Annotated in this window: 112 protein-coding genes and 2 riboswitches (2 of these 114 running past the window's edge); of the genes, 52 read left to right on the plus strand and 60 right to left on the minus strand. The window is 60.7% G+C overall.

The window, feature by feature from the left end; translation table 11 throughout:
* Positions 1–142 carry the beginning of an FAD-binding oxidoreductase gene (locus CUJ84_RS11595; RefSeq protein WP_105008160.1) on the minus strand. It extends 1,298 nt beyond the left edge of the window, so the window shows 142 of its 1,440 coding nt (coding positions 1–142); its start codon is at positions 140–142; the stop codon falls past the left edge of the window.
* A gap of 257 nt (positions 143–399) precedes the next feature.
* On the opposite strand from CUJ84_RS11595, the gene CUJ84_RS11600 reads away from it, so the two are divergent.
* Entirely contained in the window at positions 400–828 is a 429-nt protein-coding gene (locus CUJ84_RS11600) for a hypothetical protein (protein WP_105006314.1), read from the plus strand.
* A 123-nt stretch (positions 829–951) separates the two neighbouring features.
* Positions 952–3,264 (plus strand): NADP-dependent malic enzyme, encoded by a 2,313-nt coding sequence (locus CUJ84_RS11605; RefSeq protein WP_105006315.1) that lies wholly within the window; start codon positions 952–954, stop codon positions 3,262–3,264.
* 168 nt (positions 3,265–3,432) lie between these two features.
* Here the strand turns inward: CUJ84_RS11605 and CUJ84_RS11615 are convergent, their stop codons facing one another.
* On the minus strand, positions 3,433–3,966 hold the full coding sequence (locus CUJ84_RS11615; protein ID WP_105008161.1) for a ribonuclease H family protein: 534 nt from the start codon (positions 3,964–3,966) through the stop codon (positions 3,433–3,435).
* On the opposite strand from CUJ84_RS11615, the gene CUJ84_RS37930 reads away from it, so the two are divergent.
* Complete coding sequence (locus tag CUJ84_RS37930; protein WP_158686928.1) at positions 3,956–4,105, plus strand: hypothetical protein; 150 nt, start codon at positions 3,956–3,958, stop codon at positions 4,103–4,105. The genes CUJ84_RS11615 and CUJ84_RS37930 overlap by 11 nt on opposite strands.
* Positions 4,106–4,458: 353 nt before the next feature.
* Entirely contained in the window at positions 4,459–5,556 is a 1,098-nt protein-coding gene (locus CUJ84_RS11625) for a DUF2865 domain-containing protein (RefSeq protein ID WP_105006318.1), read from the plus strand.
* Between the two features lie 117 nt (positions 5,557–5,673).
* Here the strand turns inward: CUJ84_RS11625 and CUJ84_RS11630 are convergent, their stop codons facing one another.
* Positions 5,674–6,420 carry an SDR family NAD(P)-dependent oxidoreductase gene (locus tag CUJ84_RS11630; protein WP_105006319.1) on the minus strand — a complete coding sequence of 249 codons (747 nt, stop codon included), beginning with the start codon at positions 6,418–6,420 and terminating at the stop codon, positions 5,674–5,676.
* Positions 6,421–6,664: 244 nt separating this feature from the next.
* Between CUJ84_RS11630 and CUJ84_RS11635 the strand changes: the two genes are divergently transcribed.
* Positions 6,665–7,015: a DUF2750 domain-containing protein gene (locus CUJ84_RS11635; protein ID WP_105008162.1), complete on the plus strand. Its 351-nt coding sequence runs from the start codon at positions 6,665–6,667 to the stop codon at positions 7,013–7,015.
* A 38-nt stretch (positions 7,016–7,053) separates the two neighbouring features.
* Here the strand turns inward: CUJ84_RS11635 and CUJ84_RS11640 are convergent, their stop codons facing one another.
* The 5 genes from CUJ84_RS11640 to bluB form a co-directional block, all read right to left on the minus strand.
* Positions 7,054–7,518 (minus strand): DMP19 family protein, encoded by a 465-nt coding sequence (locus tag CUJ84_RS11640; RefSeq protein ID WP_158686929.1) that lies wholly within the window; start codon positions 7,516–7,518, stop codon positions 7,054–7,056.
* Between the two features lie 165 nt (positions 7,519–7,683).
* Positions 7,684–8,679, minus strand: coding sequence for a tyrosine-type recombinase/integrase (locus CUJ84_RS11645; protein WP_105006321.1), 996 nt, complete (start codon positions 8,677–8,679; stop codon positions 7,684–7,686).
* Positions 8,676–9,596, minus strand: coding sequence for a tyrosine-type recombinase/integrase (locus CUJ84_RS11650; protein ID WP_105006322.1), 921 nt, complete (start codon positions 9,594–9,596; stop codon positions 8,676–8,678). Before CUJ84_RS11650 ends, CUJ84_RS11645 begins: the two co-directional genes overlap by 4 nt.
* Positions 9,593–10,825: a tyrosine-type recombinase/integrase gene (locus tag CUJ84_RS11655; RefSeq protein WP_105006323.1), complete on the minus strand. Its 1,233-nt coding sequence runs from the start codon at positions 10,823–10,825 to the stop codon at positions 9,593–9,595. The genes CUJ84_RS11650 and CUJ84_RS11655 overlap by 4 nt, the downstream gene beginning before the upstream one ends.
* A 259-nt stretch (positions 10,826–11,084) precedes the next feature.
* The gene (bluB, locus tag CUJ84_RS11660) at positions 11,085–11,771 is read right to left on the minus strand and encodes a 5,6-dimethylbenzimidazole synthase (protein WP_105006324.1); all 687 of its coding nucleotides are present in this window, start codon (positions 11,769–11,771) and stop codon (positions 11,085–11,087) included.
* 42 nt (positions 11,772–11,813) lie between these two features.
* Positions 11,814–12,001: riboswitch (cobalamin riboswitch) on the minus strand.
* Between the two features lie 174 nt (positions 12,002–12,175).
* Between bluB and CUJ84_RS11665 the strand changes: the two genes are divergently transcribed.
* From CUJ84_RS11665 to CUJ84_RS11685, 5 genes are all read left to right on the plus strand, one after another.
* Complete coding sequence (locus tag CUJ84_RS11665) at positions 12,176–13,579, plus strand: MFS transporter (RefSeq protein WP_105008163.1); 1,404 nt, start codon at positions 12,176–12,178, stop codon at positions 13,577–13,579.
* 269 nt (positions 13,580–13,848) lie between these two features.
* Positions 13,849–15,723, plus strand: a complete 1,875-nt coding sequence (locus CUJ84_RS11670; RefSeq protein ID WP_105006325.1) for a methyl-accepting chemotaxis protein — start codon at positions 13,849–13,851, stop codon at positions 15,721–15,723.
* Positions 15,724–15,782: 59 nt separating this feature from the next.
* Complete coding sequence (locus CUJ84_RS11675; protein ID WP_105006326.1) at positions 15,783–16,364, plus strand: hypothetical protein; 582 nt, start codon at positions 15,783–15,785, stop codon at positions 16,362–16,364.
* Between the two features lie 177 nt (positions 16,365–16,541).
* Positions 16,542–17,165, plus strand: a complete 624-nt coding sequence (locus tag CUJ84_RS11680) for a hypothetical protein (RefSeq protein ID WP_105006327.1) — start codon at positions 16,542–16,544, stop codon at positions 17,163–17,165.
* 342 nt (positions 17,166–17,507) lie between these two features.
* On the plus strand, positions 17,508–18,566 hold the full coding sequence (locus CUJ84_RS11685) for a 3-deoxy-7-phosphoheptulonate synthase (RefSeq protein WP_018445143.1): 1,059 nt from the start codon (positions 17,508–17,510) through the stop codon (positions 18,564–18,566).
* A 750-nt stretch (positions 18,567–19,316) separates the two neighbouring features.
* On the opposite strand, the gene CUJ84_RS11695 is transcribed toward CUJ84_RS11685, so the two are convergent.
* Both CUJ84_RS11695 and CUJ84_RS11700 read right to left on the minus strand, forming a co-directional pair.
* The gene (locus CUJ84_RS11695) at positions 19,317–20,144 is read right to left on the minus strand and encodes a TolB family protein (RefSeq protein ID WP_105006329.1); all 828 of its coding nucleotides are present in this window, start codon (positions 20,142–20,144) and stop codon (positions 19,317–19,319) included.
* A gap of 26 nt (positions 20,145–20,170) precedes the next feature.
* Positions 20,171–21,850: an NAD+ synthase gene (locus CUJ84_RS11700; protein ID WP_105006330.1), complete on the minus strand. Its 1,680-nt coding sequence runs from the start codon at positions 21,848–21,850 to the stop codon at positions 20,171–20,173.
* Between the two features lie 192 nt (positions 21,851–22,042).
* Between CUJ84_RS11700 and CUJ84_RS11705 the strand changes: the two genes are divergently transcribed.
* The gene (locus CUJ84_RS11705) at positions 22,043–22,573 is read left to right on the plus strand and encodes a DUF1003 domain-containing protein (RefSeq protein WP_105006331.1); all 531 of its coding nucleotides are present in this window, start codon (positions 22,043–22,045) and stop codon (positions 22,571–22,573) included.
* 22 nt (positions 22,574–22,595) lie between these two features.
* Here the strand turns inward: CUJ84_RS11705 and CUJ84_RS11710 are convergent, their stop codons facing one another.
* The 3 genes from CUJ84_RS11710 to CUJ84_RS11720 all read right to left on the minus strand — a co-directional run bounded on the left by CUJ84_RS11710 (position 22,596) and on the right by CUJ84_RS11720 (position 24,070).
* The gene (locus tag CUJ84_RS11710; protein ID WP_105008164.1) at positions 22,596–23,243 is read right to left on the minus strand and encodes a VOC family protein; all 648 of its coding nucleotides are present in this window, start codon (positions 23,241–23,243) and stop codon (positions 22,596–22,598) included.
* Between the two features lie 105 nt (positions 23,244–23,348).
* Entirely contained in the window at positions 23,349–23,768 is a 420-nt protein-coding gene (locus CUJ84_RS11715) for a GFA family protein (protein WP_105006332.1), read from the minus strand.
* A gap of 101 nt (positions 23,769–23,869) precedes the next feature.
* The gene (locus CUJ84_RS11720) at positions 23,870–24,070 is read right to left on the minus strand and encodes a hypothetical protein (RefSeq protein WP_245457553.1); all 201 of its coding nucleotides are present in this window, start codon (positions 24,068–24,070) and stop codon (positions 23,870–23,872) included.
* Between CUJ84_RS11720 and CUJ84_RS11725 the strand changes: the two genes are divergently transcribed.
* The gene (locus CUJ84_RS11725) at positions 24,063–25,901 is read left to right on the plus strand and encodes an ABC transporter ATP-binding protein (RefSeq protein ID WP_105006333.1); all 1,839 of its coding nucleotides are present in this window, start codon (positions 24,063–24,065) and stop codon (positions 25,899–25,901) included. The two genes, CUJ84_RS11720 and CUJ84_RS11725, sit on opposite strands and share 8 nt — an antisense overlap.
* 175 nt (positions 25,902–26,076) lie before the next feature.
* On the opposite strand, the gene CUJ84_RS11730 is transcribed toward CUJ84_RS11725, so the two are convergent.
* Positions 26,077–27,450: a class II 3-deoxy-7-phosphoheptulonate synthase gene (locus CUJ84_RS11730; protein WP_105006334.1), complete on the minus strand. Its 1,374-nt coding sequence runs from the start codon at positions 27,448–27,450 to the stop codon at positions 26,077–26,079.
* 218 nt (positions 27,451–27,668) lie between these two features.
* Between CUJ84_RS11730 and CUJ84_RS11740 the strand changes: the two genes are divergently transcribed.
* Positions 27,669–28,952 (plus strand): pilus assembly protein TadG-related protein, encoded by a 1,284-nt coding sequence (locus CUJ84_RS11740; RefSeq protein WP_105006336.1) that lies wholly within the window; start codon positions 27,669–27,671, stop codon positions 28,950–28,952.
* Positions 28,953–29,131: 179 nt separating this feature from the next.
* Here the strand turns inward: CUJ84_RS11740 and gor are convergent, their stop codons facing one another.
* On the minus strand, positions 29,132–30,517 hold the full coding sequence (gene gor, locus CUJ84_RS11745; RefSeq protein WP_105006337.1) for a glutathione-disulfide reductase: 1,386 nt from the start codon (positions 30,515–30,517) through the stop codon (positions 29,132–29,134).
* 188 nt (positions 30,518–30,705) lie between these two features.
* On the opposite strand from gor, the gene CUJ84_RS11750 reads away from it, so the two are divergent.
* Positions 30,706–30,918 (plus strand): hypothetical protein, encoded by a 213-nt coding sequence (locus CUJ84_RS11750; RefSeq protein ID WP_105008165.1) that lies wholly within the window; start codon positions 30,706–30,708, stop codon positions 30,916–30,918.
* 56 nt (positions 30,919–30,974) lie between these two features.
* Here the strand turns inward: CUJ84_RS11750 and CUJ84_RS11755 are convergent, their stop codons facing one another.
* From CUJ84_RS11755 to rpiA, 3 genes are all read right to left on the minus strand, one after another.
* Positions 30,975–31,259 (minus strand): acylphosphatase, encoded by a 285-nt coding sequence (locus CUJ84_RS11755; RefSeq protein WP_105006338.1) that lies wholly within the window; start codon positions 31,257–31,259, stop codon positions 30,975–30,977.
* Positions 31,260–31,354: 95 nt separating this feature from the next.
* Positions 31,355–31,918, minus strand: coding sequence for a DUF2059 domain-containing protein (locus CUJ84_RS11760; protein ID WP_027684460.1), 564 nt, complete (start codon positions 31,916–31,918; stop codon positions 31,355–31,357).
* 15 nt (positions 31,919–31,933) lie between these two features.
* Positions 31,934–32,632, minus strand: a complete 699-nt coding sequence (rpiA, locus tag CUJ84_RS11765; RefSeq protein ID WP_027684459.1) for a ribose-5-phosphate isomerase RpiA — start codon at positions 32,630–32,632, stop codon at positions 31,934–31,936.
* A gap of 204 nt (positions 32,633–32,836) precedes the next feature.
* Between rpiA and CUJ84_RS11770 the strand changes: the two genes are divergently transcribed.
* Positions 32,837–33,553 carry an HAD family hydrolase gene (locus tag CUJ84_RS11770; RefSeq protein WP_199788809.1) on the plus strand — a complete coding sequence of 239 codons (717 nt, stop codon included), beginning with the start codon at positions 32,837–32,839 and terminating at the stop codon, positions 33,551–33,553.
* Between the two features lie 132 nt (positions 33,554–33,685).
* Here the strand turns inward: CUJ84_RS11770 and CUJ84_RS11775 are convergent, their stop codons facing one another.
* Both CUJ84_RS11775 and CUJ84_RS37935 read right to left on the minus strand, forming a co-directional pair.
* Positions 33,686–35,599 carry a L,D-transpeptidase family protein gene (locus CUJ84_RS11775; RefSeq protein ID WP_105006339.1) on the minus strand — a complete coding sequence of 638 codons (1,914 nt, stop codon included), beginning with the start codon at positions 35,597–35,599 and terminating at the stop codon, positions 33,686–33,688.
* Positions 35,600–35,693: 94 nt separating this feature from the next.
* Positions 35,694–35,930: a hypothetical protein gene (locus CUJ84_RS37935; protein ID WP_158686930.1), complete on the minus strand. Its 237-nt coding sequence runs from the start codon at positions 35,928–35,930 to the stop codon at positions 35,694–35,696.
* 91 nt (positions 35,931–36,021) lie between these two features.
* On the opposite strand from CUJ84_RS37935, the gene fumC reads away from it, so the two are divergent.
* Entirely contained in the window at positions 36,022–37,413 is a 1,392-nt protein-coding gene (fumC, locus tag CUJ84_RS11780; protein WP_105006340.1) for a class II fumarate hydratase, read from the plus strand.
* Between the two features lie 128 nt (positions 37,414–37,541).
* On the opposite strand, the gene CUJ84_RS11785 is transcribed toward fumC, so the two are convergent.
* Positions 37,542–38,375 (minus strand): VCBS domain-containing protein, encoded by an 834-nt coding sequence (locus tag CUJ84_RS11785; RefSeq protein WP_105006341.1) that lies wholly within the window; start codon positions 38,373–38,375, stop codon positions 37,542–37,544.
* Between the two features lie 227 nt (positions 38,376–38,602).
* Between CUJ84_RS11785 and CUJ84_RS11790 the strand changes: the two genes are divergently transcribed.
* Positions 38,603–40,210, plus strand: coding sequence for a fumarate hydratase (locus CUJ84_RS11790; RefSeq protein ID WP_105006342.1), 1,608 nt, complete (start codon positions 38,603–38,605; stop codon positions 40,208–40,210).
* A 26-nt stretch (positions 40,211–40,236) separates the two neighbouring features.
* On the opposite strand, the gene CUJ84_RS11795 is transcribed toward CUJ84_RS11790, so the two are convergent.
* The gene (locus CUJ84_RS11795; protein WP_105006343.1) at positions 40,237–40,443 is read right to left on the minus strand and encodes a hypothetical protein; all 207 of its coding nucleotides are present in this window, start codon (positions 40,441–40,443) and stop codon (positions 40,237–40,239) included.
* 347 nt (positions 40,444–40,790) lie between these two features.
* Here CUJ84_RS11795 and CUJ84_RS11800 point away from each other — a divergent pair, with 347 nt between their 5' ends.
* The gene (locus CUJ84_RS11800) at positions 40,791–41,858 is read left to right on the plus strand and encodes a GGDEF domain-containing protein (protein WP_105006344.1); all 1,068 of its coding nucleotides are present in this window, start codon (positions 40,791–40,793) and stop codon (positions 41,856–41,858) included.
* A 355-nt stretch (positions 41,859–42,213) separates the two neighbouring features.
* Here the strand turns inward: CUJ84_RS11800 and CUJ84_RS11805 are convergent, their stop codons facing one another.
* Positions 42,214–42,825, minus strand: coding sequence for a pyridoxamine 5'-phosphate oxidase family protein (locus CUJ84_RS11805; protein ID WP_105006345.1), 612 nt, complete (start codon positions 42,823–42,825; stop codon positions 42,214–42,216).
* A gap of 37 nt (positions 42,826–42,862) precedes the next feature.
* Complete coding sequence (locus CUJ84_RS11810) at positions 42,863–43,843, minus strand: alpha/beta hydrolase (protein ID WP_105006346.1); 981 nt, start codon at positions 43,841–43,843, stop codon at positions 42,863–42,865.
* A gap of 47 nt (positions 43,844–43,890) precedes the next feature.
* Here CUJ84_RS11810 and CUJ84_RS11815 point away from each other — a divergent pair, with 47 nt between their 5' ends.
* On the plus strand, positions 43,891–44,358 hold the full coding sequence (locus CUJ84_RS11815) for a MarR family winged helix-turn-helix transcriptional regulator (RefSeq protein ID WP_105006347.1): 468 nt from the start codon (positions 43,891–43,893) through the stop codon (positions 44,356–44,358).
* 3 nt (positions 44,359–44,361) lie between these two features.
* Here CUJ84_RS11815 and CUJ84_RS11820 read toward each other — a convergent pair whose 3' ends face one another.
* Together CUJ84_RS11820 and CUJ84_RS11825 are read right to left on the minus strand one after the other, a co-directional pair.
* Positions 44,362–45,552, minus strand: a complete 1,191-nt coding sequence (locus CUJ84_RS11820) for a low temperature requirement protein A (RefSeq protein ID WP_105006348.1) — start codon at positions 45,550–45,552, stop codon at positions 44,362–44,364.
* Positions 45,553–45,614: 62 nt separating this feature from the next.
* The gene (locus CUJ84_RS11825) at positions 45,615–45,989 is read right to left on the minus strand and encodes a gamma-butyrobetaine hydroxylase-like domain-containing protein (RefSeq protein WP_032980674.1); all 375 of its coding nucleotides are present in this window, start codon (positions 45,987–45,989) and stop codon (positions 45,615–45,617) included.
* 136 nt (positions 45,990–46,125) lie between these two features.
* On the opposite strand from CUJ84_RS11825, the gene moaA reads away from it, so the two are divergent.
* Positions 46,126–47,172, plus strand: a complete 1,047-nt coding sequence (gene moaA / locus CUJ84_RS11830) for a GTP 3',8-cyclase MoaA (RefSeq protein ID WP_105006349.1) — start codon at positions 46,126–46,128, stop codon at positions 47,170–47,172.
* Between the two features lie 373 nt (positions 47,173–47,545).
* Here the strand turns inward: moaA and CUJ84_RS11835 are convergent, their stop codons facing one another.
* On the minus strand, positions 47,546–48,331 hold the full coding sequence (locus CUJ84_RS11835) for a class I SAM-dependent methyltransferase (protein WP_105006350.1): 786 nt from the start codon (positions 48,329–48,331) through the stop codon (positions 47,546–47,548).
* Between the two features lie 115 nt (positions 48,332–48,446).
* Here CUJ84_RS11835 and CUJ84_RS11840 point away from each other — a divergent pair, with 115 nt between their 5' ends.
* Genes CUJ84_RS11840 through CUJ84_RS11850 form a run of 3 tightly spaced genes read left to right on the plus strand, consistent with a single transcriptional unit; the run spans position 48,447 to position 51,406 of the window.
* A complete protein-coding gene (locus CUJ84_RS11840) occupies positions 48,447–49,583 on the plus strand; it encodes an ABC transporter substrate-binding protein (protein ID WP_105006351.1) in 1,137 nt (378 codons plus the stop codon).
* A gap of 6 nt (positions 49,584–49,589) precedes the next feature.
* Positions 49,590–50,660 carry a FecCD family ABC transporter permease gene (locus CUJ84_RS11845; RefSeq protein ID WP_105006352.1) on the plus strand — a complete coding sequence of 357 codons (1,071 nt, stop codon included), beginning with the start codon at positions 49,590–49,592 and terminating at the stop codon, positions 50,658–50,660.
* Positions 50,654–51,406, plus strand: a complete 753-nt coding sequence (locus CUJ84_RS11850) for an ABC transporter ATP-binding protein (RefSeq protein WP_105006353.1) — start codon at positions 50,654–50,656, stop codon at positions 51,404–51,406. Before CUJ84_RS11845 ends, CUJ84_RS11850 begins: the two co-directional genes overlap by 7 nt.
* A gap of 24 nt (positions 51,407–51,430) precedes the next feature.
* Here CUJ84_RS11850 and CUJ84_RS11855 read toward each other — a convergent pair whose 3' ends face one another.
* From CUJ84_RS11855 to CUJ84_RS11870, 4 genes are all read right to left on the minus strand, one after another.
* The gene (locus CUJ84_RS11855; RefSeq protein WP_018446370.1) at positions 51,431–52,381 is read right to left on the minus strand and encodes a sugar-binding transcriptional regulator; all 951 of its coding nucleotides are present in this window, start codon (positions 52,379–52,381) and stop codon (positions 51,431–51,433) included.
* A 21-nt stretch (positions 52,382–52,402) separates the two neighbouring features.
* Positions 52,403–53,869, minus strand: coding sequence for an FGGY family carbohydrate kinase (locus CUJ84_RS11860; protein ID WP_105006354.1), 1,467 nt, complete (start codon positions 53,867–53,869; stop codon positions 52,403–52,405).
* Positions 53,870–53,934: 65 nt separating this feature from the next.
* Positions 53,935–54,891, minus strand: a complete 957-nt coding sequence (locus CUJ84_RS11865) for a transketolase family protein (protein WP_105006355.1) — start codon at positions 54,889–54,891, stop codon at positions 53,935–53,937.
* Positions 54,891–55,700 carry a transketolase gene (locus tag CUJ84_RS11870; RefSeq protein ID WP_105006356.1) on the minus strand — a complete coding sequence of 270 codons (810 nt, stop codon included), beginning with the start codon at positions 55,698–55,700 and terminating at the stop codon, positions 54,891–54,893. The genes CUJ84_RS11865 and CUJ84_RS11870 overlap by 1 nt, the downstream gene beginning before the upstream one ends.
* 207 nt (positions 55,701–55,907) lie before the next feature.
* Between CUJ84_RS11870 and CUJ84_RS11875 the strand changes: the two genes are divergently transcribed.
* The 7 genes from CUJ84_RS11875 (at position 55,908) to ribB (ending at position 62,457) form a co-directional block, all read left to right on the plus strand.
* Entirely contained in the window at positions 55,908–56,888 is a 981-nt protein-coding gene (locus CUJ84_RS11875; protein ID WP_105006357.1) for an ABC transporter permease, read from the plus strand.
* Positions 56,889–57,005: 117 nt separating this feature from the next.
* The gene (locus tag CUJ84_RS11880) at positions 57,006–57,935 is read left to right on the plus strand and encodes a sugar ABC transporter substrate-binding protein (protein WP_003569108.1); all 930 of its coding nucleotides are present in this window, start codon (positions 57,006–57,008) and stop codon (positions 57,933–57,935) included.
* Between the two features lie 28 nt (positions 57,936–57,963).
* Positions 57,964–59,442, plus strand: a complete 1,479-nt coding sequence (locus tag CUJ84_RS11885) for a sugar ABC transporter ATP-binding protein (protein WP_105006358.1) — start codon at positions 57,964–57,966, stop codon at positions 59,440–59,442.
* Between the two features lie 22 nt (positions 59,443–59,464).
* Positions 59,465–60,253 (plus strand): SDR family oxidoreductase, encoded by a 789-nt coding sequence (locus CUJ84_RS11890; protein WP_105006359.1) that lies wholly within the window; start codon positions 59,465–59,467, stop codon positions 60,251–60,253.
* Between the two features lie 28 nt (positions 60,254–60,281).
* The gene (locus CUJ84_RS11895; protein WP_105006360.1) at positions 60,282–60,461 is read left to right on the plus strand and encodes a triose-phosphate isomerase; all 180 of its coding nucleotides are present in this window, start codon (positions 60,282–60,284) and stop codon (positions 60,459–60,461) included.
* 67 nt (positions 60,462–60,528) lie between these two features.
* Positions 60,529–61,311 (plus strand): glucose 1-dehydrogenase, encoded by a 783-nt coding sequence (locus CUJ84_RS11900; RefSeq protein ID WP_105006361.1) that lies wholly within the window; start codon positions 60,529–60,531, stop codon positions 61,309–61,311.
* 196 nt (positions 61,312–61,507) lie between these two features.
* A riboswitch (FMN riboswitch) is annotated at positions 61,508–61,695 on the plus strand.
* A gap of 126 nt (positions 61,696–61,821) precedes the next feature.
* Positions 61,822–62,457: a 3,4-dihydroxy-2-butanone-4-phosphate synthase gene (gene ribB / locus CUJ84_RS11905; protein ID WP_105006362.1), complete on the plus strand. Its 636-nt coding sequence runs from the start codon at positions 61,822–61,824 to the stop codon at positions 62,455–62,457.
* Positions 62,458–62,543: 86 nt separating this feature from the next.
* On the opposite strand, the gene CUJ84_RS11910 is transcribed toward ribB, so the two are convergent.
* Complete coding sequence (locus tag CUJ84_RS11910) at positions 62,544–63,311, minus strand: SDR family oxidoreductase (RefSeq protein ID WP_105006363.1); 768 nt, start codon at positions 63,309–63,311, stop codon at positions 62,544–62,546.
* A gap of 328 nt (positions 63,312–63,639) precedes the next feature.
* Between CUJ84_RS11910 and CUJ84_RS11915 the strand changes: the two genes are divergently transcribed.
* The 3 genes from CUJ84_RS11915 to mobB are packed head-to-tail and all read left to right on the plus strand — an operon-like array spanning position 63,640 to position 65,722.
* Positions 63,640–64,548 (plus strand): DMT family transporter, encoded by a 909-nt coding sequence (locus CUJ84_RS11915; protein ID WP_105006364.1) that lies wholly within the window; start codon positions 63,640–63,642, stop codon positions 64,546–64,548.
* 26 nt (positions 64,549–64,574) lie between these two features.
* The gene (gene mobA, locus CUJ84_RS11920) at positions 64,575–65,204 is read left to right on the plus strand and encodes a molybdenum cofactor guanylyltransferase MobA (protein ID WP_105006365.1); all 630 of its coding nucleotides are present in this window, start codon (positions 64,575–64,577) and stop codon (positions 65,202–65,204) included.
* Positions 65,201–65,722: a molybdopterin-guanine dinucleotide biosynthesis protein B gene (mobB, locus tag CUJ84_RS11925; protein WP_105006366.1), complete on the plus strand. Its 522-nt coding sequence runs from the start codon at positions 65,201–65,203 to the stop codon at positions 65,720–65,722. The genes mobA and mobB overlap by 4 nt, the downstream gene beginning before the upstream one ends.
* Here mobB and CUJ84_RS11930 read toward each other — a convergent pair.
* The 3 genes from CUJ84_RS11930 to CUJ84_RS11940 all read right to left on the minus strand — a co-directional run bounded on the left by CUJ84_RS11930 (position 65,654) and on the right by CUJ84_RS11940 (position 70,334).
* Positions 65,654–67,819, minus strand: coding sequence for an ATP-binding protein (locus tag CUJ84_RS11930; RefSeq protein WP_105006367.1), 2,166 nt, complete (start codon positions 67,817–67,819; stop codon positions 65,654–65,656). The genes mobB and CUJ84_RS11930 overlap by 69 nt on opposite strands.
* A complete protein-coding gene (locus CUJ84_RS11935) occupies positions 67,794–69,305 on the minus strand; it encodes an ATPase domain-containing protein (protein WP_105006368.1) in 1,512 nt (503 codons plus the stop codon). Before CUJ84_RS11935 ends, CUJ84_RS11930 begins: the two co-directional genes overlap by 26 nt.
* A 135-nt stretch (positions 69,306–69,440) precedes the next feature.
* Positions 69,441–70,334 carry a LysR family transcriptional regulator gene (locus CUJ84_RS11940; RefSeq protein WP_105006369.1) on the minus strand — a complete coding sequence of 298 codons (894 nt, stop codon included), beginning with the start codon at positions 70,332–70,334 and terminating at the stop codon, positions 69,441–69,443.
* A 120-nt stretch (positions 70,335–70,454) separates the two neighbouring features.
* Here CUJ84_RS11940 and CUJ84_RS11945 point away from each other — a divergent pair, with 120 nt between their 5' ends.
* Positions 70,455–70,850, plus strand: coding sequence for a (R)-mandelonitrile lyase (locus tag CUJ84_RS11945; protein WP_027689113.1), 396 nt, complete (start codon positions 70,455–70,457; stop codon positions 70,848–70,850).
* Positions 70,851–70,864: 14 nt separating this feature from the next.
* Positions 70,865–71,854: an aldo/keto reductase gene (locus CUJ84_RS11950; RefSeq protein ID WP_105006370.1), complete on the plus strand. Its 990-nt coding sequence runs from the start codon at positions 70,865–70,867 to the stop codon at positions 71,852–71,854.
* Between the two features lie 101 nt (positions 71,855–71,955).
* Here CUJ84_RS11950 and maiA read toward each other — a convergent pair whose 3' ends face one another.
* From maiA to CUJ84_RS11985, 6 genes are all read right to left on the minus strand, one after another.
* Complete coding sequence (gene maiA / locus CUJ84_RS11955) at positions 71,956–72,591, minus strand: maleylacetoacetate isomerase (protein WP_105006371.1); 636 nt, start codon at positions 72,589–72,591, stop codon at positions 71,956–71,958.
* A gap of 21 nt (positions 72,592–72,612) precedes the next feature.
* A complete protein-coding gene (locus tag CUJ84_RS11960; protein ID WP_105008167.1) occupies positions 72,613–72,795 on the minus strand; it encodes a hypothetical protein in 183 nt (60 codons plus the stop codon).
* 99 nt (positions 72,796–72,894) lie between these two features.
* A complete protein-coding gene (locus tag CUJ84_RS11965) occupies positions 72,895–73,311 on the minus strand; it encodes an organic hydroperoxide resistance protein (protein WP_003559993.1) in 417 nt (138 codons plus the stop codon).
* A gap of 191 nt (positions 73,312–73,502) precedes the next feature.
* Positions 73,503–74,825 carry a sensor histidine kinase gene (locus CUJ84_RS11970; protein WP_105006372.1) on the minus strand — a complete coding sequence of 441 codons (1,323 nt, stop codon included), beginning with the start codon at positions 74,823–74,825 and terminating at the stop codon, positions 73,503–73,505.
* Positions 74,822–75,562 (minus strand): response regulator, encoded by a 741-nt coding sequence (locus CUJ84_RS11975; protein WP_018242315.1) that lies wholly within the window; start codon positions 75,560–75,562, stop codon positions 74,822–74,824. Before CUJ84_RS11975 ends, CUJ84_RS11970 begins: the two co-directional genes overlap by 4 nt.
* A 223-nt stretch (positions 75,563–75,785) precedes the next feature.
* Positions 75,786–76,835 carry an alpha/beta fold hydrolase gene (locus tag CUJ84_RS11985; protein ID WP_105006373.1) on the minus strand — a complete coding sequence of 350 codons (1,050 nt, stop codon included), beginning with the start codon at positions 76,833–76,835 and terminating at the stop codon, positions 75,786–75,788.
* 349 nt (positions 76,836–77,184) lie between these two features.
* On the opposite strand from CUJ84_RS11985, the gene CUJ84_RS11990 reads away from it, so the two are divergent.
* The 6 genes from CUJ84_RS11990 to CUJ84_RS12010 all read left to right on the plus strand — a co-directional run bounded on the left by CUJ84_RS11990 (position 77,185) and on the right by CUJ84_RS12010 (position 84,469).
* On the plus strand, positions 77,185–78,960 hold the full coding sequence (locus CUJ84_RS11990) for a cytochrome c biogenesis protein DipZ (RefSeq protein ID WP_105006374.1): 1,776 nt from the start codon (positions 77,185–77,187) through the stop codon (positions 78,958–78,960).
* 54 nt (positions 78,961–79,014) lie between these two features.
* Positions 79,015–79,773, plus strand: a complete 759-nt coding sequence (locus CUJ84_RS11995; RefSeq protein ID WP_105006375.1) for an alpha/beta hydrolase — start codon at positions 79,015–79,017, stop codon at positions 79,771–79,773.
* A 58-nt stretch (positions 79,774–79,831) separates the two neighbouring features.
* A complete protein-coding gene (locus CUJ84_RS37940) occupies positions 79,832–80,059 on the plus strand; it encodes a hypothetical protein (protein WP_158686931.1) in 228 nt (75 codons plus the stop codon).
* 91 nt (positions 80,060–80,150) lie between these two features.
* On the plus strand, positions 80,151–80,873 hold the full coding sequence (locus CUJ84_RS12000; RefSeq protein ID WP_105006376.1) for a DeoR family transcriptional regulator: 723 nt from the start codon (positions 80,151–80,153) through the stop codon (positions 80,871–80,873).
* A gap of 174 nt (positions 80,874–81,047) precedes the next feature.
* The gene (gene deoC, locus CUJ84_RS12005) at positions 81,048–82,076 is read left to right on the plus strand and encodes a deoxyribose-phosphate aldolase (RefSeq protein ID WP_105006377.1); all 1,029 of its coding nucleotides are present in this window, start codon (positions 81,048–81,050) and stop codon (positions 82,074–82,076) included.
* A 5-nt stretch (positions 82,077–82,081) separates the two neighbouring features.
* Positions 82,082–84,469, plus strand: a complete 2,388-nt coding sequence (locus tag CUJ84_RS12010; RefSeq protein WP_105006378.1) for an aldehyde dehydrogenase family protein — start codon at positions 82,082–82,084, stop codon at positions 84,467–84,469.
* A gap of 272 nt (positions 84,470–84,741) precedes the next feature.
* Here the strand turns inward: CUJ84_RS12010 and CUJ84_RS12015 are convergent, their stop codons facing one another.
* Positions 84,742–86,922 carry an OmpA family protein gene (locus CUJ84_RS12015; RefSeq protein WP_105006379.1) on the minus strand — a complete coding sequence of 727 codons (2,181 nt, stop codon included), beginning with the start codon at positions 86,920–86,922 and terminating at the stop codon, positions 84,742–84,744.
* Between the two features lie 330 nt (positions 86,923–87,252).
* On the opposite strand from CUJ84_RS12015, the gene CUJ84_RS12020 reads away from it, so the two are divergent.
* From CUJ84_RS12020 to CUJ84_RS12035, 4 genes are all read left to right on the plus strand, one after another.
* On the plus strand, positions 87,253–88,026 hold the full coding sequence (locus CUJ84_RS12020) for a transporter substrate-binding domain-containing protein (RefSeq protein WP_047621389.1): 774 nt from the start codon (positions 87,253–87,255) through the stop codon (positions 88,024–88,026).
* 113 nt (positions 88,027–88,139) lie between these two features.
* The gene (locus CUJ84_RS12025; protein WP_105006380.1) at positions 88,140–88,946 is read left to right on the plus strand and encodes an ABC transporter permease; all 807 of its coding nucleotides are present in this window, start codon (positions 88,140–88,142) and stop codon (positions 88,944–88,946) included.
* On the plus strand, positions 88,943–89,773 hold the full coding sequence (locus CUJ84_RS12030) for an ABC transporter permease (RefSeq protein ID WP_105006381.1): 831 nt from the start codon (positions 88,943–88,945) through the stop codon (positions 89,771–89,773). Before CUJ84_RS12025 ends, CUJ84_RS12030 begins: the two co-directional genes overlap by 4 nt.
* A gap of 216 nt (positions 89,774–89,989) precedes the next feature.
* Positions 89,990–90,256 (plus strand): usg protein, encoded by a 267-nt coding sequence (locus CUJ84_RS12035; protein ID WP_027684414.1) that lies wholly within the window; start codon positions 89,990–89,992, stop codon positions 90,254–90,256.
* Positions 90,257–90,423: 167 nt separating this feature from the next.
* Here CUJ84_RS12035 and CUJ84_RS12040 read toward each other — a convergent pair whose 3' ends face one another.
* Positions 90,424–91,149 (minus strand): DUF2270 domain-containing protein, encoded by a 726-nt coding sequence (locus tag CUJ84_RS12040; protein WP_027684413.1) that lies wholly within the window; start codon positions 91,147–91,149, stop codon positions 90,424–90,426.
* A gap of 115 nt (positions 91,150–91,264) precedes the next feature.
* Between CUJ84_RS12040 and CUJ84_RS12045 the strand changes: the two genes are divergently transcribed.
* From CUJ84_RS12045 to CUJ84_RS12060, 4 genes are all read left to right on the plus strand, one after another.
* Entirely contained in the window at positions 91,265–92,083 is an 819-nt protein-coding gene (locus tag CUJ84_RS12045; protein ID WP_105006382.1) for a methyltransferase, read from the plus strand.
* Positions 92,084–92,186: 103 nt separating this feature from the next.
* Complete coding sequence (locus CUJ84_RS12050) at positions 92,187–92,873, plus strand: glutathione S-transferase family protein (RefSeq protein ID WP_105006383.1); 687 nt, start codon at positions 92,187–92,189, stop codon at positions 92,871–92,873.
* The gene (locus tag CUJ84_RS12055) at positions 92,870–93,211 is read left to right on the plus strand and encodes an ArsR/SmtB family transcription factor (RefSeq protein WP_105006384.1); all 342 of its coding nucleotides are present in this window, start codon (positions 92,870–92,872) and stop codon (positions 93,209–93,211) included. The genes CUJ84_RS12050 and CUJ84_RS12055 overlap by 4 nt, the downstream gene beginning before the upstream one ends.
* The gene (locus CUJ84_RS12060) at positions 93,208–93,684 is read left to right on the plus strand and encodes an SRPBCC family protein (protein WP_105006385.1); all 477 of its coding nucleotides are present in this window, start codon (positions 93,208–93,210) and stop codon (positions 93,682–93,684) included. The genes CUJ84_RS12055 and CUJ84_RS12060 overlap by 4 nt, the downstream gene beginning before the upstream one ends.
* A gap of 78 nt (positions 93,685–93,762) precedes the next feature.
* On the opposite strand, the gene CUJ84_RS12065 is transcribed toward CUJ84_RS12060, so the two are convergent.
* The 10 genes from CUJ84_RS12065 to CUJ84_RS12115 form a co-directional block, all read right to left on the minus strand.
* Positions 93,763–94,230 carry a DUF1801 domain-containing protein gene (locus tag CUJ84_RS12065; RefSeq protein ID WP_033182283.1) on the minus strand — a complete coding sequence of 156 codons (468 nt, stop codon included), beginning with the start codon at positions 94,228–94,230 and terminating at the stop codon, positions 93,763–93,765.
* A gap of 99 nt (positions 94,231–94,329) precedes the next feature.
* Positions 94,330–94,800, minus strand: a complete 471-nt coding sequence (locus CUJ84_RS12070; protein WP_105006386.1) for a DUF1801 domain-containing protein — start codon at positions 94,798–94,800, stop codon at positions 94,330–94,332.
* 11 nt (positions 94,801–94,811) lie between these two features.
* On the minus strand, positions 94,812–95,033 hold the full coding sequence (locus CUJ84_RS12075) for a hypothetical protein (protein WP_012757775.1): 222 nt from the start codon (positions 95,031–95,033) through the stop codon (positions 94,812–94,814).
* A gap of 57 nt (positions 95,034–95,090) precedes the next feature.
* Positions 95,091–95,501 carry an SRPBCC family protein gene (locus tag CUJ84_RS12080; RefSeq protein WP_105006387.1) on the minus strand — a complete coding sequence of 137 codons (411 nt, stop codon included), beginning with the start codon at positions 95,499–95,501 and terminating at the stop codon, positions 95,091–95,093.
* Positions 95,498–95,821 (minus strand): ArsR/SmtB family transcription factor, encoded by a 324-nt coding sequence (locus CUJ84_RS12085; protein WP_105006388.1) that lies wholly within the window; start codon positions 95,819–95,821, stop codon positions 95,498–95,500. The genes CUJ84_RS12080 and CUJ84_RS12085 overlap by 4 nt, the downstream gene beginning before the upstream one ends.
* Before the next feature lie 247 nt (positions 95,822–96,068).
* On the minus strand, positions 96,069–96,896 hold the full coding sequence (locus CUJ84_RS12090; protein WP_105006389.1) for an ABC transporter ATP-binding protein: 828 nt from the start codon (positions 96,894–96,896) through the stop codon (positions 96,069–96,071).
* Between the two features lie 10 nt (positions 96,897–96,906).
* Positions 96,907–97,743, minus strand: a complete 837-nt coding sequence (gene ssuC / locus CUJ84_RS12095; RefSeq protein ID WP_105006390.1) for an aliphatic sulfonate ABC transporter permease SsuC — start codon at positions 97,741–97,743, stop codon at positions 96,907–96,909.
* Positions 97,744–97,825: 82 nt separating this feature from the next.
* Positions 97,826–99,016: an FMNH2-dependent alkanesulfonate monooxygenase gene (ssuD, locus tag CUJ84_RS12100; RefSeq protein WP_105006391.1), complete on the minus strand. Its 1,191-nt coding sequence runs from the start codon at positions 99,014–99,016 to the stop codon at positions 97,826–97,828.
* Positions 99,017–99,395: 379 nt separating this feature from the next.
* Entirely contained in the window at positions 99,396–100,361 is a 966-nt protein-coding gene (locus tag CUJ84_RS12110; protein ID WP_105006392.1) for an aliphatic sulfonate ABC transporter substrate-binding protein, read from the minus strand.
* A 150-nt stretch (positions 100,362–100,511) separates the two neighbouring features.
* Positions 100,512–100,928, minus strand: coding sequence for a hypothetical protein (locus CUJ84_RS12115; protein WP_105006393.1), 417 nt, complete (start codon positions 100,926–100,928; stop codon positions 100,512–100,514).
* Between the two features lie 163 nt (positions 100,929–101,091).
* Between CUJ84_RS12115 and CUJ84_RS12120 the strand changes: the two genes are divergently transcribed.
* Together CUJ84_RS12120 and CUJ84_RS12125 are read left to right on the plus strand one after the other, a co-directional pair.
* On the plus strand, positions 101,092–101,961 hold the full coding sequence (locus CUJ84_RS12120; protein ID WP_105006394.1) for an NAD(P)-dependent oxidoreductase: 870 nt from the start codon (positions 101,092–101,094) through the stop codon (positions 101,959–101,961).
* Positions 101,958–102,641 (plus strand): DNA alkylation repair protein, encoded by a 684-nt coding sequence (locus CUJ84_RS12125; RefSeq protein ID WP_105006395.1) that lies wholly within the window; start codon positions 101,958–101,960, stop codon positions 102,639–102,641. Before CUJ84_RS12120 ends, CUJ84_RS12125 begins: the two co-directional genes overlap by 4 nt.
* A gap of 37 nt (positions 102,642–102,678) precedes the next feature.
* Here the strand turns inward: CUJ84_RS12125 and CUJ84_RS12130 are convergent, their stop codons facing one another.
* The 5 genes from CUJ84_RS12130 to CUJ84_RS12155 form a co-directional block, all read right to left on the minus strand.
* A complete protein-coding gene (locus CUJ84_RS12130) occupies positions 102,679–103,575 on the minus strand; it encodes a LysR substrate-binding domain-containing protein (protein WP_105006396.1) in 897 nt (298 codons plus the stop codon).
* Positions 103,576–104,025: 450 nt separating this feature from the next.
* Positions 104,026–105,048, minus strand: a complete 1,023-nt coding sequence (locus CUJ84_RS12135) for a porin (protein WP_105006397.1) — start codon at positions 105,046–105,048, stop codon at positions 104,026–104,028.
* Positions 105,049–105,765: 717 nt separating this feature from the next.
* Positions 105,766–106,254, minus strand: a complete 489-nt coding sequence (locus CUJ84_RS12145) for an Lrp/AsnC family transcriptional regulator (protein WP_003540387.1) — start codon at positions 106,252–106,254, stop codon at positions 105,766–105,768.
* A gap of 69 nt (positions 106,255–106,323) precedes the next feature.
* Positions 106,324–106,956, minus strand: a complete 633-nt coding sequence (locus CUJ84_RS12150; protein ID WP_105006398.1) for a uracil-DNA glycosylase family protein — start codon at positions 106,954–106,956, stop codon at positions 106,324–106,326.
* A 4-nt stretch (positions 106,957–106,960) separates the two neighbouring features.
* Positions 106,961–107,518, minus strand: a complete 558-nt coding sequence (locus CUJ84_RS12155; protein ID WP_105006399.1) for a thermonuclease family protein — start codon at positions 107,516–107,518, stop codon at positions 106,961–106,963.
* A gap of 106 nt (positions 107,519–107,624) precedes the next feature.
* Between CUJ84_RS12155 and CUJ84_RS12160 the strand changes: the two genes are divergently transcribed.
* Entirely contained in the window at positions 107,625–109,160 is a 1,536-nt protein-coding gene (locus CUJ84_RS12160; RefSeq protein ID WP_027684392.1) for a sensor histidine kinase, read from the plus strand.
* A gap of 39 nt (positions 109,161–109,199) precedes the next feature.
* Here the strand turns inward: CUJ84_RS12160 and CUJ84_RS12165 are convergent, their stop codons facing one another.
* On the minus strand, positions 109,200–109,589 hold the full coding sequence (locus CUJ84_RS12165; RefSeq protein WP_020050291.1) for a diacylglycerol kinase: 390 nt from the start codon (positions 109,587–109,589) through the stop codon (positions 109,200–109,202).
* 139 nt (positions 109,590–109,728) lie between these two features.
* A protein-coding gene (cobT, locus tag CUJ84_RS12170) for a nicotinate-nucleotide--dimethylbenzimidazole phosphoribosyltransferase (RefSeq protein WP_011652311.1) crosses the window boundary here: on the minus strand, positions 109,729–110,716 show its 3' portion. The gene runs 29 nt beyond the window's last position; only the last 988 of its 1,017 coding nucleotides appear in the window; its start codon lies beyond the right edge, outside the window; its stop codon occupies positions 109,729–109,731.

The raw sequence follows: 110,716 nt of genomic DNA on the forward strand, positions 1-110,716 counted from the left end.
TCCAGATCGTCCGCACTTCATTGTAATCCATGTCCTTACTGGTCAGGAGACTGCCGCGAAATCCGGCGGCAAAAGCATCGATGGCCACGTCATTGACCATCGTCTGCCCCCTTTGCAGGGTCGTGAGGTTCAAATTGTCCATGATTTCCTCCATGCGACCGGCGCCCCGCACCGTCGCAGCCGGCATCCTGCGCCCATTGAGGTCGTCAGACAAGTTTTCCAAAAGGATTAGCTAACCGAGGCGGCCATCACATCAATAGAAGGTAAGCGGATCACGTCCGACTCAGAATAACCTGTCCGCGAAATCTAGTTTTACTTGTACGCAAAGCGTACGTTTATTCGCCTTAGAGCTTCCGTGACCACATCTGATATTTGCGATCATCCAATGAGGAGTTACGCTTGTTTCGTTCTTCCTGCCTTGCCACGCTCATTTGCTCGGTGCCCTTAGCGGCCGTTGCGCAATCGCCTAACTATTGCAGAAACAGCTTCAAACAAAACGAGCCCATCGAATTACGCTTTATGGGCCTCGAATATCAGATACTCGCCTTCGCTCTTGCAGAGAAATACTGCGGCGCAAAACCGAAATCATTGAAGTCGCGGTTTTTGGGATATCTGGAAAAGAATGGTTGCGGACCAGGGACCGAGATCTATTCGCAGGTCGGAGCGGCAATCGCACGCATGGAGGGTTCTAGCCTGAAGATTATCGACATGGGTGCAGAGGAGAACGTAGCCATGTCACGGCAGCAGGTTGAGGAATGGGCCTCGAACACCGTGGCAGAGTTTGGAGGGTGCGAGGCTCTGACAAAAGCTCATGATGTTGAAAATTAAGCGCGAGGCGTATCCACGCCCCGCCCCCGCAGGAAAACTTTTCTCACTCCGCATTTCCATACTGTCCCCGTTATCCGATTGATGTATGGAGAAAGTCCAAAAAAGACGTGCACGGAGGCGGCGATGGATCACCCGGAAAAATCGAAAACAGAAAAGAACCTGACGAGCGGCGATCTCGACGAGCAGGCGCTTTTCTTCCACCGCTATCCCCGCCCCGGCAAGCTGGAGATCCAGGCGACCAAGCCGCTCGGCAACCAGCGCGACCTGGCGCTCGCCTATTCGCCCGGCGTTGCCGCCCCTTGCCTTGCCATCCGCGACAATCCCGAAATGGCGGCCGAATATACCTCGCGCGCCAATCTCGTCGCCGTCATCTCCAACGGCACCGCCGTGCTTGGCCTCGGCAATATCGGCCCGCTTGCCTCCAAACCGGTTATGGAGGGCAAGGCGGTGCTCTTCAAGAAATTCGCCGGCATCGACGTCTTCGATATCGAGATCGACGCCGCAGGTGTCGAGCAGATGGTCTCGACCATCGCCTCGCTGGAGCCGACCTTCGGCGGCATCAACCTCGAGGACATCAAGGCGCCGGAATGTTTCGAAGTCGAGCGGCGCCTGCGCGAGAAGATGAAGATCCCCGTCTTCCACGACGATCAGCATGGCACGGCGATCATCGTCGCCGCCGCGATCCTGAACGGGCTGGAACTCGCCGGTAAGAACATCGCCGACATCAAGATCGTCGCCTCCGGCGCGGGTGCCGCCGCCCTTGCCTGCCTCAACCTGCTTGTCATTCTCGGGGCAAAACGCGAAAACATCTGGGTCCACGATCTCGAAGGCCTCGTTTATGAGGGCCGGGTCGAGCTGATGGATGAATGGAAATCCATCTATGCCCAGAAGAGCGAGACGCGCACGCTGGCCGAAAATATCGGCGGCGCCGACGTCTTCCTCGGCCTGTCCGCCGCGGGCGTGCTGAAGCCGGAGCTGCTGGCGCAGATGGCCGACAAGCCGTTGATTATGGCGCTTGCCAATCCGACGCCGGAGATCATGCCGGATCTCGCCCGAGCTGCCCGCCCCGATGCGATGATCTGCACCGGCCGCTCGGATTTCGCCAACCAGGTCAACAACGTCCTCTGCTTCCCTTATATCTTCCGCGGCGCGCTCGATTGCGGCGCCGAGACGATCAATGAGGAAATGAAGATGGCGGCCGTGCGCGCCATCGCAGCCCTTGCCCGCGAAGAGCCGTCGGATGTCGCCGCCCGCGCCTATTCCGGCGAGACCCCGGTCTTCGGCCCCGATTATCTGATCCCCTCGCCCTTCGATCCGCGCCTGATCCTGCGCATCGCGCCTGCGGTCGCCAGGGCCGCCGAACAGAGTGGCGTCGCGCGCCGCCCGATCCAGGATTTCGACGCCTATCTCGACCAGCTAAACCGCTTCGTCTTCCGCTCCGGCTTCGTCATGAAACCGATCTTCACCGCCGCCAAGGCCGCCGAGCGCAAGCGCGTCATCTTCTCCGAAGGCGAGGACGAACGCGTGCTGCGCGCCGCCCAGGTGCTGCTCGAGGAAGGCCTTGCCGAACCGATCCTGATCGGCCGCCCGCAAGTCATCGAGACACGCCTGAAGCGCTACGGCCTGCGCATCCGGCCGCTGCAGGATTTCGAGGTCATCAACCCGGAAGACGATCCGCGCTTCCGCGAATATGTCGATCTCTATTTCTCCCTCGTCGGCCGCCGCGGCGTTATCCCGGAAGCCGCCCGCACGATCGTGCGCACCAACACCACCGTCATCGGCGCGCTGGCGCTGAGACGCGGCGAGGCCGATGCGCTGATCTGCGGCCTGGAAGGCCGTTACGAGAAGCATCTGCGCGACGTCCGCCTGATCATCGGCAAGCGCAAGGACGTCCGCGATTTCTCAGCCCTCAGCCTGATGATCTCGCAGCGCGGCGCCACCTTCTTCACCGACACCTATGTCACCTTCAATCCGACCGCCGAGGAGGTCGCCGAGGCGACGGTGCTGGCCGCCGAGGAAATCCGCCGTTTCGGCCTCACGCCGCGCGCCGCCCTGGTCTCGCATTCCAATTTCGGCTCGCGTGAATCCGAAAGCGCCACGAAGATGCGCAACGCCCTGCAGCTCGTGCGCGAAGCCGCGCCCGACCTTGAGGTCGACGGCGAGATGCACGGCGAAAGCGCCATCACCGAAGCGTTGCGCAAGCGCGTCATGCCGGACACGACCCTGCACGACGAGGCGAACCTCCTGGTCTTCCCGAACCTCGATGCCGCCAACATCACGCTCGGTGTGGTGAAGTCGATGACGGACGGCCTGCATGTCGGCCCGATCCTGCTCGGCACCGCCCTGCCCGCCCACATTCTCGCCCCCTCGGTCACCTCCCGTGGCGTCGTCAACATGGCGGCACTCGCTGTCGTCGAGGCATCGCAACCGGCCTGAGCCGGCTCAGACTGCTGACAAAGTCGGCCAACTCCTCGTCATGCTCGGGCTTGTCCCGAGCATCTGCAGCCGGTTGATATGCAGCAGATATCAGGCGCGGGGCCTGGGATAAAATCCTTTGGTACGAGCGGCCCTTGCAGCCGCTCCGACACATGTCCTGATGCCGTATCAGGCACTCCGCAACGACAGGCGCCCTTTATCCGCAAGCGCATCCGCGCGCTCGTTGCCGGCAACGCCGGAATGGCCTTTGCACCAGGCGATGGTCACCAGACCATTCTGGGATAGTTGAAGATCGACCGCTTTCCAGAGTTCCGCATTGGCGATCGTTCGGCTTCGAGCATTCCCGTTCGGGTTGCTTTTCTTCCAGCCGTTGTTCTTCCAGATATGTCGCCGGCTATTACAGCCTGTGACGGCATAGACGGAATCGGACCAGACGGTCGCCGGCTCGCCGCTTGCGTCGCTGTTGATCCAGATTGCCGCCTTAAGGACGGCGGTCAATTCCATCGAATTATTGGCGGAATCTTCGACGCCACCGAAGCCGGAGGCGATCTCCGCGGCATCGCGATAGGCGACAAATGCCCAGCCCCCGTGCCCGGAACCGGGTTCATAGCAACCGTCCACGAAGACGTGGAGGCCGTGTTGGACTGCCGCTATCCCGCCTGACGTCGCAGCAGAGCGAAGCTCGTTGGATATGCTTGTCATTGTCTCCGCCCTTCTCGCCTTCGCCGCGCCCGCCGCAAGATCACCGCGGCTTGCGATGACCTGTCCCCGTATCCGCCCCTTGATCACCTCCCGCGGCGGCGTCAACATCGAAGCACTGGCCGTCATCGAGGCGTCATAGATGCGGTATCGTAAAGAATGCAACGTCTGTAAACCTACCCGGCGCCAGGCGGCATTGCAGCGACCGGAATTCTCCCTATCCTTCGTTGAGGGTTAGTGGCGGAGGTAGCTATGAAAGCTGGTCTGGCGAGCGAGAAGAAGAATCGAGTCCCGGAAAATTGAGAGAAGGAAGTCCCGCTTTTGGCGGCACAGCAGATTCCCCACCAGATAGGCCGCCCGCATTTGCTGGATAAGATCGCGAAAATGCGCTAGGAATTTCTCCAAGCTTATTAAGAGAAACACGTTAAGAGACAACGCGCGGCGATCGAGGCCGCAATCGACCGATCGATTCTTTGCTCATTCCGGGACGACGCCGTGAAACGCCGAAACCTGTCTCTTGCCCTTCTCCTTGCCTTTGCGGCGCCTGCCGCCGCGCAAAGCAGCGCCGTCTGTGAGGACCTGCGCGGCCGCCTCGCCGACCTGCCGCGATCGATCGGCAATGGCAACGGTCCAGAAGCCCGCCAATATTCCAGCGCCATGGCCGAACAGAACCTCGAACTGCGCAAGGTTCGCAACGAGCTGCGCAGCAATGACTGCACCTCGGGCAGCATGGTCGTGATCGGCGGCGAGAATGCCGATTATTGCGCCGAACTTTCGCAGGCCGAAGCGCGCATGATCGACAATATCCGCTATCTCCAGGACCGCCGCAACGAGCTGGCCGGCCAGACTGGCGCCGATGACGACGCGCGCCACGAATTGGTCGCGGCTCTCGACCGCAATGGCTGCAACAGCGAAAACTTCTATGCCCCGAGCGATCGCAGCGCCAATGAACCGGCTCCGAGCGTCGAAGAACAGGCGATGCGCACCGATACCTTCATTCCGCTCGGCGGCGGTGAAGAGATCGATCCGCGTTACGGTGTGCCGCGGGCAGAGATGCTCTCGCCGGTCAGCACCATGTGCGTACGCAGCTGCGACGGCGGCTTCTTCCCGATCAGCTCGAACGCCACGTCGGTCGATTTCGGCCGCGACGCCCAGACCTGCGCCAAGATGTGCCCGGGTATCGAGACCGAACTGTTCTATCGTGACGTGACGAGCACCGAAGCCTCGAACATGATCTCGGTCGCAACGGGCACGCCCTACAGCGCCATGAAAAATGCCTTTGCCTACAAGAACCGCACGCCCGGGGAAAAGTCCTCCTGCGCCTGCAATCTCACAGCCTATTACGAGGAGATGCGCGGCAAGCAGGCGGTGAGCGAACCGCCGCAGCAGGGCTCGATCACCACCATCCGCACCAATCCGCCGGCGAAGGATGCCGCAGCAGCTGCGCCGCAACCATCCGTTCCCGAGCGCCCCTACGATCCGACGCAGAACCGCGTCCGTCAGGTCGGCCCGCAGTTTCTGGCCGGCGATCAGGGCTCGATCGACCTCGCCAATCCGGCAACGCCGGGCCCGCAGCCGCAACAGCAGCAGTGATTGAACAGCTTAGAGTGCGGTGGCGGAGCCATAGCGGCGTTGTGCCGGGGTGCATGAGATGGCGGCGATGTCACTTGAACGTGCGGCGGGATGTGAATGCGGGCCGCTTGAGCATGGTCAGTAGGTCGTACGACCGCCGCTCAGGTCGAACGTCGATGCGGTCGTGAAGGAGTTCTCCTCGGAGAGCAGCCAGACGACCATCGAAGCGATCTCGCGAAGTTCAACAAAACGGTCACGCGGAATGCGGACGCGCATATATTCGATAAACTCGGATGTCAGCCCGTCCAATATAGGTGTCTTTGCTGTTGTTGGCGTTACCGCGTTCACGGCGATTCCTGTCTTTGCGAGTTCCTTGCCAAGCGACTTGGTGAAGCCCAGCACACCAGCTTTCGCTGCGCTGTAGGCGGCGATGTTCGGATTTCCTTCCTTGCCCGCAACCGAGGAGATGTTCACGATCCGCCCGTAGTCGCGCTTTAGCATGACCGGAACGACGTGCCGGCAACAATTGAAGGTTCCGGTGAGGCAGACATCGACGACGTCTTTCCACTCACCGAAATCGTATTCGATCGTGGGCTTTACCGGACCGGTAATCCCGGCGGAATTGACGAGGCCGTCGATACGGCCAAAAATCTCCTCGGTCGTCGCCGCCGCGTTTTTCACTGATACGGGATCTGCGACGTTAACGCCGAAAGCGACCGTGCCAGATCCGAGTGCGGAAGCGCTGTCCTTCGCCATGTTTTCGTTCAGGTCCCAGATGGCCACCTTGCCACCAGACTGGATGACGCGCTCTGCGATAGCGTAGCCGATGCCGCGCGCACCGCCTGTGATCACGATGATTCGTTCCTTCAAGTCGATGATGTTCATTGGGCCGTTATCCTCCGATTGAGCCGCCGATAGCCGAATATCTATTGGAAATTCCGGGATTTCTCCTTCAGCGTATCGATGTGAAGGTCAGGAATTTATCCCGAGCCCGATACTATGCCGAGCCCATTCCCTAAATCCCGAGATTTCCGGTAATCCAGGATTGAAAGCTCGGCATAATTTGAACGCGTTGGAAGACCGGGTTCGGCCTATTGCGGACCTTTGCCTTCAATGCTTTGATGAGGAAATGAGCACCGCAGCTGCACAAGCCGAGAGATTTTTTAGCGAGGTCATCGCACACGGAAGCGTTTGGTCGATTCAAGATGGTGAGGGGTTCCCTACATCGACGAATTTAGATGGCGAGACCGCAATGCCCTTCTGGTCTTTGGAAAGCAGGGCCCAGAAGGTCATCGACAACGTCATTGCATATAACAGTTTCCGAACGCGTCGAATTGAGCTGTCAGAATTCCTGGATCGCTGGCTTTCCGGACTGAAAAGAGATGGGCTTGCTGTTGGCATAAACTGGTCCGGCAAACGCGCGATTGGATATGACATGACGCCCGAGAATGTCCGAACACGAATAGAAATCAGTCGCTGACCGTCCGCTATTTAAGCGATTTGAGGGTGTGCATTGCGTCATTTTACAACGCCGTTGTCTCTCGCATACTTAGCGCGCGCAAGGTAGAACTCTTCGGTCCAGACATCTATTGCTTGATATCCGCGATCTAACATTTCTTGGAACGCTGGATTGGACTGCATCTTTACCAGCCTTGCTGATTGATCGAATGGATACTCAGGCCCGAGAGCAGTGACGAGTTCCCCCATGATGTTCGCGTAATCCGATAAATTCATTTGTTCCAACGCATCTCGAACGATGGGTGCCAACGCGCCTGACGAATTCTCGAAAAATTGATGAAGGCCGCCGTTTCCGACCTCCCCCTCAAAAATTGTCTGCACGTAGAGATGAATATAAACTCGACCTAGTTGCGCGACCGATTCCGGCACCAGTTCTTCGTCAATGGGGACACGGCGCTCCGCTTGCTCAATGGCCTGCCTAAGAAGCCAGTCATCGAGTAAGTTTAAATCATCGTACTGCGTCATCATCATCTTTCCGTGACTATCTACGAAGAGACATAGGTGCAGCCGTAGCGCGTAATCCAAATGACCGCAATTGGCGCTTTCCCACCCAGTGAAAGTTCCTCGATGATTGGTGGGCTCGGCATTGACATCGCGGCCCTCACCGCGATGTCAATTGCTCCGGCAGGATCAAAGTTTGTCGAGAAACGCCAATAACTCGTCGCCAGCCCTGAACCGGCCAGGCGATTGTCCATTGAACGGATCGATCTTGGCTAGAGCGGCCTCCTTGATTGCCAGGTGGGCATGCAAGTATGGCTGTGTGGACCGCGTGGACTCATGGCCGAGCCACAATGAGATCACCGTGCTGTCGACACCGGCATCCAGCAACTCCATCGCGGCACTGTGTCGAAGGACATGGGGTGATATCCGCTTTGATCGTAATGACGAGCAGCCCTTCGACGCCGTCGACACGTGTTTTGCCAGAAGATACTGAACGGCATCAGGGCTCATCCGCCCACCGTGAACGGTCGGGAAAAGAGCATTGCCGTTTCCAACCGGTGGCTCGTTCAACCAGGCCCTAAGCGCAACATTGAGCATTCTGGTTATCGGCGTAGTGCGTTCTTTGCGTCCCTTCCCGAAACACCGGATGTGCGCCCCTGTGCCGATGGTGACGGCACTTCGATCAAGGCCCACGAGTTCGGAGAGGCGCATCCCTGTCTGCACGGCTGTCAACATCACAACATGGTCACGACGCCCAACCCAGGTTCGTCGATCAGGAGCCGAAAGAATCGCTTCGATCTCGCTGCGGGTGAGGAATTGCACCTCCCGCTTCGACCCGATCTTGCCTGGGATCGCAAGGACACGCTGTATCTGCCCACTATATACTGGTTCCTCGAAGGCCAGGAAACGGAAGAAGTACCGGATTGCCGTCAGCCGAAGGTTATACGTCGCAGGGCTGGCGTGGCGCTCGGAGTCCAGATCGTCAAGGAACGCGACAACCAGCTCCGCATCGAAATTCTCCAGTCGCAGATCAGACGGAAATTTGCCGGTTCGGCGATGTGCGAACTTCAGGAAGAGCTTGAATGTGTCGCGGTAGGAGGCAATCGTATGTGGGCTCACGTTGCGCTGGCGAGCAAGGCGCTGTCCAAAGAAGCGTTCAATCAGTCGAGGTAGCGGATTGGTCATTCTGCCATCTCCCACCTTGCGTCGAGGCGAAGTCTTGCTTGATCCAGCAGATTGGGATGCGCGGTAAGATACCAATAAGTGGCGCTGACATGATTGTGCCCGAGATAGGTCGAAAGCTCCGGCAATCGCCGCTCAATGTCCTCACAATCCCGGCACCAGGACAGCAGCGTTCGAACGGCGAAGGTGTGGCGGAGATCGTGTATCCTGGGACCGTCACGTTCATCCGGTTGCCTCAGTCCCGTCTGGCGTGTCCAGAGGATAAAGGAGAAGTGTGGGTTGGCATGGATCAGGGCCCTGCCAAGGTCTCCGGTAAAGAAGTATTTGCTAACCCGTCTGACCGCGTGATCGTCACGGATTGACGCATACCGCCGAAGCGCCAGCGTCGTACTGGGATGCAGCGGCACAATGCGGGTCTTTCCAAACTTCGTCTCACGGATCGTCAGCATGCCTGCTTCCAGATCGGCATCCTCACGAAGCAACCGCGCCGCCTCCGAGAACCGAAGTCCGGAGGATGCCAGCAAGCCGAAGAAGTAATGATATGTCGGCCCTCGGAAGCTTCCAGGGTGCATGTCGAGCATCGACTTCAGGAGATCGGCGATCTGTTCGTCCGAATAGATAAAGGGACGCGGTCTTCGTTGTGGTGGAAAGATGTGCGAAGGCGGAATCTCGGTTTGGGGGTCGACCACCTGGAGATGACGGGCAAAAGCTCTGACCGTCGAAAGGCGCGACGACCACGTTGAAGGACCACATTGGTGGTTTGCCCAATCCACCGCAGTCTTCGCGGTTACCCGCAGTTCGCCACGAGCAGTCGCATACCTCACAAAATTGCGCAGACGGCTCTCCTGAGTTTGGAGCTTGAATCCGAGTGAGCGCCGCAATGTCAGATATTGTTCAAGGGCATCGGACATGTCCATCATAGAACCGCTCCTGCCCATGGCCGTGAGAGGGAACGCAGGCCCTCAATATCGAACTTCGCATATATCCTGGTGGTATCAGGGTCTTTATGGCGGAGGAGTTGGGCAAGCTCGGTCATGCCCACGCCAGACCTGATCGCAATCGTGGCGAAGGTGTGCCTGAAAATATGCGCATGGTGAGACCGCGTGCCTGAAATCTTCGCCCGCTTCAGCGCCCTGCGTGCGACCAGGATGACGGGTGTGGCCGTCTCGAACGGTGTGCATGGGGTCTGCACCCTGTGAAAGATAATGCGGGACCCGGATGTTGGACGTCCATGCAGGATGTAGTCCGATATTGCCGCCCCGACGTCCTTCGGAAGGGGCATGGTTGCGACCCTACCGCCTTTGCCGTTCACACGCAGGAGGCCTGATCGCCAGTCGATGTCATCAAGCGACAAAAGGGCAACTTCGCTTGCACGCAGACCGAGCTTCGAAAGCAGTAGAAGCACAGCAAGGTCTCTGCGGCCAGGGATCGTGGACAGATCACAGGCCTCCAGAACTGAATTGAGTTGTGAGACGCTCATATAAGCTGGCAATGCCGAGAAACGCAGGTTCCTTGGGCTCGGGACCGCTGCGGAGAGATCATGCTCAGTGAGCCCCGTTGCGTGCAGGAAGCGCAGCAACACCCGAAGGTGCGAGAACCAGGTCCCAAGGGAGTTGCTCTTCCGGCCTTCGAAGTTGTTCGTCAAATAAGCGCGTACTTCGATGTGTGTGAGGTGGGAAATGTCACCTTGCTCGAAGAATACGGTTCGAAGAAATCGCCGCGCCAGCCAGACATGCCCGGTGATCGACTGCTTCGAATAGCCTCGGCGAAATAGCTCCGCACCGTAAAGCGTGGCGACCTTCTCGGACGGGTCGGCTTTCTCTGCCGGTGGGCATAGGACACCAGCTCTCACGAGTTCGATTTGCAGGCGGCGCAGAGCGATGCGATTACCATTCGCTATAGCACCTGAAGACAATCGGCTGGCGATAAACTGGTCGATATCACCAGCGTCCAGTCGTTCTGGCTCTCCACCGTCACGATTGTTCTGGTATTCGACAAAGGCCCCGATAAATCGAACGGCTCTGACCATGGTCTCAGACGAGTAGCCTTTGTCGATCATGGAGGTGATTACCGCATCCACGCTCGCCCGATGTGGCCAATCTTCAATCAGTTGCCAGCGCTTTATTGTCTCAAAAGATGGAATAGTCATGCGTGTCTCCGCTAAGTTGCCGTTGCGGAGACAGAATATTATGCCGAGCTTTCGATGCTGGACTACCGAAAATCTCGAGCTTTAGAGAACGGACTCGGCATAGTGTCGGGCTCGGGATAAATCCCGTTATGCCGAATTCGGCATAAAGGAATAAAGATACCTCGGCCTCGCCAGGCGTCGGCGATACCGACATCGGTTTACTCACCTTGACTGTCGATGGCGTGACTGTGCGATTGAGGCCATGCTCGACCGCACGGCCCTAGATGTTCAGTCCCCATCCATCATGAAAGACCAGTTCCTCGAGCGGTAGCCGCTGCCGCCAGCCTTTGACGGACAGTTCCGGCTCGTCATAGAGCCGGTCGACGAAACCGGCACAGAGCCAGGCGACCACCTCGATATGCTCAGGTATGCCGAGAATGCTCTTCAGGTCACCTTCATGAAAGATGCTGACCCAACCGATACCGACCCCTTCCGCCCGCGCCGCAAGCCAGAGATTCTGGATGGCGCAGACTGTGGAATAGCTATCCATCCTGGGATTGTGCGTGCGCCCCAGCACTACGCTGCCGCTGCGGGTGGGATCGCAGGTCACGCATATGCCGAGCGGCGCCTCGACGATGCCTTCGAGCTTGAGCGATCGGTAGGCCTGCCGCCGTTCGCCTTCGAACATCAGCGCCGCCTCCTCATTGGCCCTCGCAAAAGCATCCCGGACGCGCGCCCGCACGGTTGCGCTTTTCACCAGAATGAAATTCCACGGCTGCATGAAGCCGACGGAGGGTGCATGATGGGCCGCCGTCAGCAGCCGCTGCACAAGATCATCCGGCAAGAGATCGGGCAGGAACTGGCTGCGAACGTCGCGCCGCGTCATGATCGCGTGATAGACGGCCTCGCGTTCGGCCAAGGAAAAACCGGACGCCGCCGAAAGGGCATCCTCATCAAAGGGTCGCATCGTCAAATCCCCAACAACGCAACCGCCCCGCCGTCCGCGCGGATCGGTCTATCTAGCCAGGCCGGTCTTCTGACTCAGCGTCATCCGTCTGCCGCAGCCTTCCCGGCGAGAAGCCAGTGGCGTGATGAAGCGGCAAGCGTCGGCCTTACAGCGTTGGGCACGTTCCGGCTTTGCACCGGATTCCCGATTCTCCCGCCTGGACGGCGGGCACCTGACGGCGCATCTATTTCAGGAAAGCGCGGCGGCGGCAAGCCGGCCCTCATTCCGCCGACACGCTGCATGCGACATCGACTTCATGGACAGAGGCGCATCGCTGCCTTAGAAACAAACCGATCCTGACCGACGCCCATGGCGCCGCACTTTTTCTCTTTGCATTCCGGTTGCCCGTGCCCCGCCTCACGCCCATGATCCTTGCGGTCGCCCTGTTCATGGAACAGATGGATTCGACCGTGATCGCCACCAGCCTGCCGGCGATCGCAGCCGATATCGGCACCTCGCCGATCGCGCTGAAGCTCGCCGTCACCAGCTATCTCGTGGCGCTGGCGATCTTCATTCCGATCAGCGGCTGGATGTCCGATCGGTTCGGCGCGCGCAACATTTTCCGCATGGCGATCTTCGTTTTCATGATCGGCTCGATCGCCTGCGCCTTTTCCAATTCGATCACGGCCTTCGTCATCTCACGCCTGATCCAGGGCGCCGGCGGCTCGATGATGACGCCGGTCAGCCGCTTGCTGCTGGTCCGGGGAACGCCGCGTCACGAACTCGTCGATGCCATGGCCTGGCTTACCATTCCAGCTTTGATCGGTCCGATCATGGGTCCGCCGATCGGCGGCTTCCTCACCACCTACCTCACCTGGCACTGGATCTTCTGGATCAACGTCCCGATCGGCGTGCTCGGCATCATCCTTGTCACCCGTTTCCTGCCGGCGGTCGAGCCACGCAGTCCTCGGCCGATGGATTTCCCGGGCTTCTTCCTTTGCGGCCTCGGCTTCTCCGGCTTCGTCTTCGGCCTGTCGGTGATCAGCCTGCCGGCAGTGCCCGTTATCTACGGTTATGTCACGGTTGCGATCGGCATCCTTGCCGGCCTCCTCTACCTCCTGCATGCCCGCCGCGTGCCCTATCCGCTTCTCGATCCGAAGATGTTCCGCTACCCGATGTTCCGGGCGGCAATCCTCGGCGCCTCGAATTTCCGCATGGGGCTTGGCGCCCTGCCTTTCCTGATGCCACTGATGCTGCAGCTTGGCTTCGGACTGACGCCGCTGCAATCGGGCTCGGTCACCTTCGTCAGCGCGCTCGGCTCCATGGGCTCGAAATTCGCCGCCTCGCGCACCTTCAATGCCTTCGGCTTCCGCACGGTGATATCGTTCACCACCTTGCTGGCGGCGATCTTCCTCGGCATCAACGGCCTGTTCACCGCCGAAACGCCGCTGTTCCTGATCATGGCCTGCCTGCTGATCGGCGGCTTGTTCCGCTCGATGGCTTTCTCGGGCGTCAACGCCATGGCCTTCGGCGATGTCGATGATGCCGACAGCAGCCAGGCAACCGCGATCAATGCTGTTGCCCAGCGTATCTCCATGGCGATGGGTGTGGCGATCGCCGGCGGCATCCTCGAAATCTCCAGCAGCTTCCACGACGACAGGCTGCTGGTCTCGGATTTCCACATCGCCTTCTTCAGCGTCTCGGCGATTTCGGCGCTGGCCTGCATCACCTTCCTGCGCCTGCCACACGACGCCGGCGCGGAACTGACGGCGCGCGGCCGCAAGCGCCGGCACGCCGAGCCCGAAGAGGCCGTGGCGGAAAATAGCTGATCTCCCGGGCGCGATGGAGGCACTCCTCACCCGCCGGTTCGCAAGGCTCCGCGCGGCGGGGGAGCAAGGCGAATGGCCCGCGCGTGCCCAGCATTCCCTTCTACTTTATGATTTATTCACACATCAAATACACACTGCGTTTGCGCGTTTTGGGTTGCTATCAGGACATGGGCATGAGCGCTCGTGATGTGACCGTCAGCGTCGATGCCCGTATTGATATGCCGGTCGGGTACATGTCCGACTGAGCCGCAATTCTAGGCCGCCGCGGAATGTTCCAATTTTTGAAAACGATGCCTCTGACAGCCAAGCTGGCGGCGATTATCGTTGCCGTCAACCTCTGCGGCATTTCCGCTTTAGCCACCTATACCTGGATGTACGAAACCCGGGCGTTGATCGATGGCGCCAAGGCGAACTGGTCCAAGGATGCGGAGCAGTTTGCATCTCTGGCCGCGGGCGGCGTGAAATGGGGGAAGGCGAATGCTGTTCGTGAGGCTTATTCGCTCTACCGCGACGACCCCTCGCTCGATCTTGTACAGTTTGCCGCATTCAACGCGGAACCAGCCTCCGTCGATACGTGGACACGCGACGGCATCGACGGTTTGCCTGCACCCGCCGATCTGGCGAAGCGTCTGAGCGCGAAGCCGGAAAAGACGACTGTCGATGATAGCGGAACATCGGCCGGCGTCGTCACGATCATCGCGCCGCTTCCGCTGGATAAGGCAGGCAAGGCCACCGGCTACATCGTCACGAACTGGTCTGTCGAAAAAATCGCTTCCGAAGTCAGGCAGAAGGTTCTCGTTTCGCTGCTCACGCAGTCCGTGATCACTGCTTTGGCCGTCATCGCCTTCCTGCTCGCCATGCGCAGCCTCGTTGGCCGGCCCATCAGGATCCTCAGCGAGAGAATCAGCGCGTTGCAGAAAGGCGATCTGGCCTCTCCCGTCACCCACAAGGAAAATGGCGACGAGATCGGCTTTCTGGCCCGCGCCTTGGAAGTTTTCCGCCATGAAGCGATTGCGAAGGTCGAAAGAGAGCAGGCAGCTGCCGAGCAGAGCGCGTCGCTCGACGCCGAACGGGCGCGCAACGCATTATTCACGGAAGAGGCCAGCAACACCCAGCGGCTGGTCATGACCGCTCTTGCAAATTCGCTGGAAAAGCTTGCCGCAGGCGACTTCTCGATACACTTGGCCGATCTCGGTCCTGAATTCGACAAATTGCGCCAGGATTTCAACAACATGGTCGAAGCGGTCGCGGCCGCGCTGACAGAAATCAAGACCGCCTCCGTCGCTGTTGAAGGCGGGTCAAGCGAGCTGGCATCCTCCGCAGATCAGCTCGCCAAGCGGACCGAGCAACAGGCGGCAGCACTGGAACAGACCGCCGCCGCGCTGGATGAGGTGACCACCACGGTCCGAACATCGTCGCAGCGAGCCGAAAATGCCGGGAAGCTGGTCGAGGAAACCAAGCGGAGCGCCCATGTCTCGGCGACGGTGGTGCGCGATGCAATCGGGGCGATGGACCGGATTCAGACGTCGTCGAGCCAGATCGGCCGCATCATCGGCGTCATCGACGAAATCGCGTTCCAGACAAACCTGCTGGCACTGAATGCCGGCGTCGAAGCCGCACGCGCCGGCGAAGCCGGAAAGGGTTTTGCGGTTGTCGCGCAGGAAGTGCGCGAACTCGCCCAGCGGTCTGCAAATGCGGCAAAGGAAATCAAGAACCTGATCAATGTGTCCGGTCAGGAGGTTGCCGCAGGCGTCGGGCTGGTGAACGAAACCGGCGACGCCCTGCTGAAGATCGAGGAGCAGATCAACCGCATCAGCGACAGTATCGCCTCCATCGTCCAGTCCTATCGCGAACAGGCGACGGGTCTGCAGGAAATCAACGGCGCGATCAACCAGATGGATCAGGCGACACAGCAGAACGCGGCGATGGTCGAGGAAACGAACGCGGCCTGCCAGGAACTGTTGCAGCAGGGACGCCTTCTGCAGGACTCGGCAGGCAGGTTCGTCGTCGGCGCGTCTGCCGCCAGCCAGCCCAAACCCGTGCAACCCGCCCGCCATTCTCGTCCCGAGCCCAGAGCCTTCGTACAGCGGCATGCAGGAAATGTCGCCGTTGCCGCTGCTCCCGGTGCCTGGGAGGAGTTCTAACATCATCCGCGTTCGATAAGCCTTATGCCGCAGCAACCCATAATCAGGAAGGAAACACTATGAAGAAAATCGTGCCCGCATTTCTTTTGGCCTGCACCGCATTTGCCATGCCCATGGGCGCATCCATGGCACAGGATGCCAAGCTTGCCCCGATCTTCGACTACGTGAAGAGCGACGTAACGCCCTGGCTCAACGACCCCGCCATCATCGAGGCTATCAAGGCGCAGGACGCTACGAACGCCAATCTGAGCGCGGCCGATATCGACGCCCTCGACAAGAAGTGGCGTGCCGAAGTCGATGGCTCCGACCACTCGATGATCGACGGCGTGCTCAACAATGCGCTCTCGAAATTCCTTCAGGCAAAGAAGGAAGCCTCCGGCGGCAAGATCACCGAGATCTTTGTCATGGATGCAAAGGGCCTGAATGTCGGCCAAAGCGACGTCACGTCAGACTACTGGCAGGGCGACGAGGGCAAGTTCCAGAAGTCCTTCGGAGCCGGCAAGGACGCCGTGTTCGTCGATGAGATCGAAAAAGATGAATCGACCCAGACGCTGCAGTCGCAGGCAAGCGTCACGATTTCAGACGACAAAGGCACGCCGATCGGCGCCATCACCGTCGGTGTCAACGTCGACGCCCTGTAATCTCATTAAAACAGTGCAAATGCATATTGCCCGGTAGCAAGCCCGGGCGATATGCATGGACTACGACTTGGCGCGCACGTCGCATGAGTGAGATTGAGTGCGACGTGCTTCGTGCATCCCCCGAGACCATTATCATCTCGGGTACCGCGGCGATGCCAGTGATAAAGGAAACTCTGCTTGCGCCATATCACCTTGTCAGTGCTTCTGAATTTGGCTCTGATAGCCTCCGCCAACGCTGGCGAAAACATTTCCGGCGTTTGGCGAGACTTGTTTACACAGTGCCGAGTTGCAATAGAAACGGGCAAAGACTTCGATGCAACGGGATTACGCGACTTGGGACAAAGCCTGAGGATCGCAGCGCCGCCGACGATGGCCGGATCTACCAAGGCCATCATGCCCGGCTACGACGTGGCCGAACAGCGTTGGGGAATTCCAGGGGACCGTTTTGTCGTGGTCGAAACGGAGTATCCACCGCATGGCGGCAAAACAAGACGTTCCTGCAATCTCGAACTTGCTCCACAGGCGAAGCCAATCTCTGCTGACGAAGAGAGTCTCCTGAGAGCGGCTTTTCTTGCCGAACGCGATAAACTCCTTGATACCGGACGCTATGAGCACTGGAACCCCGACCCCATATTTTCCACCAATCTTGGTATTCGGCTGGCAGGGAACAATGTGAATGGCTGCCGTGTAGTCTCTCTCCTGTTCATCGACACCCAATCCAACTTCCCGTCATTTCTTCAAACGGGCTCTGGTGAGCAAGACGGAACCTGTGGTGGAGCACCACGCCTAATACATCCATAAAGCGCAAGAGACGGTATGTCGTTTGACCCAAGTTGCGCAGCCGCTCCTCATCTAGTTCACCGCGCTCTCTGTGGCGCGCTCTCGATTTCATCTCCGTTGCACCTCCCGCAAAAGCACCAGCTTCCAGACAGAAAATTCTGCGTGACAACGCGCAGGCGTGACACTACATACGCCCCATGTCGATCACATCAATCTACGCCTCGCGATTTTATTGGTACCGCTGCTCACAGCGGATGCGGGTCTATGCGTAACTGAATTCGACGCGACGACAACCCGAACAGCCGCTAGTCTACCTGGCGGCTTTTTTGTTCCGCGCGGGTATGACCAAACAGGAGCCATACCGTGTCTGATACCATTGACGATCTGCGTATCGTCGAAATTACCCCCCTGACCAAGCCTGCCGATATCATCGCGGAAATTCCCCGCAATGCTGATGTCAGCAAGACCGTGACCAGCAATCGCGATGCGATCCACCAAATTCTTCGGGGCGAAGACGATCGCCTGATCGTCGTCATCGGCCCCTGCTCGATCCATGATCCCGTTGCCGCCAGGGACTATGCCGCTCGGCTCACGGAACAGCGGCAGCGCTTCGCCGGCGATCTCGAGATCGTCATGCGCGTCTATTTCGAAAAGCCCCGCACCACCGTCGGCTGGAAGGGTCTGATGAACGACCCGCATCTCGACGGCAGCTACCGCATTGAGGAAGGCTTGCGCATTGCCCGGCGTCTGCTGCTCGACATCAATGCGATGGGCCTTCCCGCCGGCGTCGAATTCCTCGACACGATCACGCCGCAGTACATCGCCGACCTCGTCAGTTGGGGCGCGATCGGCGCGCGCACGACCGAAAGCCAGATCCATCGCCAGCTCGCCTCCGGCCTCTCCTGCCCGATCGGCTTCAAGAACGGCACCGACGGCGGCGTCCGCGTTGCGCTGGATGCCATCCTCGCCGCCTCGCAGCCGCATCACTTCCCGGCGGTAACGAAGGACGGCCAAGCGGCCATCGCCTCGACGACAGGCAATGAGGATTGCCACATCATCCTGCGCGGCGGCAAGCGGCCGAACTATGAAGCTGCCGACGTCGAGGCTGTCACGAACGAAGCCGTCAAGCTCGCCGTCGCCCCCCGCATCATCGTCGATGCCAGCCATGCCAACAGCGGCAAGGACCCGATGAACCAGCCGATTGTCGTCAAATCCGTCGCCGCGCAGATCGCCGCCGGGAACAACGACATCAGGGGCATGATGATCGAAAGCAACCTCGTCGCCGGCCGCCAGGATCTCGTTCCCGGCAAGCCGCTGGTCTACGGCCAGTCCATCACCGACGGCTGCATCGATTGGGACATGTCGGTCGCCGTACTGGAAGACCTGGCGGAGTCCGCCCGCGAGCGGCGGCGGACGCGCTAACGACCTCGCAATTCAACATAACCCCGAGACGCACATTCGATTTCGGGGTTATGTGCTATCGCATCGCCCCATTGTTCGGCCATTTCACGCGTCCTGTAGGTAGGTCGCGGCAAGGCGATCTTATTGAGAGCTGGTTTGGCGCTCAAAAGTGCAAGGCTTCAGTCACCAGGGTCCAATTCGCAAAGCATGCCCTCAACCGGGATGGCCGCCATCTTTTCGGACTGGATATCAAATCTCCAGGCTGCAACTACGTTCTCTGATCGGTAGGAACGATCTGGTAGCTCCACCATCTCTCCGAGAGCGAAAACAAAATCGTTTGGAAACTGGCTCGATGAGCAAAATGCCGATTCCAGAAATTCGTGACGCGGTGACGGCTTCGAAACTGTGATCCTATCGATCACAGTCCACACAGCGCTATTCCCCTTTCTGCCCGTCTCACGTTCAAGCACCAAGGATAACTTCTCGCCACATTTAAACTCGGTCGCCCCATATGTTGGGCCTGCATCTGTCACGACCATCCCGCCGATTTCTATGCAGTCATTCGTAGGGAGACGAGAGGTCTTTCCCTTGATATCGCCAGCCTGGGCTGACACCGAGGTCAGCGTCATAAGGGCTGCGAGCGTAGGAAAATAGCATGACATGGGAAGCTTTCAGCTTTGCATTACGGCAAAGAAATACCAGGATACCGTTGGCGTGAGTATTCTGTGATCCCGCTTCGACTATCGTTACAGCGAGATACCGTCCATCGTCCTACTCGGCCGGGAAGTACCGGACATAGGCAAACTCATCACCATCAGGTGACCAGCAGGGCACGTTGATCGTGCCCTGCCCGCCGAACAGCTCGAACAGCGTCTTCAGATTGCCGCCGTCCATGTCCATCAGCCGCAGGCGCACCTCGAGGTCGCGCGGATGGTCGAAGACGGAGGGGTCGTAGGACAGGATCAGCACCTTGTCGTTGTTGGGTGACGGATGGGCAAACCAGTTGCCGTAATCGTCTGATGTCACCTGCTGGAGACCCGTGCCGTCGGGATGGACGCGCCAGATCTGCATCAGCCCAGTGCGGCTGGAATTGAAATAGATCCACTGGCCATCCGCCGACCAGTCCGGCCCGTCATTGCGGCCTTCGCCATGCGTCAGCCGCGTCTCCTCGCCGCCGTCGACGGAGATGGTGTAGATGTCGAAGACATTGTCGCGGATGCCGCAATAGGCAAGCTCACGCCCATCCGGCGACCAGCCGTGCCAATAGGACGGCAGGTTCTTTGTGATGAGCCGCGGCGTGCCGCCTTCGATCGGTAAGGTGTAGATCGCCGACTTGCCGAATTCGGTCTTGTCGGAGATGACAATCTGTGTGCCATCGGGCGAAATGCCGTGATCATTGTTGCAGTTGACGGCAAAGCCGGTATCGACCTTGACCACGTCGCCGCCATCGAGCGGCAGGCGGTAGAGCAGCCCGTCGCCGTTCATGAGCAGGTAGGAACCATCCGGCGAAAAGTTGGGCGCCTCCACCAGCTTGTCCGTCTGCCAGACCTCGCGGGCCCTGCCCGTCCTGACATTGTAGATCTCAACCGAGCTGCGCATGGTTCCTCCCGAAAAACGTGATGCCGTCAGCGATCCCTGAACCGGTTGGTGATGGGATACCGCCGGTCGCGGCCGAAATTCTTCTTGGTGATCTTAACACCCGGCGCCGATTGCCGGCGCTTGTATTCGGCGAGATAGAGCAGATGCTCGACCCGGTGAACGGTCGCGACATCATGGCCGCGCGCGACGATCTCTTCGACCGCCATTTCCTTTTCCACCAGGCATTCAAGGATATCGTCGAGAACGGGATAGGGTGGCAGGGAATCCTGGTCCTTCTGATCGGGACGAAGTTCGGCCGAAGGCGCCTTGTCGATGATATTCTGCGGGATCACCTCGCCAGACGGTCCCAGCGCACCCGGCGGCACGTTTTCATTGCGCCAGCGGGAAATCGCATAGACCTGCATCTTGTACAGGTCCTTGATCGGGTTGAAGCCGCCGTTCATATCGCCGTAGAGCGTGGCGTAGCCGACCGACATTTCCGACTTGTTGCCCGTCGTCACCACCATCGAGCCGAATTTGTTGGAGATCGCCATCAGGATGACGCCGCGCGCCCGGCTTTGCAGGTTCTCTTCGGTAATGCCGCTGTCGGTGCCTTCGAAAAGGCTGGCGAGCGCGCTGCTGAAACCCGTCACCGGCTGTTCGATCGGCACGATATCGTAGCGGCAGCCGAGCGCCTTGGCGCAATCGGCCGCATCCTTCAGCGAATCCTCTGACGTGTAGCGGTAGGGCAGCATGACGGTGCGCACCCGCTCTTCGCCCAGCGCGTCGACGGCGATCGCTGCGCAGATCGCCGAGTCGATGCCGCCGGAAAGGCCGAGCACGACGGTCTTGAAGCCGTTCTTGTTGACGTAGTCGCGGAAGCCGAGCAGGCAGGCGCGGTAATCGGCTTCCTCGCGCTCTGGAATATGCGCCATCGGTCCCTCGGCGCAGTGCCAGCCGCTGTCGCCGCGCTTCCATGTCGTCACCGCCAGCGCGATTTCGAACTGGCTCATCTGGAAGGCGAGCGACTTGTCGGCATTGAAAGCGAAGCTCGCCCCGTCGAAGACCAGCTCGTCCTGGCCGCCAAGCTGGGCGGCATAGATCAGCGGCAATCCGGTCTCGATCACCTGCTTCAGCACCACCTGGTGGCGGATATCGACCTTGCCGCGATAATAGGGCGAACCGTTCGGCGACAGCAGGATTTCGGCTCCGCTTTCGGCCAGCGTCTCGCAGACGCCGAGATCGCCCCAGATATCCTCGCAGATCGGAATGCCGATGCGCACGCCGCGGAAATTCACCGGCCCCGGCATGGCGCCCTGGTCGAAGACCCGCTTCTCGTCGAACTCGCCGTAGTTCGGCAGGTCGATCTTGTCGCGCACCGCAATCACCTTGCCGCCGTCGAGCACGGCGACGGAATTGTAGCGCCCGGTCTCGTCCTGCCGAGGAAAACCGATGATGACACCAGGCCCGCCATCGGCGGTATCGGCAGCCAGGCTCTCGACCGCCTTCCAGCAGGCGCGGATGAAGGCGGGCTTCAGCACCAGATCTTCAGGCGGATAGCCGGAGATGAAAAGCTCGGTCAGGACGAGCAGATGCGCGCCCTCCCGGCCCGCGTCAATACGCGCCTCGCGCGCCTTGTCGAGATTGCCGGCGACATCGCCGACCGTCGGGTTGAGCTGGCCGATGGCGATGCGGAAGATATCAGAAAGAGCGTTTTCCTGTGTCATGTCATTTATTTAGCCTGCACCTTTCACGACCGCAACACGTTCGGGCCGAAAGCGGCACCTCGCGACGACGAAATTTTTATGAACGGATCGCGCGTGGCTCCGCGCGGCACTGATACGCATTGCAATTTACCTACGGAGCGGAATACTGGCGCCGAAAGCGACCGCATCGATAACCGGCATCGGAAACAGGCAATGTCTAATCTTTCGGACTTCGTGCACCATCATTTCGACAAACCGGCCGACGAACTCGGCGACGTCGAAAAGCGCGTGCTGGCGAAAGCGCACGCGCGCAAGGTCATCTCGACCGACGTCAACGCCGCCTTCTCAGCCGACGCCTCCTTCGGCGAGCGTATCGCCGACAGCATCGCCCGCATCGGCGGCTCCTGGTCCTTCATCATCGCCTTCTTCGTTTTCCTGATCGCCTGGACTGTCATCAACACCATCATTCTGATGAGCGGCGCCTTCGATCCCTATCCCTTCGTCTTCCTGAACCTGATCCTGTCGATGCTCGCCGCCATCCAGGCGCCGATCATCATGATGTCGCAGAACCGCCAGGCAGAGCGCGACCGCTTCGAGGCCGCCAAGGATTACGAGGTCAATCTCAAGGCCGAACTCGAAGTGCTCTCCCTGCACCAGAAGATCGACATGCGCGTGCTGACCGAGCTGACGGCGTTGCGCGAGGACGTTGCCCGCCTCAGCGCCGAACTTTCCGCCAGAAGCTGAGGCATCGCTTATTGCGCAACGATCACCCGCCCGGACCGGCAAACAGGATGAGATTTCCGTCCGGATCCAGCACGATGAAGTTTCTGGCACCCCACGGCTCCTTCCTGAGGGGCTGATGGAAGGATACGCCTGCGGCCTGGAAATCCAGGAACAGGCGCTTGATCTCGTCTGATGTATCGACGGTGATCGAGGCTGAAAGCAGATGCTCCCGTTGCCTGATATCGCCGACGAACACGGGCTCGCATACCAGCCTCAGAGCGAGTTGAGCATTGTCGCGGATGACCTGTCCGTAAAACGGCGGGTCGCCATAGACGAAGTCGACCCTGAAGCCGAGCTTGCCGGTGAAGAATTCGCACGACGCCTTGATATCGGTGACAAACAACTGCGCGGATAGCGAACTCAGGATGGCTTGTGGTGCGGGCTGTTTTTTCGGATCTGTCATGGCTGCGGCTCCTGTCTTGAGCGCCTGCCATCCCTCGAAACCCATTTGACGTGCGATCAGGTCCTGCGCGTCGCTAAGCTTGAAGCGCGCCTCCAGCACCTGGCTGTCATCGAGATGACGGAAGCGCGGCAACGCAGCTCTGATCTCGGCTGCAACAGGATAGTATCTTTCGCGGTGCCATCGCAAATACTGCTTGGCCTGCTTTTTGAGGTTTTCGAGATTCGGCATGGGCGCAACTGTTGATACATTGTAGGCGGGCATTGCCCTTTCGACATTCGACGAAGCGCCCTACGCAGCACGGTAAACCTAGCCTCGGCGATCAACCTTTGTCAATCACGGGGCCAGCGAGGATGACGACGGGGGATTCCCGTCATATTGCGGCAGGCCATCTGATATTTCGTAGAAATCGCCCTTGTCGGCGCAGTAGATATGATGGCCGAAGGCAAGGCCGCTCGGCGTGTCAAAGGCGCCGGCCATGACCGAAATCTCCGCCGATCCGTCCGCCTGCCAGAACAGCGCGGAGCCGCAATTCGAGCAGAAGCCGCGCTGCGCCTCTTCGCTCGACCGGTACCAGCGGACCGCCTCGGTGCCATCAACCGAAAGAGCCGCGCGGGCCACGTTGACCGCGGCGTAATAAAACCCGGTCTGCCGGCGGCACTGCGAGCAATGGCAGCCGACGACAGGTCCTGGCTTCGCCGTCGTTGAAAATCGCACGGCGCCGCAAAGGCAGCCGCCTGTATGCCGTACGGTCATCATCGCTCTCCCGTTTATGACGGGACGTTGCCGCCGATCACCCGCGGCGTCAAATCCATTCCGTTCAACGAAATCATCAGAAATCTTGAAAATCGACGGCCTTATCCATGCTTGGTCGGCTCAAGCACCTGTTGCTCGACGACAACAGCCGCCAACCTCATCTCATCGCGGCATTGAATCGCCGGCTGTTGTCGGCAATACTTAAGGTCCAATTTATTCAACCCTGGGAGACTGACATGAGAGCGACCCTGTCCGAACAGAAAGGAAACATCCCCCACAAGGACATTCAGCTTCATGAACATTCGGTTCTCCCGCGCGAGGAAAAACTCGCGACGCCATAACCCCTTCCTGAAATTCTTCCGCGACGATGCGAATGCCGCCGACCGCGAGCGGCGCCGGTCGCGCATGCGCAAATTCCTCTCCTACTACCGTCCGCATCTGCCTTTGCTGCTGGCGGATCTGCTTTGTGCCATCCTGGTCGCCGGCACGGCGGTCGCCCTGCCGCTCTGCGCCAACATCGTCACGAGCCGCCTTCTGGCTCTCCCCGACGCGCCGCAGGCCTTCGCACACATCCTTGCGATGGGCGGCGTCATGTTAGCCGTTCTGGCGGTCCAGATCGTCGCCATCTTCTTCGTCGATTATCGCGGCCATGTGATGGGCGCGCGCATCGAAGCGACGGTGCGGCAGGAACTCTTCGAGCACTGCCAGAAGCTCTCGTTCAGCTTCTACGACCGCCAGCGCACCGGCCAGCTGATGAGCCGCATCACCAATGACAGCCTGTGGCTGGGCGAGCTCTTTCATCATGGCCCCGAGGATCTTTCCATCGCCGTACTCAAATACGGCGGCGCCATGCTGGTGCTGTTCTTCATCGATCCGCCATTGGCAGCCCTGATCTTGCTGCTCACCCCGGTGGCGGTGGCCTATGCGCTTTATTTCAACCGGCGTATGAACCGCGCGCTCGAAGCCAGCAAGCGGCAGATCGCCGCCGTCAACGAGCGCGTCGAGGATGCTTTTGCCGGCATCCGCGTCGTCCAGTCCTTTGCCAACGAGGCGCTGGAGAAGGAACGCTTCGCCGAGCAGAACCGGCGTTTCTTGCAAAGCCGCGCCGAGGGCTACCGCAGCGAAGCCTGGTTTTCGGTCGGCACCGAAACCTTCGCCCAGTTCGTCACCATATTGGTGATCATCGTCGGCGGCCTGCGCATCCTGGCGGCGGAACTGACCGTGCCTGATATGCTGACCTTCCTGCTCTGCATCGCCGTGCTGGTCGATCCCGTGCAGCGGCTGGCGAATTTCGTGCGCCTCTGGCAGGAGGGTTATACCGGCTTCGTCAGGGCCATGGAGATCCTGGAGATCGCTCCCGATATCACCGATCGGCCGGCGGCGCGGCCGATGCCGGCACCAAGGGGCGAGATCAGCTTTTCCAACGTCGCCTTCGGTTACGAGGCCGATGGCCCGCGGGTGCTCGAGCAGCTGTCGCTCACCATCGCTCCCGGGGAGTTCGTCGCCCTGGTCGGCCCGTCAGGGGTCGGCAAGAGCACGCTTTGTGCGCTGATACCACGTTTCTACGATGTCGAGGCCGGGGCGATCCAGATCGATGGCATCGACATCCGCGATGTGACGCTGGCCTCGCTCCGGCGCCACGTCGGGGTGGTGCAGCAGGATGTCTACCTGTTTGCCGGTACGGTGGCGGAAAACCTGCGCTACGGCCGGCCCGAGGCCAGCGATGCCGAGCTGGAAGCGGCCGCGCGCGCCGCCAATGCGCACGACTTCATCATCGCCCTGCCCCATGGCTATGATACCGATATCGGCCAACGCGGCGTGAAGCTCTCGGGCGGCCAGCGCCAGCGCATCACCATCGCCCGCGCCTTCCTCAAGAATCCGGAAATCCTGATCTTCGACGAAGCAACCAGCGCGCTCGACAACGAGAGCGAACGGGCGGTGCAGCAGGCGCTGCTCAGCCTGGCAAACGGCCGAACCACCCTGGTCATCGCCCACCGTCTGTCGACCGTCCGCCATGCCGACCGCATCCTGGTCCTGACGGCTGATGGCATCGTCGAACAGGGCACCCATGACGAGCTCATGGCGCAAGACGGCGTGTACGCCAACCTGCACAGCGTCCAGGCCAGCATCTGACTGCCTGTTCCACCTTCGCAGCATAAAAAAGCCCGGCATCGCCGGGCTTTTCTTCAACCGTTTCGGCTACTGCATAATTCTTCAAATCGGAACCGATTTAAGGGTAAAATTATGCAGCAATCCAAAATGCTACAGCGTCCTTTGCGCATCTTTCCAGACGCGCGGCGCTGTAGTCTCAGCCGTTCGCGACCATGCGCTTTTCGTCGCGGCCGCCCTTCATGCGCTCGGCAAGCAGGAAGGCCAGTTCAAGCGCCTGGTCGGAGTTGAGGCGCGGATCGCAATGGGTGTGGTAGCGGTCCTGCAGGTCTTCTGCGGAAACCGCGCGAGCGCCGCCCGTGCATTCCGTCACATCCTTGCCGGTCATTTCGACATGGATGCCGCCCGGATGCGTGCCCTCGGCGCGGTGGATCTGGAAGAAGCTTTCGACTTCCGACAGGATCCGCTCGAAGGGACGGGTCTTGTAGTTGTTGAGCGTAATCGTGTTGCCGTGCATCGGATCGCAGGACCAGACGACCTTACGGCCCTCGCGCTCGACGGCGCGGATGAGGCGCGGCAGGTTGTCGGCGACCTTCTCGTGGCCGAAGCGGCAGATCAGCGTCAGGCGCCCGGCTTCATTGGCCGGATTCAGGATGTCGATCAGTTGCAGCAGATCGTCAGCCTGCAGTGACGGGCCGCATTTCAGGCCGATCGGGTTCTTGATACCACGGCAATATTCGACATGCGCATGGTCGGCCTGGCGCGTGCGGTCACCGATCCAGATCATGTGGCCAGAGGTTGCATACCAGTCGCCCGAGGTGGAATCGACGCGTGTCAGCGCCTCTTCATAGCCGAGAAGCAACGCCTCGTGGCTGGTGAAGAAATCGGTCTCGCGGAGCGCCGGCTGGTTTTCCGAGGTGATGCCGATCGCCTTCATGAAATCCATGGTTTCGCTGATGCGGTCAGCAAGCTTGCGGTAACGCTCGCCCTGCGGGCTGTCCTTGACGAAGCCGAGCATCCACTGATGAACGTTTTCGAGATTGGCGTAACCGCCCATCGCAAAGGCGCGCAGGAGGTTCAGCGTCGCGGCCGACTGGCGATAGGCCATGGCCTGGCGTTCCGGATTCGGAATGCGCGACTCCTCGGTGAACTCAATGCCGTTGATGATGTCGCCGCGATAGGCGGGCAGCGTCACGTCGCCCTGCTTCTCGACATTCGACGAACGCGGCTTGGCGAACTGGCCGGCGATGCGCCCGACCTTGACGACCGGCAACTGCGCGCCGAAGGTCAGCACGACCGCCATCTGCAGGAAGGCGCGGAAGAAGTCGCGAATATTGTCGGCGCCGTGTTCGGCAAAGCTCTCGGCACAGTCACCGCCCTGCAGCAGGAAGCCGTTGCCTTCGGCGACGTTGGCAAGATGCTTCTTCAGACGGCGCGCCTCGCCCGCGAAGACAAGCGGCGGATAGCTGGCGAGCGTGGCCTCCGTTGCCGCCAAAGCGGCTGCGTCGGGATATTCGGGAACCTGCAGGATCGGTTTGTGCCGCCAGCTGCTCGGGGTCCAATTGTCTGCCATCTCACTCACCCGTTCTCACATCCCTACCTTAGGATGCCCTCAATATGCGGCGGCTTATAGACCTTTAGGTCAGGCTTGCAAAGACCAATCGCCGACAGTTGTCGCCTCGCCGCCGCCGCCCGCCATTGTCTGATTAAACCCGCATATACCATGTCGATTTCCCCATATTTTAGACTTTCAATGTAGAACCGCAAAGAGTTCAACATCGGGGACATGGCATGGCGATCCTTCCGCCCGGTTTCATATCGGACCGCTCGGGCAATTTCGGCATCATGACGGCACTGCTGATGGTGCCACTCGTCGGTGCGGCCGGCATGGCCGTGGATCTCGCCCATGCGCTCAGCCTGAGGACACAGCTTTACGCCGCTGCCGATGCCGCCGCTGTCGGTTCGATCGCCGAAAAATCCGGCGCGGTCGCAGCCGCCATGACCATGAGTGGCAACGGCACGATCTCGCTCGGCAAAGACGACGCCCGCAGTATCTTCATGTCTCAGATGTCCGGGGAGCTGACCGACGTTCATGTCGACCTCGGCATCGACGTCACCAAGACTGCCAACAAGCTGAATTCGCAGGTTACCTTCAGCGCGACCGTGCCCACCACCTTCATGCGCATCCTCGGCCGGGACTCGATCACGATCTCGGGTGCTGCGACTGCCGAATATCAAACCGCCGCCTTCATGGATTTCTACATCCTGCTCGACAACACGCCTTCCATGGGCGTCGGCGCAACCGCGAACGATGTTTCGAAGCTGCAGGCTAAAACAGGCTGCGCCTTCGCCTGCCATCAGATGGACCAGAGCACCAACAACTATACAATCGCCAAGAGTCTCAGCGTCGCCATGCGCATCGACGTCGTGCGCCAGGCAACCCAGGCGCTGACGGATACGGCCAAGACCGAACGCGTCAGCAGCGACCAGTTTCGCATGGGCGTCTATACTTTCGGCACCAAAGCCGAAGACGCCAAGCTGACGACGATCTCCAGCCCCACCTCCGACCTGACGAAGGTGAAGAATTACACCGACGCCGTCGATCTGATGACCATTCCCTACCAGAACTACAATCAGGACCAGCTCACGAGCTTCGATAGCGCCCTGACCCAGATGAATACCATCATCGACCCGGCCGGTGACGGCACGTCGAATATCAGCCCCGAAAAGATCCTGTTCTTCGTTTCCGATGGCGTCGGCGACAGCTACAAGCCGTCGACATGCACCAAGAAGACGACCGGCGGCCGCTGTCAGGAACCGATCGACACCTCCTTCTGCAAGCCGCTGAAGGATCGCGGTGTCAAGATCGCCGTGCTCTACACCACCTACCTGCCGTTGCCGAGCAATGATTGGTACAACAAATGGATCAGCCCCTTCCAGAGCGAGATTCCGACGAAGATGCAGGCGTGCGCTTCGCCCGGCCTCTATTTCGAGGTGACGCCGACCCAAGGTATCACCGATGCGATGAAGGCGCTTTTCCTCAAGGTCATCCGGGCGCCGCGCATCACCAGCTAGCGCATCGGCCCGAAAATCGGAATCGATTTTCGGAAAGCACGATGCGTAGATTCAAAGTGTTAGAGCGTCCTTTGTGCGTCCGAAGGGACGCACGGCGCTCTAATGCATGTCGCCCGGAAGTGTGCAGCGGTTCCGGGTCAACGACATGCATAAAACAAAGAGCTTAAGCCCGTCGCGGATCAAAGCCGTTTGCCGTCGCGGATGCGATAGCTCGGCGCATACATGGTGACGAGCTCTTCTGCGGCGGTCGGATGCAGCGCCATGGTGCGGTCGAAATCGTCCTTGGTGCAGCCGGCCTTCAGCGTGATGCCGAGCAACTGCGCCATTTCGCCGGCATCGTGGCCGAGGATATGGGCGCCCACCACCTTGCGGCTCGCCGCATCGACGATCAGCTTCATGATCATCCGCTCGGCCCGGCCGGAAAGCGTGGCTTTCAGCGGCCGGAACTGGGCGCGGTAAACCTCGAGCTCGCCATAACGTTTGCCCGCATCCTCTTCCGAGAGGCCGACAGTGCCGATCTCCGGCTGTGAGAAGACGGCGGTCGGGATCAGCTCGTAGTCCGGCCGGGTCGGATTGTTCTTGTATTCGGTCTCGATGAAGCACATCGCCTCGTGGATCGCCACCGGCGTCAGCTGTACCCGGTTGGTGACATCGCCGAGCGCATAGATGTTTTCGACATTGGTGCGGGAATATTCATCGACGATGACGGCGCCGCGCTCGTCGACCGCGACGCCGGCCGCCTCGAGGCCGAGGCCTTCGGTGTTCGGATCGCGCCCGAGCGCCAGCATGACGACGCCGGCTTGCAGCGTGCCGTTGTTCAGCGTCTCCAGAATGAGGCCGTCCTCACCCTTGGAAACCTTCTGCAGCGTGTCGTGGCAGTGGATGCGGATGCCCTTGGCGACCATCGCTTCGTGCAGCCCGCGCCTCAGATCTTCGTCGAAGCGCGACAGGATCTCGGCGCCGCGATAGATCAGCGTCGTCTCGACGCCGAGGCCATGGAAGATATTGGCGAATTCGACGGCAATATAGCCGCCGCCGGCGATGACGATCGATTTCGGCAGTTCGTCAAGATGAAAGGCCTCATTGGAGGAGATGCAGAGTTCATGACCGGGAAGGGCTGCATGCGGGTTCGGCCGTCCGCCGGTGGCGATCACGATCGTCTTGGCCGTCACCATCTGTCCAGTCTTCAGCAGCCGAACCGTATGGGCATCGACGAGCTCTGCGCGCGTTTCCAGGATCTCGGCATTAGCGCCGGCGAGACCTTTCTTGTAGAGGCCTTCCAGCCGGGTGATTTCGGCATCCTTGGCCGCCACCAGCTTTTTCCAGTCGAAGCTGCTTTCGCCAACCGTCCAGCCGAAGCCCGCCGCATCCTCGAAATGCTCATGGAACTGCGAGGCGTAGACGAAGAGCTTCTTCGGCACGCAGCCGCGGATCACGCACGTGCCGCCATAGCGGTATTCCTCGGCGATCGCCACCTTTTTGCCGAGCGAGGCGGCGACACGCGCGCCGCGCACGCCTCCCGAACCGCCGCCGATGACGAAGAGGTCGTAGTCGTAGGAAGACATGAGGAGCTCCGGAAGGGAATCGCAGGAAGGATGTTCCTGATATAGGGGCGATCATCACGAAAACAAAAGCCCGCTCCTGCGTCATCCCGTTCCCATCGCCGAATCTTCATTGTAAACGGCTGCGATTGACCCGGTCGCCGAAGGCTGGCAGGCAATCCGCGAGATGAAAAAGAATGCCGGAGCAAAAGATGGATCAAACTCTCTTCACCAACCTGTGCAGGGCTGGCAAATTCAAGGAAGCACTCAGCCTCGCCATTCAGGGCCATGAGGACGAAAAATACACGCCGAGCCGTTTCTCGATCGACAAGAAGACGAGACTGCCGATCTTCTACCGCGGCAACAAGCGCGTGGAGCCGGACGAGGAGGGTGTGTGGCAACTTGCAAAGAACCCGAACCCATAGGGCTGAGTTCCGGCGCATCTGCGATCCCAATTGCATCTGCCGAGCGATTGCTGCTGTCAGCGGGTAATGCGGAAATCCGTCGGGTTCTTTTCAAGCTGGGCTGCTTCCATCTCGACACCCGAAACCGACGCCCCCGAAGGTCCGCGCCAGAAACGCTCGATCATTGTCGAGATAGCGGTGTCGGGTCCTGCGATCACCGCGACGACGGCCCCGTCCTCTTCATTGCGAACCCAGCCCGTCAAACCGAGCCGCACGGCCTCATCGCGCGTCCAATAGCGAAAACCGACACCCTGGACCTTGCCGGATATCCGCACTCGGACAGCCTTGTGATGATCGGACATCTGTAGTCACCTAAAACCGCGCCGGCGGCATTTGCCGCATCATAGCAAAAAAGCCCGGACAATGCCGGGCTTTCGCAAATTTTGATGGGCGAGCTTTACTGCTGGGCAGCCGGTGCGGGAGCCGGAGCGGCCGGGCTGTCGGTTGCCGGCGGCGGCGCCTTGATGACCTTGGAAAGCTCGGCGTTGCTCTGCTTTTCCAGGTCGCGGGAAATGCCCTGCGCCCAGATGTCGGCAGCCTTCGCCGTCTCGCGCGAGGCGACCGGACCGTCGCGCAGCAGCTTCTTGCCAACGTCGGAATTATAGAAATCGGCGATCGCCTTCAGCTCATCGACGGTGAAGGTCTTGGCATAGGTGAGTGCTGCCTCCTTCTCCAGATCGCCGCGGCGCGGCGCCAGCGCCAGCGCCTGAGCGTCGACCGTCGACGAAATGATGTCCTGGTAGTTCGGCGAATCCTGGATCAGGCCTGCCTTCAAGCGCTCGGCGAGACCGGGCAGGATGTTGTCGAACTGGGCAGTGGCGCCGATGGCGTCGATCGCCGCGCGAGACGCCTTCAGCTGCTCCTCGGAAGCTTCCTGCGCCTTGACGGCGGAGCCGAAGGCAAGCCCGGAAAGAAGGACGGTCGCAGCGGCGAGACGGCCAAGACCTGCAATGTTCATCATGAGTATACGCTCCTGTTATCTGTTTGCCTGCAGTGTGCGCACACCCGCAGGACCGGCAATGATCGCAAGTGCCGCCATATTGATAAAGAGCCCGTGTTCGACGACGCCGGGTATGGAATTCAGCTCGCTCGAAAGCGCCTCTGCATCAGGAATGCGGCCAAAAGATGCATCGATGATGTGATGGCCGCCATCCGTGGTAAACTCTCCGTCACCCGACTGGCGCAGAGCGAGTTCACCCGAGAGGCCGAGCCGGGCCGCGACCTTTTCGATCGCGATGCGCGTCGAGACGAGCCCGAACGGATTGACCTCGATCGGCAGCGCGAAGGCGCCGAGCGTTTCCACAAGCTTGCTCTCGTCGGCAATGACGATCATCCGCTCGGAGGCGGCTGCGACGATCTTTTCGCGCAGCAGCGCACCGCCGCCGCCCTTGATCAGCCTGAGCCCCGTATCGACCTCGTCGGCGCCATCGATGGTCAGGTCGAGTGCCGGCAGTTCGTCGAGCGACTTCAGCGGCACGCCGAGTTCGACGCAGAGCCGCGCGGTTCTTTCGGAGGTCGGGACGCCTTCGACCCTGAAGCCGCCCGCGACCTTCTCTGCCAGCAGGCGAACGAATTCTTCCGCCGTGCTGCCGGTGCCGATCCCGAGACGCATCCCGCCTTCGACATGGGCGAGTGCGGCCTCGGCGGCCTTGATCTTCATTTCGCGGGCATCCATGCGCCGCCAGCTCCGATTATTGCGTTGGATGTGCTGTTTACACGGCTCGCCTGGCAAACGAAAGTCAAAATCATCACGGAAAATGAAAAGCCGAAACAGAGGCCTGCGGCCTTCCCAGCCATCGCCGGACGTTGCTTTCCGCCGCGCTATCGCCTACCTCAAGACGATCCATCGCTCATCAAGACGACCATCGCTCAAAGAGACATGCCCTTGACCCCTGCCCCCGCTCGCCCGGCGCTCGTCGTCTTCGATCTCGACGGCACCCTTCTCGATACCCATGTGGATCTGGTCGAGAGCCTGAACCACACGATCGCGGCCCTTGACCTTGCACCGGTCAGCTACGACGACCTCACCCATCTCGTCGGCCAGGGCGCGCGCGTGATGATCGAGCGCGCCTGCCGTCTGCGCGGCCATCCGCTCGAAGGCGACGCCCTGCCGCTGCTGGTCGAGCGTTTCGTTGCGCATTATGCCGGCAACATGCCCGGCCGTACCGAACCCTATCCCGGCCTGGTCGCCGCCATGGACCGGCTCAGATCCGAAGGTTACCGCCTCGCCGTCTGCACCAACAAGATGGAAAGCCTGGCACTTGGCCTGCTCGACAAGCTCGACCTCCTCAGATATTTCGACGCGATATCAGGCGGCGACACCTTCCCCGTGCGCAAGCCCGACGCCCGCCACCTCACCGGCACCATCGAACGCGCCGGCGGCGACATCACCCGCACGGTAATGATTGGCGACAGCATCAACGACATCGCCGTTGCCAAGAATGCCGGTGTGCCCTCGATTGCCGTGCCGTTCGGCTATTCTGACGTGCCGGTTTCGAGCCTCGATCCGGATGTTATCATTACCCATTTCGATGAGCTGACGCCGCAGCTGATAGAAAGGCTGCTACAGGAATATGCGGAGAAGGTTGCCGTCTGAGGCCGTCCCCCGCTTTCTGCTGAGGTGCTATGGTACGCCCTCTCCATTTTGTTTCCATTCCGTAATCGCCGCCAAAAACAAAAACGGGCGGCCCAAAGACCGCCCGCTGGCATCACTAATCAAATCCGATTATCAGATCTGCGCCCCACGCGCCTTGGTCGTCGCATCGAAGGCCTTGTCGACATAGGCGTCGCGGCCGTAGACGTCGTCGAAATATTCCACCACGCCGTCCTTGTTCGGCCAGGCAGTGAAGTAGGAGACGTAGACCGGGATCTTCTGCGGCACGCGTACCGCATGGTTCTGCCCGCTGGCGATCTGCTTGGCGACATCGTCGACCGTCGTGCCGAGCACGGCAGCCGCCATCGCACGCGGATTGGCAAGGCGCACGCAGCCGTGGCTGAGAGCCCGCATGTCGCGCTTGAAGAAGCTCTTCGACGGCGTATCGTGCATGTAGATCGCGTGGCTGTTCGGGAACAGGATCTTCAGTTCGCCGAGCGCATTGTCGCTGCTCGGCGGCTGGCGCACCGAGACGTTATCGGTCGAACCATACCAGTCGACGCTCGAAGAGGCGACGGCATGGCCGTTCACCTCGACTTCATAGCCAAGCTGGTCGAGATAGTTCGGATCCGAGCGCAGCTTCGGCAGCATTTCGTTGATGATGATCGACTGTGGCACGCCCCAGAAAGGGTTGAACTCCACCGTCTCGATCTCGTCATCGAAGAAATAAGTCTGGTTGTTCTTGCCGCCGACCACGACGCGCATCGACAGCTGTTCCTTGCCGTCATTGTGGTAGTAGACCATGTAAGCGGGCTGGTTGATCATGACGTAGCGTGAACCGAGATCCTCCGGCAGCCAGCGCGCCTGCTCCATGGCGACGACGAGCTTGTCGATTTTCGAAGCATTGGTGTCGCCGCCGGTCATGGCGCGCACCGTCGCCTGGCCGATGACGCCATCGGGCTTCAGCCCGCGCTCCTTCTGGAAGTCCTCGACCAGCGAAACGATGTCAGGCGAATAGTCGCTGCTGCCGGCATAGGCGGCAATCGTTGCCGCATGATCGGTCCTTAGCGTTTCGGAACCGTGTTTGCCGATTGCCTTGACGATATTCGCGATCTCGGGCGAGCTCTCGCCAGGTCTCAGCAGCTTGTCGAGCGAAACGACGATTCGCTCTTCGTTGCCACCGTCGGCGGCACGAAGCTTTGCAAGCTCTGCCTTCAGCGCCTGGAATTGCGGGCTATCAGGCGAGCGGCTGCCAATATAGGCGCCGACGTCGGGGCTCATGCGAGCAAGCTTCAGCACCGGGGCCAGATTGACCACCTTGCGCTGGAAATCGTGGTAGCCGGAGATCTTGTTCGGATCGATGCGGCCGCGCACCGTGTCCTGCACGAAAGCCAGCACCTTGGCGGAGAGTTCGAGCTCGAACTGCGTCAGCGCACGGTCGCGGAAGGCAGGATCGGGATTGGCCGGGTCGATATCAGGCGTCTGGACGGCGTAATCCGCCGGGTCGAGGCCGACGAAGGCCGCATCGGCAAGCGCCGACATCGCCGACTTGGCACGGTCGTTGATCTGGTTGCCATCGACCCAGACGAGCGGATTGCGGCTGTCGCCGTAATAGGCCTCGAGCGCCTTTGCAACGTCGGCATTGGCGCGCACCTTGGCCTGCGCCAGGAAGCGGCGCTGCACGGCGGGTTCGGCGCTGGCATCGCCACTGCCCGAAACATCGGCGACCGCGCCGGTGACGACGGGATCGGCAAACCTGCCGGTATCGACGAATTGCAGCGTCTCGGTTTTGTAGGTGTAATAACGCGGACCGCTTACCTTCGGCAGCGGTGCTTCAGGGTCGAGCCCGCCGAGCGATCCGCCAATGCCGCCGCGCTGGCCCACACGGCCGGGCGGCATCTGGTCCATGAAGATGGTGCTCTGGGTCCGCTGCCTGTCGCCGCGCAACATATCCATCAGTGTATAGGCATGCGCGGGTGCGGCACTCATCACTGCCACGCCGCAGGAAATTGCCAATGCGGATGCAGCGCTTTTCAAAACGAACGTCATATATCTTCCAGTCCCGGTGTCATGCTGTTCTTGTCACGAGCGCAAGGCTCAAGCTCAAATCCCGCGAAACTCAAGCAGCGTAGGGCCTCATTGATCAGAAACCGGCCTGCGCCGCCAGCGCCGGCGGACTCAATTTTATGTGACGGAGATCCTGCGTGGCGCCGCCCAGCAGTTCACACAAAATTATGAAATTATTAGTTAATTTTTTACCGAATTTTCGCTGGCAGACCAGTGGGGTGAAAACGCCCGGATGCATAAAATTTCCAAAGTGGCCTAAAAGGCACGCCGAAAAACCTGCGTAAACATGACTTCCGATTTCAATATTTCGCACGGCTTCCAGTTTTCTTGTCGGACTTTCCAACCTATAAGACCTCATCTTTCGAAAATGCCCGAAAACAGCATGTAAAGGGAAGGCAAGGCTGATGACCGCAACCCGCACCGAAACCGATACTTTTGGCCCGATCGACGTCGCCGCCGACCGATATTGGGGCGCCCAGGCCGAGCGTTCGCTCGGCAATTTCAAGATCGGCTGGGAAAAGCAACCGCTGTCGATCGTGCGTGCGCTGGGCATCGTCAAGCAGGCGGCCGCCCGCGCCAACATGTCGCTCGACCAGCTCGATCCTGGCCTCGGCAAAGCGATCGTCGGCGCCGCCCAGGAGGTGATCGAGGGCAAGCTGAACGACCACTTTCCGCTGGTGGTCTGGCAGACCGGTTCGGGCACGCAGTCCAATATGAATGCCAACGAGGTGATCTCCAATCGTGCAATAGAAATGCTCGGCGGCGTCATGGGTTCCAAGAAGCCGGTGCATCCGAACGATCACGTCAATATGAGCCAGTCGTCGAACGACACCTATCCGACGGCCATGCACATCGCCTGCGCAGAGCAAATCGCCCATCACCTACTCCCGGCCCTCAAGCACCTGCATGCCGCCCTTGATATGAAGGTCACCGAATTCAGCCACATCATCAAGATCGGCCGCACCCACACCCAGGATGCGACGCCGCTGACGCTCGGCCAGGAATTTTCGGGTTATGCCGCCCAGGTCGGCTCCGCCATCAAGCGCATCGAAATGACCCTGCCCGGCCTCTGCGAACTCGCCCAGGGCGGTACTGCCGTCGGCACCGGCCTCAATGCGCCGGTGGGCTTTGCCGAAAAGGTCGCCGAAGAGATCGCTGCCATCACAGGCATGCCGTTTGTCACCGCGCCGAACAAGTTCGAGGCGCTCGCCTCGCATGACAGCATGGTCTTTTCCCATGGCGCCATCAATGCGGCCGCCGCCGCCCTCTTCAAGATCGCCAACGACATCCGCCTGCTCGGCTCCGGCCCGCGGTCCGGCCTCGGCGAGCTGGCGCTGCCGGAAAACGAGCCAGGCTCCTCGATCATGCCCGGCAAGGTCAACCCGACCCAATGCGAGGCGCTGACGCAGGTCTGCATCCATATCTTCGGCAACAACGCGGCTCTGACGTTCGCCGACAGCCAGGGCCATTTCGAGCTCAACGTCTACAATCCGATGATGGCCTATAATTTCCTGCAGTCGGTGCAGCTGCTCGCCGACGCCGCCGTCTCCTTCACCGACAATTGCGTCGTCGGCATCGAGGCGCGCGAGGACAATATCAAGGCCGGCCTCGAACGCTCGCTGATGCTGGTGACCGCCCTGGCCCCGAAGATCGGCTACGACGCAGCCGCCAAGATCGCCAAGACTGCCCACAAGAACGGCACGACACTGAAGGAAGAAGCCCTCGCCAGCGGTCTGGTGACGTCGGAAGAATATGACGAGATCGTGCGTCCGGAGACGATGATCGGGCCGAAGTAGGGAGGTCGCGCTGCCCCTCATCCGGCTGCCGCCACCAACCGGGGTCGAGCCACAGGTCTCGACCCGTCCTTCGGACCCCCGCTCGCGGGGAGAAGGGGATATGCCGCAACGCCGCTACTCCCTCCAGCCTATAGCAAGGCAAACAGCGAAAAATTGTCCATCACGACAGAATTGCCCATGAAATCGAACCGGATTTCTTCGATGTCTTCGAGATTAACCTCGAGAGTGGGGCCGGTGACCTCGAGCTCCTGCTGATAGACGATCTGGCCGTCGTTCAGCGCGGTGAGCGTCAGGTGAAAGGGCGCTGCCGTCAATTCGGCGATCGAAACGCTCTGAAAGGTGAATTCCCCGCCATCGAGCATTTTCAAGCTTACGGGCGCAGAACCCGGCGATAGAACGGTATCGCTGAAACCGTCCTCGGTGATGGCGTCGACACCCGGGATGGTATCATAGACATACCCGTTCAGAAGCGTGAATTCGTGACCGCCGTTCACCGAGAGCGCAAAGTTGCGATAGTCAGGCAGAGAGAAATTATCGGCCCTCGATGTGACGCCCATATCGTCGAAATCCAGGATTTCGTGGTATTTTTCGCCTTCGTCGACGCCGTCGATCGCAAGGGTCAGCACGCCGAGGTCCGTGCCCCCTGAGCCATCGGACATCTTGAAGCTCAGCTTCTCGATGAGCTGATCGTATTTCGTTAAATTTTTCACGACGTCGAGCGTGTAGTCCAGCTCGTACTCGAAGTGACCGTCAGGTCTCAGTTTGAAGGTTCCGTACTCGCCCCTTATGATCGTTTCGTGGTCGGGCCCATGTTTGGCGTCGATACGCACGCCATTGACGAAGCGAACATACATGTCCGCTCCCTCGGGATCGCTGGAGAGGCGCAGCAGATTCCCGCGGATCCAATTGTCTTCGAAAAAAACGAGAAGGTCGTCGACAGCAGTTGGCTTTGCATTTGTCATTTGAAGCCCCGGTTAACGCTGCCGGGAATATGAACTGGCCTCGAACAGAAGGCAACCTGGAGTCGTCTTTGTCGAGGCGACTACGCTAGTTTCACCCGTTTCGCGTGGTGCAGCACGCGCGACTCCGGCTTAACCGGCCGGGCTCCGGCGCATCCCGATTGCATTTGCCCCGCGGCGGATTTAGACCGGTTCCAATCTAGCGACGCCCTACCAGAAAGGTCACTTCGATGGCTGACGATCTCTTCCCGCTCGGCAAGGATGCCACCCCCTATCGCAAGATCAGCGACGACCATGTCTCGGTCGATACGTTCAAGGGCCAGGAGATCCTGACCGTCGAGCCGGAAGGCATCCGCCTGCTGGCCGAAACCGCCTTCGCCGATATCAACCATTTGCTGCGCCCCGGCCATCTGAAGCAGCTCGCCTCGATCCTCGACGACCCCGAGGCAACGGACAATGACCGTTTCGTTGCCTACGATCTTCTGAAGAACGCCAATATATCAGCCGGCGGCGTGCTGCCCATGTGCCAGGATACCGGCACCGCGATCATCATGGGCAAGAAGGGCCGCAGGGTCTGGACCGAGGGCGAGGATACGGCGGCGCTCGCCCGCGGCGTCATGGATGCCTACGAGAAGAAGAACCTGCGTTATTCGCAGCTCGCGCCGGTCAAAATGTTCGAGGAGAAGAATACCAGGAACAACCTGCCAGCCCAGATCGACATCTACGAGGAAGGCACCGACGCCTACGAATTCCTCTTCGTCGCCAAGGGCGGCGGCTCGGCCAACAAAACCTTTCTCTACCAGGGCACGCCCTCGCTCTTGACCCATGACCGGATGATCGACTTCCTTAAGGAGAAGATCCTGACGTTAGGGACGGCAGCCTGTCCTCCCTACCATCTGGCGATCGTCATCGGCGGCACCTCGGCAGAGATGAACCTGAAAACCGTCAAGCTCGCCTCCACCCGCTATCTCGACGAGCTGCCGACCGAAGGTTCCGAGAGCGGCCATGCTTTTCGCGACATCGAGATGGAGAAGGAAATCCACAAACTGACGCAGCAGATGGGCGTCGGCGCCCAGTTCGGCGGCAAGTATTTCTGTCATGACGTGCGCGTCATCCGCCTGCCCCGCCACGGCGCCTCGCTACCGATCGGCCTCGGCGTCTCCTGTTCCGCCGACCGTCAGGCCAAGGGTCGCATCACCCGCGACGGCATCTTCGTCGAGCAGCTCGAAACAGATCCGTCGAAATACATGCCCGAGATCGACGAGGCGAAACTGTCGGAATCGACGGTGCGCATTGATCTCAACCGGCCAATGGCCGAGGTGCTCGCCGAACTCTCCAGGCATCCCGTCAAGACCCGCCTGTCCTTGACCGGCACCATCATCGTTGCCCGCGACCTCGCCCATGCCAAGATCCGCGAACGGCTTGAAAAGGGCGAAGGCATGCCCGATTACCTGAAGAACCACCCGGTCTATTATGCCGGCCCCGCCAAGACGCCGGTCGGCTACGCCTCCGGCTCCTTCGGCCCCACGACCGCCGGGCGCATGGATAGTTACGTCGACCAGTTCCAGTCCTTCGGTGGCTCCCTGGTGATGCTTGCCAAGGGCAACCGTTCGCGCGCCGTGCGCGAGGCCTGCAAGAAACACGGCGGCTTCTATCTCGGCTCGATCGGCGGCCCCGCCGCCCGTCTTGCCCAGGACTGTATCCGCAAGGTTGAAGTATTCGAATATCCCGAACTCGGCATGGAAGCGGTCTGGAAGATCGAAGTCGAAGACTTCCCCGCCTTCATCGTCATCGACGACAAGGGAAATGATTTTTTCCAGGAACTGAATTTGGGGTGATTGGGCAGGTTGCGTTGCCGCCTGCTCTACCGCGGCGAGGCCTTATCCGAGGCGCCTGTGCTCTGCGCCGTGACTGCCTCGCCCACGCTCACCAGATCCCCGGCATCGACCCTTGCCAGGATCTCCGTGCGGAAAGCACCGGTGAAGAAGCCGGTATGCTCCAGCAGCAACGCGCCGGCGGCAAGGACGGTGAAGGTCAGGATGGCGAAAGAAATATGACGGGAGGTTTCCATGATCTCACGCCGCGATTTGTGGGCTAAGATCGGGTCCGTTGCAGAAAATACGATCCCAAAAATGTCGAGACTGCAATACGAAACGGCCAAAACCAACTGTCGACAAGATGAATACGGTCTCCAGCGGAGAAGAACTGTAAGTTTTTCAGACACTGTACCCGCTCAGCGAGTATGCACTGTCTCACTAAAGATACGTTTTTCCATGGAGAATCATAGGCCTGATCGAAGTATTACCGCATGGGGCATTTGTCGTATGTAATCTTTGGTATATATCGCTTTAATCTTTTCCCAAGAAATTTAAGCTAACAAATAGAATATTGCCTTTGAATATATGAGGAGTTCGCCGGATGAATACGGCTGTCGCGCCCAAGGTGCCGGTTCCCGACGTTGCGGGTCAGATCACCTATGCCATGCGCTCCATGGGCGTCGCGCCGATACCGCGCAATTACCAACTCTTCTACGAGGCCTATATCGGCTCTAATCCGGCCCTCACCCGCGAGCTTGCGGCCCTCGGCGGCCAGGTGACCCAGGCCGAACTCGATGCGCTCGGCGCGCAGCACTTCACCCACAGCCCGGCCCGTGTCTTCGACGATGCCCATACGCGCATTGCCGGCGAGCTCGATGGCCTGCTGCGCATTCTCAGGCAGGAGCAGAGTTCGCTCGAAAGCTACACCAGACTGCTCGGCGAGACCCACAAGCGCATCTCCTCCAAGAGCAACGCCAGCGTCGAACTGATCGAAAACGCTATCGATCTCCTCAGCCAGGCGACCGGCGACACCATGGCGCATGGCGAACGCACGGTCGAGGACGTCGTCCAGCGCTCGCAGGAGATGGATCAGGTCCGCAAGGAGCTCGACGAATACAAGCGCATCGCCAACACCGACTCGCTGACGCGCCTTTCCAACCGCCGCGCTTTCGACGACCGCCTCGCCGCCATTTTCGACAATTCGAGCATGCGGCCGGTGACGGCGCTGCTGCTCTGCGACATCGACAATTTCAAGAAGATCAACGACACCTACGGCCATCCGGTCGGCGACAAGGTGCTCGCCACCGTCGCCTCCGTCATCCGCAGCAATGTCCGCCGTGACATCTTCGTTGCCCGCACCGGCGGCGAGGAATTCGCCCTCATCGTCGATGGCAACACGCCCGAGGAAGTGACCGCGATCGCCGAGCGCATTCGTCGCACGTTGGAGACGACGCCCTTCAAAAACTCCCGTACGCGGGTGAATTACGGTCCGGTCACCGTCTCGATCGGCATCTGCATGGCCTCCAGCGCCGGGGATGCCGGCGAACTCTATAGCAAGACCGACATCGCCCTTTACGGCGCAAAGAATGCCGGCCGCAACTGCACCATCCTCTATCAGGACGGCATGCAAAAGGATTTCACCAAGAGCTGGCTGATTTATAAGACGTGAGGGTAATCGGTCGCCGCGCGCACGCTGTCACCGGCAGGTGACGGCGACAAGCTGCTGTCCGGTTCGCCCGCTTGCTCCCTCTTCTCCCCAGTGGGGAGAAGGTGGCCCGAAGGGTCGGATGAGGGGGCCACACGGCAGCCGTTAATTGTTGCCCTTCGCTTGCGCTCAGTGCATTCGCTCCTGTCGTCGCTCACCCCCTCATCGCCTCGCTATCGCTCCGGCACTTCTCCCCGCTGGGGAGAAGAGGTATGTGGCAACGTCGTATTCCTCTCTCGTCCGTCAGGAGCCTGAGGGAACGGACGAGTTTGCCGCTTGCGACGCCGAGTAAAAGGCCGGCGGCCACAGGCACGCTTGCCTACCACATCGTCTTCGCCGCCCGCCCCGGCCATTCCCGGTCATAGGTTTCCTGGTCGAAATCGCCGGTTGCGGCCTTCAGCATCTGCCCCGGCGTCGGCAGCTTCGCCGGATCGGCAAAGTGTTCTCCATTCCAGAGCTCGGCCCGCATCACGGCACGCGCGCATTGGAAATAGACCTCGTCGATCGAAATGACGACGACGGTGCGCGGATGTTTGCCGTCCATCTCGAAACTCGAAAGCAGCGCCTCATCGTCTGAGACGACGCCGCGGCCGTTGATGCGCATCGTCGTGTTCGAGCCGGGGATCAGGAACATCAGCGCCAGCCGCGGATCGCGCACGATATTGGAAAGCGAATCGACCCGGTTGTTGCCGCGCCAGTCCGGCAGATGCAGCGTCTCGTCGTCGGCGACGCGCACCACGCCGCCGAGATCGCCGCGCGGGGAACAGTCGAGCCCTTCCGGCCCAACGGTCGCAAGCGCCGCAAACGGTGAGATCTCGATCATCTCACGATAGAGCGGGGTCAATTGCTTCGTCACCTTGGTGACGGAGGCCGGCGAAAGTCCGGCGCCATAGATCGTGTTAAGCTCTTCGATGCTGCTGATGATTTTCATGAGGCGTCCCGCCGCGGCTTGATCTTCGCGACGGACGCTACAATGCCGCGCGCCTTGCCGGAAGCTCAAAAAACGGAATGATCTCCGCATCTTTTTTGATGCTTTCATCAGGAGCGTCACCCACGCCCCGATCGCCTTCGAGAAACGCCGCGATCGCGGCAAGAACCGGTGCGGCGGCGATGATGCGCCGGTGGCCGAAGCCGTTCGCCCAGAACAGCCGAACGCCCTTTCCCGCCGCGCCGTAGCGCCTGGCATGGAGAGGCGACACCTCCTTGTCGTCTTCAGCATGGATGATGAGCACCGGGCGGCCGATCTCACCCGCCGCCTCGCCGGCGTCGAAATCCTCAAGCCTCCGCCCGGTGACACGATGAACCTCATTCTCCAGTGCGGCTTGCGCCGCAGGGCGAAGACCGACCATTCGGCCGAAATCGGTAAACAGCCAGCTCATCTCGCTCGGCGCGCCGATCAGCACCAGTCGCTCGCCGCCAACAGGCGCCACGCCGGGCAGAAGGCCCGCCGCCGAGACCATCAGCGCAGCGCCGCCAAAGGAATGGCCGATCGCCGCATCGAATGCGCCGAAGCGCGTCTCGGCCGCCGCGATCGTCTCGACCGCAAGCCCCATATGCAGGAACCGCCCGCCGGAACGGCCGTGGCCGGGAAAATCGAGCGCCACGACCTCCCCGCCCGTTGCCGCAAGCGTCGAGACGAGTTCGGCCATATATGCCGCGCTCGATCCCCAGCCATGCGTCACCAGATAGCGCTTGCGTTTGCCCCTCGCCCCGCCGTTCAGCCGATAGGCATGCGCTTGGCGCCCGCCTGCGAGCCGGAGGGTGAAGCGTTCGGCGTCGGCAAGCCGGGCCGCACCCGCCGCATGCGCCAGCTTCGACTTTGTGCCCCTGGGTCTTGCTGATGGCGTCCGGCAGAACAGCTGGAACGCCGCTCTGCCTGCCAGATCAGGAGAAACCGCCTGCAGCAGCGAAAACCCGAGGCGGGTGACGTTAAGCGCAAAGTTTGCCATAGTGGGATTCCAAAAGACTGTTCAACACTGAACAATAAAGTACAACGATGAACAAAAATCAATCCCTTCCCTGGGATCATCCGCGTTTTCGCAGCTGGATCGCGGTGGCTCGCGCCTGCCAGCTCATGCAACAATCCCTGGCCCGCTCGCTTGCCGATCTCGACATCAAGCCGCCGCACCTCGATATCCTGGTCAATCTCTATCGTTTCGAGGGCATCTCGCAGCAGGAGCTGGCGCGCAAGCTGCTGGTCGGCCGTTCCAATATGAGCATGCTCTTGCCGCAGATGGAGAAGCGCGGTCTGCTCCTTCGCCGCGATGACGAGCGCGACAAGCGCGTGCTGCGCCTCTATTTGACGCCAGAGGGTCGGAAGCTGAGTGAGGAAGCCATGGCCATCCAGACCGGCCTCATCGACCGGGTGCTGTCGGACGAGCCGATAGAGCAATGCATGTCGACCGCCGATTCGATGGAGCGCATCATCACCGTGCTGCTGAAAGATCTGCGCGACGAGGATTGATGCTCAATGCAGCGTCGGCGCCGCCTGGGTACCGGTCAGCGAGCGATATTCCCAGGCGGCAACGATGATCAGCACCAGCGTCGCCAGAATGCCCATCAAATAGACCTCGATGAAGGGTGCGGCGAAGGCGAGCAGGATCAGCAGCACGAGCCCGGCCAGATGTGATAGCGGCAGCTGGCCGCTGGTCGCGCCCTTGAACCAGAGATTGCCGATCAGGAACAGGCCGGAGCCGCCGAGCACGGCCGCGGCGATGCCGAGATTGCCGGTCTCATGCGGATGCGAGAACATGAACTCGACCGCGACCGCATGGACGATGATGCCGGCAAGGATAGGGATATGCCCATAGGTGAAGGCCTGCCGCGCCAAGCTTCCCGGCGTCTCTTCATGCTCGATGCGGTGGGCGGCGCGCCCGTGGCCGAAGCGGAAATAGAGCCACCACATGGCGACCGTGCCGATAAAACCGGTGACGAAGACGACGCTGGTCAGTCCTGAGAACGGCAGTTCCGAAAAGGTGCGGCCGGAAACGAGGATCGCTTCGCCGAGGCAGATGATGACGAAGAGTGCGCAGCGTTCGGCCATATGCGCGCCGGAAACATCCCAGTCCCGCGCCGTCGAGCGCCCGAGCCCAGGCACGGCAAAGCCCGCAGCCGGCCCGGCATATTCGATCGCAAGCGCAATCACCCAGGCGATCAGCCGGGCTTCATGCTCGAGCAGCCCGCCGGCAATCCAGAAGACCCCGGCAACCACGAGCCAGGTGGTGATGCGGACGAAATTCAGCGTGTTGGGGCGGTCGACGCGCGTCATCGCATAGGTCGTAAACAGCGAGCGCCCGACCTGCATCGCCACATAGGCTCCGGCAAACAGCAGCCCCTTGTCACCGAACGCCTCGGGAATGGAAGCAGACAGCAGCAGCCCGAGCATCATCAGCGCCACCAGCATGCCACGCACCGGCATTTTCTCGGGATCGAGCCAGTTCGTCACCCAGGCGGTGAAGATCCATACCCACCAGACGGCGAAGGTCATCAGCGCCGCTTCGGCAGCACCGAGCGGCGTATAGTGGGCGGCGAGCGCATGCGAGAGCTGCGAGATCGAAAAGACGAAGACCAGGTCGAAGAACAGTTCGAGGAAGGTCACCTTGCTGCCGCTGGCGCTGCCCTTGGCGCGCAGCCAGTTCTTTCCGTTCGTTTTCGCCATATGGCCCCCCGATGGCTGGAATTATGTGTGGATTAAAAGCGATAGCTGCGCTCTCGTGACCCTCAGCGCGGCTTCTCCGCCGTGTCGCGGTTCATGCCCTTTTCGCTGAGCTCGTCCTCGTAGGCGGAAAACAGCTCAGCGCCGCGTTCGCCGAGCTCGCGCAGATAGGTCCAGGTGTAGATGCCGGTATCGTGCATGTCGTCAAAACCGATCCGGACCGCGTAATTGCCGGTCGGCATCATCGAGATGATCGCGACATTGCGCTTGCCGGGCACCGTCACCTTCTGCCCCGGCCCGTGGCCCTGCACCTCGGCCGAGGGCGACAGCACACGCAAGAGCTCTGCCGACAGGTCGAAGCTCTGGCCGTCGTTGAAGGTCACCACCAGCCGCTGCCTGTCTTTCGAGACGCGAAGTTCGCTCGGCCAGATATCGCTCATCATTTTGTCCTCTTCTCATGCGAGGAGTAGGCGCTGATCTTTTTCAGCGCAAGCTGAAATTGGCATGCTCGCGAGGGCAGTTTCCCTTGACGCGACAATAGCATATGCCCACATTGATGAGAGTACGGAGATACAGGTGAACACCAGAGTTGGAACGATAGGCAATGCATCGCCGCTGGTGGCAGGTGCGGACCCGATGATCGACCCCTTCGGGCGGGCGGTCACCTATCTCCGCGTCTCCGTCACCGACCGCTGCGATTTCCGCTGCACCTATTGCATGGCGGAGAACATGACCTTCCTGCCGAAGAAGGATCTCTTGACGCTGGAGGAGCTCGACCGGCTCTGTTCCGCCTTCATCGCCAAGGGCGTCAGCAAGATCAGGCTGACCGGCGGCGAACCCTTGGTGCGCAAGAACATCATGTATCTGGTTCGCCAGCTCGGCCAGAAGATCGGTTCCGGCCTCGACGAGCTGACGCTGACGACCAACGGCTCGCAGCTTTCCCGCCATGCCGAGGAGCTTTATGATTGCGGCGTGCGCCGCATCAACGTTTCACTCGATACGCTCGACCCCGACAAGTTCCGCAAGATCACCCGCTGGGGCGATTTCGACAAGGTCATGGAAGGCATCGATGCCGCTCAGAAAGCCGGGCTGAAGATCAAGCTCAACGCCGTGGCGCTGAAGGATTTCAACGATGCCGAGATGCCGGAGCTTCTGCGCTTCGCCCACGGCCGCGGCATGGATTTGACCGTCATCGAAACCATGCCGATGGGCGAGATCGAAGAAGACCGCACCGACCAGTACCTGCCGCTGTCGAAACTGCGCGCCGATCTCGAAGACCAGTTCACCCTTGCTGACATCGACTACCAGACCGGCGGCCCGGCGCGTTACGTCAGGGTCGAAGAAACCGGCGGCCGCCTCGGCTTCATCACGCCAATGACGCATAATTTCTGCGAGAGCTGCAACCGCGTGCGCCTCACCTGCACCGGCACGCTCTACATGTGCCTCGGCCAGAACGACGCCGCCGATCTCCGCGCGAGCCTCCGCGCCACCGAAGACGACGCCCTCCTCCACGCCGCCATCGACGAGGCCATCACCCGCAAACCCAAGGGTCACGACTTCATCATCGACCGCACGCATAATCGTCCGGCCGTGGCGCGGCATATGAGTGTTACGGGTGGGTGAGGCGCGGTCGCCGCGAAGCGGGGAGCGATCGATCCAGTGAATCGATCGCAGCGCCGAACGCCCTGAGCCCCGCGAAGGGCCGGGATACGGTGCGGCAAACTCCCTAAACACAGCCACAGCATCAACGCCCAAAAGAAAGGAAGCGGACGCTGCCACAAACCTCTTCTACCCAGCGGGGAGAAGATGCCGGCAGGCAGATGAGGGGGTGAGCAGTGAAACTGCGAATGCGGTGAGCGCAAGCGAAGAGCAATGAAGGCGTGCCGTGCGGCCCCCTCATCCGACCCTTCGGGCCACCGACCGGGGTCGAGCCACGGGTTTCGACCCGTCCTTCGGACCCCCGCTGGGGAGAAGAGGGAAATTGCCACCCCACGCATCACCCAGGCTTGCGCGCACAGATCGCAAACCGGTCCTGCACCATGCGCTCGAGCCCGCGCAGGAACGGCATCTTGCGGGCCTGCGCCCAATGGATATCGGCAAGCTTGCGGTCGACGACAATATCCGTAAATCCGGCTTGGCCCAGAAGATCGACGACTGCTTCGGCCGGCATCTGGGTGGAGAAATGCACGCGTGAGCGGATCTTCTGGTGCCGCGCCATCATCTCCGGCGTCATGTGGGTCGCCGCCGGCTTGCCCGTCACCTTCGTCCAGAACTTCTGCAGGCCCTTGACCCAGTTCTCCTTGCCCATATTGCCGTCGAGGATCAGCACCTTGCCGCCCGGCTTCAGCACTGCGAACCATTCCTTAAAGGCAGAAGCCGGGTCCACCAGCGTCCAGACGAGATGCCGGTTGGTGATAACGTCGTAGCTTTCCCGTGGCTCCATCGTGTTTTCGGCGTCGCCGGACACGAAGCGGATATCGGTGCCGCGCTTCTTCGCCTTGGCGCGCGCCTGCGCCAGCATCGCATCCGACCAGTCGAGGCCGGTGACGGCAAAGCCGGCACCATGCATCAGATGCGAGATGACGGCGGTGCCGCAGGCAAGATCGAGCGCCGCGCGCCCTTGGCCCTCACCCAGATGTTTTCTGATCAGCCGCTGCCAGCCTTTCCGCTCCGCTTCCGAAAAGATTTCATGACCGACGCTCTGGTCGAAGGTCGCCGCCCGTTCCGACCAGAAGTCGCGGATTTCGTCGCGGATGGAGTAGTTCGTGTTCATGGAATTCATCTGAGGCACCCCGGCATCGGATCAGTTTGGAAACGCTCTAAAACATATAACTTGATTCATAAAGTCATATTTCTTATGCCTGCGGACATTATTCAGACCTCGGGGGAATTTCCAGATGAATTTCGTGAAAATGCTCGCAGTCTCCGCAGCGGCGATTGCGAGCCTGATGCCGCTTTCGGCCTGGGCGCAGTCCTTCACCGTCAAGGATGTGGCGGGTCGCGAAGTGACCTTCGACAAGCCGGTCGAGCGTGTGATCCTTGGGGAAGGCCGCATGCTCTACGCGGTCGCGCCGATCGAGAAGGAAGATCCCTTCGCCAAGATCGTCGGCTGGCGCAACGATCTCTGGACCACCGACAAGGACGGCTTCAACGCCTATGTCGAAAAGTTTCCGAAGGGCAAGGACCTGCCCTTCCTCGGTAACCTCACAGACGGCACGCTGCAGACCGAAACGGTCGTCAAGCTTCATCCCGATGTGCTGCTGCTGCCGATCGGCAACAAGGCGGCCGCCGACGAGGTGAAGCTCGAGGACATGCTGAACGGCATCGGCGTGAAGATCGTCTATATCGATTTCCGCGAGCATATCCTCGCCAACACCGAGCCGAGCCTGAAGATCCTCGGCCAGATCTTCGGCCATGAGGACCGCGCCGAAGCCGTGGCCAGCTTCTGGAAGGAGCAGCTGGCCCGCGTGACGGACAAGCTGAAGGCCGCCAATCCGCCGAAGCCGAATGTCTTCATGTATCGCGCCGCCGGCCTGGTGGAGTGCTGCGGCACCTTCGGTCCTGACAATTTCGGCCTGATGGTCGATTGGGCCGGCGGCCACAATCTCGGCTCCGACTTCCTGCCGGGCTATACCGGCTCGATCAATGCCGAGCAGGTCGTCGCCTCCAATCCTGACGTCATCGTCGTCACCGGCTCCAACTGGAGCCAGACCAAGAATGCCAAGGACTTTGTGAATGTCGGCCCGAATGCGGCAGCCACCTTCGACGACAGCCGCAAGGCTCTGAACACGCTGATGGAAAACCCTGCCTTCACCGGCTCCAGGGCGGTTGCCGGCGGCCATGTCCACGCGATCTGGCACCAGTTCTATACCAGCCCCTACCAGTTCGTCGCCGTCCAGCAACTGGCCAAATGGTTCCATCCGAACCTCTTTGCCGATCTCGATCCCGATGCCACCTTCAAGGAATTCCACGAAAAATTCCTGCCGGTCGCCTATCAGCCGGGTTACTGGGTCGACGCCAAGGCAGGTCAGTAATCCGACATGGCCGAGATCGCCGCCATATCGATCGAAGCCGAAGCCGGGAGGGAGCGCTACCGCGCCCTCGCCCGGCGCAAGCTGCTGATCCTTGCCGCCATGACGGCAGCGCTCTGCCTGTCCTTTGCGGTCGATCTCGCATGGGGCCCGGCCCGCTATAGTCTCAGTGAAGTCGTCGCCGCCCTTCTCGACCCCTCCTCCGTTTCGGATCAGGTGCGCGCCGTCGTCTGGGACATCCGCATGCCGGTTGCGGTGATGGCGATCGTCGTCGGCGCATCGCTCTCCGTCGCCGGCGCGCAGATGCAGACGATCCTCGCCAATCCGCTCGCCAGCCCCTTCACGCTCGGCATTTCGGCGGCGGCAAGCTTCGGCGCCGCCCTAGCGATCGTCACCAGCGTTCCGCTGCTGCCGGTCGCAGCCGGCCTGCTCGTGCCGGTCAATGCCTTCATCATGGCGCTGATCGCCACGCTCTTCATCCATTTCGTCTCGCAGGCCCGCGGCGTCTCGGTGCAGACGGTGGTGCTGCTCGGCATCGCGCTGGTTTTCACCTTCAATGCGGCGCTCGCCTTCCTGCAATATCTCGCCTCCGAACAGGCGCTGTCTGCCGTCGTCTTCTGGACGATGGGCAGCCTCACCAAGGCCACCTGGCCGAAGATCTGGGTGACGCTTACCGTTCTCCTGATCGCCCTGCCGCTCTTTGCCCGCAACGCCTGGGCGCTCACCGCCATCCGCCTCGGCGAGGACAAAGCCGCGAGCTTCGGCGTCAACGTCCGCCGCATCCGGCTGGAAACCATGCTGATCGTCTCGCTGCTTGCCGCAGTCCCCGTGAGCTTCGTCGGCACGATCGGCTTCGTCGGCCTCGTCGGGCCGCATATCGCGCGCATGATCCTCGGCGAGGATCAGCGCTTCTTCCTGCCGGGCTCGATCCTGTCGGGCGCGCTGCTGCTCTCGCTGACGTCAATCGTCTCGAAGTCGATCATCCCTGGCGTCGTCTTCCCGATCGGCATCATCACCGCGTTGGTCGGCGTGCCCTTCTTCTTCTCGCTCATCCTCTCGAACAGGAGCCGGTCATGGTAGCCCTTCAGTTGCAGTCGGTCGGCGCCTATCACGGCCGCAAACTCTTCGTCGAGGACGTGACGACGCCGGTGATGAAGTCGGGCGAGGTCGTGGCGGTGATCGGCCCGAACGCTGCCGGCAAGTCGACGCTGTTCAAACGTATCACCGGCCTGCTCAAGGGGCCGGGCCATGTCGTCGTCGAAGGCTCGAAGACGAAAAACGCCATCAGCTACATGCCGCAGGATACCTCGGCAAACGCGGTGCTGACGGTCTACGAATCCATCCTTCTCGCCCGCAAGCAGGGCCAGTCCTGGGCCGTCAGCGACAGCGATCTCCGCTTCATCGACGAGATCATGACGGCGCTCGATATGTCAGCCATCGCCTTCCGCGATCTCGGCGCGCTGTCCGGCGGCCAGCGCCAGCTCGTCTCGATCGCCCAGGCCTTGGTCCGCGAGCCCGAGATCATGCTGATGGACGAACCAACAAGCGCGCTCGACCTGCACCGCCAGGTCGAGGTCCTCGACTTCATGCGCCGCCAGGCCCGCGCCAAGGGCATGATCGTCCTCATCGCCATCCACGACCTCAACCAGGCGCTCCGCTTCGCCGACAAGGTCCTCGTCATCGCCAACGGCCGCATGCACGCCTGCGGCAATCCCCGCGACGTCGTCACCGCCCAGATGCTGCGGGAGATCTACAGGGTCGAGGCCCGGGTAGAGAGATGCTCGATGGAGTACGACCACGTGATTGTGGATGGGACAGCGCATTGAGGCTGCCAAAATCAGTCTGCCTCATCAGTTGATCAATCGCTGCGCGGTAAACTTGTCCGTAACAAGCATGTCGATGACCCCCACGCGGAGCGCCCCTGCGATAGCGTCAGTCTTTTTGGATCCGCCGGCAAGAGCAATGACCCGGTCCACCCGTTCGAGATCCTCGAGTGGAAGCCCTATGACCCGGTCGTCCAGGGGTGTCTTGACCGGCTTGCCGTTTTTATCGAAGAAGCGAAGTGAGATATCGCCGACGGCTCCCGCTTCCGCGAGATCAGACAGTTCCCGAGACGAAAAGATGTTGCCGGACCGTGCGAGAAGTTCGGACGGTTCGACTGCTCCGATTCCGACAATCGCAAGCGTTATGCTGCCGAACAAGTCCATCGTCTCTCGAACGTATGGATCGGCCTGCATAAGAAATTTTGCCTCTCTGGACGTCGTAACGCCTTGCACGGCGAGCAGTTTTGGCTCAGCGCCGGTCAGCCGAGCAAGCCGCGTGGTAAGCTGCGTCGCATGCGTCTGCACTGAAGGATCGCCCATGCCTCCAAGGGTTTGGACGACGTATTTCGCCTGAGCGCTCTTCAGGGGATGAATGTTCTCAACCATCTTGGAGATGGTCTGGCTCCAACTCGAAACGCCGATGATCTCCCCTGGCGCAAGCGTCACCTCCAAGAGATGAGCCGCTGCCTCTCCGATACGGGCCATGATGGCTCCGTCCCGATCTTCCGTGCACTCAACGACGATCGCCTCCGGCAAATCATATTTCTCGCGAAGCGCGCCCTCAAGCTCACTGTAGGTGCCAACGGGCGGGGTCACGCTGGTTCGCACAATATCTTCAGCCTCAGCACGCTTGAGCATGCGCGACACTGTCGCCTGCGACAGGCGAAGGTGCTCTGCGATCTCCGCCTGTCGCCGTCCCTCCAAATGGTACATCTGGGCGACCCTTGAGATGAGGCGGAGTTCATTGAGGCGAGTCATCGCTGATCCTAGGGTGAATTTTTATTCATCATTAGCCGTTGTTTCGCGGGACGTCGAGCGGGCAAGTGCATCATTCCATGTATTCAGAAGCACCGCTCGATCCACGGGTTCCGGGTCAATGATATGTGAGCTCCTGGGCAGCTCTGCGATAACATGAAGATCGCTCCACAAGCCAAGTGACAGACCCGCGAGATATGCGGCCCCCAAAGCCGAGGCCTCGGGTGCTTCGCATTGGATCACGGGATGTTCTATGAGGTTCGAGACGCACTGCATCAGGAAGCGGTTTTGGCTCGGTCCGCCGTCTACATAGAGCGCCCCGAGCTCGCCGCCGCTTTGTGCTCGCATGGCGGCGATCACGTCATGCACCTGGAGGGCGATCGAGTCGGTTACCGACCGTGCCATTTGCGCACGTGTCGTATTGAAGTTGATCTGGGAGAACAGGGCACGGGCGTCGGAGTTCCAATAGGGTGCGCCTAGTCCCACGAATGCTGGCACGAAGCCCGGTCCGCCCGGTTCGGCGCTCGCCGCAAGTTCGACAAGGGCCGCCACGTCCGAAAGGCCGAGAATGCCTGCCATCCAGGGCAGACTGGCGGCGCAAACGAGAATATTGCCTTCGAAAGCGAAAGTCGGCTTTCCATGGAGACGCCATGCGACAGTCGTTGTGACGCCATTGCGTGGGGGAATAAATCGCGGAAGCGTCGTCATCACCGAAGAGCCGGTTCCGAAGGTTACCTTGCCATCACCCGGCTTGAATGCACCATGACCGAACAGCGCAGCATGACTGTCTCCGATCACGGCCATGATCGGAGTTCCATCCGGCACGCCTGGCAACCCTTGCGTCCTGCCGAAGTCGGCAGAGCTGTCGAGTACCTCGGGGAGGAGCGCGATATCCACGCCGAAAATCTCGCCAAGTTCCTCGCTCCATCTCTGCTCCTGGAGATCGAACAACTGGCTCCTGGCGGCATTGGAAGCATCGCAGGCATGCCGGCGTCCGCCCGTCAGGCAGTGGACGAGCCAACTGTCGACCGTTCCCAGCCGCACCGATCGCCCGGCCGGAATACGGTCGAGCAGCCATCGGAATTTCGAACCCGGGAACATCGGATCCAGTGGCAGGCCTGTGAGCGCCTGCACACGGTGAAGGTGGCCTTCGACAATGAGACGTTCGCAATCTTGTGCCGTTCGACGGCACTGCCAGCTCACCACCGGTCCAAGTGCTTCTCCCGTTTCAGCGTCCCAAGCAGTGACTGACTCGCGCTGATTGGAAATCGCCACGGCCTCGACAGCCACGTCGGGGGCGGCCTTCAGGCAGGTGTCGATCGCCTCGCAGACGGATGCGTAGAGCCGGCGTGGGTCTTGTTCGACCCAGCCTGGTTTCGGATAGGTGATGCCGACCGGTGCCGAACCTCTGCCAACAATTTCTCCCTTTTCGGAAACGAGAACTGCCTTTGAATTGGTCGTGCCCTGGTCAATTGCCAGAATTGCCCGCATTCTATCCTCCCCAGATCAGACGGCAGCCTGGACGACAAGCGTCCCGGCTGATCACGTAATCCCAGTTACTTGCGCCTGATCAGCGACTGCGCGGCGTCGGCGATTGCGGACGGCGCCATCCCGAATTCGTCGAGCAGGAACTCTGCCGAACCGGTCGGAGCGTAGATGCCGGGAACTCCGAGGCGTTTCATCGGGACTGGAGCATTGTCGACCACCACTTCGGCTACTGCGGAACCGAGCCCACCAAAGATCGAATGCTCTTCGGCTGTGACGATAGCTCCGGTTTCCTTCGCCGCGGCGATGATGGCATCCTCGTCGATCGGACGAACCGTTGCAAGGTTGAGCACCCTGGCGTTGATGCCCCGTTCTGCGAGGATCTCGGCAGCCTTTAGGATTCGATGAGTCAAAGTGCCGTTTGCGATAAGGGTGACGTCAAAACCCTGGCGAAGGAGATTTGCCTTGCCAAGTTCGAACTTGTGACCCTCCGGAAGGAGATCAGGCACACCTACGCGAGACAGACGCAGGAAACAGGGGCCGTTGTAGGCCGCGGCCCACTCAACCGCAGCAGCTGTTTCGATGCGGTCACAAGGCGCGATGACCGGAAGATTAGGCAAAACCCGAGTCCAGGCAAAGTCCTCGATCGAGTGATGGGTCGGGCCGAGTTCGCCATACGCCATTCCAGAAGAAATGCCGACCAGCTTGACGTTGGCATTCGAATACGAAATGTCGGCCTTGATCTGTTCCAGCGACCGTCCCGTTAGAAACGGAGCGGCGGCGCACACGAACGGAAGGCGTCCGCCATTGGCGAGGCCGGCTCCAACCCCCACCATGTTCTGCTCGGCGATACCGACATTTACCAGGCGCTCTCCAAACTTCGCCTTGAAGCCGCCGAGCTTGGAGGAACCCACGGAGTCGTTGCAGACGGCAACGATCGTTTCGTTTTCGGCTGCCAGCCGCTCAAGCGTCGAGGCGAATGCGTCGCGGCAATCGTAGAGCTTGGGTGCGTTTATTGGCGCGTTCATTACAGTGCCTCCGACAATTCTGCCAATGCGATTTCGTATTGTTCCTTGCTCGGTACCTTGTGGTGCCAGTCGACTCGGTCTTGCATGAACGAGATTCCATGCCCCTTGTTGGTGTGGGCCACGATGCAATGCGGTCTCGATACCCGGTGTTCGAGGGCTGAAAGGACTTCGCTCATATTGTTCCCATTGATCTCGGTGACTTCCCAATCGAAAGCTTCAAGCTTCGGACGAAGCGGGGCAAGATCGTTGGTTTCCGCCAGGGCAGCGCCCTGCTGGAACCTGTTGTGGTCGATGACCAGCGTCAAGTTATCGAGCTTGAACTGCGCGGCCGCCATGATCGCTTCCCAGTTGGAGCCCTCCTGCATCTCACCGTCGCCGGTGACGACGTAGGTGTGATATTTCGCGCCTGAGAGCTTGGCGGCTTTTGCCATTCCTATTGCGACTGGAAGACCGTGGCCGAGCGGCCCGGTATTCGTTTCGACGCCAGGAACCTTGTTGCAATTCGGATGCCCGTTCAGCCTCGAGTGCGGCTGCAAGAAGGTGGAAATCTCTTCCTCCGGAATGAAGCCGCGTTTTGCGAGCGTCACATACAAAGCGCATGCAGTATGTCCCTTCGAAAGGACGAACCTGTCGCGGTCGGGGTGCTTCGGCTGATCGGGCCAAACATTCAGCACACGAAAATAGAGGGCAGTCAAAATGTCGATGACCGACATTTCCCCGCCAATATGGCCGGCGCCCGCTTCAAAGACCGCCTGGAGATCGCGCAATCGGATCTCGCGAGCGACCCGCTCGAGTTCTGTCGTATTCATGGATTCCTCTTATGCATAAATATTCAGTTATCAATATTTTTGCACAAGACGCCGATTAGTCAAGCCCTTTAAGCAACGCGGCGACAGTTGCAAGTCCGGAAAATCCTATTGACAGCTCGGAGGCAACTTGTTAATGAATTTTCCAGCATCAGTGAATATTTATTCGTAGAGTGAATTAGCGAATAGACTAGGCATAAGGGAGGAACAATGGTGGCGCTCGATATCAATGAACACGGGCTTTCGTCCGGCGCCTGGTTGAGCAAGCTCAAGGGCGCCACCGGCCCACTCGTGGGGCTACTCTTGCTTTGCGTCTTTCTGAGCCTCAGCACAGACACGTTTCTTTCGGTTCGGAACGGTCTCAACATCCTCGATCAGATCACTGTCCTCGGCATCATGGCCGTCGGAATGACCTTTGTCATCCTGATCGGCGGCATCGATCTTTCCGTCGGCTCGACACTCGCTCTTGCGATGATGGTCATGGGCTGGACTGCGAATGTCGCTGGCCTACCGCTCCCGGTCGGGATCGCTTTTGCTCTGGTCGCAGCGGGCGTTTCGGGGCTGATCGTCGGACTTCTGGTGACGCAGTTCAGGGTTCCAGCGTTTATTGCCACTCTTGCAATGATGTCCGCGGCGCGCGGCGTCGCAAATATGATCACGGACGGCCAGCAGATCGTGGGATTCCCCGACTGGTTCATGATGCTGGCAATCGATCGCCATTTCGGCGTGTTGACAGCCACCGTGTTTCTCATGCTTGCGGTTGTTCTTGCCGCGTGGCTTTTCCTGCACTTCCGCTCCGAAGGTCGCATGCTCTACGCGGTGGGAGGAAATCCGGAAGTCGCACGCCTGGCCGGTATCAACGTCCCGCTCGTGACGATAGCCGTCTATATCGTGAGTGCCGTCCTTGCGGGGCTCGCAGGCATCGTGCTCGCCGCGCGGCTGGATTCCGTCCAGCCGTCCAGTGGTCTGGGCTATGAACTGGACACCATTGCCGCGGTCGTCATCGGCGGGACTTCGCTCTCCGGCGGCGCGGGCGGCATCGGTGGAACGCTGATCGGCGTTCTTATCATCGGTGTGCTTCGCAACGGCCTCAACCTTCTCAACGTCTCGCCGTTCCTGCAGCAGGTGATCATCGGCATCGTCATCGTGCTCGCGGTCGGCGCCGAGACCATTCGTCGGCGTCGCGCCTGACGAGCGAGGTCCACCGCGTTGGCGGGCCTAGAATTCCGCCCCAAAAATTTGGGTCGGATCAATACCCCGAGGGGGAGGACATACCCGAGGGTTCCATCAAACAACGGAGGAAATACAATGAAAATAGCGCGCACCATGCTCGCGTCTGCTGCCCTGCTCGGTCTCATGCTCGGCCCAGTACACGCGGCGGAACTGAAGAAGCTCGGCTTGGCCGTTGCCAACCTTCAGGCAAACTTCTTCAACCAGATCAAACAATCCGTCGAAGCCGAAGCCAAGAAGCGCGGCATCGAAGTCATAACGGTCGACGCAAAGGGCGACGGGCCGACGCAGGTCAATCAGATCCAGGACCTCCTGACCCAGAAAATCGACGCGCTGATCTACATTCCGGCAGGTGCGGCGGCTGCGACCGTTCCGGTCAAACTCGCCAAGAGCGCTGGTATCCCGGTCGTGAACGTTGACCGCAACGCCGAGGGAGCACCCGGCGACACCTTCCTTGCAACGGATTCCGTCGCGTCTGCCAAGGCCGTGTGCGACTACATCCTGAAGGAAGCCGGCGGCAAGGGGAAGATGGTCATCATCCATGGCCAGAAGGGCACGACGCCGGAAGTCGATCGTTCGAAGGGTTGCGCTGAATCTCTCAAGGCATATCCGGACGTCAAGGTTGTCGCCGAGCAGTTCTCGAACATCTGGAGCCAGGACGAAGGATTCCAGATCATGCAGAATATGCTGCAGGCAAATCCGGACGTTTCGATCGTGTTCGCCCAGGCCGACGGCCTCGCCCTTGGCGCCGCACAGGCGATCAAGGTCGCCAATCCTTCCCAGAAGATCGTGGTTGGCGGCTTCGATGGTGACACCGCAGCTCTCGAAGCGCTCAGCAAGGGCGTCTTCAACGTAACTGCGACCCAGCAGACGCAGAAGATGGGCCGCGACGCGGTTGAAAACGCCGCCAAGCTCGTTGCCGGGGAAAAGGTGCCGCCGGTCCAGCTCATGGATGCCACGCTGACAACCAAAGAAAACGTCGCAGGCTTCATCGCCAACCATCCGTAATGAAGTTGAGGTCTTGAGGAGGTGTGCCGTGACTGATCCAGTTCTTTCCCTGAGGGGCATATCCAAATGGTATGGGCCGCTCCAGGTTCTGAAGAATGTCAGCTTGGACGTTTATCCCGGCGAAGTGGTTGCACTTCTCGGTGAAAACGGCGCAGGCAAGTCAACGCTATCGGGCATTATCGCCGGGTCACGCACGCCGTCCGAAGGATCAATGACATGGCTGGGGCAGCCTTATGCCCCGGCCACCCCAAGGGAAGCGATCGATAAGGGCGTCGTCCTGATCCATCAAGAGCTGCAGCTTCTGCCGCAGCTGTCGATCGCGGAAAACGTCTTCATCGGACGTTGGCCGATGAAGAACGGCGTCGTCGACCGCGCCCAGATGGTTCGCCGGGCCCAGGACCAGCTCGCTCGCTTGAACCTTCACATCCCCGCAACGCGGACGGTCGCCGGCCTTTCCACGGCAAATCAGCAACTCATCGAGATCGCCAAGGCGCTGGCTCTCAACGCAAAGCTCTTGATCCTCGATGAGCCGACAGCCGCCCTTGGCGGCGCGGAGACGGAAGCTCTTTTCGAACAGGTTCGGAAGCTTCGCTCAGAAGGCGTCGGCATCGTCTACATTTCCCACCGCATGGAAGAGATCAAGCGAATAACGGACCGGATCGTCGTTCTTCGCGATGGCGAGCGCGCGCAGGAATTCTCAGACAGCGCGACTCCGGTGCGAACGATCGTCGAAAGCATGGTCGGACGCCCGCTTGACCGCTTGTTCCCTGCCCTGCCGGTTCCGACTGACCATCCGGTACTCCAGGTGTCGGGGCTGTGCTCGCCCGACAACTCATTCCGTGACGTTACCTTCGATGTGCGCGCCGGGGAAATTCTCGGAATCGCCGGACTGGTCGGCGCCGGCCGCACCGAACTTGTCCGCGCCATTTCGGGCGCGGACCCAATCAGTGCAGGTTCGATCAAGCTGGAAGGCGAAGAACTTAGGCTGCGCGATCCGGCGGACGCGATCGCCAAGGGCATCGTGATGGTCCCGGAAGACCGCAAGGAGCAAGGCCTCGTTGTCGGGCACCGGATCGGCGAGAACATCATCTACGCCAATCTCGACAAGCTGGGCGGGCGTTGGATTACGCCGAGCGTCAAGCGCTCGTTTGCGGAGAAGGCAGTGGCCAAGTTCGGCGTGAAGGGCCGTGCGGAGCAATATGCCTCGGACCTGTCCGGCGGCAACCAGCAGAAGGTGGTCATCGCGAAATGGCTGATGCGCGATCCTAAGGTCGTCGTGCTCGACGAACCGACGAGAGGCATCGACGTCGGCGCCCGAGCCGGCATCTACGACATCATCGTCAATCTTGCCAAACGGGGCGTGGCGGTCATAGTCGTAAGCTCAGACCTCGAGGAAGTTCTCGGAGTCTCCAATCGCATTCTCGTGCTTGCACAAGGCAAACAGGCAGGCATTCTCAATCGTGACCAGGCAAATGACGTTTCGGTCATGGAGCTAGCCACCATCTAAATAGACAGAGAAAGGAAGAGCGGTGTCCGACATCACTCTGAACGCCCCGAAGCTTTTCGATCTCAGCGGCCAGGTTGCCATCGTTACTGGAGCCGGGAGCGGCATTGGGCAGCGCATTGCCATCGGCCTTGCGCAATGCGGCGCCGACGTGGCGCTGCTCGACCGCCGAACGGACGACGGATTGGCCAAGACGGCTGAACATATTCGCGCCGCCGGCCGCCGCTCGATCCAAATCGCGGCGGATGTCACGAGCAAATCTTCCCTTGGAGAGGCCGTAGCACGTACCGAAGCGGATCTCGGCGCGCTGACGCTTGCGGTCAACGCTGCAGGCATCGCTAACGCGAACGCAGCGGAAGAGATGGAGGAGGACCAATATCAGACGTTGATGGATATCAACCTGAAAGGCGTCTTTCTTTCCTGCCAGGCAGAGGCTCGGGCTATGCTGAAGAATGGATGCGGCTCCATCGTCAACATCGCTTCCATGTCCGGCGTGATCGTGAACCGGGGGCTGAGCCAAGCACACTACAACGCCTCCAAGGCGGGCGTCATCCATATGTCGAAGTCTTTGGCCATGGAATGGGTCGACCGCGGCATTCGCGTCAACACCATCTCCCCCGGATACACGGCAACGCCCATGAACACCCGTCCGGAGATGGTCCACCAGACCAAGCTCTTCGAAGAGCAGACGCCGATGCAGCGCATGGCAGCGGTCGACGAGATGGTGGGTCCGGCGGTGTTTCTGCTGTCGAATGCAGCAAGTTTCGTGACCGGCGTCGATCTTCTCGTCGACGGCGGTTTCTGCTGCTGGTGATGAGAAAGCTCATTGCCGCTGCTGGAAAGTGACCGATCTCGCTTCCTCCCTGGCTGAGATCGAGGCGCTGAAGGGACTAACGGGCAAGACGGCGTGCGATATCGCCGTCTGCCCGCCCTTCACGCCGATCGAACGGGTTGTCGAACGGACCGAGGGCTCGGGCGTCGTCATCGGCGCTCAAGACTGGCTGAATTCGCGACAACGTTGATCTCCAATAATGATCGCATGGTAGGTCGCACCCAGATTTGCTGTTTATTGATGGACAAGGAAAGAGCATGAAACGCTTTGAGCAGAAGACTGTCGTCATTACCGGGGGTAGCCGCGGCATCGGTGCTGCCATCGCCAGACGTTTTGCGCGAGAGGGCGCCAATCTCGTCGTCTCGGCCAACGAGGACCTGGTCCATAGCGTTGCCGAACAGATCCGGGCCGAAGGCGGCAAGGCGATCTCCTTCATCGGCGACGTCACCGACAAGGCGAGCGTCACCGCCCTCTACGATGCCGCCGAGAAGGAATTCGGCTCGGTCGACGTCTCGATCCAGAATGCGGGCGTCATCACCATTGCCCGCGTCGAGGACCTGAGCGAAAACGAGTGGGACAAGGTCATGGCCGTCAACACCAAGGGCGTCTTCCTCTGCGCCCAGGAGGCGATATCAAGAATGCGCAGGCACAAGCGCGGCGGCCGCATCATCAACACCGCCTCCGGCCAGGCCCGCGACGGCTTCATCTACACTCCGCATTATGCCGCCTCGAAAATGGGCGTCGTCGGCATCACCCAGAGCCTGGCCAAGGAAGTCGCGACCGAGAAGATCACCGTCAACGCCTTCTGCCCCGGCATCATCGAGACCGACATGTGGGCCTATAACGACCAGGCCTGGGGCAAGCTGCTCGGCAACTACGCCCCCGGCGAACTGATGAAGGAATGGGTCGAGGGCATCCCGATGAAACGGGCCGGCTCCGGCGAAGACGTCGCCGGCCTGGTCACCTTCCTCGCCAGCGATGACGCCGCCTATATCACCGGCCAGACGATCAATGTCGACGGCGGCCTGATCATGTCCTGATGCATGTCACCCAAAAGTGTGCAGCGGTTTTGGGACAACGACATGCATGGAACAAAGATCAAACCATCCGTGAAGCGCGGAAGGCGACGCGATCGTCGCCTCCGTGTGAACAGTGTGTCCATCGACGTTAGGGCAGCTTTGCATTTTTGCCCGGTCAAGTGACCTTGCCATCCGCCTGTTTTTGATCCTATCTTTGCAATGTTCTCAGGGCGGGGTGCAATTCCCCACCGGCGGTATCAGGAGCAATCCTGGAGCCCGCGAGCGCTTCCGGCACTACAGCGCCGCGCATCTTTCAGACGCGCAAATGGCGTTGCAGGCCGAAAGGTCAGCAGATCCGGTGAGATGCCGGAGCCGACGGTATAGTCCGGATGGAAGAGGACAACACGGCCAGTCGCACTCCATCCCGGAGTCGGCTGACGTTTGTTCGCCCAAGGGCAGAAGGCTCGCTCACGGATTGAGCCGAGCAGACCATGTCAGCCCGCTGACATAACCCTTGAAAGGCCAGACAGCATGACTATCGCAAGAATTGAAGATGCCATATCAGCCATTGCCAGTGGCAAGATGGTCGTCGTCGTCGACGACCAGAACCGGGAAAACGAAGGCGATATCGTGGTCGCGGCCGATGCCGTCACCCCGGAAACAATCGCCTTCATGATGACCCACGCCCGCGGTCTCGTCTGCATCGCCATGGAAGGCGAGCGCCTCGATGCGCTCGATATTCCGCTGATGGTACCCAACAACACGGAATCGCACAAAACTGCCTTCACGGTCTCGGTCGATTATCTCAAGGGCACGACGACGGGCATTTCTGCGGCGGACCGTGCCGCCACCGTCCGCGCCCTCGTCGACGATCGCGCAAAGCCTGACGAATTCGCCCGCCCCGGCCACATCTTTCCGCTCCGCGCCAACCCCCGCGGCGTGCTTGGCCGCCCCGGCCACACCGAAGCCGCCGTCGATCTCGCCCGCCTCGCCGGAAGGATCCCGGCCGGCGTCATCTGCGAAGTCGCCAACGACGACGGAACCATGTCCCGCCTGCCCGAACTCACGCTCTTCGCCGAACGCCACAACCTCCCCCTCGTCACTATCGAGGACCTGGTCGCCTATCTCGACCGCCAGGTAGCAAGAGACATACGCGAAGTCGCCTGATCGATGCCTTTGTTGCGGCGGCATAGCCCGCCGCAACAAAGAACGTGCCGCAGCGATAACCCTGACGGCACCTTCCCTTGCCCGCTCTATGTCCGGCTGATCGAAACCCCACCATCCGCCAGCATCGCCGTGCCGGTCACGAAACTCGACATGTCGGAGGCGAGGAAAAGCGCCGCATTGGCGATCTCTTCGGGTTGCGCCATGCGTTTCAGCGCATGCAATCCCTCCACGAAGGCGAGCACTTCCGGCGTTGCATCAGGCGCGTTGGTGATGCTGGCGGGCGTGTCAGTGCCGCCGGGAAGCAATGCGTTGACGCGGATCTTCTGCGCTCCGAGTTCAGCAGCGAGCACCTGCACGAAGCCGATCAGCCCCGCCTTGCTCGCCGCATAGGCGGCCATGCCAGGCATGCCGACGGTGTGGCCGACGAAAGTCGAGGTGAAGATCAGCGACCCGCCGCCTTTTCCCATCGCCGCCGACTGGTGCTTGGCGCCGAGGAAGGCGGCGGTGAGATTGGTCTCGATCGTCTCGCGCCAGCCCTCCACCGACAGCCCGGCGACCGGCCCCATCTCACCGAGGATGCCGGCATTGTTGAAGGCGATGTCGAGCCGGCCGAAACGCGAGACTGCCGTCTCGACGAGCCTTGCCTGCAGAGCCTCGTCCCTGACATCGCCCGATATGGCGACGGCCTGACCACCCTCCGCCTCGATTTCCGCGACGACGGCATCGAGCGCGTCCTGCCGCCGGCCGGTGACCACGAGCTTGGCGCCTTCCCGCGCAAAGAGTTTCGCTGCCGCGCGGCCGATGCCGGAGCTTGCGCCGGTGATGATTGCGATCTTGTCGTTGAGAAGTGTCATATCGGTCTCTCCTGGGTTGTTGCGAGATCTGAGATGCTCAAACATCAGGCGATGCAGCCACCCGTTTCCCGCGCAGGAAGAGAAAAACGCCTATGGCCGAACCGGCAGCGCGACGGCGCGTCCTCATCGACGCCTTGATTGCGGCGTCGGAACTATGGGAATTCAGCTTATAAAACGGGGATTTGCCTGGACTTCCACCCACACGCCTGCGTTGACATCAGCGCCATTGTGCACCGCATCATCGATTTATGGCTGGTGTGACATTCATCCGATTCCCTTCATGCATCTTCGCGACTAAAAGGGGCGCACAGGTAACGGGAATCTCTTCATGCCGCGGTCACGCAATACTGAGGGCGCCATCTATATGAGCATGGCGATGGCCGGCTTTTCTGCAAGCGACGCTCTATCCAAATCGGTGATCGCCTATATGAACGCCGGCGAGATCATGTTCCTGCGCGGCCTCTTCACCAGCCTGCTTGTCTACCTGATCGCCTGGAAAATGGGCGCGCTGCGTTCCTGGCGCATCATGCTGCAGCCGATGATCATCTTCAGGATCATCTGCGAGACGCTCTCCGCCGTCACTTATATTACCGCGCTTGGCATGATGCCGATCGCCAATGCCTCGGCGATCCTGCAGTCGCTGCCGCTGGTCGTCACCTTCGGGGCTGCGCTGTTCTTCGGCGAGCCGGTCGGCTGGCGGCGCTGGTCGGCGATCCTCGTCGGCCTCGTCGGCGTGATGATCATTATCCGTCCCGGCCCCGATGGATTCACGGCCGCCGCCCTCCTCTGCGTCGCCGCGGTCCTGACAACGGCCGGCCGCGATCTCGCCACCCGGAGCATAAGCCCGGAGATTCCCTCGCTGATGATAACCGTCATCACCGCCATATCAGCCTCCTTCTTCGGCGCGCTGCTCATCCCGGTGCTCGGCGGCTGGCAGCCGGTCAGCGCTAACGCGCTTGGGCATCTCGTGCTCGCATCGGTGCTGGTGCTCGTCGGCTACCAGTCGGTCATCCTCGCCATGCGCACCGGCGAAATCTCCTTCGTCGCGCCGTTCCGCTATACCAGCCTGATCTTTTCCTCCCTGCTCGGCTTCCTCTTCTTCGCCGAAGTGCCTGACGGCTGGACGCTCGTCGGGGCTACGATCGTCATCGCCTCCGGCCTCTATACGTTCTATCGTGAGGCCAAACGCCGTGTGTCGCCGATCGCGCAGGAATCCGCGCCACGCGCGCCCGTCTGAAGCAAGATAATGGCTGAGGAAGGATGATGGCTGAATTCTCGTTGGATAGATCTCATGTAGCTGGCGTCGTGTTGGCCGGCGGCCGCTCGCAGCGCATGGGCCGCGACAAGGCGGGCGTGATGCTCGGGGCCGAGAGCCTGCTCCACCATGTGCTGAGCCGCCTCTCGCAGCAGACCCCGCTCGTTGCCGTCAATGCCGATGCCGCCGCCGAGGGCGTGCCTGTCGTTCCCGACCGTTTTCGCGGCAAGGCCGGGCCGATGGCCGGCATCCATGCCGCCATGGTCTATGCCGCCGGCCTGCCCTCGATCACCCATGTCGCCACCGTCTCGGTGGATTGCCCGTTCTTCCCGGCCGATCTCGTCGCCCGGCTGGCGGCAGCGATCGAGCACCCGTCGCAGATCGCCATTGCCACCTCCGAGGGCCGCAGCCATCCCGTCTTCGGGCTCTGGCCAGTGACGCTGGCCGCCGATCTCGAAGCCTGGATCGCCACCGACGAGAAGCGTCGCGTACGCGACTTCCTGTTACGGCATGACGTTACGGAAGTGGCGTTCCCGCTGCATCCGACCCGCGCCAGCCTGCTCGATCCCTTCTTCAACATCAACACGCCTGACGATCTCATCGAGGCGGAACGCTGGCTGGAGGCCCTTCGCGGATGACCGCACCGAAAATCTTCGGCATCGCCGGCTGGAAGAACTCAGGCAAGACGGGGCTCGCCGTCCGACTGGTGACGGAGTTCACCCGCCGCGGCTACAGGATCTCGACGATCAAGCACGCCCATCATGATTTCGACATCGACAAGGTCGGGGCCGACAGCTACCGCCACCGCCAGGCCGGCGCCCACGAGGTCACCATCGTCTCCGGCACCCGCTACGCCATCATGCACGAGCTGCGCGGTGCGCCGGAACCTGAGTTCGAGGAGATCCTCGCCCGCCTCGCCCCCTGCGACCTCGTGCTGATCGAAGGTTACAAGCGCGAGCCGATCCCGAAGATCGAGGCCCGCCGCCTGGAAGCGGCAAATCGTGAACCGCTGGCGCCGAGCGATCCCCATATCTACGCTATCGCCGCCGATCATGCGGTCACGGATACGGCTCTGCCGGTCTTCGATCTAGACGACACAGGCGCCATCGCCGATTTCATCGCTGACATCATTGGCCTTGGACAGGCGAGGCTTTGAACCACCTGCGTCGCCGCCGAATCTAAGAAGCGGAGCCGTTTCGCTTGCCATCGCCTTGGCGATCTCCTTGCCGAGCTGAGCCTGATCATAGGGCTTTGCCAATCTCGGAAGATCGATATCGGTGCCGGCAGGAAGATCGGCATAACCTGTCGCCAGCACGATCGGCAATGCCGGATAAATGTCCCGCGCGGCCTGGGCAAGCTGTGCGCCGGTCATACCAGGCATCGAATAATCGGTTATGACAAGGTCGAAATGCTGACCGCTGCTGATCAGTTCCAGCGCCTGCGCGCCGGAGTTTGCCTCGACGACCTCGTGGCCGAGATCTTCAAGCATGTCGACCGAACTCATGGCGATCAAGGCATCGTCATCGACCAAAAGGATCTTCAGTCTGGATGCAGATTGCGGAACGGGCAGTTCCGCTTCGAACGCCCGCTCGGGGCGCCGTTCGGTCGCCGGAAGCCACAATTCAGCGGTCGTTCCGACCCCAATTTCGCTTGTCAGACGAAGTGCGCCATTGAGCTGAACGGCAAGTCCGTGGATCATCGACAAGCCTAGGCCCGTGCCCTTTCCAAGTTCCTTGGTCGAGAAAAACGGATCAACCGCCTTCTTCAGCGTCTCCGCGTCCATGCCGGTGCCGCTGTCCTCCACCGCCAACACAAGATAGGCGCCCTTGTCGAGAGTGCCATCATCGCCGGCCACCTGCTCGTCACGCAGCGATATGGACAGCGTCCCGCCATCCGGCATCGCATCGCGGGCATTGACCGCAAGGTTGAGCAGCGCCAGTTCGAGCTGGTTCGCATCGACCAGCGCCGGCGGCAGGGTTGTCGGCAAGATGGTTTCGATGCTGATCGAGGATCCGACCGAGCGCCGCAGCAGATCTTTCATGCCGGAGACCAGCTCGGTCAGATCGACGGGTTTGACCTGCAGATCCTGCTGTCTGGCAAAAGCCAGCAGCCGCTGCGTCAGCGCCGCCCCGCGCCGGGCACCCTGAATCGCCCCGTCGACCAGACGCGTCGCCTTGGCATCTCCGGCAACATGCTTGCCGAGCAGCTCCAGGTTTCCGAGGACGACCATCAGCAGATTGTTGAAATCATGTGCGACGCCGCCGGTCAGTTGGCCGATCGCCTCCATCTTCTGCGATTGGCGAAGCTGCTCCTCGGCTCTTTCACGCTGGGCGACTTCCTCGATCAGGGTGTGGTGAGCGGCATTGACCTCTTTGGTCCGTTCCCTCACGCGCTCTTCGAGGTTTTCATTGAGCCGTCTCAGATTTTCCTCGATGGTCTTTCGGACGGTGGTATCGGAGCAGACGCCGACGAGTTTCCTCGCGGAACCATATCTGTCGGAATAAAGCTGCGCATGGACCTCGGTCCAATGCAGTGATCCATCCGGCCAGATCGTCCTGTGCTCGATCGAATAGTCGCGTCCGGTATCGATCGTCTGGCGCAGGCGTGCCAGCACAAGATCCCGGTCGTCGGGGTGGATGCTTGCGATCAGATCGTCGCGCGTCACATCATCGTCCGGCTTTCGGCCGAAGATCGCTTTGCAGGTCGCCGAAGCAGACAGGGCCATCGAGGATAGCTCCAGCTCCCACGCCCCGAGACGACCGGCGGCGAGCGCCGTCTGCAACCGGCGCTCGCCCTCGCCCAGAGCCTCCAGCCGGGCTCGCGCTTCATATTGGCGCAGGCGTCCCTTTAATGCGGTCCGGGCCACGCTGATGAAAGAAGTCGCATGGAACGGCCTTTCCAGGAAAGTGACGTTGCCAAGAACCTCGGAAAGCCTGCCAGCGGCCGGATTTCGTTCAGGCCCGCCGCCACGTGTGGTGAGCACGATGAACGGCAGGTCTGACCAGCTCGGCTGGGCCGAAACCCAGGCGGCGATCGACTTGAGATCGCTCGAGCGAACGGCCTCCTCCGTCAGGACGCCGAGCGCGACGTCATCGCTGAGCGATGACGCGAACATGGGCAGGTCGGTGGCGGCAATCGATTCCAATCCGGCCTCATCGACCAACGATCTCGCCACCCAGGCATCGCGACCGGCGGGGGTGTAGATCAATGCTTTCGGTTTGCCTGAATTAGGAATTGCCGCTATCCCCGCCATCGGTCGCGAGGAGCGGCGTTGAGGTCGTGACAAATTCGGGAACGCCGCGAAGCACGCCCTGGAACCCGACGAGAGGATCGCCGAACCTCAAGCCGGAGGCGTCGATACGATACTCGCGGATGGTATCCTCGTGAAAGCCAGTCCTCTTCTTGATCACGGAGACTGCCCGCCGCACCTTTCCCGCAGCCTCGAAGTAACGCAGCAGAATGACAGTATCGGCGAGATAGGTGACGTCGACAGGTGCCTTCATGTCACCGACCAGCCCGTGCTGAGCAACCGTGAGGAAGGTGTTGGCGCCTTGCCTGTTCAAATATTGCAGCAGCTCATGCATATGAAGGATCAGCGAATTCTCATCCGGCATCGAGGCCTGATAACCGTTGATACTATCGATGATCACGGTTTTCGCATCCGACTTGTCGACGCAGTTGCGCACGCGGTGGGCGAATTCGCCCGGCGACAGTTCGGCGGCATCGAGCTGTTCGATGTGGATATGACCGGCGTCCTGCATTGCTTCGAGATCTATTCCGAGCGCCTTCAGCCGCGTGAAGAGCAGGCCCAGCTCCTCGTCAAAAATGAAGGCCGCCACTTTCTCGCCGCGCGCGACCGCAGCCACCAGGAATTGAAACGAGAACGTGCTTTTGCCAGTGCCGGCAGGACCAAGGATGAGCGTGCTGGAACCTCGCTCGAGGCCACCTCCCAGAAGAAGGTCCAGTTCCGCAATATTGCAGGAAATCTGATCGCGGGCGTAGCTCGACCTGTGTTCGGCGGCGACGAGCCGCGGAAAGACGACAACGCCGCCGGTTTGGATGATGAAATCGTGATAGCCGCCACGGAAGGCCTGTCCGCGATATTTTATGACCCTGAGACGTCGGCGTTCGGAGCCGTAGCTCGGCGCCATTTCTTCGAGATGGATGACGCCGTGCACAACGCTGTGCACCGTCTTGTCGAGCACCTCGGAGGTCAGATCATCGAGCAGAAGGACCGTCGCTCCTTGTCGGGCAAAATAATGTTTGAGCGCGAGGATCTGCCGGCGGTAGCGCAGCGAGCTTTGCGCGAGCAGCCTTATCTCCGACAGGCTGTCAAGAACCACGCGACGTGGCTTGATCCGCTCGAAAGCGGCAAAGATTTCCTTTGTCGTCTCTCCGAGTTCAAGATCCGACGAATAAAGCAGGCTTTGCTGCTGGTCGGCATCCAGCAGGCTTTCCGGAGGCACGACCTCGAAGACCTCGATATTGCCGTCGATCACCATGCCGTGCGATGCGGCACCGGCTCGAAGTTCGCTCTCGGTTTCCGAAAGGGTGATGTAGAGCCCCTGCTCGCCAAGCCGTGCACCTTCGATCAGAAATTGCAGCGCGATGGTCGTTTTGCCCGCTCCCGGATTTCCCTCCAGGAGAAACACGTGGCCCGGCGAAAGGCCCCCCGCCAGAACTGTATCCAAACCGGACACGCCGGTCCGAGCTTTCGTGGCAGGTGCCGCAGTATTCATTCACTGTTTCCTTCGATTTCAAGTGTGAATTAGCGGCGAGTGATGGAATGTCAAATCACTGGCAGGCATGATTTCGCTTCCGACAAGAGCCGGTCACCGGTGGCTGCCTGTCCGGGCGACTCGAAACGGTGGGCGTTATGGTCGATAGCGAAGTGCATCGACGAGCAGAGCAAATGCCGGCGACGTATGCCGGCGGCTCGGATAGTAGAGATGGTAACCGGAAAACGGCAGGCACCAATCCTCAAGGACGCGCACCAGCCGCCCGTCGGCAAGATACGCCTCGACCAGGTCCTCCGGCATGTATGCCAGCCCCAGACCTGCCAGTACTGCGTTCAGCCGCAGCGCTATATTGTTGAATACCAATTGCCCTTCGACCCGAACCCTGAGTTCGCGCCCATCCTTCTCGAACTCCCATGCATAAACGCTGCCATAGGTCGGTAGGCGCAGATTGATGCAATTGTGATCCGTAAGCTCCTGTGGCGTCAGTGGTTTCGGCCTGGTGCCGAAATATGCGGGAGAACCGACCACGGCCATGCGCATGTCGGGGCCAATGCGCACCGCGATCATGTCTTTCGCCACCTGTTCGCCAAGCCGCACCCCAGCATCGTAACGCTCGGCGACGATGTCGGTCAGACCGTAGTCGACGATGATCTCGACATTGATATCAGGATAATCGGGCAGCAGCTTTTCCAAGGCGGGCCAGAGGACGGCATCGGCCGCATGCTCGCCGGCATTGATGCGGATGGTGCCTGCCGGCTTCTCCCGGAACGCGCTCAAGGCAGCCAGCTCGCTCTCGATCTCGTCGAGCCGCGGTCCGATGGAAACGAGCAGACGTTCGCCCGCCTCTGTCGGCGCGACGCTGCGGGTCGTGCGTGTCAGCAATCGCAGTCCAAGCCGCTCCTCGAGCCCGCGGATGGTGTGGCTGAGCGCCGATTGCGACACACCCAGCTTGCCCGCCGCCTTCGTGAAGCTCTGTGCGCGTGCAACGGCAAGGAAGGCGATGAGGTCGTTGACGGCGGGGCGCGGCATTTATGAAACTTTCTCATGGGTTCTTGCCGTTTATACCATCTAATCGCGACCTGGCGCACGCCCTAAATACCTTGCTACTCGAGTAGACACGTCCACCCCGACATCGAAAGGAAGACAAAGATGGAGATCAAGCGAAGCGGTTCGCAGCCTTCGGCCAAGGGACCAGCCGATTGGTTTACCGGCAGCGTGCGTGTCGACCCGCTGTTTGCCGTGACCAGCCCCGCACGTGCGGCTGGCGCCAGCGTCACCTTCGAGCCCGGAGCCCGCACCGCCTGGCACACTCATCCGCTCGGCCAGACGCTGATCGTCACATCGGGCTTCGGTCGCGTGCAGCGCGAAGGCGGTCCCGTCGAGGAGATCCGCGCCGGCGACGTCGTCTCGTTCGCACCGGCTGAACGCCATTGGCACGGCGCATCGCCGACGACGGCGGTGACCCATATCGCCATCCAGGAACAGCTCGACGGCAAGGTCGTCGACTGGATGGAGCATGTCACCGACACGCAATACCAAGGTTAGAAAAGGAAATTTCTATGCAGAAGCGTGAACTTGGAAAGAGTGGACTTCAAGTCTCGGCCATCGGTCTCGGCTGCATGGGGCTGAGTTACGGCTATGGCCCGGCGACAGATATTCAGGAAGCGACCACACTGATCCGGCGGGCATTTGAACGCGGCGTGACCTTCTTCGACACGGCCGAGGCCTACGGCCCCTATAAGAACGAAGAGCTTCTGGGAGAGGCCCTCGCCCCCTTCCGCGAGGAGGTGGTGATCGCCACGAAATTCGGTTTCAACTTCGATGCCAATGGCGGCCAGAGCGGCATGAACAGCCGGCCGGAACAGATCCGCACGGTGGCCGACCAGGCGCTGAAGCGTTTGAAGACTGATGTCATCGATCTGTTCTATCAGCATCGCGTCGACCCCGATGTTCCGATCGAGGATGTCGCCGGCACGGTCAAGGCGCTGATCGAAGAAGGCAAGGTCAGACATTTCGGCCTCTCGGAAGCCGGCGCCCAGACGATCCGCCGCGCCCATGCCGTCCAGCCGGTGGCGGCACTGCAGAGCGAATATTCGCTGTGGTGGCGCGAACCCGAGCAAGAAATCCTGCCGACGCTCGAAGAACTCGGCATCGGTTTCGTTCCCTTCAGCCCGCTCGGTAAGGGCTTTCTGACTGGCGCGATCAGCGAAACGACCACCTTCGACGGCAAGGATTTCCGCAACGTCGTGCCGCGCTTTTCTCAAGAGGCACGAAAGGCCAACCAGGCGCTCGTCGATCGTCTCGGAGAAATCGCCGCCCGCAAAAAGGCAACCTCCGCCCAAGTAGCACTCGCATGGCTGCTGGCGCAGAAGCCCTGGATCGTGCCGATCCCCGGCACAACCAAGCTGCACCGCCTCGAGGAGAACATCCAGGCCGCTGAAGTCGAACTGACGGCTGAGGATCTTGCCAGCATCGAAAGCGCGCTGGCCACGATCAAGGTGGAAGGCGATCGTTATCCCGCGCATCTGCAGGCAAGGGTCAACCGCTAAAAGCGGCGGACGGGCCATAAAGGTGACGTCTTGTCGCCAAGGCTAGAACACCAGAAGAGAATCGGCCGCAGTCACTTGCGGCCGATTCTTCATAGATTGGATCATCGTCTCGGCGCCGGTGCGTTCTCCTGGAAAGCCGGTATCGCCTCCAGTCCGGCGACAATCTCCGCGATATTGGGCCAGCGGGCGAGATCGAAGCCGAGGCGCCGGGAGCTGATCGCTTGCGGGAAGAGGAAGATGTCGGCAATACCAGGCTGATCCGCAACAGCGAAAGCTCCCTGTCTGCGGCCAGCGATCATCGTCTCGACCGCGGCCATTCCTTCACCGACCCAATGACGATTCCAGGTGGTAATGGCATCGGCATCCGCCCGGAAGGTCCTGCCGAGATGCAGGCCGATCCGCGGCGGCAGCAGCGCGTGGATCTCGGCTGCGATCGCAAGCGCGATCGACCGCGCCTGCGCCCGGCCTTCCGCGGTGTCAGGCAATAACGGCGGTTCAGGCTTTATCTCGTCGAGATATTCGACGATCGCCAGCGACTGTGTGATGAGGACGCCGCTATCCGTCAGCAAGGCCGGCACGAGCCCCTGCGGATTGACGCTGCGATATCCGGCCTGCCGGCTCTCGGCATCTTCACCGAGGATGCTGACCGGCAGCGCTTCTGCCGTCAGTCCCTTCAGGGCGAGCGCGATGCGGACGCGAGATGTCGCCGAGGAAATTTCATTCTGATAGAGCTTCACGGTCTTTCTCCTTTGGTGAGGTCAGAAGAGCAGTTGCCTCGACGCCGGGATCGGCTGGAGCGGCCGCTGCTCCCCGGAAGACGAAGCTGCGGATGCCGCCGTGACGAGGCCTGCGAGCGGCGAAGGCTCCTGCGAGCTTACGTCGTAGATGCAGGGCGCGGCGAAGACCGCCACTCCCAAAAAACAGATGATCATCAATCTCATCAAATCCTCCATCGACGAGGCCCGATCGGCCTCGTCCTGTTTGCTTTCGGCTCCCGTCCCCTGTCCGCCGCAGCCAATGGCCGGCGAGGAATCCATCCATCAGGCAACGGTCAATTCGACATGGATATTGCCGCGCGTGGCCTTCGAATAGGGGCAGGTCTGGTGAGCCTCTTCAATGAGGGCTCGTGCCACATCCGCTTCGATCCCGGGCAGGCTGACCTTGAGACGGGCCTGCAGGAAATAGCCGCCATCGGCGGTTCCGAGATCAACCTCGGTGTCAACGGCAAGATCGGCTGGAAGCTTGACCTTTTGATTAGCCGCGGCGAAGCCGATCGCGCCGATGAAGCAGGCAGACCAGCCGGCGGCGAAAAGCTGTTCGGGATTGGTGCCGGCGCGGTTGCTGCCCGGAGGCGAAAGCTTGATATCCAGCTGGCCGTCGTCGCTGTGCGACGCGCCGTCGCGCCCGCCCGTCGTGTGGGTCTTGCCGGTATAGAGAACCTTGTCGATCTTTGTCATGGAACACTCCTTGTGTTGCGTCGCTCCAGGCGACTGGCCGCGCTGCGCGGCCGGGTTGACGGAGTGTGGTTTGACCGACGGATATATCCGCCATGTTTCCGAAATCGCCCGAAATGTCACAAAACGTAGCATCCGATATCGAGGACATCTTTACATACAAACATCTCGAAATTTTGCGGTGACTGCCGACGTCAACGAATGGTGACTTCCGCCGCCAGACCACCGCCGGCGCGATTGTAGAGCCGGAGTGATCCGCCGATCTTGGCCGTCAGCTGCTGGGCGATCGCAAGACCGAGACCGGTGCCGCCCGTCTCCCGGTTGCGGGATTGCTCCAGCCGGAAGAAAGGCTGCATGGCGGCTTCCAGCATATCGTCCGGAATTCCCGGCCCGCGGTCCATGACTGATATGACGATATCGTTCTCGGCGCTGCGCTCGACGCTGATCTCGGCAGCACCGGCAAACTTCAGCGCATTGTCGATGAAGTTCGACAGGATACGGCGAAGAGCATGCGGCTTGGTGAAGGCAGCACCCTGAACCAGGCCGACGACAGTGACGGCCTTTCCAGTATCCTGGTAGTCGTAGGCTATGCTGTCGATGAACGAGGCGAGATCGATGCGGGCACTCTTCTCGCCATCGCCATGCGCACTGCGTGCATAAGCAATGCCGTCCTGAACAAGGCGCTGGATCTCGCCGAGATCGTGCACCAGCTTGTCCCTCTCCGGCGAATCCTCCGCCATGTCGGCGCGCAGCCGCATGCGGGTGATCGGCGTCTGCAGGTCATGCGAGATGGCCGCCAGTATCTGGACGCGCTCTTCGAGGTAATGGGCGATCCTCTCCCGCATCGCGTTGAACGCTCTTGCCGCATGCGCGACCTCGCTCGGCCCCGCCTCACTCATAGCCGGACCGTCCTTGTTCGGGTCAAGAGCATCGGCGGCGGCGGCAAGCTCGCCGAGCGGCCGGATCGCCTGGCGAACCGCGAACCAGGTGCAGAGGATGAGCAGCACCATCTGGACGACAAAGACATAGGGCAGCCATGCGGCAATCGGCATGACACCCTTCGGCGTGACGTCGATCGTCAACGGGCTTCCGTCGCTGAGCGTCAGATGCGCCTGCAGCCGGTTCACATCGCCAGGAATTCGTTCGATCCGGATGGGAAAGCGGTGCTCGATGGCCTCCTCGATCTTTCCTGAGATTTCCGCCCCTTTGCTTGACATGTCAGGCACGCCGGGAAGGCCGGGCCCGAGCAGGAAACGATAGTTGCCGCGGCTCAGCCGATCGAGCAGATCGCCGCGTTCGCCTGGCGGAAGCCGATCGAGAACGGCAATCGACGTTGCAACGTCGCTTTCCAGCGTGCCGAGCATCACGGCTTTGGCCGACATGTAGCGCTCCATATAGAGCACACTGAACGACAGCCCGTAGGCCAAGGCCAATCCGATCAGCAGGATGAGAAAGATCCGCGACCGCAACGTGCTCGGCCACGTCAGGCCCGAACGCAAGCGGATTGCCGCCTTCATTGGCGCAGCTCCAAGATTTCGACCGGAACCGAAAACACATAGCCTTCGCTGCGCACCGTCTTGATGTAGGTCGGTTCGCGCGCATCGTCGCCCAGCCTCTGACGCAGGCGGCTGACCAGGAGATCGATAGAGCGATCGAAGAGATCGGCGTCGCGGCCCTGCGTCAGGCTCAAAAGCTGGTCGCGATTGAGCACCCGCTGCGGATGGTCGATGAACACGCGAAGCAGACGGTATTCGGCGCCGCTGAGCGCAATCGCGGTCCCCTCCTTGTCGAGAAGGTGCCGGGCCACCGTATCGAGCCGCCAGTCGCCGAAGGTCAGCAATTGTCCGGCCTCGCTGATCTGCAGGTTGGGCGGCAACATCCGCGTGCGCCGCAGCACCGCCTTGATGCGGGCGAGCAGTTCCCGTGCGGCAAAGGGCTTGGGAAGATAGTCGTCGGCGCCCATCTCCAGCCCGAGGATCCTGTCCATCTCGTCGGTGCGGGCCGTCAGCATCAGGATCGGGATCGCCTTGTGCCGGCCGGCGCGCAGTTCGCGGCACAGCACCAGCCCGTCATCGCCGGGCATCATCACATCGAGCACGATCAGGTCGACGGCATTGGCTTCGAGAAAACTGCGCATCTGGCGTCCGTCCGCGGCAACGCTCGTGCGCAGGCCGTTCTTTTGCAGGTAGCCCGAGACCAGCTCGCGGATTTCGCGATCGTCATCGACGATCAGGATGTGATCGACATGATCCATATTTCCCTATTCCTTACCGATAGAAGCGGCCCCCGCCCTCCGCCTCGATGTCGAGGCGGTTGACGCGAGCTACGCATATTCCGCCGGCCGGAGCAACGAGGCTCTGCGACCTGCTGCACAATTCCTTAAATCGGAATCGATTTAAGGAATTGTGCAGCAATTCAAAGTGTTACAGCGTCTTATGCGCGTTTGAAAAGACGCGCGGCGCTGTAATGGCGCCGATCTAGAAGCGATCGACGTCTATGACAGCTTGCGCGAAGGCCTGCGGCGCTTCCTGAGGCAGGTTGTGGCCAATGCCGCCGCCGATCGTGCGATGCTCGTATTTGCCGGAGAATTTTCCGGCATAAGCGGAAGGCTGCGGATGCGGCGCACCGTTTGCATCGCCCTCCATGGTGATGGTCGGCACCGAAATGACAGGCGTGGCGGCGAGCGTCGTCTCGTAGGCATCGTACTTGGCCTCGCCTTCGACAAGCCCCAGGCGCCAGCGATAATTGTGAATGACGATCGCAACGTGATCGGGATTGTCGAAGGCAGCGGCCGACCTGTCGAATGTCGCATCGTCGAAGTTCCACTTCGGCGATGCCGTCTGCCAGATAAGCTTTGCGAAATCATGGGTGTTGCTCTCGTATCCCTGACGACCGCGTTCGGTGGCGAAATAGAACTGGTACCACCAGGCAAGTTCGGCTTTCGGCGGAAGCGGCTTCTTGTTGGCCTCCTGGCTGCCGATCAGGTAGCCGCTCACCGATACCATCGCCTTGCAGCGCTCGGGCCAGAGCGCCGCCATGATGTTGGCGGTCCGCCCCCCCCAGTCGTAACCGGCAATCACAGCCTTCTCGATATCGAGCGCATCGAGCAGCGCGATCATATCGGCGGCGAGCGCTGACGGCTGGCCGTTGCGCGGCGTCTGGTCGTCCAGGAAGCGCGTCGTCCCGTAACCGCGCAGATAAGGCACGATCACCCTGTAACCTGCCGAGGCAAGCAGCGGCGCGACATCGACGAAACTATAGATGTCATAGGGCCAGCCATGCAGCAGCAATACGACCGGGGCATCCGCCTTTCCCGCCTCGGCATAACCGATGTCGAGCACGCCTGCCTTGACCTGCTTCAGCGCTTCGAAGGACGTGTTGGTTCCGGGTTTTATAGCTGGCACCGATGCGGCAGTCGCAGACGACTGGGCGGCGGCCGTGCCGGCCACGCCGAATTCGACGGCCGCAAGGGCGACTGCCGTCATGCCGAAGAAACGGCGGCGGTGATGGTTGATTTGCTCTGACATCGGTCTCTCCTGTCGAATGGATCACGTCGCGAAAAGGCGCTCTACTTGTATCCCCGATATGTCGTAAGCAACCGTTTTTTGAATGCGGGTGTAGCTTCCGGTCACCTGGATACATTCCGATACAATCGCGCTGCCGCAGCAAGTGGTCGCATTGGCCGCAGCCGTTTCCTCGCCACTGCGGCAGTTTGTATCGCTTTGTATCGCCGCGGCCCGACCCCGACACTTCGGTACATTTTCCCGCAAAGCCGGACACATCGGGGATACTTCACACCGGCCATATCCCCGCCGTTGCTGGTTCAGGCCCCATCGCCGCCCAGAGCCCGATCAATCGGTTTCAAAGGAAACGATGATGACACTTCTGATCATTGCCTATCTCGGAGGCGCACTGACGATCCTCAGCCCGTGTATCCTGCCCATACTCCCCTTCGTCTTCGCCCGCGCCGGACAGCCCTTCGTCAGAAGCACGCTGCCGATGCTGGCAGGCATGGCCGCCACTTTCGCGCTGGTCGCCACACTTGCCGCAGTCGGTGGCAGCTGGGCCATTCGCGCCAATGAATATGGCCGCCTTGCCGCCATCGTCCTGCTTGCCCTCTTTGGCGCAAGCCTGCTTTCACCGCGAATCGCAAGCACGCTTGCCCGGCCGATCGTCGACCTTGGCAACAATCTTATGAACGCCACCGGCGGCGGGCGCGGCACCACGACAGTGAAGAGCGCGCTTCTTCTCGGTGTCGCCACCGGACTGCTCTGGGCGCCCTGCGCCGGTCCGATCCTCGGCCTTGTGCTGACCGGAGCTGCATTGCAGGGCGCCAATCTGCAAACAACCTTCCTGCTGATCGCTTATGCCGCTGGTGCTGCAAGTTCGCTTGCCGTCGCCCTGCTTGTCGGCGGCAAGCTCTTTGCCGCCATGAAGCGCTCCCTCGGCCTTGGCGACCGGATTCGCCAGGTGCTCGGCGCTGCCGTGTTGGCGGGTGTCGTCGTCATTGCGCTTGGACTGGATACCAGCCTGCTGGCGCGGATTTCCTATGCCAGCACCGCGTCCCTGGAACAGGCCGTGCTTGACAGGCTGCATGCGAAGCCCTTGGGCGGCGCATCCTCCGAGGTGGCGAGCAAGGAGGTGATGATCGCCGCAGCTGATGAGAAGAAGCCCTTCCGTAGCGACTTGCCCGTCGAAGGCCACGCCCCTTCGCTCGCCGGCGCGGTCGAATGGCTGAACTCTGAGCCTCTCACCACGGAACAGCTGCGCGGCAAGGTCGTGCTCGTCGATTTCTGGACCTATTCCTGCATCAACTGCATTCGCACCATCCCCTATGTCAGGGCCTGGGCCGAAAAATATGCGGATCAGGGCCTCGTCGTGATCGGCGTCCACGCCCCGGAATTTGCCTTCGAGAAGAAGATCGACAACGTCAAGAAGGCGATCGGCGACTTTCAGATCGGCTATCCCGTTGCGATCGACAATGATTACAGCATCTGGCGCGCCTTCGAAAACAGCTACTGGCCTGCCGCTTATCTGATCGATGCCAAAGGCCAGATCCGGTACCACCATTTTGGCGAAGGCAATTACAGCAGGACCGAAAAGGCCATTCAGGACCTGCTGCGCGAAGCCGGCAGCCAGACGACGGCAAGCGCGCCGGTCGTACCTGATGCCAAGGGCGTGGAAGCAGGTCCTGATCTCGGCAATATCCGCTCCGGCGAGACCTATCTCGGCTACGAACAGGCGGCGAACTTCGCCTCTCCGGAAGGGCTGCAGGCCGACACGGCGAAAAACTATTCGATCGCCGCACCCGGCCTCAATAGCTGGGGCCTGTCCGGAACCTGGACCGTCGGCCGGGATCAGGCGACGCTTGATCAGCCGGGCGGCGGCATCACCTACCGCTTCAGCGCCCGCGATCTGCATCTCGTTCTTGGTCCCGGCGCCGGCGACAAGCCGATCCGCTTCCAGGTGAAGATCGACGGCAAGGCGCCAGGACCTGACCACGGCGCAGACATCGATGCCAACGGCAACGGTACGGTGACCGCGACCAAGCTTTACCAGCTCGTCCGCCAGTCCGGCACGGTCGCCGCCCGCAACTTCGAGATCAGCTTCCTCGACCCTGGTGTGCAGGCCTACGCCTTCACCTTCGGCTGAGCCCGAGACGCATCACTATCCCGATCATCAACGTCAACCAAAGGAGTAATAGTCATGAACAAACGTCTCATCTTTACGGCAGCCCTTGCCTTTGCCACCACCGCCATCGCATTCGCGGCAGAGGCTGCCGCGGTCAAGAATATCGTGATCGTCCACGGCGCGCTGGCCGACGGCTCGGGATGGCGCAAGGCGACGGACATTCTTGAGAAGCGCGGCTTCAACGTCACCATCGTCCAACAGCCCATCACCTCGCTCGACGACGATGTGGCGGCGACCAAGCGCGTTCTCGACCTGCAAGAAGGACCAACCCTGCTCGTCGGCCACAGCTATGGCGGCGTGGTCATCACCGAAGCCGGTAACGATCCCAATGTCGCGGGCCTCGTCTACGTCGCGGCGTTCCAGCCCGACAAGGGCGAAAGTCTGCTCAGTCTCGCCAGCTCGAAGCCTGCCGGCAGCATGGATATAAGGGAAACGAAGGACGGCAAATATCTCTATCTCGATCCGGGCGCCTTCGCCTCGGATTTCGCAGCCGACCTTCCGCAAGCCGAAGCCGATTTCATGGCAAAGTCACAGGTCTTCGCCTCGAAGCAAGCATTCTCCGCCAAGATCACCCAACCGGCATGGCGGACAAAGAAAAGCTGGTCGATCGTCGCTACCGAGGATCGCTCCATCAACCCCGAGCTCGAGCGTGACATGGCAAAACGTGCCGGCAGCGACGTGACTGAGATCAAGGCCAGCCACGCCGTCTTCGCCTCCCAACCTGAAAAGGTTGCCGATGCGATCGAAACGGCAGCAAGGAAAGCCGGCGAGTAGCGCGCAATCGCGAGGATGAAGCCTCTGGTCGGAAGGCTACCCGACCAGAGGCGTGACGATGTCGCCCCTGCCGGCCGGGAATGTCGCGCTCGTCGTCACCCGCTCCCCGCAGCAGAAGTCGGCACCACCTATACAGTTTTGTGACTATTCCATCAAAAAATGGAAGATCAGTCACAAATTCTCATTTCAAATCGAGCGGTTTCCCTATAAAATTGAGGCGATACGCCATGTCGCGCGCAACCGGTTGGTGCAGCAGCTATATCTCGGCGCAAATGCCGGATCGTAGATCAAGGGAAAAACTAGATGGGAATGGCAGTCCTTTGTTAAATTTTCATCAGAACACTAGTGCAGTCTGAATGATAAGGGAGACATGCGATATGGATAGTCGCAGGGGCCGGCGCATCGCAGTCTTATCCGAGGCCCTTTCACAACATCGCATTCTGCACATCAAGAATGCTGCCGAGATCCTGGGCGTCTCGGAGATGACGGTTCGGCGTGATGTCAGCGCCAATGCAGGCCAGTTCGCGTTTCTCGGCGGCCATATCGTTCCGGCTGTCGAAGCGGAAAGCGATCCCTATGAAATTTCCAAGGCGGCCGACAGTCATGCCGCTGCAAAACGGCAAGTTTGCACGCAAGCCATTGATTACATTCACCATGATGACACGGTGTTTTTCGATTGCGGCACCACCTTGCCTTATCTGGTCGATCTTCTCCCAGACCGGATTCACATAACGGCGATCTGCTACGCCATGAATGTCGCCGATCGTCTGACGCGAAAACCCAACGTTCGCCTTGTTATGCTCGGTGGTCTTTACCACCCGGCATCGGCGAGCTTTTCCGGTGCCTCAGGGCTGGAAATGCTCGATCAGCTTGTGATCAACGTGGCATTTCTTTCTGCAGCCGGTGTCGATGCCCGGCGTGGCGCGACCTGCGCGCATTTTCACGAAGCGGAGATCAAGAAAAAAGCGATGTCCCGGGCACGAAAGAATATTCTTCTCGCCGACAGCAGCAAAATCGGCAAGCTGAAACCAGCCTTTTTCAGCGACATGAAGTCATTCGATGTGGTCATCACCGAAAACGGCATGACCGATTTCGACTGAGAAATCCGCGTTTTTCTGCGTCTGTCGAAATCTAAACTTGACGCGGCGGCACGGTGATGCAAACCTCACAAACAATGAAAAAAAGATCACATTTGAGCCAGTTGTGAAGCTTCCGCTGCGTGCATCTGCACGGATGGCAACAGGACCTTCACGCTCTGACCAGGAGGATTCTACTTGGAAACCGTTGCTGTTCACAATGCGGCAAGCGCGGCGCATCATGGAGCCCCTTCGCGATCGCCGGACCTCACCCATAACCGGCCGCGCAATACCGGTATGGAACTCGATCTGTCGTGGGTGCTTGACACCCGGGTCAACCTGTCTGCCACCGAGCGCCGCATAGCCTCGCTTCCCGGACGCCGAACCGTCAAAAAGGATGTACAAGCGGCTTGGCTCCTGAAGGCGGTTACCTGCATCGATCTGACGACGTTGAACGGCGATGATACTCCCGAGCGCGTCAAGCGGTTGTGCGCGAAGGCGATGAATCCGGTACGCGCCGACATTCTGGATTCGCTCGGCATGAGCGGCCGTTCGATCACAACCGGCGCCATCTGCGTCTACCATCGTTTTGTTGCAACGGCCGTCGAGGCGCTCGGAGATTCCGGCATTCCGGTCGCCGCGGTTTCGACCGGTTTCCCCGCCGGCCTCAGCCCGCACCACCTCAAGGTCAAGGAAATCGAGGCGTCGGTTGCCGATGGCGCGAAGGAAATCGACATCGTCATCACCCGTGAGCATGTGCTGACCGGCAACTGGACAGCACTCTACGAGGAAATGACGGAATATCGCGCCGCCTGCGGTGATGCGCATGTCAAGGCCATTCTGGCGACCGGCGACCTGAAGACACTCCGCAATGTCGCCAGGGCCTCGTTGGTCTGCATGATGGCGGGAGCCGATTTCATCAAGACCTCGACCGGCAAGGAAGGCGTCAATGCGACGCTGGCCGTCACATTGACCATGCTGCGGGCGATCCGCGCCTACCAGGAGCGCACCGGTATCAAGATCGGCTACAAGCCGGCCGGTGGCATTTCCGCGGCGAAAGACGTGTTGAACTACCAGTTCCTGATGAAGGACGAACTGGGGCGCGAGTGGCTGGAGCCTGATCTCTTCCGCATCGGTGCATCAAGCTTGCTCGCGGATATCGAGCGGCAGCTGGAGCATCACGTCACCGGTGCCTATTCGGCCCTCAACAGACACCCGATTGGATGATCCAGATGACTGTTGCAAAGTATTTCGACGAAATGTCCTACGGCCCTGCCCCTGAATCCGATATCGAAGCTCGCGACTGGCTAGCGCGCCACGCTTCCGGTTTCGGTCACTTCATCAACGGCGCGTTCGTGCCCTCCGCGTCGGGCAAGAACTTCGACACGTTCGAGCCAGCCACCGGCAAGGTCCTGGCGAAGCTCGCGAACGGCGGCGCGGCGGACGTGGACAACGCGGTTGCTGCGGCCCGCAAGGCACAGGCGTCATGGGCGCGACTGCCGGGCCACGCGCGCGCGCGCCATCTCTATGCGCTTGCCCGGATGATCCAGCGCCATGCGCGTCTGATTGCTGTGGTCGAGGCAATCGACAACGGCAAGCCGATCCGCGAAACCCGCGATCTGGACGTGCCACTGGCAGCCCGTCATTTCTATCATCACGCCGGATGGGCGCAGATCCAGGACACGGAATTCGCCGATCATGTGCCGGTGGGCGTCGTCGGCCAGATCATCCCGTGGAATTTCCCATTCCTGATGCTGGCCTGGAAAGTGGCGCCGGCTTTGGCGCTCGGCAACGCCGTCATCCTGAAGCCTGCCGAATTCACGTCGCTGACGGCGCTTCTCTTTGCCGAACTGGCATCCGCGGCGGGCCTTCCGGCGGGCGTGCTCAATATCGTGACGGGAGAAGGCGAAACAGGCGCGCTGCTCGTCGGGCATGAGGATATCGACAAAATTGCCTTTACCGGATCGACCGAAGTCGGGCGCGTCATTCGCGAGCGTACCGCAGGTAGCGGTAAATCGCTGACGCTGGAACTCGGCGGCAAGTCACCTTTCGTCGTTTTTGACGACGCCGATATCGACGGCGCCGTCGAAGGCGTGGTCGACGCGATCTGGTTCAATCAGGGACAGGTCTGCTGCGCCGGTTCGCGGCTGCTGGTCCAGGAAGGCATCGCCGATCTTTTCCACGAGCGGCTGAAGCGCCGGATGCAGACATTGCGGGTCGGTCAGCCTTTGGACAAGTGCATCGATATGGGTGCGATCATCGCGCCCGTGCAGTTGACGCGTATCGAAGCGCTAGTGAAAAAGGGAGTTTCAGAAGGCGCGACACTGCATCAGGCTAAGATCGACCTGCCGAAGGGCGGCAGCTTCTACCCGCCGACGCTTCTCAGCGGCGTGCAGCCGACATCGATCGTCGCGACCGAGGAAATCTTCGGGCCGGTTGCGGTCTCCATGACTTTCCGGACACCGGAAGAGGCTATCCAGCTTGCCAATCACACCCGCTACGGCCTCGCCGCCAGCGTCTGGAGCGAGACGATCGGCTTGGCGCTGAACGTTGCGGCAAAGCTTGCAGCCGGCGTGGTCTGGGTGAATGCCACCAATCTTTTCGATGCCGCCGTCGGTTTTGGCGGCAAGCGCGAATCCGGATTCGGCCGCGAAGGCGGACGCGAAGGTTGCTACGAATATCTGAAGCCGAAGGCTTGGGTCGGTCGCAAGGCGCGCGCAGCAATGCCCGCACTTTCGCAAGTAAAGCCGGTTGCCGGCGATTTTGCCCTGCCAAGCATCGACCGGACGGCAAAGCTCTTCATCGGCGGCAAGCAGGCGCGCCCGGACGGCAATTATTCCCGTGTCATCGCCTCGGCCAAGGGCAAGGCGATCGGGGAGGTCGGCGAAGGCAACCGCAAGGACATCCGCAATGCGGTGGTTGCCGCACAGGCCGCCTCCGCCTGGTCGAATGCGACCACTCATAACCGCGCCCAGATTCTCTATTACATCGCCGAAAACCTCAGTGGCCGCGCCGACGAGTTCGCCTCGCGGATAACAGCGATGACCGGACCTTCCGCAGCCAATGCAAATGCCGAGGTCGACGCCGCGATTTCCCGTCTCTTCACCTACGCAGCCTGGGCGGACAAATACGAGGGCGGCATTCACCAGCCGCCGCTTCGCGGCGTTGCCCTGGCCATGCCGGAAGCCATCGGCGTTGTTGGCGTCATTTGCCCGCCGGAAGCGCCGCTGCTCGGTTTTATCAGTATGGTTGCGCCGTTGATTGCCACCGGCAATCGTGTCGTCGTGGTGCCGAGTGAGCCCTTCCCGCTTTCGGTCACGGATTTCTATTCCGTTCTGGAAACGTCGGATGTGCCTGCCGGTGTCGTCAATATCGTCACCGGGTCGGCGATCGAACTGGCAAAGACCCTTGCCGCGCACAATGACGTTGATGCGTTGTGGGCCTTCGGCTCGGCGGAACTTTCGACGACGGTGGAGAAGCTGTCTTCGGGCAATCTCAAGCGAACCTTCGTGGACAATGGCAAGGCGACGGACTGGATGGACAGAGCCGCTGGCGAAGGCGCGCTATACCTTCGCCGCGCTGTGGATGTGAAGAATATCTGGATCCCCTACGGAGAATAGGGGATCCAACTCTGGTCATCCGGGCGGGAGGAGAACCGCACCGGCAGGCGTGAGCAGCTGTGAGCCTTCATGGTGGCGTCGGCAGCACCGCATAGGCGCTAAAGGGCGTCGCAATGCCTCGATGATCGACGACAATCTGCTCTCCTGCCGGCACCTCCCGCTGGCGGAGAACAGGGAGCGAGCCGCACTTCTCAACCGTCCTTCAAACCACTTGGAAAGAAGAAGCAAAGGCGGAATGCCCCTCCCAAGAATGGAGAGGGGCACCCACATCATCACTTGTTGGCAGCGACCGGGCGGACCAGTGCCGTGACGCGGCGGATGGTGACGCGGCGGTTTTCCTGCTCAGGGGCCGACGTGTTGACCTTGAGGTAGCTCTCACCATAGCCCTGCGTCGCAAGGTTCTCCGGCGCGATGCCGTAGACGTCGGTGAGCACGTTGGCGACGGATTCTGCCCGCTGGTCGGAGAGGATCAGGTTGCTCTGGTCTGAGCCGACAGCATCCGTATGACCCTCGATCAGGAAGGTCTCGCTCGGATCCTTCTCGAGCACCTGACTGATCGCGTCGGCGACCTTGCGCAACGTGCGCGCCTGGGTCATCGGAATGTCGGCGCTACCGGTCGCGAAGGTGATCGTGTCGAGGTCGATGCGGCGCACCTTATCGCGGATGCGGGCCGAATACTTCACCTCGTCCAGCGAATAGACGCGCTCCACCGGCTCGACCGGCGGCTCGCTCAGGAACTCGTAATAGTCCCGGTTCGGGTCGCTGCGGGTGTCGATGATGTAGTCGCTGAGCGGTACGCGCAGCCGCATCGGCGGCAGGTCGGCGCCCGGATCCTCGAAATAGTCGCGGTCCGGATCGTCATAGAGGTCCTGCGAATAGTAGAGCACGTTCTCGCGTCCGCGGGCATCGACGCGCGACCGCTGGATGATGTCGCCGTAGCGGTTGCGGATCGTCACGATGCGGTAACCTTCCGGCCGTGTGATCGTCTCGCGGTAGCGGTCGCCGGAGAGCTCCTCGTAGCTCGGCCGTTCGCCGTCGCGCAGGAAACGCCTGTCGTCGTCGCCGCGCACGATCGTCCTGTTGTCGTACTGGATGATCACACGGCTGTCGTCGCCGCGATCGTCAAAGCGCGCGCCGTCGGGACGGACGAATTGCGGCCGCTCGTCGAGCTTCCTGCCCTTCTCGCGGGTCACCGCCTCGAGCTTGACCGGCGCCGGCGCCTTGGCGCCAGTGGCGGCCTGTGCATCGGCATCCGAGGTCGGCACCTTCACCTCCTGGCTGTCGGCGCGCTGCCTGTCGCGGTCGCGGCGGCCTTCCCGGCCCTTGCTGCGGTCGGCATCCTTGTCGCTGTCGAGCACAGCGGCACCGTTCTCCACCGGCAGCACGACGGTTTCGCTGCTCTTGGCCGGATCTGCGGCGATCTTCTTACGGCGCTCCAGCTCCTCGGGCGAAGCCTTTTCCGGTGCTGGAATGGCTTGCTCCACCTGCTGGCCGCCACTGGCATCCGGCAGCGGCTGGGCAGTGTCAGTCGCGGGCGCAGCCGGCTTTTCGCCGGCGGGCTGTTCGCCGGCAGGCTTTGCCGCCGCGCCATCCTTGGGCTTTTCGGCAGGCGCAGCTTCCGGGGCCGCCGCCTTGTCTTCGGTCGTCTTGTCCGTAGGTGCTTTGTCTGCGGGTGCTGCAGTCTCGCCCTTTGCCGGCTTTTTCTCGGCCGGCGCTTCGGCGGCGGGTTTTTCCTCCGGCTTGGTTTCGGGTTTGGCCGGCTCGGCGGTCGGCGTCACGGCCTCAGGCGCGGCAGGCTGGGCCTCCTTCTCGGCCTTGCCCTTGCCTTTATCCCGACCCTGGGCCTTGTCCTGCCCTTTATCTCGCTTGCCGCCTTCCGGCTTGGCTTCTGGCTGTGCCTGGTCCGTCTCCGGCTGAGCTTCCTTGGCCGCCGGCTGCTGTTCGGGCTCGGCCTGCTGCGTTTCCTGTTTCTTCGGCTTTTTCGGCTTGTCCTGGGTTACCGGCTGCTGCGGCTCGGCCTCCGGCTTTGCCTCGGGCTGGGCTTCCGATTTGGCTTTCCGCTCCGGCTTGCTTTCCGGCTGCGGAGCAGGCTCCGCTTTCGGCGCGGCTTCGGCCTTGGGCGGTTCCGGCGCTGCCTTGGGTTCGGGCGCCGGAGCTTCCTTCCGCTCAGCCTTCGGCTTTTCGGCGGGCGCTTCCTGCTGCGCCGGCTTCTCGGCGGCCGGCGCCTGTTCGGCCGGGGCTTCCTCCTTCTGCTTGCGCTTCTTCTTCAGTAACTCCTCTTCGGAAGGCGCATCCTGCGCAACCTGGAAGCTGCCTTGCTCGGCCTGCCGCACGGGCGAAGCCTGAGTCGTGACGTCGCGCACGGCCGCCATCGCCGCTGCCGGCTGTAGAGCAAGCGAAAGAGAAAGCAACGGAAAAGCCGCGCTCGCGAACAATCTTGATTTCATGCCCATCGGGTTTCCTCGATCCTGTTTGAGCTTCTTGAGGCCGTAAGGCCCTGGTTCCGCCCCTAGCTTCGCATTGAGGCGAAACGGCGGAATGGCAATTGCCGAGCCGCCGATTTGTTCCGGTTCTAGGAAGGTGGGGATTAACCTCGCGTGAATGTTGCAGTCTGCCCGCGTTCATCTCGCCTGCTATTTGCACCGCACAATTGCGATGGGATTTGTGTTGCAATTCCATCAAAAAAAGTCTGATTATCGCCGCAAGGCGGTCTCGGGACCGTTGAACTGCGGCCGTCAGCCCAAGAGAAAAAGGAGCGGCGGCTACCAACAGAGAGGATCCTCATGCTTAATCCTACCCGTATTTTCGCGGCAGCCTCGATCGCGGCGATGTCCCTTTTTGCCGGCTCGGCCATGGCCGATGGCGAGAAATATGTGATCGGCACCGATTCGACCTATCCGCCCTTCGAATTCGTTGATGCCAGCGGCACGATCCAGGGCTTCGACATCGACATCACCAAGGCGCTCTGCGCTGAAATGAAGGCCGAATGCTCCTTCGTCAGCACCGACTGGGACGGCATCATCCCGGCGCTCAACGCCAAGAAATTCGACATGATCGTTTCCTCCATGTCGATCACGCCGGAGCGTCTGAAGCTCGTCGACTTCTCCAACAAGTACTACAACACCCCGCCGGCCATTGCCGTGCCGAAGGATTCGACGATATCAGACGTCGCCGGCCTCAAGGGCAAGGTGATCGGCGCGCAGACCTCCACGACGCACGCCAACTATGCCGAGAAACATCTCGCCGACACTGAGCTGAAGCTCTATCCGACCGCTGACGAATACAAGCTCGACGTTGCCAGCGGCCGCGTCGACGCCGTCATCGACGACGTCGTCGTTCTCTCCGAATGGGTCAAGTCCGACGCCGGCGCCTGCTGCAAGATTCTGACGACCCTGCCGGTCGACAAGGAAATCAACGGCAACGGCGCAGGCATTGCCATCCGCAAGGGCGACCCGCTGAAGGAAAAGCTGAACACAGCGATCGCTGCGATCCGCGCCAGCGGTGAATACAAGAAGATCCAGGACAAGTACTTCGACTTCGACGTTTACGGCGAATAAGAAATTCGTTATCTGGCCGACAAAGGTAATGGCGGAAGGCTTGCTCTTCCGCCATTTTTGTTTGACAAAGATGGCAAGATTAAAACGGCAAAAGCCGTGAGGGGAATTCTCGCATGGGCGGATTATTTTCCGCGCTGGGCTCCTTCTGGAGCTGGGTTGTGCACATTTTCGATCCGCTGTGCGGACCCGTTGGCATCTTCACTTGGTTGGGTCAGTCGACGATTCTCACCTGTGGCGATACCGGTTGGGGCGACGAGATCGCTCTTGGCCTGCAGGTCACCGTTTCGGTGGCGATCGTCACCTTGCCGATCGGCCTCGCCATCGGTTTCCTGGTGGCGCTCGGCCAGCAGTCGGAGGAAAAGTCGCTGCGGCTGGCGGCCGGGATCTATACGACGATCTTCCGCGGCCTGCCGGAGCTTCTGACGCTCTTCATCATCTACTACGGCATGCAGATGCTGATCCAGTCTCTGCTGACCTTCGTCGGTTATGACGGGCCGCCGGTCGAGATCAACGCCTTCCTCGCCGGCGTCATCGCGCTTTCTGTCGTTTTCTCGGCCTACTGTTCGGAAGTGCTGCTCTCGGCCTTCCGCGCCATCCCCAAAGGACAATATGAAGCCGGCGACGCGCTGGGGCTGCATCGCGGCCGCACATTACGCCTCGTTATCCTGCCGCAACTCGTGCGTATTGCGCTGCCGGGCCTGACGAACCTCTGGATGGTGCTGCTGAAGGACACCTCCTACGTCTCGATCATCAGTCTTGCCGATATCCTGCGCCAGACAAGTGTCGCCGTGCGCGTGACCAAGGAACCCTTCTTCTTTTACGGTGTGGCCTGCTGTCTCTATCTGGTGCTCGCCGTCCTCTCCTCCTTTCTGCTCGTCTATGTCGAGCGTTGGGCCAAGCGTTCGGAGGTCCGTCGATGAGCTACGCCGAAACGCTGATTCCGCCGCAGCCTGCGCCCCGCAAGGTGATGAAGCCGATGACGCCGGCGCGTATGGCCGGCTATATCTTTGTCGCCATCTGGGCTGTGCTCGCAGCACTTCTTCTCATTTCCGGCGTCAATGGTTGGGATCCGGAAAAATTCACCCGCTACGGGCCGCGTTACCTCCATGGTCTCTGGATAACGCTGAGTCTCGTTTTCATTTCCGTCATCTGCGGCGCCATCTTGTCGCTGCCGCTTGCCATGGCGCGCATGTCAAGGAACCGGGTGCTGAATGCGCTGGCCTACGGCTACATCTATTTCTTTCGCGGCACGCCGCTGCTTGCCCAGCTGTTCCTGGTCTATTACGGCCTCGGCGTATTCCGCCCGCAGCTTGAGGCCGTCGGCATCTGGTGGTTCTTCCGCGAGGCCTGGTATTGCGGCCTTTTTGCCATGACCATCAATACCGCGGCCTACCAGGCGGAAATCCTGCGCGGCGCGATCGAAAGCGTGCCGCACGGCCAGCACGAGGCGGCCGCGGCACTCGGCATCCATAAGAACATCGCCTTCCGCAAGATCATCCTGCCACAGGCCTTGATCGTCGCACTTCGCCCTTACGGCAACGAGATTATCCTTTTGATCAAGGGCTCTGCGGTCGTCGCCATCATCACCGTGCTCGACCTGATGGGCGAAACCCGCTACGCCTTCTCCCGCACTTTCGATTACCAGACCTATCTCTGGGCAGCGATCTTCTACCTCACCATCGTTGAGGCGCTACGCCATCTCTGGGCCTGGATCGAGCGCCGCCTGACCCGGCATCTCAAGCGCTGATGCATGACACCGAAAAGTGTGTCGCGGTTTCGGGCGTCTTGCATTTAACAAAGCCGGTTTGGCAGCACTCTCCGAGTGATGCTGCCAAACTATTGATATTAAAAATAAATTGCCCTTTTATGGAGTATCTGTAAAGCTTCCGTTAACCACTCGCATGTTTCCATATCATGCAGCGCTAATAAGCGCGCGAGTGGGAACAAGAAGAAGCGGAATACGATGCACAAGGACATGGAAAAACAATTACAGGGTTATGGTCTGACGACAGCCCAGATCCTTTACCACCTGCCGGACCACCCGGTGATCCTGCAAACCTATGTCTGGCAGGACTACGACCTCGCCCCCGATTTTCCCGAAATGCGCGGTTTCCTGAAATTCTGGGAAGAGAAGCTCGACGGGCCGCTGCATTCGGTGCGTTACATCCATCGCAAGCTGATCTCGGCAACCGAGTGGCGCGCACTGAAGGGCGAGTTCATCCTGCACTGATCGGCTCTAGAGCATGATGCCGAAAAGTGTAAGCGGTTCGGGAGACATCATGCTCCACTACATAATTCCTTAAATCGGAAGCGATGTAAGGATAAAATCATGCAGCAACTCCAAGTGCTATGGCGTTCTCTAGGCGTCTAAGAAGACGCGCGGCGCTGTAGGCCGCCTCAGACATGCGCCTCGCCATGGCCGAATTCGCCTTCGTCACGATCCGGGCGAAGCGCGAAACCGAGCATGCCGAGATAGAAGGCGATGACGATTGCGATGACCGCAAGGCCGGGAACCGGCCCGAGCACGGCATTGTCGATGACATAGGCCCATGACTGCGCCTGCAGCGCCGGCATGCCTTCCGTCTGCAATTTCGGCGTCGAGATCTTCAGGCACCACGCAAGGAGCAGGATGAAGTACATCCAGCCGTAATTACGCTTGAGACGGCGGTGCATCGCCTCTTGATAGCTGAGCAGGAAGCGCGGCTTTCGCAGGCTGCTGGCAACCACCGCGGCCCATTCGCCGCCAGCTCTAGCCTCGGGCGCCAGAATCTCAGCGAAATAGCAGCGCTCGATCTGGCGTATGCGGGCACGGTAGATATCGAAGAAGCGGTAGCGCCGCGCCTCGATCATCAGAAGCAGCGTCACCAGCATCATCCCGAACAGCAGCACCCCGTGATGCGAGGTCGGCGTCGACAGCGAAACCGAGAGGAGTGCTGCGACCACCGTGATCGCCCAGTTGGACGTCCGGTCGATGCGGTCGCGCCAGCTCGTCATCCGCCCGAGTTCACCGCGGTAATAATGGCAGAGCGTATTGGTGACCTCGCCTGGCGTACTGGGCAGCAGCAATGGCCGCCCGCCCTCTCCTTCCCTTGCCGATAGCGTCCTGTCTTCCTCCATTTTCATGGCTCATTCCTCCCTTCGTCTTCTTTTCGGCCATTCTGCGCCCGCAAGCGCACCATTGCAAAACATCGAAAGCCGCCTTAGACGCATGCCTGAAACAAAAGGACGATGGACTGCGATGGCTATGAAGATCGACGAAGAAGCCCTTGGCGAGGCCTATAACCGCGCGCTGGCGCTGGAAAAGGCCGGCGATGTCGAGGCAGCGGTTGCAGCCTATCAGGAAGTCCTGGCAATCGACCCCGACGATCACGGCGGTGCGGCAGTGCGCATCGCCGCGATGGGCCGCGGCGAAACGCCGGTCAAGGCGCCCGACGCCTATGTCGAGACCTTGTTCGACCAGCATGCCGAGGTTTTCGAGGACGTGCTCGTCGAGCAGCTCGGCTATCACGTGCCGATGCTGGTGCGCCAACGCCTGCAGGCGCTGAAGCTCGGACCGTTCAAGCGGCTGCTCGATCTCGGCTGCGGCACGGGCCTCACCGGCGGCGCACTGCGCGACCTCTGCGCCGATATGACCGGCATCGACATATCGGAGAAGATGGTCGAGATTGCCCATGAGAAGGATCTCTACGAGACGCTCTTCGTTGCCGAGGTCGAGGATTTCCTCGACGACAACGACGAGGAAGCCTTCGACATCATCGCCGCCACCGACGTACTGCCCTATCTTGGCGCCCTCGAACCGCTGTTCTTCGGCGCCGCCGAGAATCTGACGCCGGACGGCTTGTTCATCTTCTCCTCGGAAACCCTGCCCGAGGAAATACTCGCCGGCCGCGCCTACATGGTCGGCCCGCACCAGCGTTTCGCCCATGCCGACGCCTATGTGAGAGAACGTCTGACGGCCACCGGTTTCGAACTCGTCGAGATATCGGATATCAACGTACGCATGGAAGACGGCCAGCCGACACCAGGCCATCTGGTGATCGCCAGATATATCGGCTGACGGAATAGTTTTACGGTTGGCGAAGTATCTGTTGCGTGACGCGTCATGACCTGATAGTTAGTCGATCGGTAAAGTTTACCGCAACGATAGGAAAGGTCGCCGCATGTCGCTCGTGCTCTATGGGCATCCGCTCGCCTCCTTCTGCCACAAAGTGCTGATCGCGCTTTATGAAAACGGCACCCCTTTCGAAAATCGCATCGTCGATCTTTCCGACGAAAGCTCGCGCGCCGATCTCTTCCGCTTCTGGCCGATCGGCAAGATGCCACTGCTGCGGGACGAGGCACGCGACAGCACCATTCCCGAGACATCGATCATCATCGAATATCTCGAGCAATATTATCCCGGCGCCGTTCGCCTGTTGCCGCTGGAGATCGACCGGTCGCTGCAAGTCCGCCTTTGGGATCGCTTCTTCGACCACTATGTCCAGGCCCCGATGCAGACGCTCGTCAGCAATCGTCGACGCCCCGAGGGCACGGCGGATGAAATCGAGGTGGCGGCCGCGAAGGCGATGCTCGCCACCGCCTATGCGATGATCGAAAAGCAGCTCGCCGACAAACCCTGGATATCCGGTGACAGCTTCACCATGGCCGATTGCGCCGCCGCCCCCGCGCTCTTCTATGCCGAGACGCTGATCCCCTTCACTCCGGAACAGCCGAACCTTCGCGCCTATTACGATCGGCTGCTGGCGCGCCCGTCCTTTGCGAGGGCGCTGGAAGAGGCCCGCCCCTACTTCAAGTTCTATCCCTACAAGGAAAGGCTGCCCGCCCGTTTCCGGGATGCGGCGGGATGATCGAAAGCCAGGCGGACCTCGACCGCATGTTCCATGCGCTTTCCGATCGCAGCCGCCGCGGCATGATCGACCGCCTCGGCCGTGGCCCGGCCTCCGTCACCGAACTGGCCGCACCGCTCGCGGTTGCCCTGCCGACGGTGATGAAACATCTGCAGGTGCTGGAAGAGAGCGGTCTCGTTCTCTCCGAAAAATCAGGCCGGGTGCGAACCTACCGCCTGCAGCAGGACGCGTTTGCCGCCGTCGAGCGCTGGGTGGAACAGCGGAAGATCCAACTGACGACCACCTTCGACAGGCTGGACCACTTTCTCGCCAATGAAACGGAGACCCTTCCCGAATGACGACACGATCCGCCGAACACGCCACTCTCGTCATCGAACGGCACCTCAAGGCGCCGATTTCGCGCGCCTTCCGCGCCTGGTCAACACCGGAATCCAAACGGCAATGGTTCGCCTGCCATGGCGAGTGGGTGCCGCTGGACTATGGGCTCGATTTCCGCCCCGGCGGCACGGAAAGGAACTACGTCGCCGATACTGACGGCCTTCTGCACGCCTATGACGCCCATTTTATCGATATCGTGCCCGATGCCCGCATCGTCTATGCCTATGAGATGAAGCTTGGGGAAAGCCGCATCTCCGCGTCTCTCACAACCGTTGCCTTCGAAGCCGCACCCGGCGGCACGAAAATGGTCTTCACCGAACAGGTGGTCTTCCTCGATGGCTACGCCGATAACGGTGCCCGCCTCCAGGGCACCGAGATCGGCCTCGACAATCTGGAACTCTTCCTCGAGCGCGAAGAAAGCCCGATCCACTGATCGCATGGCGCGCAAAACTGAATCGTCTCGCATGAATCAGGTTTGACGCGATGCGTTTCAGGCGAAATAAGCCAAGCCTCAAGCGTTGCTTGGTTTCTTCCGCGAGCCGGCAGGACGAGCCGCGGCCCGCTTTGAAGTGTTGAGTGTGACAGCACCGCGAATGAGCGCCTTCAACGCCTCCTCGTCAACCTCATCGCCTTCGTGGAAATCGATGGCGCGCCTGGTATTGCCGTCAAGGCTGGAGTTGAAGAGGCTTGAAGGGTCCTCCAGCGAGGCGCCCTTGGCGAAGGTCAGTTTCACCACGCTCTTGTAGGTCTCGCCGGTGCAGATGATCCCGGCGTGCTCCCACACCGGAACGCCTCTCCACTTCCATTCCTCGACCACGTCGGGCTCGGCCTGCCTGATGAGAGTTCGGACGCGAGCGAGCATCTCGCCGCGCCAATCGCTCAACTCCTCGATTCTCGCATCGATCAAACGCGAAGGAGAGTCTCCGTCTTTCTCTTCGCTGGAGCCGCTCTTCTTCAGGGTTGCCGTGGCTTTCTTCATCGATATCTCCCCTTCATCCCTTAAATGCTGATGGCCTAAGCGCAGTGCGTCTTTTCGGACGTACAAAGGAAGCTCTAACGCTCAAATCTACGCGTCCGCTCACATTCGTTCGCCGGGAAATTGGCTTGCCTGTTCCACCCAGGCGGCGAGCTGGGCCTCGTCGAGTCGGTCTTCCTCATGAATGTGGAAGTAACGCACTTCCTTTTGTTTGGACTCGCCGGGCGGAACGGGACTGAGCGACGTGCCGCGGAAGAAAGCAACCTTGATGTATTTTGCGAAGCAATGGACACCGAGAAACCAGTCCTGCCCTTCCATGCCATAAAGCGGCGAGTTCCATTTGACTGCCTTGTGCACGTCGGGAACGGTACGGGTAATGAGCGCGTCGAGACGGCGCCCGACGTCACTTTTCCAGCCAGGCATGGCGGCGATGTAGGCTTGCACGGGAGCGTCGCCGTAACCCTTGGGGATCTGAGGGTTGCCGCCCGAGAGAAGGGTCGGCTCCGCGGTATCAGGCTTGGCGGCTGTCTTCTTCGTGACCTTTGCCGCAGTCTTGGATGTCTTCCCGGACATTGCCTTCACTCCTACCCTCCGCTACGTCCCGCGCCGCGCCACCTAGCGGCATATGGCAGCGCGAACAGGTAGAGACCGGTGAGCAGCAGCAAGGTCAGCGGCAGCAGCGCCGTGAGACCTACCCAGACGGACGATTTCTCCTGCACCATCGCGATGATATTAATTATGACGGCCAGCGTAAAGGCAATGGACAGCCAACGGTGGATCTGCCGAAGCCAGTTATTCCAATTCAAGGGAACCTCCTGCGAAAACAAGCGACGCGGATGGTGTGATCCGTTTTGGCCGCAGCCTCACTCGATCCGCATCAGGACCTGCTCGAGATTTGCGAAGAACCGCTGCCAACCGCTTTTGGCGCCCCCGTAGGCCTGCCGCTGATCCGGCCGGAAGCCCGACTGCTCCATGCGCAGCTGCGTGCCCGCGCCCGTGGGCGTCAGAGTCCAGGTGACGACACTTTCGAGATCATAGGCAGCCCAGGTGTAAGACAGGGTTTTATTCGGCTCGACTTGCAGGACCTGGCAGTCGACCGAGCCCCAATCCGCGCTCAGCTTGAAACGGTGGTCCACGATCGGCACGAAGTCGTTTTTCATCAGCCAGTCCGCAATCAGATGCGGCTGCGTGAGCGCGCGCCAGATCTTTTCCGGCGGAAAAGGGATCTCTCGTTCGACGATGACGGAACGGGTTTCGTTTGAAATTTCGGTCATTGGTCCATCCTTTTCAATAGATCATCCAGCTGGTCGAACCGGTTTTGCCAAAAGCCAGCCATCTCGCTTGTCCAGTCGACCAGCGGCGCCAGCGCGCCGAGCTGGGCGCTATAATGTGTCTGCCGCCCTTCATGGCGGTCGCGCACCAATCCGGCCTGCTTCAGAATTCCGAGATGTTTCGAGACAACCGGTTGCGAGACCCCGGCCCGAGCCGTCAGAGCCCCGACCGTCTTCTCTCCTTCGCGGCACAGCCGTTCGAAAAGAGCCCTCCGGGTCGGATCGGCGAGCGTTCTGAAGAGCACGTCCTGGGTGTCCGACATCTACAATCCATACCTCGTTGGCTATGGATTTACGTATAGCCGTGCAGGTATGAGTGTGTCAAGCTGGACGTAAAACAACTTGGAAAAAAGTTATTGCTACATTTGGTAGGCGCGGCAGCGCGCTTGGCAGAAGTGGGTGAATTTCACATATCCAATCGGCTATATATCTTCGCCATTGGGCATGAATGCTCGCTCGGACACGCCTCTCCTATGCCAAGGTAATGCGGCGTTGAGAATAGCCCTGGGATCAGTGGCCGCCGTCGCTGCCGAGAATCGCGGCAAGCAGCTGGCCTTCCAGCTCGGCGAGGCCAGGATGGCCGTGCCGGCGCGGACGCGGATAGGGAATGGGAAGATCGAGTGCGATCCGCCCCTCGTCGAGCACGATGACCCGGTCGGCGAGATGCACCGCCTCGCTGACATCATGGGTGACGAGCACTGCGGTGAAGCCGAGTTCGCGCCAGACACGGTTGATGAGTTCCTGCATGCTGATCCGCGTCAGCGCATCGAGTGCGCCGAGCGGTTCGTCGAGTGCCAGCACGCCAGGCCGGCTGACCAGCGCCCGCGCCAGCGCCACGCGCTGCCGTTGCCCGCCGGAAAGCCGCGCCGGCCATTCCCCGGTCTTTTCGCCAAGCTGGACTTCGGCAAGCACGGCGTCGGCCGCCTTCAGCGCCGCCCGCCTGTCGATGCCGTCACCCAGCCCAACCACCACATTGTCGGCAACATTGAGCCAGGGAAGCAGCCGCGGCTCCTGAAAGACGATGCGCGTGTTCGGGCTCGCCTGCGCGCCGCCGGCATCCTCGAAATGCAGCTCGCCGGCGCTCGGCTCGTCGAGGCCCATCAGGATGCGCAGCAGCGTGCTCTTGCCGCAGCCGCTCTTGCCGATCACCGCGACGAACTGGCCGGCCGGAATATGCAGGTTGATGCCGCGCAGCACGCGGTTGGCCCCAAAGCTCTTTTCAAGCCCGATCAGGCTGATCGCCGCGGGCGCACTACGGCCCACTGCCGGCGCGTTTTCACGCGCATAAGCTGGCTCTTCGGCGACGGCGTGAAAACGCTCATGCGCGATCGATGTCATGGCGTCTCTCCTATTTCTGATAGACCGGGTTCCAGGCGAGCAGCCGCCTCTCCAGAACCCGGGCGATGACATCGGCAAGCTTGCCGAGCACGGCATAGATGACAAGGGCGAGCACCACGACGTCAGTCATCATGAATTCGCGGGCATTGTTGGCCATGTGGCCGATGCCCGAGGATGCGGCGATCGATTCCGATACGATCAGCGTCAGCCACATGATGCCGAGCGCATATCTAAGGCCGACGAAGATCGACGGGAGCGCACCTGGAAAGATCACCTTGCGGAACAGCGTCCAGTTGCCCATGCCATAGACCTTGCCCATCTCGATCAGGTCGCGATCGACATTGCGCACCCCGTGATAGGTGTTGAGATAAACGGGGAAGAGCACGCCGAGCGACGTGAGAAACAGCTTCGATTCCTCGCCGATTCCGAACCACAGGATGACAAGCGGGATCATCGCCAGATGCGGAATGGTGCGCAGCATCTGCAGCGTCGTATCGGTCAGCTGCTCGGAAATGCGCGACACCCCGTTGGCGATACCGAGCAGGAAGCCGATCGAACCGCCGACGAGAAGGCCGGCAAAGGCGCGGCCGGCGCTCACCAGCACGTCGTTCGGCAACTGGCCGGAAACCGTCGTTGACCAGAAGGCGAGACCGACATCGGCCGGCGACGGCATGATGCGCGATGAGATCCAGCCGGCCGAGGAGGCAAGCTGCCACAACGCCACGATCGCCACCGGCACCAGATAGGGGGTCAGCTTGTCCAGGCCGGGCAGCGGCAGGCGCAAACCCGCCTTCCCGGCCTTTTCGGAAGCGACCGACCGTACGAACGGAGTATCGAAAGTCGACATGCATTGTCCTCGCGCTTATCGGGAGCTGCCGCAAGCCGTAAGCGGCTTGCGGCGGTGTCAAGCTCTACGTCTTCGTTCGAGATCAGGAACCGGAGACGACTTTCAGATTGCCGCCATGGCTGCCGCCTGCGAAGACCTGCTTGCGGCCGAACTCGTTGTTGAAGCCCAGACGCTGCTGCTCGCGGGTGATGCCGAGTTCGGGGAAAAGCAACTCGGCGACGCGATAGGCCTCTTCGAGATGCGGATAGCCGGAGCCGATAACCGTATCGATGCCGATCTCCTGATATTCGCGAAGGCGCGCGGCCACCGTCTTCGGCGATCCCACAAGCGCCGTGCCCGCACCGGCGCGCACCAGCCCGACGCCGGCCCAGAGGTTCGGGGAGACTTCGAGCTTGTCGCGGCGCCCGCCGTGAAGGGCGGCCATGCGCTTCTGGCCGACCGAGTCGGACTCCTGGACGAAGCGCTGCTGCGCTTCGCGGATCGTATCGTCGTCGAGATGGCGGATCAGCCGCTCGGCTGCCTCCCATGCTTCGTCATCGGTTTCGCGCACGATGAAGTGCAAACGAATGCCGAAGCTCACCTCGCGGCCGCGTTCGCCGGCAGCCTTGCGCACCTTGGTGATCTTCTCGGCAACCTGTGCCGGCGGCTCGCCCCAGGTCAGGTACTTGTCGACGCGGCCGACGGAGAAATCGATACCGGCATCCGACGAGCCGCCGAAATAGAGCGGCGGGCGCGGGTTCTGCACCGCGGGGAAGCCGAGGCGCGCATTGGTCGCCTTGATGTATTTGCCGTCGAAGCTTGCCGTTCCCTTTTCCAGCAGCTCCTCAAAGACGGTGAAGAACTCCTCGGCATGCGCGTAGCGCTCGTCATGCTCGAGATGGATGCCATCGCCGGCAAGCTCCGCCGGGCTGCCGCCGACGACGATGTTGAGCAGCAGCCGGCCGTTGGAGATGCGATCGAGCGTCGTCGCAAGACGCGCGTAATACGCAGGCGATGCCGTGCCGGGGCGGATCGCCACCAGGAACTGCAGCTTCTCGGTCTTGGCGGCAAGGGCTGCGGCGGTCACGAAGGATTCCTCGCAGGCGACCCCGGTCGGCAGCAGCACGCCGGAATAGCCGAGCCGGTCGACGGCCTGGGCAATCTGCGTGAGATAACCGATCTCTGGCGCACGGTTGAGCTCGGAGGAGCCGAGATAGGTGCCGTCACCCGATGTCGGGATGAACCAGAGAAAATTGATGGGCTCGGATGTGCCTGTATGGGAGGTGGTGGTCATGGAAGACGGTCCTTTAGCTGCGAAATTCGAAATCAACTCGCGCGGTCGAGATGGCCCCTGGCAAGCGGCAACACGCAGACTGCCCACTTGGCGCCGCCGCCGCGCGAATGCTTGGGAGGATCGCGGGGGCGGCGGAGGCTGTAGTAAGATCGGCTGTCCATCTATGCGCGAGCATCTCAAATATCCCTGTCGATCGGATGGCGGCTGGCTGACGCCTTTCGGTGTCCGCGTCGATCGTCAGGATACTGACATAGACTACTAATTAGATCGACAATATCAATTTGCTATTATAATCCGTTTTGGAGAATATTTTTCCGGTTCGGCGGCATGAAGACGCTCTCCATGCCGCCTCGCTGAAATCTTAGCCCTGGCCGGAAAATCAGCTCGCCTTCGGACGCCAGACGATATCGCCGGTCACCAGCTTCTTCGGCAGGATGCCGAGCCCGTAGAACTCGTCTGCGAGTGCCTGTTGATAGGCGGCGGCGGCATCGGTGATGGTCGAGACGCTGCCAAGATCAGCGCCCTTGCGCGTCAATGTCACGCGCGTCACGTCAGCCGGCACGCCAGTGATTTCGGAAAGCTCCTTCACCGTTTCGTCGAGATTGCTCTGTGCCGACTTACCGACCTTGGCAAGCTCATCGATCACGTCGACTACCACCTGCCCGTTGGCATCGGTGAAATCGCGATTGGCGAGGAAGAAACTGTAGGAGTCGACGATGCCTTCAGCCGTCGTCAGGATACGTGTCTCCGGATCAGCTTCGGCAATCGCCAGATAAGGATCCCAGATCGACCAGGCGTCGATGCTGCCATTCTTGAAGGCGGCGGCGGCATCCGGCGGCGAAAGATCAAGCTGCTCGACATCTTCGGGCTTCAGGCCTGCCTTGCGCAGAACCTTGACGGTTACATTATGCGCGCTGGAGCCGCGCTTGAAAGCGACCTTTTTACCCTTGAGGTCTTCAAGCGTCTTGATGGGCGAATCCTTGCGCACGACGATGGCCGAGGCTGCCGGGCTGCCCTTGTAGAGACCGACATAATAGAGCTGCCCGCCAGCCGCCTGAGCAAAGAGCGGCGGCACATCGCCGGTCGCGCCGAAATCGAGAGCGCCGGCGCCCAATGCTTCGAGAAGCGGCGGACCGGAGGTGAATTCCGACCAGCTGACGGTAATGCCGCGATCGGCAAGCCGCTTCTCAAGTGCGCTGCGACGCTTGGCGAGCGCCAGCACGCCGTTCTTCTGCCAACCGATACGGAACTCGCTGGCGGCGGCGCGTGCCGGCCTGACAGCCGGCAGGATTGCCGTGGCCGCGGCTGCTGCGAAAAGCCCGAGCGTTTGTCGACGTGAAATCATGACTTTCCCCTTTTTGATGGTGCCAAGCCTGTTTTCGGCTGGTCGACCTGTCAGTGATGGTTGCCATGATGATTAAATCTATCATTTATATCGACAATTTTATTTGCGAGATTCCGCCTTTGCTGAAATTTTGCGGCCCGGAAATCGCCCTTAAGCGGATTTTTTTCGCGCGCCCGTTATGCCGGCTACTATTACGCCTCCTTCCCAACCTTCGGCGGCCAGACGCTCCCGGATGAAGGTGGGGCCGCCGGCAAGACGCTTCGCAAGCAGGCTTGCGGGATCGACCATGCGCCAATAGGGCGTGACCGTCGAAACCGGCTCGCCCTTTTCCAGCGCGGCGTAGGACAACTCAGCGATCGCACGCAAATGCCGCTGCACGGTCACCGGGCAACAGGCTTCCGCCCCGTATTGCGCGGCGAGACGGCGGCGGAGGACGCCGATTTCCGTAAGGTCACCTTCCGGCGCCGACCGAATCTGCTCGGCGACCATCTGCTGCGAGGGTATAAGCATCTCCTGCGTGCCACTGCGGCCTTTGCGCCGCGGCTTGATCGTCGGAATTTCGCTCATGTCACCCCCCGAACATAATGCCCTTCCCCCCAATCTAGGGCTCGTCGGAAAGGCCGCCAGCCTCATATGCGTCAATCGGAAGGAAGTCCGCCTTCACGGGCTTTTCTGCTCCCGCCGTTTCGGTTAATCCTCGAACCTGCACTTGAGGAAAAGGATAGGACATATGGCTAAAGTCGCGTTCATCGGTCTCGGCGTCATGGGTTTCCCCATGGCGGGCCATCTGAAGACGAAGGGCGGCCACGATGTTACCGTCTACAACCGTACTACTGAAAAAGCCGCCGCCTGGGCCGAGAAATTCTCCGGCAAATCCGCCTCCACCCCGGCCGCGGCCGCCGCCGGTGCCGATTTCGTCTTCGTCTGCGTCGGCAATGACGAAGATCTCCGGTCGGTGACATTGGGCGAGAACGGCGCCCTGCACGGCATGAAGCCAGGTTCGGTGCTGATCGACAACACCACCGCCAGCGCTGAAGTCGCCCGCGAACTTTTTGCCGCGGCAAAGGAAAAAGGTGTCGATTTCATCGACGCTCCCGTCTCCGGCGGCCAGGCCGGCGCTGAAAACGGTGTCCTGACCGTCATGTGCGGCGGCGACGAGGCCGTCTTCGAACGCGCCAGACCTGTCATCGACGCCTATGCCCGCATGGTTGGTTTGATGGGACCGGCAGGCTCGGGCCAGTTGACCAAGATGGTCAACCAGATCTGCATCGCCGGCCTCGTCCAGGGACTTGCCGAGGCGTTGCATTTCGGCAAGCGTGCTGGCCTCGATATCGAAAAGGTGGTCGAGGTGATTTCCAAGGGAGCAGCCGGCTCCTGGCAGATGGAAAACCGCCACAAGACCATGAACGCGGGCAAATATGACTTCGGCTTCGCGGTCGACTGGATGCGCAAGGATCTCGGCATCGTGCTCACCGAAGCCCGCCGCAACGGCGCCAAGCTGCCGGTCACCGCCGTCGTCGACCAGTTCTACGGCGACGTGCAGGCGATGGGTGGAAATCGCTGGGACACATCCTCGCTACTCGCCCGCCTCGAAAAATGATCCGCCCCTCCTCCGATGCGGCCGAGTTGATCGCGCATCTCGAAACGCTGCGCTCGGAGGAGAATGTTGCAGGCATGGTGCGCTTCGGCATCGTCACCGGTCGCGCCCTCGGTATATCCAATCCCGATATCAGGGCGGTCGCCAGACTGGCGAAGAAGGATCACGGCAGGGCAATGCAGCTATGGCGAAGCGATATCCGCGAAGCCCGCCTGCTCGCCCTCTACACAGCCGAGCCGAAGCGGTTGACGACGGAAGAAGCCCGAAATTGGGCCGATGATTTCAACTCCTGGGAGATCGTCGATTGCGCCGCCGATCTCTTCGTTGAAGCCCGGCTGGATGAGCTCATCTCAGACTTCGCCGCCGACGAGCGTGAATTTATCAGGCGCACCGCCTTCGCCATGATTGCCGGTGCCGCGGTTCACTTGAAGAAGGAACCTGATGCGACCATCCTCGCTTGGTTGCCGCTGATCGACGCCCATGCCGGCGACCCGCGAAACTTCGTGCGCAAGGCGGTCAACTGGGCGCTGCGCAGCATCGGCAAGCGCAATCTCGCCTGCCATGCGCCGGCGCTGGCGCTCGCAAAGGCCCTGGCGGAAAGCCCTGACCAAACCGCCCGCTGGATCGGCAAGGATGCCGTCACGGAGCTGGCCGGCGAAAAACTGTTGGCACGGTTGAGATAAGGCGAATGTCGGCTCGAATAAGACGCGTCGCTGTAAGTCAATGCTGTTTGGATTTTTCGACCAGGAAATCGATCAGGACCCGCACCGCCGGCGGCATGCCCCTGGCTGTCGTGAAGACGATGTAGAATTGGCTCTCCTCCGACTGCCATTCAGGCAGCACCCGCACCAGCTTGCCAGCCTGGAGATCGGCCTCGCAGGCACTTTCGAGCAAAAGCCCGAAGCCGAGGCCGGCACGGGCCGCGTCGAGGATAGCGGTCATGCTGCGGCAGGTGAGCCGTGGCTGATGCCGAATCACCTGTTTGGTGTCATTCGGACCGACCAGTTCCCAGGTGTGGAACGACACCCATGACGTCATTGCCAGCGTCGGCAGGTCGGCGAGTTCGTCCACGCAATTCAAGGTGCCGGTACGCTGGACGAGCGACGGACTTGCGACCAGGATACGCCTGATACGGTCGAGCTTGCGCATCGTCAGACTCGTCTGCGTCTCCGGCTCGTTGGTCGCCCTCACTTCGAGGTCGATTCGTTCGTTGATGAGGTCGGCGCGCCGGTCGGAGCCGATGATCTGCAGCTTGATCTTCGGATAACGTTCCAGGAATTCGGGCAGGATTCCCCCGACCGAGATGTCGACGAGGCCGAGCGGGCAGCCCATCCGCACCACACCTAGCGGGTCGGACTGAGCCTCGCTGACGATCGATTTGGCGCGATCGGCCTCCTGCAGGATGGTCTGGCATCTTTCGTAGAAAGCCTGGCCGATCTCAGTCACCCGGAAGTGACGGGTCGAGCGTTCTATGAGCCTTGCGCCAAGCCCTTCCTCAAGCCGGCTCACCCGCCTGCTGAGTTTCGAACGTGGTATTTTGAGATCGCGACTTGCAGAAGCGAAACCGCCGCTGGAGACGACTGCGGCGAAATAATAGTAGTCGTTGAGATCGTCCATAAGAACAAGCTATCCGAGAGTAAGAATGAATGCCGGCCCCAGCAAGGGTTGTATCCTCTCTCCCGAAAAGCTGTGATCACATTGTCGGCATTGGATTTTCTTTTCGCGACCTGATGCGACAAAGCCAGCCGACGCCGCATAGGAAGACGGACTAACAGCCATCCGCTCGATAATTCTATCGGTGGATCGAGCTCGTTTGAAAGATTGAAAAACGGGGTGCCTCAAGAGGCGAGGCTGACAGATGCCGACGTGCGATACGCAACGTAGCGGTTCGGCTCACCTGATAAGGCGACCCTGAAAGACTGCCTTGAAGACGGCGCTTCAAAAACGCTGCAAGGACGGTCCGGCAGGGAAGACCGGACCCGTCCCCGTAGCTGATCGGAGGTCACTCGGATCAGAAACTGATTTAAGTGCTCCCGGTCCGAAGACCGGGAGCATCCACCAAGTGGATTAGAACGAACGCTGCAGACGGAAGTAGCCCGTCGTGGAGTCGTCGCCATCATCCGGATCGAGGTACTGAACCGAAGCCTTGGCGTAGAAGTTGTCGACGATCTGGTAATCAACCGTCAGACCGACCTTCCAGGCATCGCCGAGACCGTCGAAGTCATCCGGAACGGCCTTGTCGCCGCCGAAGTAGTTGCCGTAGTACTGAACGGCCGGGGTGATCTTGAGCTTGTCGGTTGCCTTGATAGCGTATTCGGCAGCAACAGCCCATTCAGCCGTCGAGTAGTAGGAGTTCGGGCCGGTGGAGTATACGCCGGCGAGGCCGAGCGTACCGGGACCGATGTCAACCGTACCCATTGCACGGACAGCACCGTCTTCGTTGTCGACGTCGTAGCCGGCGGTGACCTGGTAGCTGAACGCACCAGCAGTGCCGCCGAGACCGACTGCAACACCAACGTTGTTGGCTTCTTCGTCAGCCTTGTAAACGCCATCTTCCAGTTCGTCGACGCTGATGCCAGCGTAGAAGGTGCCGCTTTCATACTGATAGCGGAGGGAGTTGTGCAGCGTTACAACCGAACCGATATCGTCGGTTTCGCCGGAGAGGCCATCGTCCCACCAGCTGTAGAACAGACCGGCGCGGAAGCCCGCGACGTCGAGGTAGGCGGAGTCGAGAATGGCGTCCTGATCGGTGGCGTTGTCAGCATTGAACTGCATGACGATGACGCCGGTCAGCGGACCATATTCGGTGTCGCTCTTGGCCGTGAACTGAACCTGACCGCGGGTGACGGCATCCCAGTCCGAATCGCCGCCGACATCTTCGCCAACGTTGACCTGGAAACGGATGTAGCCTTCGATCTTGAGGCAGGTTTCGGTGCCCGGGATGTAGAAGTAGCCGGTGCCGTAAGCGTCGCAGACGCGAACATATTCAACCGGTTCCGGCTCAGCAGCAACAATAGCGTCAGCTGCAAGAACCGGCGTCGATGCAGCAAATGCTGCTGCTGATGCAAGCAAAACCATTCTGATGTTCATTTACCAATCCATTCCTTTGTCGATCGGGGCTGGCTTCAGATCGGGTAGTCGATTTGAAGCCGGCCCAGTTTGAACAGCCATCTCGGCGTGCGGATCGATCGAACCGCCAAACCGTCATCACATACAAGGCCCTATCAAGCAATTCTCGATACACGCCAGATGGGTTCCCATGGCCAACTTTCCCCGGCAACGTGATTTTTATACAACAATTTCAAATATTTATACGAAAGACATGCCAAACGGCTCCGCGACGGAAATCTTCCATCGCAAGCCGCAAACGCTACACCCCTTTGTCAAATTCTCCACCGTTCGACCCCCGTCGAACATGCTGGTGAAGTGCATAAATTCTACCGCCGGCTAATGAGCACAAACAAGGTGGCGGCTTAGAACATAGTGTCCTGAATTCGATACCAATGAGACGAAATTATGACATATCGCCCATTGGTTCCATCGAACATAACCCGGGAATCCTTACCAGGCTATTCATTTTTCTAGGAATTTTGGTCGATTTGAGCGTTTTTTCGCTATTTTTAAGGCTTTTTTGCAATAGCAGATCGCACATGCCTAAACTCGACCTTGCCGAACCGGCAATCCCACATGCGGCCAGAGTGTCACCCGCCGCCGCCAACGGGCATATCCCCGCTCAGACTCACGCCTGGTCCCGGCCACTCGCTGGACTTTGCATTATCGTGCGCGGTCACGGCCGCACGCTTGATCTCAATCCTCGTTGGATTTGGCATTGTCGAGAATCATGTAGTCGAGCGGCAGCTGCGTCGAATACTTGATCTGCTCCATCGCAAAGGCGGAGGAAACGTCGCGAATCTCGATCTTGGCGATCATCCGCTTATAAAAGGCGTCATAGGCGGCAATATCGGGCACGACGACTCGCAAGAGATAATCGACATCCCCGCTCATCCGGTAGAATTCAACCACTTCGGGGAATTCGGCGACGACCTCGGAAAAGCGGCGCAGCCATTCGATCGAATGGGTGGCAGTGCGAATCGACACGAAGACGGTGACCTTGGTGTTGACCTTCTCCGGATCGAGGATGGCGACTCGGCGCTTGATGACGCCGTCTTCTTCCATCTTCTGGATGCGCCGCCAGCATGGCGTGGTCGAAAGCCCCACTTTCTTGGCGAGATCGGCAACGGCAAGCGTCGAATCCTCTTGCAGAAGACGCAGTATTTTTCGGTCGAGGCGGTCCATGCGCACAACAGTCCTTTCGAATTATTTTCTTTGTATAACTCGATTCCGCGCAACTAAAAGAATTTTGTTTCAGGAAAGCAGCATTTTCGTCCGTTCCTGCAAGACCGGGAGCAATTCTTTCTCGAACCAGGGATTGCGCTTCAGCCAGCCGCTGTTGCGCCAGCTCGGATGCGGCAGCGGCAACACCGCCGGCGATCGGTTGGACAGAAGACAGTCACGCCATGCCCGCACCGTCTCGGTCATATTGTCCCGCCTTTCACCGGTCATATGCCAAGCCTGCGCATATTGGCCGATGACCAGCACCAGTTCGATCTGTGGCATTGCCGAGATCACCCTTTGTCGCCAGAACGGCGCGCATTCGCGCCGCGGCGGCAGATCCGCACCCTTGCCGTCGTAGCCAGGAAAGCAGAAGCCCATCGGCACGATGGCGAATCGGTCGCGGTCGTAGAAGCTTGCCCTTTCAACGCCAAGCCATGACCGCAGCCGGTCGCCCGAGGCATCGTCGAACGGCAGCCCGCTCTCATGCACCCGAAGCCCGGGCGCCTGCCCGGCGATCAGGATGCGTGCAATCGACGAGATCACGGCCACCGGCCGCGGCTCGTGCGGCAGCCGCTGTTCGAGGCCTCTTGCCGGTGCGTCTCGACAGATGCGACAGGAGGCGATCTCCCGCCGCAGCGTCTCCAGCATGGCTTCGTCGGTCATGACTTTACTCCCATCCGACGATCTGCCCGACAAAGCGCAGAGCGCCGTCGAAACCGGAACTCTGGCGCGCATGGTCGCGCACATCGCGCGGACGCTCGAAAGTCCCGGCCCAGAGCCCCGCCTTTTGAGCCTTCGCCTCGGCCTCCTCCTTGTCATAACCGCCATAGGAGATGGCCATGCCTCGGCGCACCATGGCGGCATTGATGTCGCCGCCCGCCCCGCTCCGGCAGATGACCAGCAGCCTATCGTAGCGGTCGCGCCGGCTGCCCTGACAAAGCGTTCCGGATGCCAGCACCATGCCCTGCAGCGCCTCGCGCGCCGCACGCCCGCAGGCCCAGGCCTTCCCCGCCCGCTCGCAGCTCTGGTTGAGCTCCGGTGCATCTATGCCTTCGAGGCGCAACCGTTCATCTCCCAATGCCAGACTGTCGCCGTCGGCAGCATGAAATGCGCCGGCATGCTCGATTTTTGCTGCATCGTTGAACTTGGCGGCGATCAGCGCCACGAGCGCCAGCAGGGCAAAAGCGGTCACGCCGTCGCGAATCAGGCGCAGGCCCCGTGTCACGCTTTCGCCTCCTTAAAAAACAAATCCTTGGCAAAGATGGCAAACATCTTCTTAAGAATTGCCGGTTAAGCTCTTATCCACCCTGGGATGAAGTTTCAACGTGCACATGAGTACCGGCGTAAGCACATCGACCGACAAGATCATCGTCGACAGGTCGCGCAGCCACCGCAACAAGGCCGTTTCCAAGGCCGTGCGGCAGACGCGCGAACGTCTTCAGTCCGGTCATGCGTCAAATTCCTCCTTCGATCGTGACGTGCTCAACATGTATGTGGCATCGGTGCTGCAGGGCGCGACGATCATGCCGCTCTTCGTCGTCATCATCACCGCACTTGGCGTCTATTTCACCCAGAATACGCAATTGCTCTTCTGGGCGCTGCTGACGCTCACCTGTCATACCGGCAATATCCTGCTGGCGCGGCGCGCGCGCCGCCAGGAAATCACCTCCGAGAACGCCCGCAAATGGCGCCGCCTGCTGCTGCTCGGCCAGTTCCTGCTCGGCTGCTGCTGGGCCGTCTTCGCACTGCAGGGCTGCGACACCTGCGAGCCGTCGAGCTTCATTCTCTATAAGGGCGCGACGCTGCTGATCGCGCTCTCCGTCACGGCCATGTCGAACTTCATGCTGACGCCCGCCGTGCTCGCCGCCTTCTCGCCCGCGGTCCTGGCGCTCGCCGCCAAGAGCGGCCTGTCACGGGACCTCCTCGAAATCAGCCTGACGGGGGCCTTCACCACCACCCTTGTCTTCTTCAATTATATCAGCGACCGGCTCTTCAAGTCGAACCTCAGGATCCTCTCCTACCAGTCCGAGAAAGACGACCTGATCGCCGAGCTTGAGGTGGCGAAATCGATGTCGGACGAGGCTCGCCGCCGCGCCGAAGAGGCAAACCTCGCCAAATCCCGCTTCCTTGCCTCCATGTCGCATGAACTTAGAACCCCGCTCAACGCCATCCTCGGCTTTTCCGAGGTGATGTCGGCCGAAGTCATGGGGCCGCTCGCCAATCCGACCTACAAGGAATATGCCGGCGATATCCACCGCTCCGGCCAGCATCTGCTCGATCTCATCAACGAGATCCTCGACCTGTCGCGCATCGAGGCCGGCAAATACGAGCTGAGCGAGGAGGCGATTTCGCTGCTCGATATCACCGAAGATTGCATCGGCATGGTCCAGCTGCGCGCCCGCGCCAAGAACATTGCCATTTCGGACCAATTCGAGCGGCAGCTGCCGGCCATCTGGGCCGACGAGAAGTCGATGCGCCAGGTGGTGCTCAACCTTCTCTCCAATGCCGTCAAGTTCACGCCGCAGGGCGGCGAGATCCACGTCAAGGTCGGCTGGACAGCTGGCGGCGGACAGTACATCTCGATCAAGGACAACGGCCCGGGCATTCCAGAAGAAGAGATTCCCGTCGTCCTGTCGGCCTTTGGCCAGGGCTCGATCGCCATCAAGAGTGCCGAACAGGGTACCGGCCTCGGCCTGCCGATCGTCCAGGCGATCCTTGCCAAGCATGACGGGCAGTTCCTGCTGAAATCGAAGCTGCGCGAGGGCACCGAGGTCATCGCCATCCTGCCTGCCAAGCGCGTGCTCCAGAGCCTGCCGGCCGTCGAGGAGGCTCAGGCCGTCGCGCGCAAGCGCAAGAGTTTTGCCTGATTCAGCATCCGGATGACTTCAGGCCGATCCAGCGTGAAATCATCCGGATCCAAAGAACAGGTGCTTGCCGAGGACGAAGCCGAGATAGAGGCAGCAGGCGGCAATCATGCAGGTTACCGCGAAGGAGCCGAGATCCTTGGCATGTTTGCCGACGATCGAAATCTCCGGCGAAATCCGATCGATCACCTCTTCAACGGCGGTATTCATCGCCTCCATCGAAAACAGCCCGAGAAACAGAAGCACGGCGACGACAATCTCGCCTGCAGTCGCTCCCACCAACGCCAGCGCCGCGATCGAAACGACGAAGAAACCGAGTTCCTGGCGGAAGGCCGCCTCTTTCAGCACCCGCAGAAAGCCCGCCCAAGAATAGCTAGCGGCGGCGATGAAATGCCGAAGTCCGGTCTCTTTCGTCACCGCAGGCTTCGTCAAGATGCCCTCTCCTCTTCCCGTTGCATCACAGACCGGGAGAGGCTTTGCCGTCTCCCTTTCGATGAGCGAATACGCAAATACCGAATCCACTTGGGCCGTGCAAGCGAACGCGTGCGGATCGACGGCGCCGACCGCGGCCTTAATGCTTATTCGACACACCCGCTTGGGCGAAGGTCGCCATGCCGGAATGACAGGCGGCAGCCGCCTTGACGATACCGGCGGCAAGTGCGGCACCGGTGCCTTCGCCGAGTCGCATGCCGAGCGCCAGAAGCGGCGTCTTGCCGAGCATCTCGATTGCGCGAAGATGCCCGGGCTCGCCGGAGACATGGCCGATCAGGCAATGATCGAGCGCCGATGGATTGGCGGCCTTCAGGATCGCTGCCGCGGCGGTCGCGACATAACCGTCGATCAGCACCGGGATGCGCTCCATGCGGGCGGCAAGAATGGCGCCGGCCATCGCCGCGATCTCACGGCCGCCAAGCCGGCGCATGATCTCGAGCGGATCGTCGAGGTGGTCACCATGCAGCGCCACCGCTTTTTCCACCGCCGCGATCTTGCGCTCCAGCATCTCACCTTCCGAACCCGTGCCGGGTCCCACCCAGTCGCGCGCCGAGCCGCCGTAGAGCGCATAGTTGATCGCCGCCGCAATCGTCGTATTGCCGATGCCCATCTCGCCGATGCAGAGCAGGTCGGTGCCGCCGGCGATCGCCTCCATGCCGAAGGCCATGGTCGCGGCGCAATCGCGCTCGGAAAGCGCTGCCTCCTCGGTGATGTCACCGGTGGGATAATCGAGCGCCAGATCGAAGACTTTCAGTCCAAGATCATATGCGACACAGATTTGATTGATCGCAGCACCACCCGCTGCAAAGTTCTCGACCATCTGTTGCGTCACCGTTGGCGGAAAAGGTGTGATGCCTTGCTTGGTGACGCCGTGATTGCCGGCGAAGATCGCCACCAGCGGCCGGTTGACGGCAGGTGTGCGGCCCGTCCAGGCGGCAAGCCAGAAGGCGATCTCTTCGAGCCGTCCGAGCGCGCCCGGCGGCTTGGTCAGCTGCGCGTCACGCTCGCGCGCGGCCACCAGCGCGCGGGCATCGGGCCCCGGCAGGTCACGGAGCAGGGTACGGAAA

This window comes from Rhizobium leguminosarum, from assembly GCF_002953715.1.
Taxonomy (GTDB): domain Bacteria; phylum Pseudomonadota; class Alphaproteobacteria; order Rhizobiales; family Rhizobiaceae; genus Rhizobium; species Rhizobium leguminosarum_V.

Excerpts from the sequence above, each read along its gene's own strand:
- CUJ84_RS11880 (WP_003569108.1), top strand. The coding sequence starts at position 57,006 with ATGAAAATAGCGCGCACCATGCTCGCGTCTGCTGCCCTGCTCGGTCTC.
- CUJ84_RS11790 (WP_105006342.1), top strand. The coding sequence starts at position 38,603 with ATGGCTGACGATCTCTTCCCGCTCGGCAAGGATGCCACCCCCTATCGC.
- CUJ84_RS11800 (WP_105006344.1), top strand. The coding sequence starts at position 40,791 with ATGAATACGGCTGTCGCGCCCAAGGTGCCGGTTCCCGACGTTGCGGGT.
- CUJ84_RS11965 (WP_003559993.1), bottom strand. The coding sequence starts at position 73,311 with ATGACAAAGATCGACAAGGTTCTCTATACCGGCAAGACCCACACGACG.
- CUJ84_RS11630 (WP_105006319.1), bottom strand. The coding sequence starts at position 6,420 with ATGAACATCATCGACTTGAAGGAACGAATCATCGTGATCACAGGCGGT.
- CUJ84_RS12090 (WP_105006389.1), bottom strand. The coding sequence starts at position 96,896 with ATGACATCGATCGCGCATGAGCGTTTTCACGCCGTCGCCGAAGAGCCA.
- CUJ84_RS11950 (WP_105006370.1), top strand. The coding sequence starts at position 70,865 with ATGCAGAAGCGTGAACTTGGAAAGAGTGGACTTCAAGTCTCGGCCATC.
- CUJ84_RS12010 (WP_105006378.1), top strand. The coding sequence starts at position 82,082 with ATGACTGTTGCAAAGTATTTCGACGAAATGTCCTACGGCCCTGCCCCT.
- CUJ84_RS11775 (WP_105006339.1), bottom strand. The coding sequence starts at position 35,599 with ATGACGTTCGTTTTGAAAAGCGCTGCATCCGCATTGGCAATTTCCTGC.
- CUJ84_RS11695 (WP_105006329.1), bottom strand. The coding sequence starts at position 20,144 with ATGCGCAGCTCGGTTGAGATCTACAATGTCAGGACGGGCAGGGCCCGC.
- CUJ84_RS11605 (WP_105006315.1), top strand. The coding sequence starts at position 952 with ATGGATCACCCGGAAAAATCGAAAACAGAAAAGAACCTGACGAGCGGC.
- CUJ84_RS11870 (WP_105006356.1), bottom strand. The coding sequence starts at position 55,700 with ATGAATACGACAGAACTCGAGCGGGTCGCTCGCGAGATCCGATTGCGC.
- CUJ84_RS12130 (WP_105006396.1), bottom strand. The coding sequence starts at position 103,575 with ATGGACGATCTCAACGACTACTATTATTTCGCCGCAGTCGTCTCCAGC.
- CUJ84_RS11810 (WP_105006346.1), bottom strand. The coding sequence starts at position 43,843 with ATGGCAAACTTTGCGCTTAACGTCACCCGCCTCGGGTTTTCGCTGCTG.
- CUJ84_RS12025 (WP_105006380.1), top strand. The coding sequence starts at position 88,140 with ATGGGCGGATTATTTTCCGCGCTGGGCTCCTTCTGGAGCTGGGTTGTG.
- CUJ84_RS11865 (WP_105006355.1), bottom strand. The coding sequence starts at position 54,891 with ATGAACGCGCCAATAAACGCACCCAAGCTCTACGATTGCCGCGACGCA.
- CUJ84_RS11710 (WP_105008164.1), bottom strand. The coding sequence starts at position 23,243 with ATGCCGAATCTCGAAAACCTCAAAAAGCAGGCCAAGCAGTATTTGCGA.
- CUJ84_RS11820 (WP_105006348.1), bottom strand. The coding sequence starts at position 45,552 with ATGGCGAAAACGAACGGAAAGAACTGGCTGCGCGCCAAGGGCAGCGCC.
- CUJ84_RS12035 (WP_027684414.1), top strand. The coding sequence starts at position 89,990 with ATGCACAAGGACATGGAAAAACAATTACAGGGTTATGGTCTGACGACA.
- CUJ84_RS12145 (WP_003540387.1), bottom strand. The coding sequence starts at position 106,254 with ATGGACCGCCTCGACCGAAAAATACTGCGTCTTCTGCAAGAGGATTCG.
- CUJ84_RS11760 (WP_027684460.1), bottom strand. The coding sequence starts at position 31,918 with ATGATGAACATTGCAGGTCTTGGCCGTCTCGCCGCTGCGACCGTCCTT.
- CUJ84_RS11640 (WP_158686929.1), bottom strand. The coding sequence starts at position 7,518 with ATGACGCAGTACGATGATTTAAACTTACTCGATGACTGGCTTCTTAGG.
- CUJ84_RS12150 (WP_105006398.1), bottom strand. The coding sequence starts at position 106,956 with ATGACCGACGAAGCCATGCTGGAGACGCTGCGGCGGGAGATCGCCTCC.
- mobA (WP_105006365.1), top strand. The coding sequence starts at position 64,575 with ATGGCTGAATTCTCGTTGGATAGATCTCATGTAGCTGGCGTCGTGTTG.
- CUJ84_RS11725 (WP_105006333.1), top strand. The coding sequence starts at position 24,063 with ATGAACATTCGGTTCTCCCGCGCGAGGAAAAACTCGCGACGCCATAAC.
- CUJ84_RS12015 (WP_105006379.1), bottom strand. The coding sequence starts at position 86,922 with ATGGGCATGAAATCAAGATTGTTCGCGAGCGCGGCTTTTCCGTTGCTT.
- CUJ84_RS12030 (WP_105006381.1), top strand. The coding sequence starts at position 88,943 with ATGAGCTACGCCGAAACGCTGATTCCGCCGCAGCCTGCGCCCCGCAAG.
- CUJ84_RS12000 (WP_105006376.1), top strand. The coding sequence starts at position 80,151 with ATGGATAGTCGCAGGGGCCGGCGCATCGCAGTCTTATCCGAGGCCCTT.
- CUJ84_RS37940 (WP_158686931.1), top strand. The coding sequence starts at position 79,832 with ATGTCGCCCCTGCCGGCCGGGAATGTCGCGCTCGTCGTCACCCGCTCC.
- CUJ84_RS11915 (WP_105006364.1), top strand. The coding sequence starts at position 63,640 with ATGCCGCGGTCACGCAATACTGAGGGCGCCATCTATATGAGCATGGCG.
- CUJ84_RS11730 (WP_105006334.1), bottom strand. The coding sequence starts at position 27,450 with ATGGCAGACAATTGGACCCCGAGCAGCTGGCGGCACAAACCGATCCTG.
- CUJ84_RS11900 (WP_105006361.1), top strand. The coding sequence starts at position 60,529 with ATGAAACGCTTTGAGCAGAAGACTGTCGTCATTACCGGGGGTAGCCGC.
- CUJ84_RS11985 (WP_105006373.1), bottom strand. The coding sequence starts at position 76,835 with ATGTCAGAGCAAATCAACCATCACCGCCGCCGTTTCTTCGGCATGACG.
- CUJ84_RS12055 (WP_105006384.1), top strand. The coding sequence starts at position 92,870 with ATGATCGAAAGCCAGGCGGACCTCGACCGCATGTTCCATGCGCTTTCC.
- CUJ84_RS11855 (WP_018446370.1), bottom strand. The coding sequence starts at position 52,381 with ATGACTCGCCTCAATGAACTCCGCCTCATCTCAAGGGTCGCCCAGATG.
- CUJ84_RS11805 (WP_105006345.1), bottom strand. The coding sequence starts at position 42,825 with ATGAAAATCATCAGCAGCATCGAAGAGCTTAACACGATCTATGGCGCC.
- CUJ84_RS11635 (WP_105008162.1), top strand. The coding sequence starts at position 6,665 with ATGAGCACCGCAGCTGCACAAGCCGAGAGATTTTTTAGCGAGGTCATC.
- CUJ84_RS12110 (WP_105006392.1), bottom strand. The coding sequence starts at position 100,361 with ATGATTTCACGTCGACAAACGCTCGGGCTTTTCGCAGCAGCCGCGGCC.
- bluB (WP_105006324.1), bottom strand. The coding sequence starts at position 11,771 with ATGCGACCCTTTGATGAGGATGCCCTTTCGGCGGCGTCCGGTTTTTCC.
- CUJ84_RS11615 (WP_105008161.1), bottom strand. The coding sequence starts at position 3,966 with ATGACAAGCATATCCAACGAGCTTCGCTCTGCTGCGACGTCAGGCGGG.
- rpiA (WP_027684459.1), bottom strand. The coding sequence starts at position 32,632 with ATGGATGCCCGCGAAATGAAGATCAAGGCCGCCGAGGCCGCACTCGCC.
- CUJ84_RS12115 (WP_105006393.1), bottom strand. The coding sequence starts at position 100,928 with ATGAGCGAAATTCCGACGATCAAGCCGCGGCGCAAAGGCCGCAGTGGC.
- CUJ84_RS11910 (WP_105006363.1), bottom strand. The coding sequence starts at position 63,311 with ATGACACTTCTCAACGACAAGATCGCAATCATCACCGGCGCAAGCTCC.
- CUJ84_RS11720 (WP_245457553.1), bottom strand. The coding sequence starts at position 24,070 with ATGTTCATGAAGCTGAATGTCCTTGTGGGGGATGTTTCCTTTCTGTTC.
- CUJ84_RS11770 (WP_199788809.1), top strand. The coding sequence starts at position 32,837 with ATGCCCTTGACCCCTGCCCCCGCTCGCCCGGCGCTCGTCGTCTTCGAT.
- CUJ84_RS11645 (WP_105006321.1), bottom strand. The coding sequence starts at position 8,679 with ATGACCAATCCGCTACCTCGACTGATTGAACGCTTCTTTGGACAGCGC.
- ssuC (WP_105006390.1), bottom strand. The coding sequence starts at position 97,743 with ATGTCGACTTTCGATACTCCGTTCGTACGGTCGGTCGCTTCCGAAAAG.
- CUJ84_RS11845 (WP_105006352.1), top strand. The coding sequence starts at position 49,590 with ATGGCCGAGATCGCCGCCATATCGATCGAAGCCGAAGCCGGGAGGGAG.
- CUJ84_RS11655 (WP_105006323.1), bottom strand. The coding sequence starts at position 10,825 with ATGACTATTCCATCTTTTGAGACAATAAAGCGCTGGCAACTGATTGAA.
- gor (WP_105006337.1), bottom strand. The coding sequence starts at position 30,517 with ATGTCTTCCTACGACTACGACCTCTTCGTCATCGGCGGCGGTTCGGGA.
- CUJ84_RS12120 (WP_105006394.1), top strand. The coding sequence starts at position 101,092 with ATGGCTAAAGTCGCGTTCATCGGTCTCGGCGTCATGGGTTTCCCCATG.
- CUJ84_RS12050 (WP_105006383.1), top strand. The coding sequence starts at position 92,187 with ATGTCGCTCGTGCTCTATGGGCATCCGCTCGCCTCCTTCTGCCACAAA.
- CUJ84_RS12065 (WP_033182283.1), bottom strand. The coding sequence starts at position 94,230 with ATGAAGAAAGCCACGGCAACCCTGAAGAAGAGCGGCTCCAGCGAAGAG.
- CUJ84_RS11835 (WP_105006350.1), bottom strand. The coding sequence starts at position 48,331 with ATGAATTCCATGAACACGAACTACTCCATCCGCGACGAAATCCGCGAC.
- CUJ84_RS37930 (WP_158686928.1), top strand. The coding sequence starts at position 3,956 with ATGCTTGTCATTGTCTCCGCCCTTCTCGCCTTCGCCGCGCCCGCCGCA.
- CUJ84_RS11700 (WP_105006330.1), bottom strand. The coding sequence starts at position 21,850 with ATGACACAGGAAAACGCTCTTTCTGATATCTTCCGCATCGCCATCGGC.
- CUJ84_RS11935 (WP_105006368.1), bottom strand. The coding sequence starts at position 69,305 with ATGAATACTGCGGCACCTGCCACGAAAGCTCGGACCGGCGTGTCCGGT.
- CUJ84_RS12080 (WP_105006387.1), bottom strand. The coding sequence starts at position 95,501 with ATGACCGAAATTTCAAACGAAACCCGTTCCGTCATCGTCGAACGAGAG.
- CUJ84_RS12070 (WP_105006386.1), bottom strand. The coding sequence starts at position 94,800 with ATGTCCGGGAAGACATCCAAGACTGCGGCAAAGGTCACGAAGAAGACA.
- CUJ84_RS11960 (WP_105008167.1), bottom strand. The coding sequence starts at position 72,795 with ATGAGATTGATGATCATCTGTTTTTTGGGAGTGGCGGTCTTCGCCGCG.
- CUJ84_RS12020 (WP_047621389.1), top strand. The coding sequence starts at position 87,253 with ATGCTTAATCCTACCCGTATTTTCGCGGCAGCCTCGATCGCGGCGATG.
- ssuD (WP_105006391.1), bottom strand. The coding sequence starts at position 99,016 with ATGACCACCACCTCCCATACAGGCACATCCGAGCCCATCAATTTTCTC.
- CUJ84_RS12045 (WP_105006382.1), top strand. The coding sequence starts at position 91,265 with ATGGCTATGAAGATCGACGAAGAAGCCCTTGGCGAGGCCTATAACCGC.
- CUJ84_RS11715 (WP_105006332.1), bottom strand. The coding sequence starts at position 23,768 with ATGACCGTACGGCATACAGGCGGCTGCCTTTGCGGCGCCGTGCGATTT.
- CUJ84_RS11795 (WP_105006343.1), bottom strand. The coding sequence starts at position 40,443 with ATGGAAACCTCCCGTCATATTTCTTTCGCCATCCTGACCTTCACCGTC.
- CUJ84_RS11850 (WP_105006353.1), top strand. The coding sequence starts at position 50,654 with ATGGTAGCCCTTCAGTTGCAGTCGGTCGGCGCCTATCACGGCCGCAAA.
- CUJ84_RS11970 (WP_105006372.1), bottom strand. The coding sequence starts at position 74,825 with ATGAAGGCGGCAATCCGCTTGCGTTCGGGCCTGACGTGGCCGAGCACG.
- CUJ84_RS11750 (WP_105008165.1), top strand. The coding sequence starts at position 30,706 with ATGGATCAAACTCTCTTCACCAACCTGTGCAGGGCTGGCAAATTCAAG.
- CUJ84_RS11785 (WP_105006341.1), bottom strand. The coding sequence starts at position 38,375 with ATGACAAATGCAAAGCCAACTGCTGTCGACGACCTTCTCGTTTTTTTC.
- CUJ84_RS12085 (WP_105006388.1), bottom strand. The coding sequence starts at position 95,821 with ATGTCGGACACCCAGGACGTGCTCTTCAGAACGCTCGCCGATCCGACC.
- CUJ84_RS11670 (WP_105006325.1), top strand. The coding sequence starts at position 13,849 with ATGTTCCAATTTTTGAAAACGATGCCTCTGACAGCCAAGCTGGCGGCG.
- CUJ84_RS11940 (WP_105006369.1), bottom strand. The coding sequence starts at position 70,334 with ATGCCGCGCCCCGCCGTCAACGACCTCATCGCCTTCCTTGCCGTTGCA.
- CUJ84_RS11930 (WP_105006367.1), bottom strand. The coding sequence starts at position 67,819 with ATGGCGGGGATAGCGGCAATTCCTAATTCAGGCAAACCGAAAGCATTG.
- CUJ84_RS11705 (WP_105006331.1), top strand. The coding sequence starts at position 22,043 with ATGTCTAATCTTTCGGACTTCGTGCACCATCATTTCGACAAACCGGCC.
- CUJ84_RS11650 (WP_105006322.1), bottom strand. The coding sequence starts at position 9,596 with ATGATGGACATGTCCGATGCCCTTGAACAATATCTGACATTGCGGCGC.
- CUJ84_RS11740 (WP_105006336.1), top strand. The coding sequence starts at position 27,669 with ATGGCGATCCTTCCGCCCGGTTTCATATCGGACCGCTCGGGCAATTTC.
- CUJ84_RS11990 (WP_105006374.1), top strand. The coding sequence starts at position 77,185 with ATGACACTTCTGATCATTGCCTATCTCGGAGGCGCACTGACGATCCTC.
- CUJ84_RS12160 (WP_027684392.1), top strand. The coding sequence starts at position 107,625 with ATGAGTACCGGCGTAAGCACATCGACCGACAAGATCATCGTCGACAGG.
- CUJ84_RS12060 (WP_105006385.1), top strand. The coding sequence starts at position 93,208 with ATGACGACACGATCCGCCGAACACGCCACTCTCGTCATCGAACGGCAC.
- mobB (WP_105006366.1), top strand. The coding sequence starts at position 65,201 with ATGACCGCACCGAAAATCTTCGGCATCGCCGGCTGGAAGAACTCAGGC.
- CUJ84_RS11815 (WP_105006347.1), top strand. The coding sequence starts at position 43,891 with ATGAACAAAAATCAATCCCTTCCCTGGGATCATCCGCGTTTTCGCAGC.
- CUJ84_RS11665 (WP_105008163.1), top strand. The coding sequence starts at position 12,176 with ATGATCCTTGCGGTCGCCCTGTTCATGGAACAGATGGATTCGACCGTG.
- CUJ84_RS12135 (WP_105006397.1), bottom strand. The coding sequence starts at position 105,048 with ATGAACATCAGAATGGTTTTGCTTGCATCAGCAGCAGCATTTGCTGCA.
- CUJ84_RS11975 (WP_018242315.1), bottom strand. The coding sequence starts at position 75,562 with ATGGATCATGTCGATCACATCCTGATCGTCGATGACGATCGCGAAATC.
- CUJ84_RS11995 (WP_105006375.1), top strand. The coding sequence starts at position 79,015 with ATGAACAAACGTCTCATCTTTACGGCAGCCCTTGCCTTTGCCACCACC.
- CUJ84_RS11945 (WP_027689113.1), top strand. The coding sequence starts at position 70,455 with ATGGAGATCAAGCGAAGCGGTTCGCAGCCTTCGGCCAAGGGACCAGCC.
- fumC (WP_105006340.1), top strand. The coding sequence starts at position 36,022 with ATGACCGCAACCCGCACCGAAACCGATACTTTTGGCCCGATCGACGTC.
- ribB (WP_105006362.1), top strand. The coding sequence starts at position 61,822 with ATGACTATCGCAAGAATTGAAGATGCCATATCAGCCATTGCCAGTGGC.
- CUJ84_RS12125 (WP_105006395.1), top strand. The coding sequence starts at position 101,958 with ATGATCCGCCCCTCCTCCGATGCGGCCGAGTTGATCGCGCATCTCGAA.
- CUJ84_RS11860 (WP_105006354.1), bottom strand. The coding sequence starts at position 53,869 with ATGCGGGCAATTCTGGCAATTGACCAGGGCACGACCAATTCAAAGGCA.
- CUJ84_RS11675 (WP_105006326.1), top strand. The coding sequence starts at position 15,783 with ATGAAGAAAATCGTGCCCGCATTTCTTTTGGCCTGCACCGCATTTGCC.
- CUJ84_RS12040 (WP_027684413.1), bottom strand. The coding sequence starts at position 91,149 with ATGAAAATGGAGGAAGACAGGACGCTATCGGCAAGGGAAGGAGAGGGC.
- CUJ84_RS11875 (WP_105006357.1), top strand. The coding sequence starts at position 55,908 with ATGGTGGCGCTCGATATCAATGAACACGGGCTTTCGTCCGGCGCCTGG.
- CUJ84_RS11840 (WP_105006351.1), top strand. The coding sequence starts at position 48,447 with ATGAATTTCGTGAAAATGCTCGCAGTCTCCGCAGCGGCGATTGCGAGC.
- CUJ84_RS11755 (WP_105006338.1), bottom strand. The coding sequence starts at position 31,259 with ATGTCCGATCATCACAAGGCTGTCCGAGTGCGGATATCCGGCAAGGTC.
- CUJ84_RS11825 (WP_032980674.1), bottom strand. The coding sequence starts at position 45,989 with ATGAGCGATATCTGGCCGAGCGAACTTCGCGTCTCGAAAGACAGGCAG.